The organism is Sporolactobacillus nakayamae, assembly GCF_900113325.1.
GTDB classification, from domain to species: domain Bacteria; phylum Bacillota; class Bacilli; order Bacillales; family Sporolactobacillaceae; genus Sporolactobacillus; species Sporolactobacillus nakayamae.
This window is the reverse complement of the sequence record NZ_FOOY01000005.1, coordinates 1-115,343: the sequence shown is the minus strand read 5'-3', so window position 1 is coordinate 115,343 and position 115,343 is coordinate 1. Positions and strand designations below refer to the sequence as shown.

Annotated in this window: 107 protein-coding genes, 1 rRNA gene and 1 riboswitch (1 of these 109 running past the window's edge); of the genes, 63 read left to right on the top strand and 45 right to left on the bottom strand. The window is 44.2% G+C overall.

Features of this window, described 5'->3' with window-relative positions:
- The 4 genes in view from BM003_RS04080 to BM003_RS04065 are tightly spaced (at most 26 nt apart) and all read right to left on the bottom strand, a layout consistent with a single transcriptional unit that may run on beyond the window.
- Nucleotides 1-493, bottom strand: partial view of a polyprenyl synthetase family protein gene (locus tag BM003_RS04080; RefSeq protein WP_093670374.1) — the 5' portion only. Its footprint begins 488 nt before the window's first position; 493 of the gene's 981 nt are visible here — the first part of the coding sequence; its start codon is at nucleotides 491-493; its stop codon lies off the left edge, out of view.
- A gap of 20 nt (nucleotides 494-513) precedes the next feature.
- Nucleotides 514-1,047 carry a Gx transporter family protein gene (locus tag BM003_RS04075; protein ID WP_093670372.1) on the bottom strand — a complete coding sequence of 178 codons (534 nt, stop codon included), beginning with the start codon at nucleotides 1,045-1,047 and terminating at the stop codon, nucleotides 514-516.
- A gap of 24 nt (nucleotides 1,048-1,071) precedes the next feature.
- Nucleotides 1,072-1,491, bottom strand: a complete 420-nt coding sequence (locus BM003_RS04070) for a NusG domain II-containing protein (protein ID WP_093670579.1) — start codon at nucleotides 1,489-1,491, stop codon at nucleotides 1,072-1,074.
- Nucleotides 1,492-1,517: 26 nt separating this feature from the next.
- Entirely contained in the window at nucleotides 1,518-3,458 is a 1,941-nt protein-coding gene (locus BM003_RS04065; RefSeq protein ID WP_093670370.1) for an NAD(P)/FAD-dependent oxidoreductase, read from the bottom strand.
- 261 nt (nucleotides 3,459-3,719) lie between these two features.
- Here BM003_RS04065 and pplA point away from each other — a divergent pair, with 261 nt between their 5' ends.
- From pplA to BM003_RS04030, 7 genes are all read left to right on the top strand, one after another.
- Entirely contained in the window at nucleotides 3,720-4,625 is a 906-nt protein-coding gene (pplA, locus tag BM003_RS04060) for an extracellular electron transfer flavoprotein PplA (RefSeq protein ID WP_093670368.1), read from the top strand.
- Nucleotides 4,626-4,756: 131 nt separating this feature from the next.
- Nucleotides 4,757-5,776, top strand: a complete 1,020-nt coding sequence (locus BM003_RS04055) for an FAD:protein FMN transferase (protein WP_093670366.1) — start codon at nucleotides 4,757-4,759, stop codon at nucleotides 5,774-5,776.
- 106 nt (nucleotides 5,777-5,882) lie between these two features.
- Complete coding sequence (gene menA / locus BM003_RS04050; RefSeq protein ID WP_093670364.1) at nucleotides 5,883-6,821, top strand: 1,4-dihydroxy-2-naphthoate polyprenyltransferase; 939 nt, start codon at nucleotides 5,883-5,885, stop codon at nucleotides 6,819-6,821.
- Nucleotides 6,822-6,837: 16 nt separating this feature from the next.
- Entirely contained in the window at nucleotides 6,838-7,650 is an 813-nt protein-coding gene (locus tag BM003_RS04045) for an energy-coupling factor transporter ATPase (RefSeq protein WP_093670362.1), read from the top strand.
- Nucleotides 7,635-8,498 carry an energy-coupling factor transporter ATPase gene (locus BM003_RS04040; protein ID WP_342742011.1) on the top strand — a complete coding sequence of 288 codons (864 nt, stop codon included), beginning with the start codon at nucleotides 7,635-7,637 and terminating at the stop codon, nucleotides 8,496-8,498. The genes BM003_RS04045 and BM003_RS04040 overlap by 16 nt, the downstream gene beginning before the upstream one ends.
- On the top strand, nucleotides 8,495-9,292 hold the full coding sequence (locus tag BM003_RS04035; RefSeq protein ID WP_093670360.1) for an energy-coupling factor transporter transmembrane component T family protein: 798 nt from the start codon (nucleotides 8,495-8,497) through the stop codon (nucleotides 9,290-9,292). Before BM003_RS04040 ends, BM003_RS04035 begins: the two co-directional genes overlap by 4 nt.
- A 126-nt stretch (nucleotides 9,293-9,418) precedes the next feature.
- A complete protein-coding gene (locus BM003_RS04030; RefSeq protein WP_093670358.1) occupies nucleotides 9,419-10,708 on the top strand; it encodes a VTT domain-containing protein in 1,290 nt (429 codons plus the stop codon).
- Nucleotides 10,709-10,839: 131 nt separating this feature from the next.
- Here the strand turns inward: BM003_RS04030 and BM003_RS04025 are convergent, their stop codons facing one another.
- The gene (locus BM003_RS04025) at nucleotides 10,840-11,775 is read right to left on the bottom strand and encodes an aldo/keto reductase (protein ID WP_093670356.1); all 936 of its coding nucleotides are present in this window, start codon (nucleotides 11,773-11,775) and stop codon (nucleotides 10,840-10,842) included.
- A gap of 176 nt (nucleotides 11,776-11,951) precedes the next feature.
- On the opposite strand from BM003_RS04025, the gene BM003_RS04020 reads away from it, so the two are divergent.
- Nucleotides 11,952-12,299, top strand: coding sequence for a PadR family transcriptional regulator (locus tag BM003_RS04020; protein ID WP_143128427.1), 348 nt, complete (start codon nucleotides 11,952-11,954; stop codon nucleotides 12,297-12,299).
- A complete protein-coding gene (locus tag BM003_RS04015; protein WP_093670354.1) occupies nucleotides 12,300-13,304 on the top strand; it encodes a hypothetical protein in 1,005 nt (334 codons plus the stop codon).
- A 47-nt stretch (nucleotides 13,305-13,351) separates the two neighbouring features.
- On the opposite strand, the gene BM003_RS18055 is transcribed toward BM003_RS04015, so the two are convergent.
- Nucleotides 13,352-13,483 carry a hypothetical protein gene (locus tag BM003_RS18055; protein WP_281242861.1) on the bottom strand — a complete coding sequence of 44 codons (132 nt, stop codon included), beginning with the start codon at nucleotides 13,481-13,483 and terminating at the stop codon, nucleotides 13,352-13,354.
- 475 nt (nucleotides 13,484-13,958) lie between these two features.
- Between BM003_RS18055 and BM003_RS04010 the strand changes: the two genes are divergently transcribed.
- The 5 genes from BM003_RS04010 to BM003_RS03995 all read left to right on the top strand — a co-directional run bounded on the left by BM003_RS04010 (nucleotide 13,959) and on the right by BM003_RS03995 (nucleotide 20,868).
- Nucleotides 13,959-15,044 (top strand): NERD domain-containing protein, encoded by a 1,086-nt coding sequence (locus BM003_RS04010; protein ID WP_093670352.1) that lies wholly within the window; start codon nucleotides 13,959-13,961, stop codon nucleotides 15,042-15,044.
- Nucleotides 15,045-15,200: 156 nt separating this feature from the next.
- Nucleotides 15,201-17,009 carry a PDDEXK-like family protein gene (locus tag BM003_RS04005; protein ID WP_177184635.1) on the top strand — a complete coding sequence of 603 codons (1,809 nt, stop codon included), beginning with the start codon at nucleotides 15,201-15,203 and terminating at the stop codon, nucleotides 17,007-17,009.
- A gap of 200 nt (nucleotides 17,010-17,209) precedes the next feature.
- On the top strand, nucleotides 17,210-17,293 hold the full coding sequence (locus BM003_RS18195; RefSeq protein WP_353958626.1) for a putative holin-like toxin: 84 nt from the start codon (nucleotides 17,210-17,212) through the stop codon (nucleotides 17,291-17,293).
- A gap of 260 nt (nucleotides 17,294-17,553) precedes the next feature.
- Nucleotides 17,554-20,391 (top strand): DEAD/DEAH box helicase, encoded by a 2,838-nt coding sequence (locus BM003_RS04000; RefSeq protein WP_093670348.1) that lies wholly within the window; start codon nucleotides 17,554-17,556, stop codon nucleotides 20,389-20,391.
- Between the two features lie 228 nt (nucleotides 20,392-20,619).
- Nucleotides 20,620-20,868 (top strand): hypothetical protein, encoded by a 249-nt coding sequence (locus tag BM003_RS03995; protein ID WP_093670346.1) that lies wholly within the window; start codon nucleotides 20,620-20,622, stop codon nucleotides 20,866-20,868.
- A 107-nt stretch (nucleotides 20,869-20,975) separates the two neighbouring features.
- Here the strand turns inward: BM003_RS03995 and BM003_RS03990 are convergent, their stop codons facing one another.
- The 9 genes from BM003_RS03990 to pdxR form a co-directional block, all read right to left on the bottom strand.
- The gene (locus BM003_RS03990; RefSeq protein WP_093670344.1) at nucleotides 20,976-21,374 is read right to left on the bottom strand and encodes a (deoxy)nucleoside triphosphate pyrophosphohydrolase; all 399 of its coding nucleotides are present in this window, start codon (nucleotides 21,372-21,374) and stop codon (nucleotides 20,976-20,978) included.
- 98 nt (nucleotides 21,375-21,472) lie between these two features.
- A complete protein-coding gene (locus BM003_RS03985) occupies nucleotides 21,473-21,985 on the bottom strand; it encodes a shikimate kinase (RefSeq protein ID WP_093670342.1) in 513 nt (170 codons plus the stop codon).
- A gap of 3 nt (nucleotides 21,986-21,988) precedes the next feature.
- Nucleotides 21,989-23,101 carry a prephenate dehydrogenase gene (locus tag BM003_RS03980; RefSeq protein WP_093670340.1) on the bottom strand — a complete coding sequence of 371 codons (1,113 nt, stop codon included), beginning with the start codon at nucleotides 23,099-23,101 and terminating at the stop codon, nucleotides 21,989-21,991.
- Nucleotides 23,098-24,408: a 3-phosphoshikimate 1-carboxyvinyltransferase gene (gene aroA, locus BM003_RS03975; protein ID WP_093670338.1), complete on the bottom strand. Its 1,311-nt coding sequence runs from the start codon at nucleotides 24,406-24,408 to the stop codon at nucleotides 23,098-23,100. Before aroA ends, BM003_RS03980 begins: the two co-directional genes overlap by 4 nt.
- Nucleotides 24,409-24,412: 4 nt before the next feature.
- Complete coding sequence (locus BM003_RS03970; protein ID WP_093670336.1) at nucleotides 24,413-24,958, bottom strand: type 2 periplasmic-binding domain-containing protein; 546 nt, start codon at nucleotides 24,956-24,958, stop codon at nucleotides 24,413-24,415.
- 13 nt (nucleotides 24,959-24,971) lie between these two features.
- The gene (gene aroC / locus BM003_RS03965; RefSeq protein ID WP_093670334.1) at nucleotides 24,972-26,138 is read right to left on the bottom strand and encodes a chorismate synthase; all 1,167 of its coding nucleotides are present in this window, start codon (nucleotides 26,136-26,138) and stop codon (nucleotides 24,972-24,974) included.
- Nucleotides 26,135-27,610, bottom strand: a complete 1,476-nt coding sequence (locus BM003_RS03960) for an MFS transporter (protein WP_245734035.1) — start codon at nucleotides 27,608-27,610, stop codon at nucleotides 26,135-26,137. Before BM003_RS03960 ends, aroC begins: the two co-directional genes overlap by 4 nt.
- Before the next feature lie 460 nt (nucleotides 27,611-28,070).
- Nucleotides 28,071-29,000, bottom strand: a complete 930-nt coding sequence (locus tag BM003_RS03955) for a VanW family protein (RefSeq protein WP_093670332.1) — start codon at nucleotides 28,998-29,000, stop codon at nucleotides 28,071-28,073.
- Nucleotides 29,001-29,045: 45 nt separating this feature from the next.
- Nucleotides 29,046-30,509: a MocR-like pyridoxine biosynthesis transcription factor PdxR gene (gene pdxR, locus BM003_RS03950; RefSeq protein WP_093670330.1), complete on the bottom strand. Its 1,464-nt coding sequence runs from the start codon at nucleotides 30,507-30,509 to the stop codon at nucleotides 29,046-29,048.
- Between the two features lie 105 nt (nucleotides 30,510-30,614).
- Between pdxR and BM003_RS03945 the strand changes: the two genes are divergently transcribed.
- From BM003_RS03945 to BM003_RS03930, 4 genes are all read left to right on the top strand, one after another.
- Complete coding sequence (locus BM003_RS03945; RefSeq protein WP_093670328.1) at nucleotides 30,615-31,223, top strand: FMN-binding negative transcriptional regulator; 609 nt, start codon at nucleotides 30,615-30,617, stop codon at nucleotides 31,221-31,223.
- A gap of 282 nt (nucleotides 31,224-31,505) precedes the next feature.
- Entirely contained in the window at nucleotides 31,506-33,809 is a 2,304-nt protein-coding gene (locus BM003_RS03940) for a tetratricopeptide repeat protein (protein WP_093670326.1), read from the top strand.
- A gap of 998 nt (nucleotides 33,810-34,807) precedes the next feature.
- Nucleotides 34,808-35,992 carry a GGDEF domain-containing protein gene (locus BM003_RS03935; protein WP_093670324.1) on the top strand — a complete coding sequence of 395 codons (1,185 nt, stop codon included), beginning with the start codon at nucleotides 34,808-34,810 and terminating at the stop codon, nucleotides 35,990-35,992.
- A gap of 97 nt (nucleotides 35,993-36,089) precedes the next feature.
- The gene (locus tag BM003_RS03930; protein ID WP_093670322.1) at nucleotides 36,090-36,587 is read left to right on the top strand and encodes a hypothetical protein; all 498 of its coding nucleotides are present in this window, start codon (nucleotides 36,090-36,092) and stop codon (nucleotides 36,585-36,587) included.
- Here BM003_RS03930 and BM003_RS03925 read toward each other — a convergent pair.
- The gene (locus BM003_RS03925) at nucleotides 36,584-37,189 is read right to left on the bottom strand and encodes a DedA family protein (RefSeq protein ID WP_093670320.1); all 606 of its coding nucleotides are present in this window, start codon (nucleotides 37,187-37,189) and stop codon (nucleotides 36,584-36,586) included. The genes BM003_RS03930 and BM003_RS03925 overlap by 4 nt on opposite strands.
- A 208-nt stretch (nucleotides 37,190-37,397) precedes the next feature.
- On the opposite strand from BM003_RS03925, the gene BM003_RS03920 reads away from it, so the two are divergent.
- The 3 genes from BM003_RS03920 to BM003_RS03910 are packed head-to-tail and all read left to right on the top strand — an operon-like array spanning nucleotide 37,398 to nucleotide 40,093.
- Nucleotides 37,398-38,453 carry an agmatine deiminase family protein gene (locus tag BM003_RS03920; RefSeq protein WP_093670318.1) on the top strand — a complete coding sequence of 352 codons (1,056 nt, stop codon included), beginning with the start codon at nucleotides 37,398-37,400 and terminating at the stop codon, nucleotides 38,451-38,453.
- Nucleotides 38,450-39,325, top strand: coding sequence for an N-carbamoylputrescine amidase (aguB, locus tag BM003_RS03915; protein WP_093670316.1), 876 nt, complete (start codon nucleotides 38,450-38,452; stop codon nucleotides 39,323-39,325). Before BM003_RS03920 ends, aguB begins: the two co-directional genes overlap by 4 nt.
- A 33-nt stretch (nucleotides 39,326-39,358) precedes the next feature.
- Nucleotides 39,359-40,093: an AAA family ATPase gene (locus BM003_RS03910; protein ID WP_093670314.1), complete on the top strand. Its 735-nt coding sequence runs from the start codon at nucleotides 39,359-39,361 to the stop codon at nucleotides 40,091-40,093.
- 41 nt (nucleotides 40,094-40,134) lie between these two features.
- Here the strand turns inward: BM003_RS03910 and BM003_RS03905 are convergent, their stop codons facing one another.
- From BM003_RS03905 to BM003_RS17545, 4 genes are all read right to left on the bottom strand, one after another.
- Nucleotides 40,135-40,737: a response regulator transcription factor gene (locus tag BM003_RS03905; RefSeq protein WP_177184634.1), complete on the bottom strand. Its 603-nt coding sequence runs from the start codon at nucleotides 40,735-40,737 to the stop codon at nucleotides 40,135-40,137.
- Nucleotides 40,712-42,832, bottom strand: a complete 2,121-nt coding sequence (locus tag BM003_RS03900; protein ID WP_177184633.1) for an ATP-binding protein — start codon at nucleotides 42,830-42,832, stop codon at nucleotides 40,712-40,714. Before BM003_RS03900 ends, BM003_RS03905 begins: the two co-directional genes overlap by 26 nt.
- Complete coding sequence (locus tag BM003_RS03895) at nucleotides 42,822-43,700, bottom strand: polyprenyl synthetase family protein (RefSeq protein WP_177184632.1); 879 nt, start codon at nucleotides 43,698-43,700, stop codon at nucleotides 42,822-42,824. The genes BM003_RS03900 and BM003_RS03895 overlap by 11 nt, the downstream gene beginning before the upstream one ends.
- Before the next feature lie 75 nt (nucleotides 43,701-43,775).
- Entirely contained in the window at nucleotides 43,776-43,943 is a 168-nt protein-coding gene (locus BM003_RS17545) for a hypothetical protein (RefSeq protein ID WP_177184631.1), read from the bottom strand.
- 289 nt (nucleotides 43,944-44,232) lie between these two features.
- Here BM003_RS17545 and BM003_RS03890 point away from each other — a divergent pair, with 289 nt between their 5' ends.
- The 6 genes from BM003_RS03890 (at nucleotide 44,233) to murB (ending at nucleotide 48,239) form a co-directional block, all read left to right on the top strand.
- Complete coding sequence (locus BM003_RS03890) at nucleotides 44,233-44,433, top strand: hypothetical protein (protein ID WP_093670306.1); 201 nt, start codon at nucleotides 44,233-44,235, stop codon at nucleotides 44,431-44,433.
- Between the two features lie 125 nt (nucleotides 44,434-44,558).
- A complete protein-coding gene (locus BM003_RS03885; RefSeq protein ID WP_093670304.1) occupies nucleotides 44,559-44,924 on the top strand; it encodes an MmcQ/YjbR family DNA-binding protein in 366 nt (121 codons plus the stop codon).
- 319 nt (nucleotides 44,925-45,243) lie between these two features.
- Complete coding sequence (locus BM003_RS03880) at nucleotides 45,244-45,612, top strand: response regulator transcription factor (protein WP_245734051.1); 369 nt, start codon at nucleotides 45,244-45,246, stop codon at nucleotides 45,610-45,612.
- Complete coding sequence (locus tag BM003_RS03875; RefSeq protein ID WP_093670573.1) at nucleotides 45,602-46,231, top strand: chemotaxis protein CheC; 630 nt, start codon at nucleotides 45,602-45,604, stop codon at nucleotides 46,229-46,231. Before BM003_RS03880 ends, BM003_RS03875 begins: the two co-directional genes overlap by 11 nt.
- 6 nt (nucleotides 46,232-46,237) lie before the next feature.
- A complete protein-coding gene (locus BM003_RS03870; RefSeq protein WP_093670300.1) occupies nucleotides 46,238-47,167 on the top strand; it encodes a sensor domain-containing diguanylate cyclase in 930 nt (309 codons plus the stop codon).
- Nucleotides 47,168-47,315: 148 nt separating this feature from the next.
- Entirely contained in the window at nucleotides 47,316-48,239 is a 924-nt protein-coding gene (gene murB / locus BM003_RS03865) for a UDP-N-acetylmuramate dehydrogenase (protein WP_093670298.1), read from the top strand.
- A 741-nt stretch (nucleotides 48,240-48,980) separates the two neighbouring features.
- Here murB and BM003_RS03860 read toward each other — a convergent pair.
- The 4 genes from BM003_RS03860 to BM003_RS03845 form a co-directional block, all read right to left on the bottom strand.
- Nucleotides 48,981-49,493 (bottom strand): GNAT family N-acetyltransferase, encoded by a 513-nt coding sequence (locus BM003_RS03860; RefSeq protein ID WP_093670296.1) that lies wholly within the window; start codon nucleotides 49,491-49,493, stop codon nucleotides 48,981-48,983.
- Between the two features lie 48 nt (nucleotides 49,494-49,541).
- Nucleotides 49,542-53,198, bottom strand: coding sequence for a GH92 family glycosyl hydrolase (locus BM003_RS03855; protein WP_093670294.1), 3,657 nt, complete (start codon nucleotides 53,196-53,198; stop codon nucleotides 49,542-49,544).
- A gap of 402 nt (nucleotides 53,199-53,600) precedes the next feature.
- Nucleotides 53,601-54,419, bottom strand: coding sequence for a pyrroline-5-carboxylate reductase (proC, locus tag BM003_RS03850; protein ID WP_177184630.1), 819 nt, complete (start codon nucleotides 54,417-54,419; stop codon nucleotides 53,601-53,603).
- Nucleotides 54,420-54,506: 87 nt separating this feature from the next.
- Nucleotides 54,507-55,799 carry an O-antigen ligase family protein gene (locus BM003_RS03845; RefSeq protein ID WP_177184629.1) on the bottom strand — a complete coding sequence of 431 codons (1,293 nt, stop codon included), beginning with the start codon at nucleotides 55,797-55,799 and terminating at the stop codon, nucleotides 54,507-54,509.
- 181 nt (nucleotides 55,800-55,980) lie between these two features.
- Between BM003_RS03845 and BM003_RS03840 the strand changes: the two genes are divergently transcribed.
- The 7 genes from BM003_RS03840 to BM003_RS03810 all read left to right on the top strand — a co-directional run bounded on the left by BM003_RS03840 (nucleotide 55,981) and on the right by BM003_RS03810 (nucleotide 62,531).
- A complete protein-coding gene (locus BM003_RS03840; protein WP_093670288.1) occupies nucleotides 55,981-56,967 on the top strand; it encodes a Gfo/Idh/MocA family protein in 987 nt (328 codons plus the stop codon).
- 110 nt (nucleotides 56,968-57,077) lie between these two features.
- Entirely contained in the window at nucleotides 57,078-57,941 is an 864-nt protein-coding gene (locus BM003_RS03835; RefSeq protein ID WP_177184628.1) for a DUF4097 family beta strand repeat-containing protein, read from the top strand.
- 649 nt (nucleotides 57,942-58,590) lie between these two features.
- Nucleotides 58,591-58,920: a PadR family transcriptional regulator gene (locus tag BM003_RS03830; RefSeq protein WP_093670284.1), complete on the top strand. Its 330-nt coding sequence runs from the start codon at nucleotides 58,591-58,593 to the stop codon at nucleotides 58,918-58,920.
- Nucleotides 58,907-59,464 (top strand): HAAS signaling domain-containing protein, encoded by a 558-nt coding sequence (locus tag BM003_RS03825; protein WP_093670282.1) that lies wholly within the window; start codon nucleotides 58,907-58,909, stop codon nucleotides 59,462-59,464. Before BM003_RS03830 ends, BM003_RS03825 begins: the two co-directional genes overlap by 14 nt.
- Nucleotides 59,461-60,405: a DUF4097 family beta strand repeat-containing protein gene (locus BM003_RS03820; protein ID WP_177184627.1), complete on the top strand. Its 945-nt coding sequence runs from the start codon at nucleotides 59,461-59,463 to the stop codon at nucleotides 60,403-60,405. The genes BM003_RS03825 and BM003_RS03820 overlap by 4 nt, the downstream gene beginning before the upstream one ends.
- Before the next feature lie 165 nt (nucleotides 60,406-60,570).
- On the top strand, nucleotides 60,571-62,151 hold the full coding sequence (locus BM003_RS03815) for an FAD-dependent oxidoreductase (RefSeq protein ID WP_093670278.1): 1,581 nt from the start codon (nucleotides 60,571-60,573) through the stop codon (nucleotides 62,149-62,151).
- A 2-nt stretch (nucleotides 62,152-62,153) separates the two neighbouring features.
- Nucleotides 62,154-62,531, top strand: a complete 378-nt coding sequence (locus BM003_RS03810) for a DnaJ family domain-containing protein (protein WP_093670276.1) — start codon at nucleotides 62,154-62,156, stop codon at nucleotides 62,529-62,531.
- 4 nt (nucleotides 62,532-62,535) lie between these two features.
- Here the strand turns inward: BM003_RS03810 and BM003_RS03805 are convergent, their stop codons facing one another.
- A complete protein-coding gene (locus BM003_RS03805) occupies nucleotides 62,536-63,180 on the bottom strand; it encodes a cupin domain-containing protein (protein WP_093670274.1) in 645 nt (214 codons plus the stop codon).
- 241 nt (nucleotides 63,181-63,421) lie between these two features.
- Nucleotides 63,422-63,508: riboswitch (cyclic di-GMP riboswitch) on the top strand.
- 38 nt (nucleotides 63,509-63,546) lie between these two features.
- Here BM003_RS03805 and BM003_RS17340 point away from each other — a divergent pair.
- Nucleotides 63,547-64,422 (top strand): CAP domain-containing protein, encoded by an 876-nt coding sequence (locus tag BM003_RS17340; protein ID WP_143128426.1) that lies wholly within the window; start codon nucleotides 63,547-63,549, stop codon nucleotides 64,420-64,422.
- Nucleotides 64,423-64,485: 63 nt separating this feature from the next.
- On the opposite strand, the gene BM003_RS03790 is transcribed toward BM003_RS17340, so the two are convergent.
- Nucleotides 64,486-65,256, bottom strand: a complete 771-nt coding sequence (locus BM003_RS03790; protein WP_093670270.1) for a MerR family transcriptional regulator — start codon at nucleotides 65,254-65,256, stop codon at nucleotides 64,486-64,488.
- A gap of 190 nt (nucleotides 65,257-65,446) precedes the next feature.
- Between BM003_RS03790 and BM003_RS03785 the strand changes: the two genes are divergently transcribed.
- The 3 genes from BM003_RS03785 (at nucleotide 65,447) to BM003_RS03775 (ending at nucleotide 67,957) form a co-directional block, all read left to right on the top strand.
- Nucleotides 65,447-66,427, top strand: a complete 981-nt coding sequence (locus BM003_RS03785) for a permease (protein ID WP_093670268.1) — start codon at nucleotides 65,447-65,449, stop codon at nucleotides 66,425-66,427.
- Nucleotides 66,428-66,440: 13 nt separating this feature from the next.
- Nucleotides 66,441-67,289 carry a TIGR03943 family putative permease subunit gene (locus BM003_RS03780; RefSeq protein WP_093670266.1) on the top strand — a complete coding sequence of 283 codons (849 nt, stop codon included), beginning with the start codon at nucleotides 66,441-66,443 and terminating at the stop codon, nucleotides 67,287-67,289.
- A 158-nt stretch (nucleotides 67,290-67,447) separates the two neighbouring features.
- On the top strand, nucleotides 67,448-67,957 hold the full coding sequence (locus tag BM003_RS03775; RefSeq protein ID WP_093670264.1) for a type 1 glutamine amidotransferase domain-containing protein: 510 nt from the start codon (nucleotides 67,448-67,450) through the stop codon (nucleotides 67,955-67,957).
- A 768-nt stretch (nucleotides 67,958-68,725) separates the two neighbouring features.
- Here BM003_RS03775 and BM003_RS03770 read toward each other — a convergent pair.
- The 6 genes from BM003_RS03770 to BM003_RS03745 form a co-directional block, all read right to left on the bottom strand.
- Entirely contained in the window at nucleotides 68,726-69,535 is an 810-nt protein-coding gene (locus BM003_RS03770; RefSeq protein WP_093670262.1) for an arginase family protein, read from the bottom strand.
- Between the two features lie 621 nt (nucleotides 69,536-70,156).
- The gene (locus BM003_RS03765) at nucleotides 70,157-71,017 is read right to left on the bottom strand and encodes a S66 family peptidase (protein WP_245734031.1); all 861 of its coding nucleotides are present in this window, start codon (nucleotides 71,015-71,017) and stop codon (nucleotides 70,157-70,159) included.
- A gap of 23 nt (nucleotides 71,018-71,040) precedes the next feature.
- Nucleotides 71,041-72,420, bottom strand: a complete 1,380-nt coding sequence (locus tag BM003_RS03760; RefSeq protein ID WP_093670260.1) for an RsmB/NOP family class I SAM-dependent RNA methyltransferase — start codon at nucleotides 72,418-72,420, stop codon at nucleotides 71,041-71,043.
- Between the two features lie 29 nt (nucleotides 72,421-72,449).
- Nucleotides 72,450-74,186: an adenine deaminase gene (gene ade / locus BM003_RS03755; RefSeq protein WP_093670258.1), complete on the bottom strand. Its 1,737-nt coding sequence runs from the start codon at nucleotides 74,184-74,186 to the stop codon at nucleotides 72,450-72,452.
- 166 nt (nucleotides 74,187-74,352) lie between these two features.
- Nucleotides 74,353-75,030, bottom strand: coding sequence for a VIT1/CCC1 transporter family protein (locus BM003_RS03750; protein ID WP_093670256.1), 678 nt, complete (start codon nucleotides 75,028-75,030; stop codon nucleotides 74,353-74,355).
- 224 nt (nucleotides 75,031-75,254) lie between these two features.
- Nucleotides 75,255-77,042 carry a M3 family oligoendopeptidase gene (locus tag BM003_RS03745; RefSeq protein ID WP_093670254.1) on the bottom strand — a complete coding sequence of 596 codons (1,788 nt, stop codon included), beginning with the start codon at nucleotides 77,040-77,042 and terminating at the stop codon, nucleotides 75,255-75,257.
- 114 nt (nucleotides 77,043-77,156) lie between these two features.
- Between BM003_RS03745 and BM003_RS03740 the strand changes: the two genes are divergently transcribed.
- From BM003_RS03740 to BM003_RS03730, 3 genes are all read left to right on the top strand, one after another.
- Entirely contained in the window at nucleotides 77,157-77,624 is a 468-nt protein-coding gene (locus BM003_RS03740; RefSeq protein ID WP_093670252.1) for a low molecular weight protein-tyrosine-phosphatase, read from the top strand.
- 119 nt (nucleotides 77,625-77,743) lie between these two features.
- Nucleotides 77,744-78,301: a hypothetical protein gene (locus BM003_RS03735; RefSeq protein ID WP_177184626.1), complete on the top strand. Its 558-nt coding sequence runs from the start codon at nucleotides 77,744-77,746 to the stop codon at nucleotides 78,299-78,301.
- A gap of 40 nt (nucleotides 78,302-78,341) precedes the next feature.
- Entirely contained in the window at nucleotides 78,342-79,181 is an 840-nt protein-coding gene (locus BM003_RS03730; protein WP_093670250.1) for a YihY/virulence factor BrkB family protein, read from the top strand.
- A gap of 26 nt (nucleotides 79,182-79,207) precedes the next feature.
- Here the strand turns inward: BM003_RS03730 and BM003_RS03725 are convergent, their stop codons facing one another.
- Nucleotides 79,208-81,130 (bottom strand): heavy metal translocating P-type ATPase, encoded by a 1,923-nt coding sequence (locus tag BM003_RS03725; RefSeq protein WP_425441037.1) that lies wholly within the window; start codon nucleotides 81,128-81,130, stop codon nucleotides 79,208-79,210.
- Nucleotides 81,131-81,471: 341 nt separating this feature from the next.
- Between BM003_RS03725 and BM003_RS03720 the strand changes: the two genes are divergently transcribed.
- Nucleotides 81,472-81,921 (top strand): VanZ family protein, encoded by a 450-nt coding sequence (locus tag BM003_RS03720; protein ID WP_093670248.1) that lies wholly within the window; start codon nucleotides 81,472-81,474, stop codon nucleotides 81,919-81,921.
- On the opposite strand, the gene BM003_RS03715 is transcribed toward BM003_RS03720, so the two are convergent.
- Together BM003_RS03715 and BM003_RS03710 are read right to left on the bottom strand one after the other, a co-directional pair.
- On the bottom strand, nucleotides 81,918-82,352 hold the full coding sequence (locus BM003_RS03715) for a TlpA family protein disulfide reductase (protein WP_093670246.1): 435 nt from the start codon (nucleotides 82,350-82,352) through the stop codon (nucleotides 81,918-81,920). The genes BM003_RS03720 and BM003_RS03715 overlap by 4 nt on opposite strands.
- 115 nt (nucleotides 82,353-82,467) lie before the next feature.
- Nucleotides 82,468-83,682: an MFS transporter gene (locus tag BM003_RS03710; RefSeq protein WP_093670244.1), complete on the bottom strand. Its 1,215-nt coding sequence runs from the start codon at nucleotides 83,680-83,682 to the stop codon at nucleotides 82,468-82,470.
- 216 nt (nucleotides 83,683-83,898) lie between these two features.
- Between BM003_RS03710 and BM003_RS03705 the strand changes: the two genes are divergently transcribed.
- The 11 genes from BM003_RS03705 (at nucleotide 83,899) to BM003_RS03655 (ending at nucleotide 95,272) form a co-directional block, all read left to right on the top strand.
- Nucleotides 83,899-85,074, top strand: a complete 1,176-nt coding sequence (locus tag BM003_RS03705; RefSeq protein WP_093670242.1) for a pyridoxal phosphate-dependent aminotransferase — start codon at nucleotides 83,899-83,901, stop codon at nucleotides 85,072-85,074.
- 533 nt (nucleotides 85,075-85,607) lie between these two features.
- Nucleotides 85,608-86,480, top strand: a complete 873-nt coding sequence (locus BM003_RS03700; protein ID WP_093670240.1) for an RpnC/YadD family protein — start codon at nucleotides 85,608-85,610, stop codon at nucleotides 86,478-86,480.
- Between the two features lie 427 nt (nucleotides 86,481-86,907).
- A complete protein-coding gene (locus BM003_RS03695) occupies nucleotides 86,908-87,687 on the top strand; it encodes a YfkD family protein (protein WP_093670238.1) in 780 nt (259 codons plus the stop codon).
- 83 nt (nucleotides 87,688-87,770) lie between these two features.
- Nucleotides 87,771-87,974 carry an SE1561 family protein gene (locus tag BM003_RS03690; protein ID WP_093670565.1) on the top strand — a complete coding sequence of 68 codons (204 nt, stop codon included), beginning with the start codon at nucleotides 87,771-87,773 and terminating at the stop codon, nucleotides 87,972-87,974.
- A gap of 51 nt (nucleotides 87,975-88,025) precedes the next feature.
- A complete protein-coding gene (gene pdaA / locus BM003_RS03685; protein WP_177184625.1) occupies nucleotides 88,026-88,805 on the top strand; it encodes a delta-lactam-biosynthetic de-N-acetylase in 780 nt (259 codons plus the stop codon).
- A gap of 1,082 nt (nucleotides 88,806-89,887) precedes the next feature.
- Nucleotides 89,888-90,430 carry a helix-turn-helix domain-containing protein gene (locus BM003_RS03680; RefSeq protein WP_093670236.1) on the top strand — a complete coding sequence of 181 codons (543 nt, stop codon included), beginning with the start codon at nucleotides 89,888-89,890 and terminating at the stop codon, nucleotides 90,428-90,430.
- Nucleotides 90,431-90,500: 70 nt separating this feature from the next.
- On the top strand, nucleotides 90,501-91,601 hold the full coding sequence (locus tag BM003_RS03675) for an ABC transporter ATP-binding protein (RefSeq protein ID WP_093670561.1): 1,101 nt from the start codon (nucleotides 90,501-90,503) through the stop codon (nucleotides 91,599-91,601).
- Nucleotides 91,594-92,397: an ABC transporter permease gene (locus BM003_RS03670; RefSeq protein ID WP_093670234.1), complete on the top strand. Its 804-nt coding sequence runs from the start codon at nucleotides 91,594-91,596 to the stop codon at nucleotides 92,395-92,397. The genes BM003_RS03675 and BM003_RS03670 overlap by 8 nt, the downstream gene beginning before the upstream one ends.
- Nucleotides 92,391-93,200: an ABC transporter permease gene (locus BM003_RS03665; RefSeq protein WP_093670232.1), complete on the top strand. Its 810-nt coding sequence runs from the start codon at nucleotides 92,391-92,393 to the stop codon at nucleotides 93,198-93,200. The genes BM003_RS03670 and BM003_RS03665 overlap by 7 nt, the downstream gene beginning before the upstream one ends.
- Nucleotides 93,197-94,270 (top strand): ABC transporter substrate-binding protein, encoded by a 1,074-nt coding sequence (locus BM003_RS03660; RefSeq protein WP_093670230.1) that lies wholly within the window; start codon nucleotides 93,197-93,199, stop codon nucleotides 94,268-94,270. Before BM003_RS03665 ends, BM003_RS03660 begins: the two co-directional genes overlap by 4 nt.
- A gap of 183 nt (nucleotides 94,271-94,453) precedes the next feature.
- Nucleotides 94,454-95,272, top strand: a complete 819-nt coding sequence (locus tag BM003_RS03655) for a RecX family transcriptional regulator (RefSeq protein WP_093670229.1) — start codon at nucleotides 94,454-94,456, stop codon at nucleotides 95,270-95,272.
- Nucleotides 95,273-95,356: 84 nt separating this feature from the next.
- On the opposite strand, the gene BM003_RS03650 is transcribed toward BM003_RS03655, so the two are convergent.
- Entirely contained in the window at nucleotides 95,357-96,346 is a 990-nt protein-coding gene (locus BM003_RS03650) for a metal-dependent hydrolase (protein ID WP_093670227.1), read from the bottom strand.
- Nucleotides 96,347-96,500: 154 nt separating this feature from the next.
- Here BM003_RS03650 and mutY point away from each other — a divergent pair, with 154 nt between their 5' ends.
- Both mutY and BM003_RS03640 read left to right on the top strand, forming a co-directional pair.
- Nucleotides 96,501-97,580 carry an A/G-specific adenine glycosylase gene (mutY, locus tag BM003_RS03645; protein WP_093670225.1) on the top strand — a complete coding sequence of 360 codons (1,080 nt, stop codon included), beginning with the start codon at nucleotides 96,501-96,503 and terminating at the stop codon, nucleotides 97,578-97,580.
- 45 nt (nucleotides 97,581-97,625) lie between these two features.
- Nucleotides 97,626-97,781 carry a gamma-type small acid-soluble spore protein gene (locus tag BM003_RS03640; protein WP_093670223.1) on the top strand — a complete coding sequence of 52 codons (156 nt, stop codon included), beginning with the start codon at nucleotides 97,626-97,628 and terminating at the stop codon, nucleotides 97,779-97,781.
- Nucleotides 97,782-98,182: 401 nt separating this feature from the next.
- Here BM003_RS03640 and BM003_RS03635 read toward each other — a convergent pair whose 3' ends face one another.
- Nucleotides 98,183-99,511: an IS1380 family transposase gene (locus BM003_RS03635; protein ID WP_093670221.1), complete on the bottom strand. Its 1,329-nt coding sequence runs from the start codon at nucleotides 99,509-99,511 to the stop codon at nucleotides 98,183-98,185.
- Nucleotides 99,512-99,769: 258 nt separating this feature from the next.
- On the opposite strand from BM003_RS03635, the gene BM003_RS03630 reads away from it, so the two are divergent.
- From BM003_RS03630 to BM003_RS03610, 5 genes are all read left to right on the top strand, one after another.
- Nucleotides 99,770-100,759 (top strand): ABC transporter ATP-binding protein, encoded by a 990-nt coding sequence (locus BM003_RS03630; RefSeq protein ID WP_093670219.1) that lies wholly within the window; start codon nucleotides 99,770-99,772, stop codon nucleotides 100,757-100,759.
- Nucleotides 100,756-101,724 (top strand): ABC transporter ATP-binding protein, encoded by a 969-nt coding sequence (locus BM003_RS03625; protein WP_093670217.1) that lies wholly within the window; start codon nucleotides 100,756-100,758, stop codon nucleotides 101,722-101,724. The genes BM003_RS03630 and BM003_RS03625 overlap by 4 nt, the downstream gene beginning before the upstream one ends.
- 269 nt (nucleotides 101,725-101,993) lie before the next feature.
- Nucleotides 101,994-102,998 (top strand): ABC transporter permease, encoded by a 1,005-nt coding sequence (locus BM003_RS03620; protein ID WP_093670216.1) that lies wholly within the window; start codon nucleotides 101,994-101,996, stop codon nucleotides 102,996-102,998.
- 118 nt (nucleotides 102,999-103,116) lie between these two features.
- Nucleotides 103,117-104,016 carry an ABC transporter permease gene (locus BM003_RS03615; RefSeq protein ID WP_093670214.1) on the top strand — a complete coding sequence of 300 codons (900 nt, stop codon included), beginning with the start codon at nucleotides 103,117-103,119 and terminating at the stop codon, nucleotides 104,014-104,016.
- Nucleotides 104,017-104,124: 108 nt separating this feature from the next.
- Nucleotides 104,125-105,726: an ABC transporter substrate-binding protein gene (locus BM003_RS03610; protein WP_093670212.1), complete on the top strand. Its 1,602-nt coding sequence runs from the start codon at nucleotides 104,125-104,127 to the stop codon at nucleotides 105,724-105,726.
- Nucleotides 105,727-105,795: 69 nt separating this feature from the next.
- On the opposite strand, the gene BM003_RS03605 is transcribed toward BM003_RS03610, so the two are convergent.
- The 8 genes from BM003_RS03605 to BM003_RS03570 all read right to left on the bottom strand — a co-directional run bounded on the left by BM003_RS03605 (nucleotide 105,796) and on the right by BM003_RS03570 (nucleotide 112,793).
- Complete coding sequence (locus BM003_RS03605; RefSeq protein ID WP_093670210.1) at nucleotides 105,796-106,428, bottom strand: response regulator transcription factor; 633 nt, start codon at nucleotides 106,426-106,428, stop codon at nucleotides 105,796-105,798.
- Nucleotides 106,421-107,461: a sensor histidine kinase gene (locus BM003_RS03600; RefSeq protein WP_093670208.1), complete on the bottom strand. Its 1,041-nt coding sequence runs from the start codon at nucleotides 107,459-107,461 to the stop codon at nucleotides 106,421-106,423. The genes BM003_RS03605 and BM003_RS03600 overlap by 8 nt, the downstream gene beginning before the upstream one ends.
- Entirely contained in the window at nucleotides 107,458-108,195 is a 738-nt protein-coding gene (gene liaF, locus BM003_RS03595) for a cell wall-active antibiotics response protein LiaF (RefSeq protein ID WP_245734029.1), read from the bottom strand. The genes BM003_RS03600 and liaF overlap by 4 nt, the downstream gene beginning before the upstream one ends.
- 113 nt (nucleotides 108,196-108,308) lie before the next feature.
- On the bottom strand, nucleotides 108,309-108,947 hold the full coding sequence (locus BM003_RS03590; protein ID WP_093670206.1) for a PspA/IM30 family protein: 639 nt from the start codon (nucleotides 108,945-108,947) through the stop codon (nucleotides 108,309-108,311).
- A 27-nt stretch (nucleotides 108,948-108,974) separates the two neighbouring features.
- On the bottom strand, nucleotides 108,975-109,319 hold the full coding sequence (locus BM003_RS03585; RefSeq protein ID WP_093670204.1) for a lmo0954 family membrane protein: 345 nt from the start codon (nucleotides 109,317-109,319) through the stop codon (nucleotides 108,975-108,977).
- A 271-nt stretch (nucleotides 109,320-109,590) separates the two neighbouring features.
- Nucleotides 109,591-110,655, bottom strand: coding sequence for an FUSC family protein (locus tag BM003_RS03580; protein ID WP_177184624.1), 1,065 nt, complete (start codon nucleotides 110,653-110,655; stop codon nucleotides 109,591-109,593).
- A gap of 120 nt (nucleotides 110,656-110,775) precedes the next feature.
- Nucleotides 110,776-112,071, bottom strand: a complete 1,296-nt coding sequence (locus BM003_RS03575; protein ID WP_093670200.1) for a glutamate-1-semialdehyde 2,1-aminomutase — start codon at nucleotides 112,069-112,071, stop codon at nucleotides 110,776-110,778.
- 95 nt (nucleotides 112,072-112,166) lie between these two features.
- Nucleotides 112,167-112,793, bottom strand: a complete 627-nt coding sequence (locus BM003_RS03570) for an NUDIX hydrolase (protein WP_093670198.1) — start codon at nucleotides 112,791-112,793, stop codon at nucleotides 112,167-112,169.
- A 220-nt stretch (nucleotides 112,794-113,013) separates the two neighbouring features.
- Here BM003_RS03570 and bcp point away from each other — a divergent pair, with 220 nt between their 5' ends.
- The 3 genes from bcp to BM003_RS03555 form a co-directional block, all read left to right on the top strand.
- Complete coding sequence (gene bcp / locus BM003_RS03565) at nucleotides 113,014-113,481, top strand: thioredoxin-dependent thiol peroxidase (protein WP_093670196.1); 468 nt, start codon at nucleotides 113,014-113,016, stop codon at nucleotides 113,479-113,481.
- 295 nt (nucleotides 113,482-113,776) lie between these two features.
- Nucleotides 113,777-114,262 (top strand): peroxide-responsive transcriptional repressor PerR, encoded by a 486-nt coding sequence (gene perR / locus BM003_RS03560; RefSeq protein WP_425441036.1) that lies wholly within the window; start codon nucleotides 113,777-113,779, stop codon nucleotides 114,260-114,262.
- A 933-nt stretch (nucleotides 114,263-115,195) separates the two neighbouring features.
- A 16S ribosomal RNA gene (locus tag BM003_RS03555) occupies nucleotides 115,196-115,343 on the top strand; the annotation flags it as partial.

The following is a 115,343-nucleotide window of genomic DNA, read 5'->3' as shown; positions in this document are numbered from 1 at the left end:
CTGAGACTTTTTCTTGATATTGTCCATGCAATTGTTCCAGTTCGCCGGCCAGAATTTTATCTGCTTCAAACCCGTAAAAATTAACGCGAGGAGCGGAATCGGCATACTTGGAGAGAATGGAAAAAGCCAAGGTGAGCAGATAGTCTCCTGTGTAAATAGCGAGCCTGTTGCCATAATCCTTATGCAACGTCGTTTGTCCATGGCGCGCGTCCGCCTTATCAATGACGTCATCATGGACGAGCGTTGCCATGTGCAGGCATTCGAGCGCGGCGGCCACCGCTTTCGGACGGTCCCGATCCGGATCCGGTCCGATATGCGCGCATAAGAGTAAATACGCCGGACGAAGCATTTTGCCTCCCGATCGAATCATTTCCTTAATTCTGTTCTCTATTTCCGCATCCCGTACGCGAATATAGGAGTCGATTAATTGGAGAACATCCGAAAGCTCTTCTTTAAGCCCCGGATACGCATCCCACATTCTGTGTACACCCATCATAGTCACCACCCATGCACCTACTCATTTGTTTCACGCAAATAGCGATAACGTTGCAGTTTCTCTACATGATTCAGCAAGTAATTAGCCACGATGCCGATAGCAATTCCAGCCAGAATACCGGCAAAAGAGAGTACCGGCAGATACAAAAGTACCGACCACGTTTGCGCGACCCAGCTCGCGACAATAAGTTGTCCGACGTTATGCAAAATGGCTCCAGTCGCGCTCACGCCAATAAGGCTGACACGCTCAGGGCCTAATTTTTTGACCAGCCACATTCCTAAAAAGCTCAGGACAATGCCGGCAGCGCTGTACATAAATGTTGAGATTGTGCCGCCGAGCAAGGTTGCGAGGATTAAACGGATCGTGACCACTTTTACTGTATCCTTTGTTGAAAGTGTGTAAAGCGCCATGCACGTGATTATATTAGCGAGCCCAAGCTTTGCGCCCGGCGCTACGGCAAAAGGAAAGGGAATCGCGTTTTCAAATAGGCTGATGATCACCGCTTGAGCGGCAAGCAGCGCGATATAAGCATTCAGCTGATTCTTGGTCATTCGCTATCAAATCCTTCTGCCGTCTTATGAACTTACAATAATATCCTGAGTTGCCTCCGTATCACTCTTAACCTCAATAACTAAATGGTGCGGCAGGCAGACAATTGTTTCTCCGGGCTTGGAGATATACCCAACCAGCACGCAGTTTTGATCGGGACAATTTGCGCTTTTAATTCGAATTTGATTCTTTCGAACTTCAATCACATTTTCATCACCGTCACCGCTGTGCACGGTGAATTGGAAGGTGCGTGTGTTGCCCGTAAGCTTTATTTTTCTAATTTGCTTGTTGTCCAAGGTAACAGTTGCCACACGATTTTTTACATCACTAGTTGTGGTTTTCGCCTGTACAGCGCTGAAAATCGCAAAGGGAAGAAAAGAGATAAGAATAAGCAATGCCACAATAATAATATCCCAGCGCTTGATCATTTTAAAGTAGCTGCTCATCACTTAGTTCCCCTCTTTAAAAAGATTTATTGATTTAGATTTTTGTTTTCCGATGCACGTGTCAGCGCAGGACTGCTGTTTTCCTCAGCATCGTTATAGATCGCCTGCTCCTTGCCGTACCACCAGCGGCTGAGTGTCTTTTGAAGAAATGGAACGACCCAGTAATCTAACCCGACGCTTCGTCCTGATCCGTTCATCAAAGCGATCGAAGCGGGGAGTGCCCATAATTTATCCCATCCGAGCATTGCGCTCAAGGTAAATACGACGAGAAATCCTGCGCTCGCGCCGCTGCTGATCCAAGTAAATAGGCCGGCAAGAATAGCGAGCCCGATTGCGAGTTCAACAAATACCATGGTTCGCTGCATGAATATCGCCATGTCGGCGTTCGGGAGCATGAGCTTCATGATCCATTCAAACCAGAACGGCATTTTACTGAAAATCGGTGTCGCCCATTGAGTTGCCGTGTCACCCGCGCCGCTTCCGGCTGCCTGACTTGCACCTGTCGTCGCGGTTTGCAGCCATTCAAATGGCATCTTCACAGCTGATCCGGTCAGCCAGGAGTCCTTGCCTAGTCCGTTAAACAAGAGATGCACATTCGACCAGCTTGATGTTGCTTTGTTCCAAGTGCTCTCGCCCCATAGCTTTGCGAACGCTTCGACGAGCCAGAATCCGCCGACAAACACGCGCAATGGAAGGCTCCAAAGGACATTACCGTACCGAGTAGACAGGTTGCGGAAAATGTTCCGTTTATCTTTCGTTTGAAAAAATTCATGCATGATGTAGTGGAACATATAATGCGCACTGCGAATGCCAAAGAAGTAGTACAGGTTCACCATGTGCTTCATGAAATTAGCGAAGAAGCCGCTTAAGTGCAGACTTCCTAAATGAGCGACTCCGTACCGAGCGCCAATAGACACCATCACGCCGTGATAATTGCCTTTGAACGCTGCTTTTTCTCCACCGTTTATATCTGCTATGATGTTTTTCACTGCAGTTCCTGCCGTTTGTTCGGCCGCTTCAACAATTTGAGGCGTCGGCTTTCCGCCATCTTCAAAATAGGCGAGGTCGCCGACAACGTATACATGATCAAAGCCCTCAGCTTCCATATACTTGTTGACCGTCAGGCGACCGGCACGCGCTGATTTCATGCCGAAGCTGCTTGCTTGCGTATTTGCTTTTACTCCGGCAGTCCAAATCAGGGTGTGTGTTGGAACTTCTTCGCCTGATTTCAGAATGATGCGGTCTGCTTTTACGTCAACAATCGGGGAACTGGTTAAGATTTGGACGCCTTTTTTACGCATGTATTTTTCTGCTTTGCCGGCATCTTTTCGATCAAGCATATTTAAAATCGTTGGTACCGCTTCCACTAAATACAAAGAAATATCCTTTTCATCGAGTTTATTAATCTTTGCCAATCGAGCTTTCCATTCAATCAGCTCGCCAATCATTTCGACTCCAGTAAAACCGGAGCCGCAGATGGCGAAGTTCAGCATTGCCCGGCGTTTTTCTGCATCATGTTCCGTTGCTGCTTTACGAACGATCTGTTCAATATGCTCACGCAGCTTTACCGCGTCTTCCCAAGACATCAGTGTAAAGCCGTGTTCACGAACACCAGGTGTTCCGAAATCGTTCGGTTCGCCGCCCATGCCCAAAATCAAATAGTCATAGGCGTACGTGCCGCGCTCTGTTGTGACTGTCTTTTTTTCATGATCAACTTGTGTGACGTGATCAGTAACAAGGTTGACTTTTGAATGCTTAAATAGTTTACGTAGGTCAAATTTGATCGCTTCAGGCTCGACACGGTGTGCGGCGACTTCATGAAGCTCGGTCATCATTGTATGGTATGAATGCTGATCAATCAATGTAATGGTGACCGACGTATCTTTCTTAAACTTTTTAGCTAATTTTTTTGCCGCGTGAACGCCTGCGTATCCGGCACCAATAACAATAATGCTCTTATTGCTCATACTATCTTCCCCTTCCGCAAAACTTTATTAAAGCGCTATCATAAAAATGAGAAATGATTTGTGAAAAAAAGAACAATTGCCTAAATTAATTTTACTCTCTGGATATCTATGTGTCTACAACTGAGACTTGACGAACATTTTAAAAATTTGAAAGCGTTCACAAAAAGGGTATAGCCATTTATCCAATGTGATGGTATTATAAGTGAGTAAGGAATGTGATGAAATTCACAATTTGTCATATTAAGGGGGTAAATGTTGATTATGAGTATTAAAAAACTACTGTTGCCGTTAGGTCTTTTAATCATCATGATGTTAGCTGCGTGCGGCTCAAATGAAAACGCTACCAAATCAAACACAGAGAAAAAGGCTTCCGGATCGAGTGAACCCGCCACATCCAAATTGATTGCAGGAGCACCTTTAAAGGATGGCACTTATTCATTGAAAGAAAAGGAGCTTGATAGTCACGGCTGGAAAGCGACTATGTCGATTACAGTTAAAGACGGTAAAATTACGAAATCTGATTACAATTATGTCAATAAGGATGGGAAGCTGAAGTCGGAGGACGCGGGCTACGAAAAAGCAATGAAAGCGAAATCCGGAGTTGGTCCTAAAGAATACATTCCACAACTAAATAAAGCGCTTGTTGCCAGCCAAGATGCGCAGCAGGTAGAAGTTGTTTCCGGTGCGACAGAGTCATCTGATCACTTCATTAACTATGCGCAGCAATTAATCCAAGCCGCGCAAAAAGGCGATACGACGCCAATTGAAGTGGACGCACAGGCGAAATTAAAAGACGGCGTGTACAAATTAGCAGAAAAGAACTTGGCGACCACGGGTTGGAAAGCATTCATCAACATGACAGTTAAGGATGGGAAGATTACAAAAGTTGATTATAACTTCAAGAATAAAGACGGCAAACTGAAAACGAATGACGCCGGCTACGAAAAAGCGATGAAAGCAAAATCCGGCACAGGTCCGAAAGAATATATTCCAGCGCTTAGTAAAGCTTTGATCGACAAACAAAACGCTGAAGAAGTAGATGTCGTGTCTGGTGCGACACACTCCAGCCATTCGTTCCGTGTCTATGCGGCGCAGCTGATTAACGCCGCTCAGAAAGGCGACACAGCACCGATTGAAGTCGACAATCTTGTATTCCAAGAAAAATAAGAACGGTTACATTATTGCCATAAAAGACTTTAGAGCGCAGAATAGCTCTAAAGTCTTTTACACTAATTAACTATGATCGACGTGGAAGGAATGAGACCGATGAAGAAAACAGGCATTGTTTTTTTTTAATCATGTCCTTGCTGATTGCGACGGGATGCAGCAATAAGGCGCAAACAAAAAAAGTAGAGCTTCTCAGCAATCCCTACAGCAGGACGGAATTCCTAATGGGAACGGTTGTGACTGTGAAGATTTACGATAAGGGAAAGGCTCATGTACTTAAGCCGGTGTTCAAACGAATTGAAGAACTGGCGCATGCAACAACCGTAGAGGACAAAAATGACCGGTCTGAGATTGATGAGGTGAATGACCAAGCGGGAATTAAGCCGGTAAAGGTTTCTAAAGACATCTATCGCATGGTTAAGATTGGCAAAAAGTACAGTGGGCGTTCCCATGGGAGCTTCGATCTGACCATCGGGCCATTGACGAAATTATGGCATATCGGTTTTTCTGATGCCCGTAAACCGGCGCAAAGCGAAATTGATCACGTACTTCCACTGATTGGCTATAAACGAATGATTCTGAGCGATCAAAAACAAACCATTTTTCTCAAGGACAAAGGCATGCGCCTTGATCTCGGAGCGATTGCCAAGGGTTTTATCACTGATGAAGCAGTCACGGTACTTAAGAACTATCATGTTCAGTCAGCAATTGTGGATCTAGGCGGTAATATTTTTGTAATGGGAAACAATGCTTCCGGAGAAAAGTGGACGGTGGGGATTCAGAACCCTTACTCACCGCGTGGAGAAATTGTCGGAAAAATTAAAGAATCCAATCAATCAATTGTTACATCAGGAATCTATGAACGTTTTATCAAAGTCCACGGGAAAATTTATCATCACCTGCTCAATCCTGCCGACGGCTATCCGTTTACTAATGACATTGCCGGCGTTTCTGTGATTACGGATGCATCAACCGATGGCGACGCACTTTCCACCGTCCTGTTTGCCGAAGGGGTTAAAGGCGGACTGGCGTATGCCAAGAAGTGGGGGATCAAGGCAGTGTTTGTCACACGGGATAAGGAAGTCTATGTAACACCGAATCTGAAAAATAAATTCTTGCTGACAGATAAAACATTTAATCTGGTCAAATGACGAACGTTGGGTTTGGATAAATGATTTATACCCGGAATGTGAGTCCGAGTGCAAAAGCGATACCGCCCATAACAATGAGTAGATGAAGAACAAAGGAGTGAAAAAGATGTCTCTGCGCGCATTTCTTAAGCTTGTTGAGATTCAAACCAAACTGGCCAGTCTCTTCCCTTTTCTCGTCGGCTGCTTGTTTGTTTCGTACCGCTTCCATCAATTGAATCCAATCAATACATTGATTTTCTTTAGTTCCATGCTGCTTTTCGATATGACGGCGACGGCGATTAATAATTATATGGATTACAGAAAGGCAACCAATGACGAATACCGCAGAAAAGAGAATATTGTCGGACAGGCGAACATTCCGGAAAGACGTGTTATTTTCACGATCATCAGTCTGCTGGTTTTAGCGACAGGATTAGGTTTGGTACTTGTGGTACGAACCGATCTCATTGTTTTGCTGATTGGAATGGTATGCTTTGCCATTGGCATCTTATATTCCTTTGGTCCGATTCCGTTCTCCAGAATGCCGATTGGTGAAATCTTTTCAGGAGTCACGATGGGGTTCGGTATTTTGTTTCTGACCGTCTATGTTAACGCGTATAATCAGGGAATCGCGAATATTATATGGGAAGGGCGAATGATTACACTTCACGCGGATATTCTTCTGCTCTTCGAAATTGTATTGGTTTCATTCCCTTGTATTTTTACGATCGCGAATATCATGCTTGCAAATAATATATGTGATCTTGACGATGACATCAAGAATCATCGGTTTACCTTACCATACTATATCGGCAAAAAGTATGCGATTTGGCTGTTTAACGGTCTCTATGCTGCAACCTTTGCCGCAATCATTGCTGCTGTTATTCTTGGAATTCTTCCTTTGATTATGCTGCTTGCATTGCTCGCAATTATTCCTGTGTACAAACAGGTCAAACAGTTCAATCAGGTGCAGGTTAAATCGAAAACATTCGTTGTTGCAGTGAAAAACTTGATTCTAGTGAATGGAACGTTCGCGTTATTGCTTATGGTCGCTGTTTTCCTGTAAAGAGAGGTTGAGTCCAATGAAGGATCTGATGATTGACGTTGAAAATGTAACATTCAGATATGATCGTCGTGAACAAACAGATGCACTTTCATCAGTATCGTTCAAGGCGGAAAAAGGTAAGTGGCTGTCTGTCATTGGCAACAACGGCGCCGGCAAGTCTACTTTAGCAGCGCTGTTGATCGGGCTGATCCAGCCGAGTCAAGGGACAATCCGCATTAACGGCGTGGCGCTTGATGAAGAGTCCAAGTGGACCATTCGGCGTAGCGCTGGTATTGTCTTTCAAAATCCGGACAATCAGTTCATCGGTGCGACGGTTCAGGACGATGTCGCATTTGGATTGGAGAATCTGAATGTACCCGCTGACCAGATGCGATTGCGCGTGACAGAAGCTTTGGAAACGGTCGGCATGCTGAATTACCGGACCGCCGATCCGACGCAATTGTCCGGTGGGCAGAAGCAGCGCGTAGCCATCGCCGGCGTGCTCGCATTGCGTCCTGATTTGCTGATTTTGGATGAAGCCTTTGTCATGCTTGATCCGCGAAGCAGACGCGAGCTGCTCGCAACATTGAAGCGGTTGAAGACAGAACGAGATTTGACTATTCTCTCGATCACGCATGATATGAACGAGGCAGCAGCGAGTGATCGAATCCTTGTTTTAAAACAAGGACATGTCGCAAGAAGCGATACCCCTGCTCATATTTTCAGCGAAGAGACGGAACTCGCGGCACCTTTCAGCGAGCGTTTGCGGCGGCTGTTGCTGAAAAAAGGCCGCAGGGCGCCGGAATCCTATCGGACGGAAAGTGAAATGGTTCAATGGCTATGCGACTAAGATTGGATCACGTGACGGCAGACTATCAGATTGGTCCGGTGCGAAGCCCTCGGGTGCTGCGGGAAGTGAGTATGTCCTTGCAACCCGGCACATTTACAGCAGTGGTTGGCCCGACCGGAGCAGGTAAATCCAGCCTGCTAAAGGTGTTGAACGGACTTTTGCTCCCTCAGTCAGGACAAGCGGAAATCGGAGACATCACCATCGACGGCAAATCGAGCAAACGTTTACTGAAGGCGGTTCGGAAACGTGTCGGGTTGGTGTTTCAATTTCCTGAGTCCCAGCTGTTCGCTGAAACCGTGGAACAAGACATCAGCTTCGGACCCTTGAATTTCGGCGCGCATCCCCGTAACGTACATGCATTGGCAGAAAAAGTGATCGCTCAAGTCGGCCTGGATGAATCCATACTTTACCGATCACCGTTCTCATTGTCGGGTGGTCAAAAAAGGAGAGTCGCGATTGCCGGTGTCTTAGCCCTGGAGCCTGAGGTGCTTGCGTTAGATGAACCAACTGCCGGCTTAGATCCGACAGGAAAAGAGGAGCTGCTCTCACTTCTCAAGCAATGGAACAAGCAGAACGGATTAACCATTCTTATGGTCACCCATGATATGGAAAGCGTGGCACGCTATGCGGATGATGTGGTGGTGATGGAAAAAGGAAGAGCTGTTTTTCACGATTCAATGCGCAAATTATTCGAGGATACGGAACGCCTGGAAAAATGGCAGCTTGATGTTCCGGATGCCAGACGTTTCCAACTGGAATTCGAGGTGCGTTCAGGTACGCGCTTGCCACGCGTCTGTCTGACTGAAGATGAACTTGCGGATGCACTGATTGAGGTGGGACGCGTATGAACAAGTTAATTCTCGGACGCTATTTCCCGGGTGATTCACTCATCCACAGATTGGATCCACGTGCCAAATTGATCTCCGGAATTGCTTTCATTTTCATATCTTTTTTGGCAAAGAATAGTCAGGGTCTATTTTTGCTTTGGCTCTTCACCTTTTTCGTCATGAGTACAACGAGAGTTGGTTTTCGTGCCTTTTTTCGCGGTGTTCGTCCATTAATTTGGCTGATCTTGTTCACCGTGTTTCTTCAGATTTTATTTACCGCCGGCGGAACCATCTATTTCAACTGGGGCCCAATAAAAATTTCAGAATATGGATTGGCTAACGCACTGTTTATCTTCTCGCGTTTCGTGACGATTATAGTCGTCACAACGGCTGTGACTTTAACAACAAAACCAATGGAACTTACAGATGGCTTGACCTTTTTGATGCGGCCGCTGCGTATTTTGCGGGTTCCGGTCGACGAATTGTCAATGATGCTGTCGATTGCCCTGCGTTTTATCCCGAATTTGCTCGATGAGATGCAGCGCATTATGGATGCTCAAAAAGCGCGAGGAGCGGTTTTTGGCGAGGGTTCGCTTTTTCATCAGATGAAAGCGTTGGTGCCCATTTTTCTGCCGCTTTTTTCAAGCTCGCTCAATCGCGGCGAGGAGCTGGCCAATGTAATGGACGTGCGCGGGTATCGATCCGAGTTGCCGCGTTCTTCCTTTCGCCGGTTGATTTGGAAAATAAAAGATACGGTCTGCATGCTTGTCATTTTGCTGCTTATCGCTGCTTTTGCGGTTCTGAATCTTATTTAGTGATTAATGATGGTGCATTCTCATTGGAGAGTGGATTTTTTTGGCTGCAAAAGGTACTGTAACGATAAGTTGGGTCGAATACTATTTTAATGAAAATAGTTTTTTTGCTGTGCGGAGGAAACATGAATGAGTGTTTTAAGTCAATTACTGAATGAATATGGGTACCTCACACTCTTTTGCGCGTTAATGCTTGAATTGATTTGTATCCCGATTCCCAATGAAGCCCTCTTGAGTTATGTCGGCATCTTGTCCTTTCACGGGAAGATGAATCTGATTCTTTCTTTGTTATCGGCAGGGTCCGGTGGAATTCTAGGAGCGACACTCTCTTACTGGATCGGTTATACGCTTGGTGTTCCATTTTTTCGCAAGTTCGGTAGCTATATTCATATGGGACCGGAGAAAATGGAGCGAATTTCAAAATGGTATGGAAAATATGGAAAGGTGCTTTTAGTCTTTTCTTTTTTCATACCCGGTATCAGGCATATTGCAAGCATTATTTCCGGAGTGATTCGTCTTCCGTTTCGATCATTCTGCCTCTTTGCTTATAGTGGCGTCTTTCTCTGGACAGGCACATTTCTATCACTCGGTTATGTATTGGGTCCGCAGTGGGATAAGTATCAAGGAGAAATTCAAAAATGGCTGGTACTGGCCAGTATTTTCTTCGGTATTGTTTTGCTGTGTTCCCTTGTGATCAAAGCGAATCGAAGGTATATCAAGGAGTCACTTTTCCTGCTTTTTCAGGCGACTTTTAAGCGGTATCGAAGTTTTTTGAAAATCAAATTATTTATTTTTTTGATTCTGGCCGCATTTATTTCTTTTATTACTTTGATGGTGGGAATGATTCAAAATTTCATTAGCAATGAATTCACGCCGTTCGATAAGATCTCCAGAGCGGTTATCTCCTTTGTCGCCGATTCTCGGTTATGGTCCACGATGCAGCATATATCAGCCTTGTCTTCATGGACTGTATTAAGTATTATTCTGATTTTTACAATCGGTACGATCCTTGTTAATAACAGAGACAAATGGCTTGAGCTGCTGTTTCTTGGCCTGACTCTGACCGGGGGCTTTCTTTTTTCAAACGGCGTTCGCTGGCTCTTTCGTTTTATGCTGACCGGCAGCTATACAAGTGCGGATTTTCCGAATGAGCGATCGATGATGGTTCTTATAATAATTGGCTATTTTTTGATGATGCTGGTGCGCCATCAAAAGAATTATCTGATCAGCATGATCGAATTAGTTGTGCTCCTTTTCATCTTGCTGGCTTATTCCGTCAGCGCAGTCAGCATTTTCCGTATTACTCCGAGTGATCTGCTGGCGGGCTATGTTTTTGGAGCGGTTTGGGTGAGTGGTCTGATGCTTACACTTGAACTATTCCGATTTCTGTCACTCATAAAGAAAGGATTAAACCATTAAGGGATTCATTCATCTGAGGCGTAGCGTGACAGGTGAAGTGGGTGATGATCGTTCGAAGGGTGGATTGATCTGTTTAAGAAAAAGTTCCAATTAAAAAAGGCCGGGCACAATGCTCGGCCATCAAAATTTTATTACGGCAGTTTGTTGCCCGCCGCCTGGTAAATATCGTACCATTCCTCACGGGTGAGCGTAACGTCCGCACCTTTAGCAGATTTAGCAATTCGGCTCACGTTTGTTGTACCGAGAATGACCTGCATCTCAGCCGGATGACGAAGGATCCACGCGACAGCAATTGCGTTATTGCTGACTCCGTATTTCGCCGCAATTTCATCAATTTTCTTGTTTAATTCAGGAAACTTCGGGTTATCTAGGAAAACCCCTTCGAAAAATCCATATTGGAATGGCGACCATGCCTGAATCGTTACATCGTTCAGACGGCAATAGTCAAGAATGCTGCCGTCACGATCTGATGCGCCGTCGACAGTCATGTTTACATTGATTCCTGCATCAATCATTCCGGTAAACTTGATGCTGAGCTGGAGCTGATTGATTTCCAAGGGCTGCTGCACTGACTTTTTCAGAAGTTCGATCTGGAACGGATTCTGATTGCTGACACCAAAGTGAAGCACCTTGCCCTCGGAATGCAGCTGATCAAATGCAGCGGCCACTTCTTCAGGTTCAACCAAAGCGTCCGGACGGTGCAGCAGCAGATAATCCACATGATCCGTCTGCAAACGTGTCAAGCTTGCGTTGACTGTTTCAAGCAAATGTTCTTTCGAAAAATCAAATGCTTTATTATGTTCGCCGTTGCCGCGCACAATGCCGCATTTTGTCTGCAATGTGATTTTATCACGCAAGCCGGGCTGTTTTGCAAGCACTTTACCAAACAGGGCCTCACATGCACCGTCACTATAGACATCCGCGTGATCAAAAAAGGTAACGCCATTTTCTAAATCGGTTTTGATTAGCCGATCCACCGCTTCCTCAGACATGTCCGAAATGCGCATACATCCTTGAACAACTGCCGACCCTAATTTCTTTTCAGGTCCAATTGCGATTTGTTTCAAGACTAAATCCCTCCACTGTATCAATAGTTGAAAGCCTTTTCGTAATTAATATTAGAACGTACACATACAAAATTAAAGCAAAAAGGCTTAATTAAGTAGTTAAAGTGCTTAGAATGATAAATAAAATTGACAATAGTGTGTGATACACAGTATATTAATGCTGTGGAGTTGATGAAATGGCTGAAGAAAATGAACTCATAGACAGCTTAACGCAGGAATTGAGACGTGGCACAATCGTGCTCAGCGCGCTGAGCCAGCTTTATGGGCCGCAATATGGCTACTCCCTTGTGAAGGTACTTGAAGAAAAAGGTGTTTCTGTCGATGCGAATACGCTTTATCCGTTATTGCGTAGGTTGGAAAAGCAAGGACTTCTAGAGAGTCACTGGGATACACGCGAAACACGACCTCGTAAATATTACCAAATCAGCAAAACGGGTGAGAACGTGTACGTACGTTTGTGCAAGGAATGGCGGAAGATGGTTAAGAGCATGAACAATTTGCTTGCAGATCAGGAGGAACAGTAAATGGGACTAATTGATCGATATATTTATGCGCTGATCCGAAGAATTCCCTTGAAGCAAAGAGCGGATAGTGAAAAAGAGGTGCGCAGCCTGATTGAGGATATGCTTGACCGGCGTGCCTATGGGAGAGAGGCAACCTCGGAAGACATTGAGGTGATTTTGACAGAACTTGGCGATCCAAATAAGCTCGCTGAACAATACCGAGGATATAATCGCTTTCTAATCGGTCCTGATGCATTTGACACTTACTGGACGGTGCTCAAAATCGTTCTCGCAGTTACGGAAATCGCGGTTGGCGTCACATTCGCCATTCAAGTTCTTGTCTCTCCGACCAATCTATTAAAAGAGTTTGTCGATGCTTTGATTTCCGGCGTTTCTTCAGGGATGAATGGATTTGCGATCGTCACGATCATCTTTGCACTCTATGAGTTTTCACAACGAGATAACAGTGGCCGTGCTGGGGGGAAAAAGAAGAACTGGAGTCCGAAGAGTTTGCCGGATATTCCCGATTCAAAGAAAGAAATCAAACGTAGCGAGTCAATCATCGGCATTGTTTTTTCGATTCTGTTGATGGTTCTATTCGTTTATTCGTCCCATCTGATTGGGATTTATCATTTGGCAGACGGCCGCATCACGCAGGTTCCAATTTTCAATGATGAAACAATTCGGGCAATGCTTCCACTCGTTTTCGCGTTGGTTAGTATAGGTATCCTGAAGGAGTGTCTGAAGCTGGTGACCAGATGCTGGACTAAGAAACTGGCTGCTTATCTTTTCGTGATCAATGTCGTGTCCTTCGCTATAATCGCAGCTATCTTTACAAATCCGGCACTGTGGAATCCGAACTTTTTGAGCGACATGGTCCATGCAGGAATTGTGTCTGGAGATGGTGATGATTATCAGACAATAAAAACGATCTGGGAGATCGTGACCGGCAGAATGGTCTTGCTCATCGCTCTCGGTTATCTGATCGACACCTGCGAGCTGTTCTACAAGGGATTTCGAAAATAGACAAGAAAAAACAATTCGTGAATAGCCTAACGCAGCGGATCAAAAATTCAGTGCAAGGTTAGATAGGCGATCAGAACAAACAGCAGCCAATACGGAAACCAAAGTACTGCATACAAAGCGATACCCAATGCGGCTTTCCAATCACGCGGTCTCTGCTTAGCGAAGTGATTCGTAAACATCATGTAGACTGCCGCGGCCAGAATAGCGACCCAAAAGAATCTGATGAACTTAGTGATCATTATACACGGTGTAAATTGCAAATTATTTCTCGGGAAATATGTCGTACTTTATCAAATAGAGTGAACAATGGATGAATAAGTGGGGGAGGTCTCATCATAAACGAGGATGTGGGTCCATTTTTATAGCAATACTGTCATTTATAGAAAGAAAATGATCCGCCTCATATGCCATCGCAGTGGCTGAAGTGGATCAATTTTCAGTGTAATAAATTCACTTACGCACTACTGTCCGCTCAATGCGGATGTTGCCATACACGCCATCAGTGTTAGCAGCACTGATGACATTACTCGTATTATACATTTTATGTATGGACATGAGAAGAAAAGTAAAACCTTTATCACAAAACTTTTTACCCTTAATTAGATATGTAAGTTATAATAATAAGAATAATCCAAATGATCAAGAGGTGACCTAATGACTCAATTGTATCTGTATTATGCACTGATTACCTTAGCAATTGTAACGGTGATTGCCGCATCATTCTTCATCATTTATACCTATCAAAATATAAGGTATAAGAATACACAATACTACCGAATGACACACCGCCCTTATCTGAAAACCCTCCGATCTGTTGGCAGCCATGGAGAATATTTGACCTATAAACAGCTGCGTCCAATCGAAAGGCAAGGGCGCTTCCTCTTCAATGTTTACCTGCCTAAGGATGATGGCAAAACCACCGAACTCGATGTGCTGCTGATTCACAAAAGTGGAATTTACGTGTTCGAATCGAAAAATTACAGCGGCTGGATTTTCGGCACCGAAAGTCAGCGGACATGGACTCAGTCCTTACGCGCAGGACGAAGGAGTATCAAAAACCACTTTTACAATCCAATCATGCAAAATGCGTCACATATGAAATACCTGAAGCAATGCCTCTCAGATTATCCACACATCGTTTATCATTCCCTTATTCTTTTCAGTGATCGCTGCGAACTAAAGAAAATTACATTAGATCAAGGCAGTGCTCAAGTTATGAACCGACACCGTGTACTAAATCATGTGAAACGCATAATCAGCCAGACAGGTGCAATTTTAACGGCTGATGAAATTGAAGCAATCTATCAGAAGCTAGTTCCCTACTCGCAGGTGAGTGAAGAAGTGAAACAAACGCATATAGAAAACATTCAAGCGAGATACCCTAAGAAAAAGAAATCGTTGAAGGAGACATCCATAAGAAACGAATTGGAGAATAGCAACGCGGCTAGCGAGACTGCAGCAACGCAAGAAGTCACAAACCCACCAGAGCAGTCGGAAGACTCAACGTCAAAAGATACAATTCAGAGTTCTGCTATTCTGGGAGAAGAAACTGATCAGATCGAAAACCGAGTCGTCGTTGACGAATCCGTGACCGCTGCACCTGAAAAAATCTGCCCGAGATGCGGAAAACCAATGACCAGACGTGAAGCGAAGCGCGGCAAGCACATCGGCGACCACTTCTGGGGTTGCTCCGGATTTCCAAAATGCAGATACATAGAAAAAGAAGCTGGTGAGGGATGAAAAACAAAATTGTATCGTGAATTAATAAGTGAGCAGCTATACAATTAATGGATATAATAAATAGAAAGTTCTAGGAGACACTACGCGTAGCGGCAGCAGCGATTGTGATGAAGGCGGCATAGGAGAAAGAAAATGGAAAATCGACGCTTAAGAAAAATGATTGATTTAGAAAACAACCAAGAATTTCAACGATTGCATCAGAAACGATCCAAGTTTAATGCCTTTAAAGTGTTGAAAGTTGATAAGTTTGAGATCCGACATTCAAATGTACTTGCCTGGTTAATGGATCCTAATGCAAACCACACAATGAGTGACTATTTTTTACAAAAGATCCTTACATCTATCTTTTTAAATATAGAGCCGGATCATGATTCAAAAGAAAAACATCTTAACCAATTGTTCCAAAGAAAGGACTCATTTCTAGATGCAAAAGTCTTTCGAGAAGTGAGAATTGATAATGGAAGGTTTATCGACCTCTTAGCAGTTTCCGAGAAAGCAAAACTTGTGGTACTGATAGAAAACAAATATTACTCATCAGAATCAGAGAATCAACTTAAAGATTATTTGGCATTTGTAAAAAGTAAGTTTGATGAAACCTATTGTATTATCCCAATCTATTTAACATTATCGGGTTCGACACCATCCAATTCACACTATTATTCAATGAGTTATAACGACGTACGCATGATTCTTGAATCCCATCTCAATCTTTTTGGCTCGCGCTTACCTGCAGATGTCTTTCACTTCATTAATGATTATTTAGCGATTCTACAGGATGAGCTACATACAGACCAAAATGACTATGAACTTGCCCATTTGATCTATCGGGAAAACCAGGAGATCATTCAACTTGCATTTGAACAAGGACAATCTGCAGATTTACGTCTCACCGATTGGAATTTCACACCTAACCCACTAAGAGACTTTTATGACAAGTACGCGGATACCATTGAATTCGTACATAATGTTGGACAAAACATCCTTGGTGAAGCATTTAAAGTATTCACGAGAAAGATTCATTTGGATCAACTTTTTAACCCTCATTTTCGTTTACCATCTTTCATTCCATCAAAATGGCATAAAAAAATTGATCAATTAGGTGTTCCATTGTCTAATTATTGGCTCGGAAAAGGACTTGTTTGCTGGTTTGAGGAAAACACGGATGGGCGATTAAAAATAACAACGGAGTTAGGCCCGATCGACCCAGATACGAGAATTAAGTTTCTGACCGATCTTAAGAAGAGACAGGTCACGATTCGTGAATCCGCAATGGAACCTTCACGGAAATTTTCAAAATTGTACACGGACTTAACAGATATAAATAACTGGTTTGACAAGAATGAGTTAGTTGCCGGAATGACTGAACTTTATGAATCAGCAGCTTTCCAATCATTAGTCGCAACTGTACAAAATGTGCTTGAACATAAACCAATTATTGAACTTCAGCAAATGAAACAATCAGTGATCGACATTTCTGAAAACCACTTTTCTAATGAAGAATTATTTGGTCAAGCGTTCAAGAAATTTTGTGAAACTGAAAACATTAATAGAGACAGCTATCGAATTACTGGAAAGCATACGTCATTCTTATTACCACTTTTTAATGAGGTGGAGGAGGTTTTTGGAGAAACACGTGAAAAATGGTGGTGGCATAATGGACCGTTTCTTTACTGGTTTGAATTGAATGACCAAGAATTACTTCTAGTGCTTGAACTTGGGCCAATTGAGGCAACGAAAAGAATTGAATTAATAGAACATCTGGAGGAGCAAGGACAGAAAGTCAGAGTAAGTGCTAAAAAACAAGAGGCAAAATATACACGTCTTTACTCCAAACATACAACGATTAACCAATGGGGCAATACTGACGAAGTCAGCCATGCAATGGTGGACCTATTTAACACATCACAAAATAAAGAAGTGTTGGAGAGAATTAAGGGGTTAACTGGAGAAACTCACAAACGATAATAGCGCTTGGTAAAATGGTTTAAAATACAAGCGGACAATGCTAGGTCTTTACTGTGAGCAGATATCCGTTCATTTGATTTATTGTGACTAAATCAATAGATCATATTGCGAACGCACGATCTTATCAGGTATACTCTAGTTATGGCAATAAGGCATATGAGCGGACGGCAGTGACACCTCCAAGATTGGAGGTGCTGTCCATGACAGTGTATCAAGCACTAATGCTCGCAATTTCTTTTGCGGGACTTATTATAGCTATACTGTCGTTCAAAGAAAGAAAATGATCCGCCTCATATGCCATAGCAGTGGCTAAAGTGGATCATTTTTCATCAATATTGATTTACTTATCATGCACTGCTGTCCGCTCAATGCGGACGTTGTCATGCTTGCCATCAGTGTTAGCAGCACTGATGGCTTTTATTAGTGTATGCCAAAGAGCACAATACTTAACCATTTAATTACATTATACAATGCAGTCAATTTTATGTCTATTTCCTGGTATAATGTTGCCAAGACAGTATAATGGTTGTAAGGAAAATAGTCAATGACACCAAAACTCATCACCAACTCAAACGGACAAACCTTTTTATATGAACTGCAGCAGGCGTTTTCGACCTGCGAAGAGTTCTACTTTAGTGTTGCCTTTATTAATTATAGCGGATTGCAGCTACTGCTTGATAACTTGAAAGAGCTACGTGATCGTGGTGTCCAAGGGAAGATCATGACATCCACTTATTTGAATTTTACAGAACCTAAAGCACTCAAGAAGATTAAAGCCTTCAATAATATCGACTTAAGAGTTTTTGAGACTGATAAAGTAAGAGGTTTCCACAGCAAGGTTTATATTTTCAAGAATAAAGATACATATACGGTTATGATCGGATCTTCGAATATTACGCAAAGTGCTTTGAAGAGCAATGTTGAGTGGAATGTGTCGACAGTGTCCACGAGACAGAACCCATTTCTGGAAAAAGCCATTAAGGAATACAAAGAGCTGTGGGCGCAGTGCACCGTTGCAGATGATCTGTTCTTGCAGAAATACGAGAAGTTTATTGAAGCATTAAGGGCACAGGTGGCGGTTGCTCGTGAGCCGTCCTTCAGCAGCTATGGCAATGCTGAGATGCAGCGCATTGTGCCGAATAAGATGCAGCAGCAGGCAATTGATAGTCTTGAGCGGTTAAGAGCACATGGCGAAATGCGAGCGCTCGTTATTTCTGCGACTGGTACAGGAAAAACGTACATGTCAGCGTTTGATGTGCAAAAGGTTCAACCCAAGACAATGCTATTCATTGTACATCGAGAAGAAATTCTGACAAAAGCAAAAGAGACGTTTATTCGCTTACTTGGCCATAGTAATCAAATGGGCATGTTCACGGGTAGTAGCAAAGACTACCAAGGGAAAAACTATATTTTCACAACCATCCAAACCATTAAGGATCATTATGACGAGTTCACGACCAATTATTTCGATTATATCATTATCGACGAGGCGCACCATGCAACAGCTTCAACCTATACACGCGTATTGGGTTATTTTGAACCGAAATTTTTACTCGGAATGACGGCTACTCCTGAGCGCTGTGACCGTGGCGACATCTTCGGATTATTTGATAACAATATTGCGCTTGAAGTTCGACTCAATGAAGCATTAGAAGAAGATCTGGTGCTGCCTTTCCATTACTTCGGCATCACAGATGTGGACGGTGTGGATCTTTCCGATGTCTCCATTGATGATGTCGCTGAAGTTGCAAAGCGACTCAAAGTGAATGAACGCGTCGATTTTATTATCGACAAAATGAATTTCTACAGCTATGACGGAGAAAAGTGTAAATGTCTGGGATATTGCGTGACCAAGGACCATGCTCAGTATATGGCTGATGAGTTCAATAAACGCGGCATTGTCAGTGCCTGCTTGACTGGGGACGACAAGCAGGCAAAGCGCCAAGAAATGATTCGCAGACTTGAGGATGATGACGATCTGCTGCAAGTCATTTTTACGGTTGATATTTTCAATGAGGGTGTGGATATTCCGTCCGTAAATTTAGTTTTGATGTTGCGCCCGACGAACTCACCGATCATCTTCATGCAACAGCTTGGACGCGGCTTGCGAAAATACGAAGGACAATCCTTTTTAACGGTGCTCGATTTTATTGGCAATCATAGCAAGACATTCCTTATAGCCATAGCGTTGAGCGGCAAACGGTTCTACGATAAGGAAGGTTTGAAAGTCGCGGTAAAGAGAGGCTTCCCTGACTTACCTGGTGCAACGCATATCCAGATGGACAAGATTTCGCAGCAGCAGATCATCAGGCAGCTGGATATGGAAAATTTTCGGTCCATGAAATATTTAAAGGAAGAGTATCTCGAGTTCAAAAAGGAATATGTTAGAGCAACAAAACGTGACATTCCTTATTATTTGATGGACTATGTAAAATTTGAAAGCGCGCCGAATCCTGTGAAGTTCATTGATAATAAAAAGAGTTATCTGGCATTTTTAGCCGCAGTGGAAAAAACTGAGGGGCTGAAACGGTTAGCTAAGACGGAGCCGTTTTGTAAGTTACTGCCACAGCTCTCAGCATTTTTACCGATTAAGCGGCCGCATGAATTTATCATTCTACGCTATTTGGTCACGCATGAACGGGTCTCGTGGGATGAGGCAGAAAACGAACTCCTGAAAATCATAGATTCCGTTACCAAGGAGACGTTGTTCCACGCTTTTGAACGCTTAAATCAGACCTATGACGATCATGCGCAAATCGACCGCGATCTGAAACTATGTTTCTATGACCGGAAACATCATCAGTTGAATCGAACGCAAATTTATGGGGAGATCTGTGCGAATGAACAACAGAAATCCTATATTCTGGACGTGTTGAATTACGGGCTTTATAGATATAGCCGGCAATTTGACACAAAAAATTATGGCGTACCGTTCCTGAAACTGTATGAACACTATACGACAAGGGATCTGGGGCCACTGATTAATTTCCAAAAAAAGTTGAGTGCTTTCCGTGGTTCAACGATTCCTAATGGAAATGACTATTATTTGTTTGTTGATTTGAACAAGGGTGCGGACCTGAAGGAAAGCCTTAAATATAAAGATAAATTTATTAATCCAAAAGTCTTTCAATGGGAAACGCCGCATCCGACCCGACAAGAGACGAAACAAGGACAGAGGCTGATTCATAATCAAGAGTATGGAATTAATCTCTATCTATTTGTTCGGAAATTTAAGGTGATTGATAACACTACTGAGCCTTACGTCTATCTTGGAAAGGGCGATGTCACGTCTTATTATGGCGATAAACCAATCACGACCGAGATTACGTTGCATCATGAAGTGCCAATGTCTCTGTATCAGGAACTTACGACAAAGGTATAGCTCTTAGGGCTTGATAGCAGCAACGGATGGTGATACCGAGGTTGGCAGCAGCACAGATGAAAAGTTTGACTGATCAATTCTCTTTTCTGCCAAATGATTATCTGATATAATTAACTGAGACGAATGTACGTTTGGTATCGAGCTTCAGAAAGTTATCATGGGATAGGTTCATTGTGATCGGTGAAATGAAGTTCTTTCTGATCTATTTTTCAGGCGGGAGTGATGACCATGAAGTGGACAGAAGTTCGAAAATTATTTCCGAATCAGTTTGTACTGATTTCGATTCTTCACGCTCATCGGGAGGGTAACAAGAAAATCATTGATGAAGTTGCCCCAATTCGCTCAGTCCCTGATGAAGAGGCGAATCGATTATTCTTTCAGGCTAAGCCGGGAGCAATTGTTTATCATACATCTAATGAAAAATGCGTAATTAATATTCGAGAAGATTCACTGATTAGGATGAGACGAATCCCGTGACTATCATTGTTCATAGACAACACTATGGGTTCCTCGCACCTTTATTTTCAAATCAAAAGATCCGTTTCTTAATTGAAACGGATCATCCCCAATTGATTCAAAGATAGTTATAACTGTTCTTTAATCAGTTGTTCCACTGTTGCGACATCGGCCGGTGCCCATTTTAGCGAATCAAGATTTTCTCTTTTTAACCAAATGAGCTTGGAATGTTCCTGTGCGGTTGGGAACCCCTCTACAAGCTTGCATCTAATGGCAGTCAAATCAATGGAGAACGTATCGTAGTCGTGATGACTGGTGAGAAAAATTTCGTTAGCCTCGATAGAGCATTTCAGTTCTTCTCTGATTTCGCGTTCAATAGCTTCTGCAGGTGTTTCGCCATCTTGGATCTTGCCGCCGGGAAATTCCCAGTGGTTAGGGATCGACATTTTTGGCGAACGCAGAGCACACAGAATTTCCTTATTCTCGTTTTCTAGTATTGCGGCAACAACAGATAAAGTCTTGCGCATCAAATCACCTCAAATTAAATGATACACGATTTTTCATCATAAAAAAATGGTGCAGCGAAAATCACAGCGCTGCTGACCCCGATGAAATGGCATATTTTTCATTGAACAGACGCACCAATGCTTTTCAAAATAGTGTGGACGATTTCGGACGGCTCTTTATGATCGGTACTCAACCGAATTGTTGCCGATTGCTCATAGGCGTTTTCACGCTCATGCAGAAGTTGCGTCAATTTCTTCTTGTCCAATGTTTGAAAGATCGGTCTGCTTTGATCCCCATGCAGCCGATTGATGATCACTTCCGGAGATGCCTTTAAATAGACGACCGGGATGCCGGAATTTATTAATAAACGGCGATTGCTAGGGCGGACAGGTGTGCCTCCGCCGGTGGACAGAATGCCCTCGCGTTTGAACGCACCGGCAAGCATTTCCGCTTCCAATGAACGAAAGTATGCTTCGCCATGTTCCGCAAAAATTTGATTAATCGATTTTCCAACACGCGCGACAATGAGCGCGTCTAAATCGAGGTGGGGGCAGTTCAGACGTTCCGCCAAGAGTTGTCCGACGGTTGTTTTGCCGCTTCCCATAAAACCGACGAGTATACTGTGTACCATTAGTTATTCACCTCGTATTACGGACAGTCCATGCTGCTTGAGTGCGCACGTCGCATCCGCAAGATCATTTTGGTTGGAAAAGGACAATTGAAGAACGCCATTAATTTCTTCTCTGATTTCCAATATATGAATGTTGATTAAGTTAATTTTTGCGTCTGCCAAAACGCGCGTCACCTCGGCGACTGAACCTACTCGGTCGGGAATATTGACAAATAAATCATAGAAATTAGGAGCATGACTGGAAGCTTGAGCGTTGATGCTGTCTCGGGTAATTTTGGCACGCTGAAAATAGTTGCGAATGGCAGGGCGATCTGATGCATGGAGCGCCTCTTTGACGTGCTCCAACAGATCGCCGAACGTGTCGATTTTGTCAATCAGTGTCTGACGGTTGCTTAAAAGAATGTCCGTCCACATGTCCGGATCAGAGGAGGCGATTCGGGTGATGCTTCGAAAACCGCCGGCAGCTAGTTTCAAAGATAAAGTCGATCCGCTGAATTCGTTCTGCGCCATGTTGACTAGTCCGGATGCGATAATATGCGGCAAGTGGCTGATCTGAGCAACAATTTGGTCATGCTGCAACGCCGAAACGAGCTGCCATTTGACGTTCAAGCCGGATAGTAATGCCTGCAGTTCATCTGCTGCCTTTTGGGCCCGCTGATCGTTTAGCGTATCGGAAATTAAGAAGTAGTAAGCACTCTGAAAAAGATCAGCCCTCGATGCCGTAATGGTTGTTTTATGCGAACCGGCCATTGGGTGGCCGCCGATAAAATGAATACCCCGATCGACAAATACGGATGCTTTAGTCATGATTTGCCTTTTGGTACTGCCAACATCAGTAATGATGATCTCCGGCTTCAGCTGCATCTGTGCCAGCTGCTCCATATGTTCCATAATGATGGAGACCGGTGCTGCTAAAAGAATAATGTCGGCTTTTTCGGCATAGCTTTGCAGTTGTGTAAATCCGTTATCAATGATCCCTCTTTCCTTTGCGTACGTCAATGATTGATGATTAATATCGACACCGATGATTTTGTGCTCGGGCCACTGTTGCCGGATCGCTAAAGCGATAGAGCCGCCGATGAGTCCTAAACCGTCGATGACAATTGTTTTCGTCATAGAGCAGCCCTTCTTGCCGGAATGAGTCGATTCAGATCAGCGAAAAAATCGGGATACGAGATATTGATTGCTGATGCATTGGCTAATGCCAGTTCGCTTTTGACAAGCAAGGCAGCTACAGCCAGCATCATGCCAATCCGATGATCTCCGTGCGAGTCCACCTGATCGGTTTCTTGCGGCGCAAGTAATGTTCCGCCTTGAATGATCATCCCATCAGGAAGCTCTGTAATTTCTGAGCCAAGCCTTCGCAGTTCAGCAGCTACAACGGTGATGCGATCTGTTTCTTTGACACGCAGTTCTTCAGCGCCGGTAATTTTCGTTGTTCCTTCAGCCTGAGTCGCCAAGAGAGCGATCAGAGGCAGTTCATCAATGACGCTCGGAATGTCGTCGCTTGTAAGCTCAATCGCATGCAGAGGCGCACTTCGTATGAGCAGATCACCTGAAGGCTCCGCATGATCATAACGGTTCTGAACGGTAATGTCTGCACCCATTCGTTTCAAGACACGAAGAAAACCGGTACGGGTTGGGTTCAGTCCAACATTATGGAGCGTAATTGCACTGCGCGGCACGAGGGTGGCTGCAGCGATGAAAAATGCGGCTGATGACAGGTCTCCCGGTACCCGTATAGGTTGACCGATAAGCTTCGGCTGTCCAGCTACCTTTAGTGTCAGCCCTTGCTTCTCGATTTCTCCGCCGAACGCGCGCAGCATGAGTTCGGTGTGATCGCGGGTCTGCTGTTTTTCAATAATGGTTGATGTTCCGTTTGAACATAGTCCTGCTAAGATCAGCGCACTTTTTACCTGAGCGCTGGCGACCGGCAGTCGGTAGTCAACGGGATTGAGTTCCTGCGAGCCGTAAACCGTGATTGGCAGTCGTCCGTCCCCGGTCACTTTGAAACGCGCGCCTAATTGGCTGAGCGGTTCGGTGACACGCTTCATTGGCCGCCTGCTTAGTGACTGATCGCCAAATAATTCTGTGGTGAAGGGCTGCCCGCTCAATAATCCGAGCATCAGCCGCGTTGTGGTTCCTGAGTTGCCCATATTCAACGCATGTTTTGGTTGACGAAGTCCATTCAATCCGACGCCATGCACGAGAACGCGATCTTTCGTCCGTTCAATCGATACACCCATATCCTCAAATGCCTGCATGGTTCTCAGGCAGTCCTCTGAAGAAAGAAAATGAGTGATTTCCGTGTCACCGTTGCTGATCGCACCCAAAATAATACTTCGATGGGAAATACTTTTATCTCCCGGTACCTCAAGTGCGCCTTGAAGACCTTGCCGCTGATTTGTTCTTAGGGTTTTCATGTGATCACCTGTTTTTCAAAATTTGATAGAGACACCAGACCATGTCCGGCGTGTAGGTGCGCTCAACTTTTTCATTGTTGCCTAATTGAACATTTTTTTGATTGGTAATAACATAACGTGCATTGGCTGCCTTGTAGTTTTGATACGCCAAATATTTGCTGTCGGTATAATGAATCACAGACTGATCTTGGATGGAGCGTAAATAGTTCTTCAACAAGGCGACGGTCGACGGATGCGTATAGGCGGCATCCATAGTTGCTCCTAGGCGCCGAACCAGCACGAGCGGATCAAGTGCATAGCAAAAGCAAGTGACAAGCTTCAATTGATCCAAGTGGGTATAGTGAATGTCCGCCCAATCAAGATGTTCATGACATGATTTAAAAGCAGCAGGGATCATAAAATAATCGCCCTGATAGTCATCAAAATGCTCGATAATACCTTCAAAACAGTCATGAAGCACGATCCGGATGTCACCGGGATGCGCGCTTTGATAATACCGTGCGGCACGATAGCTGTCCGTCGCTTCAGGTCCCAGAGTATGAATGATCACCGGCAGGCTCTCCTTAATAGGTTTTCAACTCATCACAATAATCGCGATACTGTTTTTTCAGGCGATCCATGTTTGCGCAATCAAAGGTGTCTAAAATGGCTTTGCACAGCTCGATTGCGACGACGGCCTCAATAACAAGCGATGCCGGTACGATCGCCGTAACATCTGAGCGTTCGATACTGGCTTTATGTTCCTCTTTTGTATCAATAGCAACACTATGCAACGGCTTGTAAAGGGTAGGGATCGGCTTCATGGCCGCGTTAATAATCAGTGGCATTCCATTTGTCATGCCGCCTTCAAATCCGCCGAGATGATCGCTGCTCCGGTACCAGCCTTGGTCTTGATCCCAATAGATAGGATCCATTACTTGACTGCCTGGTTTTGTACCCAAGTCAAAGCCATCGCCAAAACTCACACCTTTGAATGCATTAATACCGATGACTGCCGCCGCAATTTTGGCATCCAGTTTCTCGTTCCATGAAGTATAGCTCCCCAATCCGGCCGGGACATTTTTGGCAATGACACGGACGATTCCTCCCAACGTGTCTCCTGCCTTTTTGGTTTGATCAATAAACGCATGAATCGGCTCAACCTTATCTTGATCGACGATACGAAGATCATTGCGGCTGATTTCCTGTTCAATTTGATCAGGAGTTAAAAGCTGGTCACTATCAGCTTCAATGGGACCAATTTGTCGAACATAACCGGCGATTTGGATGCCCAGCTCATTCAGAAGCTGCGTGCAGACAGCGCCAATGGCAACGCGCATCGCTGTTTCGCGGGCGGATGAGCGCTCAAGCACATTGCGCAGATCCCGGTGCCCGTATTTCATGCCGCCAACCAGATCAGCATGACCGGGACGCGGGTTTTTCACTTCACGCAGGTTCGTTTCCGGATCGGGCTTATTGATCGGATCCATAATTTCACTCCAGTGTTTGTGATCAATGTTGGTTATGGTTAATGTGATCGGTGAACCCAAGGTGATACTGTGGCGCACGCCGGAGGTGATCTTGACTTGGTCTTTTTCGATCTTCTGGCGATAACCGCGCCCGTAGCCTTTTTGCCGTTCACTTAGTTTCTGATTGATCTTTTCAATGGACAAGTGGAGTCCGGCTGGGAACCCTTCAATAATGCCGGTTAATTGCGGACCATGCGACTCTCCTGCTGTAAAATAAATCATTTAACTCTTCCTTTCTCCTGCAAGTTCGTTTGACATTGCTTTGAATTTGTTAAGATGGTTTGGAAAATTTCCTGGTAATGGTCACGATTCTCATGATCTTTTACGCGCTGATCAATCCTCGAGATAATTTCTTTTTCCCGAAAAGGATCTAAGACTTGCTGGCCTTGATTCATCTTTTTCATTCCGATTGATTTGGCAAGTTTGAATCGCCATTGAAGTAGTTTAAGAATCCAGTAATCGATAAAATTGATTTGGCTGCGCTCCGTCTCATAACCTGTTTGGTCATTTGAAAGAGAGAGCAGTCGATGACCGATGATCCAGAGAACGAACGAAAATGACGCGATCACAAGGTCGCTGCGCAAGGCGTATGCTGTTCCACTAGTAGACAGCAGGCCGGTAAAAATGGGTACCGTGAATGACGCGATGCTTCCGAAAGAAAAAAAGATTGCCGTAACCCGTCCCTTAGCGTGAGGAAACATGGAACTGAAAATAGTCAAACCGACCTGCATGATGCCTCCCGCTGCCGTGACACCGAAGAAGAAGGATGCGACGGTGACCGATAGATGGTTGGATGAAAAACAAACGGTTAAAAGAAAGAGAAGCGAGAGACCGTTCATAATGACCATTAATGTGCCCTCTTTGACCAGTGCACTTTTTAAAATAGTGAAGACGATCAAAACGCCGACAATTGATCCGACGCTGTAAAGCGACAGGAGAAAATGCGCCTGCATATTGCTCATATGCAATACATCAATTCCGTAGAGTGTGATCCATTGGGTAAAGAGAATCATCACGGCCATTGATGTATAGCCATATAAAGACAAAATGGCGACTAAACCGACCTTTGTTTTTGACAGCTTCCCTTTAGTAAATAAGCGATGCTGCTCGGTTTTCTCAGGTTTTACCTGCAATGGAAATTGCGATCGGCTGATCAGTGCGGCATTGATCAATAGGAGCGCAGCCGCAAAAATAAAGCTTAGCCCGTACCAGCCGCCTAGATTTTCATTCAGGCCGATGTAGAGAGGCAGGACAAATTCTCCAATCGACATCGCGGCTTTGATGAGAATACTCGCCGCGCCATTATTGCGATTCATCTCCAAAAAGGTAGGGTAGGTCCCCGAATCAAGTGCTGAGTTCGCGACCCCGGCAAGAATCGCAAGCAGGTAAGCGACTTTAAAATCCTTGGTTAAAAGGATTCCGATGAAAAAGATAGAGTAGCTGATCATCCCGAAGAGAATAATCTTTTTACGACCAATGCGATCAGACAGGCTGCCAAGAAGATAGTAGGCGAGCAATCGGCCAATGCCGACGCCGGAAATAACGTAGGAAACAGTTGCGATCGATGTACCCCATTCGCTGCTGAGCGGCCTCATATTTTGTGTCAAAATTAATAGTCCGATACCATGAACGAAGTAGTTCAGGTATAAAGAAATACTTAGTCTGATTTTGTTTGCTTTCGTCATTACGTTCATATGTCATTTCCTCCCGAAAAAAGTGAAAAAAATAACCAGTCAGATGATTAATCTAACTGGTTACGTGTTTCCGTCAGGAAAATAAAAAGATCCGGATTGTCATGGCAACCAATTAGATTTAATCTTACGCATCTAGTTGGTCAGACCAAAATAGCTTCCCAACTCTAGATACTTACGCGTTTGCGTTCGTATCCAGAGCGGATACGAACTATCTAAAGTAATAGAAGCCATAATAGTATGTTTGAGCCATTTGCAACTTTTTCATTTTATTATTCCTCTCGATTAGGTTATGTTCCATTTAATCACTGTCATCTGCTTTTGTCAATTACAGTTTTTAATTTCTAAATTTTTTCTGCCGATTTTCTATTTTTTGAACGAAGAGTAGTGGACCGTGATTTGTATCGCTTTCTTCTCTGTAATGCTGAAGCAATTAGAAAGAGAAGGCTGATCATTTAGCGAATTACGGCTTGCTCGAATGCTGGACTTCGTTCTCCTGCTTGATCTCCTTTGGCAAGTGCGTGGATGCGTTCGGCACTTTGCGTGGGGCAACATTGATCATATCGGAAGAGTACAATGCAAACGAGATGCTGCCGCCGTATTTATGCGCCCGGATTAGAATCGGTTGGTTGGAGGTGTTCTGAAACCGGAAGTCCGGTCCGTACCAGCTGACCGTGGCATCGCGTCCCTCGGGCACATATGGGACACGTCTGCTATGGGAGTAGCGTTCCACAATCTTCAACCCGGCGCGGTCAACCGCATTAAAAAGTGTAGACGATACTTGGCAGATCCCGCCGCCCACCCCTTCGGAAAATTCTCCTCGGACGATGATCGGTGCGGAGAGATAGCCCTTTTTTTTCGTCCGCATTCCAACAGCTTTGTTAAATGAAAAGGTTTCATTTGGGAATACAACTTGGCTGTCCAGTGCCTTTGCGGCCAGGTCAATGTTATGTGCTCGGCTTTTGTTTCCGGAATTAAAGAACGTGACGTACTGACCAATACGCTGATCACGAATTTGGGAAAGCAGTTCGGCATCGACTCTTGGGTATACTTTGATTAAAGGTGCGCGCAGTTTACCGGTACCTTGACCGAAATAATAACTGTAAAATTTGTTCTGAAACACGCTGCGGTAAAGTTTGTGTCCTGTTTTTCCAGAAACGATGGCTCCTTGTCCGTTGATTCTGGCGTCTACCGGCGCCTGATATACCTTGCGATCAAGCTGGTTAATCAAAAGTTGATATTTTTCTTGATCCAAAAGGGATGCAAAAGGATATGTAAAATGGGAACGATGAATCTTAGCAATAGTATGGTCATGGTACGTGATGGTTAGAGTGCCTGAAAGTGATTGTGGCTGGGCGAAAAGCAGGATACCTGCCAACATCAGTAGTCGCATAAGGCCTTGCACCTCCCGACGTTAGTATGAACCGTTTTTTCGAAATTAGCCTTCGTCATGGCATGTATATGACGACTGCCGCACTGCCTGGATAAAACGCAACACGCCTTCGCTAATATTATTATTCGTTGTACAAGCATAGCTGAGACGAACAAATCTAGGGTGCGCGCCATACACGGTACCTGGAACAAAAAGCACACTGCGTTCAATCCCGGATTCAAGCAGCTTGGCGTCGGAAACAGGGGAGGTCAATCGGCACCAAAGATGGTATCCGCCTTTCGGAGTCATAAAACTGATGTCATCCCCGCAGTTTGCGGAGAGTGTGGCAATCATCAATCTCCTTCGTTCTTCGAGGCGGTATCGTACTGTATCCATATGTTTTTCCCAAATGCCGGAGCGTAAATAGTGCTCGGCGATTTGCTGCGTGACGATGCTCGAGCCATGATCCATCTGATATTTGGCGTCGCGAAGTCGGCTTAACACGGGTTCAGGAGCGACGATCCATCCGACACGTAAACCGGGAGCGACAGTCTTTGAGAGGCTACCGATATAAATGACCTGTTCATTGGAATGATCAAGGGAGAACAAGGTCTGTGGACTAGGAAATTCGTCACCTAGATCAAGCGATCGGTAGGCATCATCCTCAACAATCGGCACCTGCCATTTTTCACAGATTTCGAGCACTTCTCTTCTCCGCGGTTCGGTCAACGTACTTCCTGTTGGATTTTGATAGGTCGGATTTAGGAAGAGCATCTTGATCGTCCGCTTGTGTAGCAAACGCTCGAGCTCAGCAGGAATTATCCCATCTTTGTCCATAGGTACTCCATACATACGCAGACCAGCCGAATGAAACAATGGCAACGCGTAAAAATAGGAGGGACTTTCAATGGCGATTGCATCCCCAGGATTTAATAGGCACTGGGTGATAAGCAGCAGTGCTTGCTGCGCGCCGGAAGTAACTAAAATAGTGTCTGCGCAGGCGGTCATTTTGAAATTTGATCTCATAAATTGACTGAGGGCCGCTCTCAGCGGTTCGTACCCTTTTGGATCGGGATAACCAAGTGAATAATTGAGCGGCAGGGTTCTGATGATCTGTTGAAGCTCTGCAATTGGATAGTCTTCCTGAGTCAATTCACTTGTTGACAAGTCAATACATGTGTTGAGCTGACGCACTTCGGCAAGGCGCCGCGAGATGGGAAGCGTCGGTAGAAATGAACCACCATTGGCGTAGGCTTGCCAGTTCGGAAGGCGGAGGGGACGAACGCCCCACTGCTCTTGAGCGACTCGAGTACCGCTCCCTCTTGCAGATTGAATAACCCCCGCTGAACGTAAAAGATCATAGGCGTGTACAACGGTTGTACGATTGACCCCTAACTGTTCCGCAAGTTTACGCTCCGGCGGCAGTTTTTCTCCTGGTCGAAGGGTACCTTCCATAATTTGCTGTTCAAAATGTCGGGCGATCTGTTCGTATACAGGCATCCGTTCTTTGTCCACTTTATTCATGTGCATCGTGCGCGCCCTCCATTATTGCAATTGGATGATCTTTTGATCGACCAATTGGATGTTTTCAACAGAATAGCATAGTTCTATTCTTTCTGTAAGAGGTGAGCACTTATGTATCGTCCCAAACAATTTAACATGACTGATGAAAATGCGATGTTCGCAGTCATCGAAGAAAACAGTTTTGCCACAGTCTTTTCCCAACATGAAGGAATGCCGTATGCTACGCATTTACCGCTGATTTTGGATCGGGAGCATGGTTTGTTGTACGGACATTTTGCGCGTGCGAATGGGCAGTGGAAGGATAGTGCCGATCAGGAAGTGTTGGCTGTATTTCAGGGCCCGCATTGCTATATTTCCCCGACTTGGTATGAGACTAATCAGGCGGTACCGACCTGGAACTATGTCTCTGTTCATGTATACGGGAAAGTAGAGATGTTGCGTGATCCTGATGAGATCATGGATGTAATGAAAAAAATGATCACTAACTACGAAGGTGTGCATGAGAAGTATCAAATGGATGAACTCCCCACCCAAATGATTGATGGACTGTTGAAAGGAATTGTTGCGTTCCAAATGCGTATTGACCGAATGGAAGGTGCATGTAAATTGAGTCAGCACAATTCTTCAGAGCGGCGGGCACGGATTATCGCTCATTTAAATCAGAGCGAACATGAAGCGGAGCAGCAAATCGCAAAAATAATGGAGAAAGATCTCCATTGAGCTTCTTGAACCAACAAAGATTTCGTAAATATTATTTCAAAATTTTTAATTATAAAATAATAAATTTATACTGAAATAGATGTGCTTCTTCCGACCAACAAACGCAAAAGGTGGATGCGTATCAGGCGGTTAGACGGATAGTACAGGCATTCGCTTCGATCTAAAATAGAGATATTATGGAAATAGACGATTGAGTTATTTCTGATTTCCTATTACTGGGGTGACCCACTGACAAAGAGATTGCGCTGTTCAAATAAAATTATCCGTGAAGAGGAGAAGCCAATGGAAACGAGTTCAGAAAGTCCTATTTTGACCGATTTGGAAACTGATGATGCTTCAAAACTTACAATTTCACTACAGGTTCCTAGCGAATTGACAAGTCGGAGATTGAGGCGCCATCGCGTGATCAGCATTCAACTTTTTCAAGAGCCAGGTACACGTCCCTTACGCGCAGCGAAACAATCGGAACGTGCGGATTTTTGCAATGACGAAGGAGAGCTCGATTTTACAATGCCGCTCCGGCAGAATAAGATGATTGTTGCTATTCCGTACTCGGCAATGCCGCAGTTTAACTATGGTGATTTAATTACTGCAAGAATCAGCTTGGAAGACACGGTGACCGGTGAAGTGCTGAGTTATGAAACAATGAGTTTTATGGCGAACCGAGAAGGTACACTGGAATTCTTTTCACATCAGCACATGCATGATTATCTAAAAACGGAATCCTCAGATGAAACACAATTGACAAAAGCAGCCTACTGGATCAATCAGAACCCGGAAAACAGTAAAGTACTGAGTATGGGGATCGCATTGCTTCAAAAGCTTGCGGAAAAGGGTCACCTGGAAGCTGTGAAAAAGTTACAGGATGTGTACAGTGATCAACGGTATATCGTGGCTGATAAAAACGAAGCGGCAAAATGGCAGAATTGTCTGGATAACAAAGCAGCGAGGAATCTTGGTAAAGAACTACAATCTGAGAAACGCTCTGAAGTTCCATCTAAAATAACTGATGAATCTTCACTGAAAAAGTGTGAAGAGATCGCTGCGAACGGCAGTGCTGAGGCGCGTTACATGCTTTATGTATACAGCTGTACTTCTGAAGGTGCCTCGTATCATGGCGCAGATGTTTTTTCTTACTTAAAGTCTGCTGCTGAAGATGGATTGGAGGCGGCTGTTCGTGCTTTGGCAGAGGCCTATGAGAAAAAAATGATCTTTATATCAGGTGAGCAGGCCGTAGAATATAGTTTGATCCTTAAGAAGGCTGCAGAGAAAAAATTACCGCTTGCAGAATATTTATTGTTCCAGATTTCGTATAATGGAACCAGTCTCAGCCAACCGGTCCGCGGGGACAAAAAAGAGGCATATGCTTGGCTCCTCGCCTCCGCTGAACACGGCGGTGCTGAGGCGGCGTATGATTTGTGGCACTATTTTGAGCATGGAAATGAGTTTTTAATGGAACAGGAAAGTGCTTTGAAATGGCTGATTTATGCTGCGGACCATGGCTTTGCTAAGGCGAAAACACGCCTCGGAGATTTGTACATAGACGGCAAGTTTTTAAAGAAGGATGATCAGAAAGGTCTTGCGTATCTGGGACAAGCCGCTGAGCAAATGGATTGGGATGCTCAGATTAAGCAGTTTGAGAGCTATTACGAAGGACGCTATAAAGATATACTTTTTGAAAAGAATAGGGCTAAGGCTTTTGAACTATTAAAATCCTTTGCCGCATCCGGGAACCCAAGAGCGTGTGATTTGATAATGAATCAATATGAGCATGGAAATGAGATGATGATGGAGCATCGAGAGGCTTTGCGTTATCTGGTATCCGCGGCTGAAAGCGGCGATGCTCCGACCATGTACCGATTTGCGAATGTTCTGCTTGACGGTATCTATGTGTCAGCTGATCTTGATAAGGCGAAGCATCTCATTGAAGCTGCAGCGGCGCAGGGCTATCCTGAAGCACAGTTTGCGCTCTATTACTATTACCTTTCCGGATACAAAACGTTGAAAAATGAACGAATAAATAAGGAACGCGCTTATCAGTGGCTAGTAAAGGCTGCACGCACGCTCCCGTCTGCACAATATGAGGTTTGGTCCTTAAGCAAAAAAGACGCAACCATCGACTGGAGCATCACTGGTAAAGACGCGATTGACTACCTTTTCCGCAGTGCTGCACAGAAATACAGTCCTGCCCTTTACAAAGTAGGCATGGCGTTTGGTACAGGAACAGACATTGAAAAAAATCCGGAGCGCGGGTTGAAATTGATTGAAGAGGCAGCCTCACTGCATCATCCTGAAGCGATTTATGAGCTGTCACAAATCAGGTTCAGTGGTACGTTTGGCGGACAAGAGGTCACGAAAGATGAAGAAGATGGTCTACATCTACTCTTCTTAGCTGCGGAGCTTCATTATCCACGCGCCTGTCAGCAGGTCGGCGAATGGTATGCGAAGGGCCTGTTGCCTGATGAATCTGAAATATGGGTGAGCCGGATCGTTACAGTTGCCATTGAGGCGGGTCTCAAAGTGAATGAACAACTATCGCCGCAGCTGAAACAAGAAGCAGCAAGTTCGAGTTCAGATCAGAACTAAATCGCATTTGAACCAATTGTGAGGGCGTCCCAAAAGTCCGTTTTTGACTTTGAGACGCCCTTTTTAGAGGAACAAAATTCTGAATCAAGGCTCAGGTGCCGGACTCTTGCGGAGATCTCTGCTGATCGTAAGCAATCAGAGCGCAGTATAGGTGTTTTGCACAGAATTGATAAGGAGGATAGGCTTTATTCTGGTTCTATGGACCTATAAATTATTTGTTAACTAGTCATCCGATATTAGCGGGTGATTTTTTTGCAAGTAAAGAAAGAGAATAGCGTTTTGCCTTGCCGGTACGACGATAAGGCCATAAGATTCGGTTGGGCGATCAGGTAAGCGCCCAATCTGAGAAATAAACGGAAAAATTCCGCCTAATTACAAAATTAATGAAAAAATTGCTTAAATAGACGGAGAAATTCCGCTTATCGAATCGAAAAATGTGAAAATGGAGGGTTTTTTTGTGAATAAGCGGAAAAATTACCCTTATTTACCTGTAAAACAAGCATCATGATGCAAATAACCGGAAAATCTCCGCTTATTTTATTCCGGCCGCGATACCGAATTAAGGACCAAAATGATTTATTAGAAAACTTGGCTTCGCCAAACCCCTGGCGAAGGCGAAGACTTAGTTGCGACGGCCATGGACGGCCTAGTGTCCGATGAGCCGCAGGACGCGGCGTTTTTTCGGACCGCTTACACTCGTTTCCTTTAAATGTTTTCTTATACTTTCCTACCAGTATGAAACAGAAATATCTGTTCACGCACAAGGTTGATGATTCAAAACGGCATTTGGAGCAAAGGGGCTTTCATATGTAAGGAACTTTCGCTTACTACGCGTATGTCCTGTATGCAACGCGAAAGTCACCACATCCTGCGGAAGTAAAGGCCGGGTGCACCCCGTTTTTTTTTGCAAAAAATTTAGCGATTTATATGAGAAATCGACACGATTTGATAAAATAGATGGACAATCTTGCTTTTTTTTACGAATAAGATGATCGGTCGTGAATCTATTGTTTGATATGAAAATGTTTTTATCTTTTCTTGTAACCGGGAATTTAGTCACAGTTATTCTGATTGGCGCATATTTGCGGCGACAACGAAATGATGACACATTAACTACATTCTTTTATGGAAAATTATTCCAAACTATTTCTTGGATCCTTGCGTTTTTTCGCAACGGATCCTTCGATGTCGTTGCGGTATCACTAGCGAACAGTATTCTGTTCATCGGCTGCGGGCTGGAGGCCGTCGCCCTGCTCAAATTGTCGCGCGGGTACAGACAATCGACTAGACGCCTCTATATGTGGATCACAACGATTAATGTCATCGGATTCAACGTGATTCTCCTTTTGTACAATTACATGAATATCCGAGTGGCTTTCGCCTCTGTCGGTATGGTAGCGCTGCTTGTCTTACCAGTGATACGGATGACTCGTGGAACGAAGCGTTCATCTTTAATGCGTCTGATGGGTTTTTTATATTTTCTGCTCATCATGATCTTCTTGGGCAGAGCCATTGTCGCTCTGATGTTGTATCATGCCTTCGAACCGGGTGCGATGGAGACCTCTTTCATTTACAGCTTTACGTTTATTACGCTTAGCTTGTCAACGATTTTAAGCGGCACCGGTTTTATTCTCCTGCTCAAAGAGATGACGGATCGAGAGCTGGTTCGACTAGCTAATTATGATGATCTAACGAAAACATTAAATCGCCGCGCTTTTTTCGAACAGACGAAGCAATATCTTGGACAATACGCGAAGAAACAACAAAAAGTTTCTTTCCTGCTGTTTGATGTCGATCAATTTAAATTAATCAATGATACGTACGGACATGATATTGGCGATCGCGTGCTTCGTGATCTTTCGCGTCGCATCTATGCCCAACTTGAAGCGGACAATTTGTTCAGCAGATTTGGAGGGGACGAATTCGCAATTTTGATGCCAGGCCTTGATGAGGAACAATCCACTGTGTCTGCTGAACGGATCAGGGCTGAAATCGCACACGCCAAGATTCATCTGCCTAATGAATCTCTGCATTACACAATCAGTATTGGCCTTTTAACACTCAAACCGGATCGCTATACAGATATAGAAAATCTGTATATTTCATGTGACAATGCACTGTATGGGGCAAAGAAAAGCGGAAAAAACAGTGTCTTCCGTGGAAACTATAAGAAGGAATTATAGTAGTCTTTTAGTCCTGAAAAAGATGTCTCATGTATGAAAAAACACGTGACCCCTATACTAATCGTAAAAAGTTACTAGTAGAAGGAGTCTTTGCTTTATGTCTTTAATCTTTGGTAGGCTGGATATGAAAGCTGAAGGTGTATGGTATCCCATTTCGCTCGCAGCTTTACTGATTCTTTTTATCCTATTCATGAAGAAAAGGCAGTTAACCTGGCTGCAGATTTATACAACATTCGGTGTGGTTTGTTCCTTAACTTGGTTTATGGATATCTCTTCTGCCATCTATTTCGACGCCTTTCGTTACGGAAGCGATCATGGTATTGGCCTGGCTGACTTATTGTCGATCAGTTTTATTCCATCCGGGCTTGCGATTATTTACCTAAACTATCGGACAGCGTCGAACAAGTGGTTCATGTTGCTTTTGTTTTCTTTGCTATCTCTTGCTATCGAACTGGCCGCCATTCACATCGAATACTTTCATCTGAAGTACTGGAAATTATATTATTCAGGGATTATGTACCTCGTCATTTACGGCTTGCTGCTCCCACTGCATAAGCGTGTAATGGAAGCTGGTGCTTCGCAGACCTCATTTTAATTTTTTCGTTTCCTAATCCAGTAGACGATTAGCGCAGCGAAGGCGATAGCAATCAACGCATAGGTAATATGTGAATAAAGATCCATCCACTCGAGCACTTTAACCCATGACTTTCCAAGAGAGGCGCCGAGTAAAACTAAAAGGGTATTCCAAATAAGTGTCCCTGCTGTTGTATAGAGCAGAAAAAATAGAAAATTCATCTTAGCCATGCCGGCGGGGATGGAGATCAAACTGCGAATCAACGGGATCATCCTGCAGAAAAAGATTGCGCGGTAACCGTAGCGTTCGAACCACACACTTGCCTTTGAAAGATCCCCGGGCTTAAGACGAAGTATACGGCCCCAGCGTTTAACGGCTCGTTCCAGTTTATCCACACTGAATAGATGTCCTGCCGCATAAAGTGCAGATGCTCCGGCGACAGAGCCGGCAGTAGCGCAGAGTATCACGAGTGGGGTGGTTAGCCGAGAATGAGTGGTCATAAATCCGCCAAAGGTTAAAATAACTTCCGAAGGGATCGGCGGAAACACATTCTCCAAGAAAATCATCAAGAAAATGCCCGCGTAGCCATGGTTTTCCATGAATTGTACAATCCAATCCTGCATGAATGGCCCTCACTTTCACTGATTCGGTAGTGCGAAGATAATAGAAACCTGTCCAACACTATACCCTAAATTAGGCGGATGCATACCGATTAAGATCGCTTCTGGATAGAGACTCTGTTGGTCAAAAATATAGGTTAATTATCGCTTGCTTATTCGTTATTATGATAACATGTTGACTAGGAAAATTTAAATGGATGCGAGGTAACCAATGAACCCTAGAGAATTAAACTACAAAATGCCCGCAGAATGGCAACCCCATGAACGTACATTTCTTTCATGGCCAGTACGCGCGTCAATGTGTTATCCGGAGGATTATGCGCGTGTGTGCCACGGTTATGCAAATTTTGCCAACGCGATTTCGGAATTTGAACCGGTGACTCTGCTTGTGAATCCGGGTGATCAGGAAATCATAGAAGAGCTAATGAACCCGATGAATGAAGCGATCGATTTCAGATGTGTGCCGCATAATGACTCTTGGCTGCGCGATAATGGGCCGACCTTTCTTAAGAATCAGTACGCTCAACTGGCAGGCATCAACTGGCGCTTTAATGCATGGGGCGAGAAATATAAACCTTGGGATTTAGACGATGCGGTAGCGCCAACGCTTCTCGATCAATTGCATGTTCAACGTCTTGACGCGCCTCTTGTTATGGAAGGCGGCTCCTTTCATGTGGATGGTGAGGGCAGCTTGCTGGCGACAGAGCAATGTCTGCTGAATCCGAATCGGAATCCGAACATGAATCGCGGGCAGATTGAAGAAAAACTTAGAAGTTACTTGAACATAGACAAAGTGATCTGGTTAAAGGATGGTTTGTCCGGGGATGAAACGGATGGTCATGTCGACAATATCGCTTGTTTTGCCGCACCGGGGAAGGTGCTCATTCAATCTTGTGATGACCCTGCGGATGACAACTTTTCAATCACTGAAGAAAATATCGCTCGTCTAGAGCAAGCGGTAGACGCGAAAGGAAGAAAGCTTAAAATCATTCGTGTGCCTCAGCCGCCGAAGCGCTACTATCAAGGTTCAAGGCTGACATTAAGCTATCTTAATTTCTATTTTGTAAATCATGGCGTTATTCTGCCCGTATTTGGCGGAGACGCTGAAGAAACGGACAAACAGGCTTCGGATATTCTTGCTAAATTGTTTCCGGACCGCAGAATTCGAACCGTTGACGGTATGGCGATTATACGGGAAGGCGGCAATATCCATTGCGCGACGCAACAAATGCCGGTTCAAACTGAGAAAAGGAGTCAAGTGTCATGAGAAAAGTAAAAGTGGCGGCCACACAAATGAGCTGTTCGTGGACGATTGATGAGAACCTTCGCAAAGCGGAAGCCTTGGTGCGTGAGGCGGCGGCAAAAGGCGCGCAAATCATTTTGCTCCAAGAGTTGTTTGAAACCCCCTATTTCTGTCAAAAAGAAAAAACAGAATACTACACGTTGGCCCATTCTATAGAGGAGAGCCGTGCTGTCGCTCATTTTAAAAAGCTAGCTGGTGAATTAGGCGTTGTTCTGCCGATTAGTTTCTATGAACGGAAAAATAACGCGCTTTATAATGCCATGGCGATGATTGACGCGGATGGTACAGTGCTTGGCATTTATCGGAAAAGCCATATTCCGGATGGCCCCGGATATGAAGAAAAATTTTATTTTAACCCGGGTGATACCGGATTCAAGGTGTGGCGCACTCGTTTTGGTAAAATCGGTGTGGGCATATGCTGGGACCAGTGGTTTCCTGAATCCGCGCGCTGCATGACGTTAATGGGAGCTGAATTGCTCTTCTACCCGACGGCAATTGGCACAGAACCGTATGATACCTCGATTGATTCAAAAGATCACTGGCAGGCCTGTATGCTTGGGCATGCCGCGTCAAATTTGATTCCGGTCATTGCGTCGAATCGTGTTGGCACTGAAACAGATGAAGATTCACAGATTACCTTCTATGGTTCATCGTTTATTGCAGGTCCGCAGGGAAATAAACGTTGTGAAGCAGATCGAACAAGTGAAACAGTCTTGGTCGCTGAATTTGACCTGGACAAGCTTCAGGAACAGCGCTTCGAGTGGGGCATTTTTCGTGATCGCAGACCGGAGCTGTACCGGATTTTGACATCGAATGACGGAGAACATAGAATCTAATGGAGATGAAAAGACAAACGGGGAGTGGTCCGAATGGCAGACATACTCTATATAAAAGGCTTTCGTATCGATCATCATGCACCGGAATATAAAGACAGCTACCTATCGACTATTACATCCTTGTGCCATCTTTATGACTTTTCTTTTCATCGCCAGGTGACTTTTTTTGTTGGAGAAAACGGCACCGGAAAATCGACGATATTAGAAGCATTGGCTGTCAATGCGGGATTTAATCCTGAAGGCGGATCAAAAAATTTCAATTTTGCGACCCATAATACACACTCCAATTTATACAGCGCGACAAGAGTCATCAAAGGAGCGGATTATCCCAAGGACGGTTTTTTCTTGAGAGCGGAGAGTTTTTACAATCTTGCATCAAACATTGACGAAATAGGTGATCCGATTTTTTTAGAACAGTACGGTGGGAAATCGTTACATGAACAATCTCATGGGGAGAGTTTCCTTTCTTTGATGCTGAATCGTTTTCGCGGCAATGGTCTTTATATTTTGGATGAACCCGAGGCAGCCTTGTCTCCTTCGAAGCTCATGACGATGCTCGTACGCATCAATGAACTAGTACATCAGAACTCACAGTTTATTATTGCAACACACTCACCGATGCTTATGGCTTATCCTGACGCTGATATCTACCTATTATCTGATGATGAAGTGAAAAAAACATGTTATGAAGATACGGAACACTATATTGTGATGCGGCATTTCTTAGAAAATCCTCAGAAAATGCTGCATTATTTGTTTCATGAATAACTGTTTTTCGTGATGCTGAATAGGTGTATCATGGGCTGCACTTAAAGATTCAACAGCCCTTTTTTTATTGCATTGACAACGGCGCCAACTCGAGAATCGGCGCCTAATTTTTGAATTATGGACGAAATATGGTATTCAACAGTCCGCTTGCTCAGAGCTAATGCTTCGCTGATCTCATTCGTAGTCATGTCGTTGGCAATTAATTTGAGAATGTCGCGTTCTCTCAAGGTTAATGTTTCACTAGGGAGCTCCGGTTGAAGGTTGGGAAATACCTTTTCACCTTCGCAGACCTGTCGGATTACGTTCGCCAATTTCGCAGTAGTCTCTTCTTTTGTAACATAGGCATCAGCGCCTGCCTGTTTGGATGCCTCAATATATTCGTCATAGTGATATCCGGAAAGTATGATAATCTTTAGCTGAAATTCCTTCTGTCTGATTCGCTTTGTAAGCTCGATACCGTTCGTATTCTTGAGTCGGACGTCAAGCACAAGAATGTCAGGTTGATGCGAGTTAATGATTTTTTCCAGATTTTCAGGATCAGGCATTGCAGCCACCACATGAAAATCAGCTTCTTTTTCAAGCAGTTCTTTTAAACCCATGAGCATGAGCAGGTGATCATCAATTAAGATGATATTGATTGTCACGTTCATCATTCCAATCTAGTGGCAAGGTGATGTGAATCGTTGTTCCATTACCGGGTGATGTATTCATTTCACAAAGACCATTCATCAAATCAACAGACTTCTGCACCGAAAGTAATCCGATGTGACCGGAAGTCGCGTTTAACGCGCTCGACAGGTCGAATCCCTTCCCATGATCACTAACTATAATGATCAAATAACAATCCACACACTTCAATGAAACGGCGACGAGGGGAGCGGACGCGTGTTTGATCGAATTATACAGCAATTCTTTAATGATGCGAAAGGCAGCAAGTTCAATAGTTTTGGGAATAATCTTCATACCTAATTTATAATCCGTATCGACAATGACATTATAGTTCGTTTGCAATCTCTTTTTTATTGCTTGGACACTCTGTTCCAGTCCGAGATCTTCCACAATAAAGGGATGCAGTTCACGAGATTTCTCTCTGATTTCATAGATAGTATTCATAAGTGATTCCTTGACTTCATGATAAGCGGAATCATCCATTTTATGCGAACTGTGCAAACTGTCGATTCTATTTTCCAATAGTATAACATTTTGAAGTACTTCATCGTGCAGATAAATCGATAAATTTCGCTTATTTTCGTCAAGAGTATTCATTAATAGGCGATTAAAATGTTCATGTGAGTAGGATTGGTTGCGTGTCTTTTCTAGTTCACTGCCCATTTGGGAGAGAACTACCGAGCTCTTTAATAAATCAAGTGCATCGGAACAGATCCCTTCAATTAGTGTCCGTTCGTTTTTGTCAAAGCGTGCTCCATTCTTTTTCTGACCAAGGAAGATCCAGCCTTTGATAGTCCCCTGATCGGAAAAAGGGAGGATAACTACGCTCAACCTTTTTTGAATTTGCTCTCTCTGTTCGTAATTGATGCGATTTAGAATTTCGTGAGTCAGCACATCATTTGTGAAAATACCCGTAGAAAAATAAATTTTCGGGATTTGTTTTTGTTTCCACACGAGGCACGCACCGTTAATCTCAGTGGTTTGATGGATGAGGTTGATAATTAACCGTGAGCAAGATTTCAGATGCTGTCCATTGAAAACTTGCTGCATAATCAGATGTTTCTCTCTTTTGATTTCTTGAGCTTTATTGATCATGCGTCGATTGGACCATGAAGTGAAAAGCCGACTGAAAATATGAAATAAAACAATACCGGTGATTATTAGCAGATTAATGCGATAAAACGGGTTTAGGTGATTCTGAAACCACACGAAAAACAGCGCATTTGTCAAAATCAATGAAAGAAGCCCTGTTCCCATTTTTGAAATGATCGGTATGACTTTCAAACGTACGTCAATAATATCCTGACGAGTCAACATGTAGGTTACAGAAAAAGGAAAGATAATGACGCTTATGATACTGTAGTAAAAAGGAATGTGATTTTGTGAATCAAAGAATATGTATGGAATTAAGCTGAAACAAATGACCGGAAAAAAAGATAGGAAGAAAGAGCTGATCAGAATATATAGCTGATTTTTGACCATAGAAGAATTGGATTTGAGCAGCAAAATGATCAAAATGAAACAAAGAGTTAATGCAAAGATGATGAAAATAATTATAAAGTATCGGAGCAATTCGGCTAATGGATTATAGATGTTTCTAAAAATGATAATAGACAGAAGATAGGCCGAAGCGACAAAAAGAATCAAGCATCTTAAAAAGACATAGGTATGTTTAAAAAAATTCGGTTTTGTGGTAACTGGAAAATGTAAGAAAAAGTGAAACAAGAACAGGGTCGTTAGAAGTGCCACAACGATCTCTAAAGGTCTCCCAACTACGTTTTCTATGCCAGATGGAATGGCTGAGCTGATCGTGAGTCCTGCTGCAAACATCAGGTAAAAATAACGCTCTGTTATTATGGAATGTGGTTTTACTATGTAGCAATAAATCCCGTTGCAAACAAATAAGAAACCGATTGCGGAAAGGATGATCAGCTGATGCAATTGGGGCATCGGGTCAGCATCTAATTTACTGAAATCAGTTCCGTACAGAAACGCATATGTATAATAGATGTTTAGTAGAACAAAGAAGAAAAGTAATAGAAGAGAAATCAGTTTGAGTTTAATTGTCATCATCTCCAAGAAACGCGATTAGATTTGAGCAACCTTCTTTATATACGCTCGTTTCTTGATATCGCTTCAATAGTTGAATGGACTTATTTAAATAGATTTCGGCAAGAATCTCACAATACTTAATAGCTCCGGTTCTTTTTATGTACTCGCGAATGGTCATTAATTCATCATGGTTGATTCCTAAGTCAGAAGAAATCAGCTGATTCAGCAGCCACCCGCCATCTTTTGCTTGGCTTGCTTCAATCGCTTTAATTAATGGAAGCGTTGCTTTTTTGTCCCTAAGATCATTCTTTGTGTCATCAAATACATCTCTAGCATCGTTGCCAATCTGTCCCGAATATCCAATATAGGTGGCAATTTCATTCCAGAGTGGGATCTCCTCAACGGGTGCGTTCAAATGAAAAACGAGTCGAGTCAGTGACGACGATTTGCGGTCAATATGCTTAAAGTATTCCTGTTCGGTTGGAATGTGATTATGGCTGATTTTAAAGGATAAATCATCTGCTTGTCCATAGGCAGCCGCACGTAATTGTCGAACCACTGCTTGAAGCGAGTGAGGACTTTTGTATTTGCCTATTATATGAAAGCTCTCCATTAATAAAATACTGGACAGACTTACGGCTTGAGGATAAGTCAATTTCGACAAAATTTCACCTTGATTATCTTCATCAGTGAGATCATCAAGAATATCGGTCGCAAGCACAAGAAGTTCAATAGCTGAAGAACAGGCAACATGGGACACCTGCTGCTCATCTGAAGATTCGAAGATCAAGCTGGAATAATAATAGAATTCAGCCCATGTAAAGACTGATTCGTCATTAAAAATCTTCCCTTTTAGACACAAAAGAGAAGAAATGAAACTTTTCATTTCGCTGTTAAGCTGACAGCGAACTAGGTAATTTTTTAAGTAATTCCTAATTTGTTCTCTTTGAATCATCGGTAGTCAGGCCCACTCGATTGGAGCGTTAACTACATCACCTTTGCTCATGTGCTTGTTAAAGACTGAAGATACTTCCGAGTCCAAATTAGCGCCTGCAACTGCCAGTTCTGCTGTTCCAATTTGTGATTTGTCTGCTAATTCCTGAATCAATTCCCACAATTTCTGATTCATGTTCTCCGCCTCCTAGTGTTTGACAATTTATGACACAATATGGAATTTCAACATAGTGAAAACCAATTCCTCCTTGTTTTCAAAAAAAATTAATTCAAAATTGCGGGAAATACGGATTTCAAAATTTAACGGATCGAGTATATTGGTTGTAGGGGAGTAGTACATGATGAAGAGTGTGACCTGAAAATGAACAAAAGGGTAAAAATAATCATATAGGTAAATATAAAAGAGTTAGCAGTCATGAAAAAGATAATGAAAACGGTAATGAAAATGAGTGGAGGATAAAGTGATGAGCTCATACGATCAGTATTCGGTAACTTATCTATCAGAACTGTACTATGCAATCGAAAGAAATATTGAAAACGGATTCTTATCTAGCGCTATGCGACAAGAACTGAGGCTTATTGCTCACGCTGTAGGAAAGCAAGGCGTTACGATTCTAGACGAAAAACGGTTTTTGGAATATGAACAGACATGTGATCAAAAATAATAGAATGGGCAACTTAACTATACATTAGTACGGTAGCGATGACATTGTTCATTGCTTTTTTGTTTTGATTACGCCTAACAAAACAGATGAAAATGGAGCTGGGATATTGCACGAGGAGGCTTAGGATGAATACTGAATGGATTGACGCTTATTGTTTAGAAAAAAAAGGAGTGGAACGCGACTACAAAGAGGAGTGGCAAGCAACGCGATACATGATCCGAGGAAAGATATTCGCGATGCGTGGCGGAGATAAAAATGGTCTTCCAATAATCACCGTTAAATTGTTACCTGACTTCGGTGCAAGACTAAGAGAAGAGTATGAAGCGATTGTTCCCGGATATTACATGAACAAGACCCATTGGAATTCGCTATACTTGGATAAGGATGTTTCCGAAGAGGTGTTACGTATTATGCTAGATCAAGGCTATTTAATTGTGCTGCGTTCATTAAGTAAAAAAGTGCAGGAAGAGATTGGTAACTTAATCCAATAAAGTTTGGAGAGAAAACGGGAAGCGGACACCTCGTGCTTCATGGCCTGACAGACCCTGAATTCTGAAAATAAATAAATAAATAAACGAAATTAACTCGGTTTATTCATGCTTTTGCTACTTTTGTCGTCAAAGATAGGAAAATGACGGATAATTGATCATTATTATTCTTGTCTTTTCCCTACTTCCATTTATAATTATAATTAGAACTAATGTGATTTTTGACTTTTTCAAAGGTGAAAAGGCCTAGTCGAATATTACCTGTTTATAAATGCGATGATCGAAGACGGTAACTGCGAAAGGGTGGTATTTGTTGACTAAAGTGCTTATTGTGGATGATTCGAAATTTTCGCAGAAAATTACATATTCCTTCCTTAACCAATATTCAGAGGAAATAGAGTTTATTTTTGCTAGTGATGGACAAGAAGGACTGGAAAAATTCCTAGAAGCTCATCCTGATTTTATGATTGTGGATTTATTAATGCCAAAGTTGCGTGGTCAAGACTTAATTGAAAAAGCGAAACAAGTGGATCAAGAAGCAAAGGTCATTGTTTTATCTGCCGATGTTCAGAATCGAGTACGTGACGTTGTCGAAAAAATGGGTGTCCTATCTTTCATAAATAAGCCGCTGGACGACAAGAAGGCTAAGATGATATGTGACATCATAGGGAATGGTGCTCGTGGCCGATAAAATAAGTAGAGAAGATATTCTCACGGAGTTGTTTAATATCGGTGTGGGTCAGGCGGCTAGTACCCTCTCCGATATAATTGATAAAAGGATTGGCCTCACCATTCCCAATGTCAGAATTCTAGATGCCGCTACAGGAAAAATTGAACTTGATAAGTATTTGTTGCAGGTCGCTGAGGGAGCGGTAATGGTTTCCTCTATTTCATTTGATAGTCAGTTAGAAGGGAAGGTCAGCCTGCTCTTTCCTGCGGATAAGATGCATCATTTTATTGATCTTTGTCTCCACGAAAATCGTGACGATTTGGTAGATAATTTGGAATTTACGGATATTGATTTTGATACGATTAAGGAAATTGGCAACATTGTTATTAATTCAATAATCGGCGAATTGAGCAATACCGTAAACATACCGGTAGAATATACGTTGCCTGAAATTGATGTTCTCAATAATGCAAGCGCTGATCATTTTGTCAATTGTGAAGATTGTCGGCTTGTGCTCATGATGTTTCTTGCTTTTAATATAGAAGGTACCGAGATTGCCGGCGCAGTCGTGATCAACATGACCTTGAAATCGCTTGATGAAATACTAAATGAGATTGACAGACTGTATAACGGAAGATGAGTGAGCATGGATTCTATTTTACCTGGCGTACTAAACTGCATAAATGAGGGGATCGTCATTATCACAGAAGACCTCGAGATTACCTATTGGAATCCGTTTATGGAGAAATTGTCGGGTAAATGGAGCGGCGAGGTTCTCGGTCAAAAAGTGGATCAGATTCTGCCCTCACTTTGTCGTCCATTCTTTTATAGTGCAGTGAAACGACTCGCCACAGTCGGAAATCCTGTCTTTTTCTCAGCCGCTATGCATCGGAAATTGGTTAGCCAGGATCATCGTGTGAATCTGAAAATGAACCGGGTGTCGGTTGACGGCAAGGTAGCTTTGTTACTTGAATTCATTGATGTGACGAATCAATTTCAAAGAATTAGTCAGCTGAGAGACTACGTGAGCCAACTCTCCCATCTGAATAGTCAGCTGAAACAAAAAGAAAAGGTCATTGAAAAACTTGCTTATTATGACAAACTGACTGGCGTTGCGAATCGAGCGTTATTTGATAAGTTCGCCGATAAATATTTAAGTATCGCGAAACAGCGCGGCACAATGCTTGGTTTTATGTTTGTCGACGTTAACGAATTTAAGCTGATAAATGATACATATGGTCACAATACAGGAGATAAAGTCATGACACGCGTGGCGAGCTTGCTTACAGAGTCAACGCGAAAGAACGATATCGTCTGCCGATATGGCGGCGATGAATTTCTGGTTTTGCTCCCGGATATTCGTACATACAAGGACTATCAGGCGATTGCTGAGCGTATCGAAACGAATAAAAAGCAATGTATCGTTCAAGACGGCTATAACATCTGCCTGTCGCTCAGCATTGGAATCAGTTTTTATCCGGATGATGGCGCGACGCTTGATGACTTGATTGCGAAGGCCGATGAATACATGTACGTGAACAAGCATGAGTCTAGAGAACGACAAGACAATATGTAAACAAATTTAAAGATCGGGCAGACGAGTTGCTAGTCTGTCCGATTTTTTAACATAAAAAGATCAGATACGGTTGACATACTTGCCCTTCAATGGCATAAATAATAAAGCAGGAAGCTGGCGAAAAAGCCAAGAAGGAATGGTACGTACAATGAACAAAAAGGAAACATGCTTTGATTTGCTTAAGATTGTTTCAAGCGAAGAACAGGTAAAAATAGATGAAAACTTGAGTACATATACCTTTACAAAGACAGGAGGGAAAGCGGATCTATTCGTTACTCCGAGCACGTATACGGAAGTCGGGCAGGTCGTCGCTTATGCACGTGGCCATCACTTGCCGATAACCATTCTTGGAAAGGGTTCTAATTTGATTGTCAGAGACGGCGGGATCAGAGGTATTGTAATTCACTGTGGTCAAATGGATCATGTAAGGTGTGAAGGTGAAACGATTGTCGCGCAGAGCGGCGCATCGATTATTGATGTATCTCGATTCGCACTGGCTCATGAATTGACTGGTTTGGAATTTGCGTGCGGGATTCCAGGCTCTGTTGGCGGTGCGCTGTATATGAACGCCGGCGCGTATGGGGGGGAGACATCCGATGTCCTCAGAGGCGCGGTCATTGCCGATGCGAACGGCTCAATTCTGAACTTAGACTTTGATGAACTCGATATGGGCTATCGCCATAGTGCTATATCACAAAAAGGCTACTTGGCGCTCGAGGGCACCTTTGTACTTGAGAAGGGTGATCCACAAAAAATTAAAGAAGAGATGAATCGTTTGACCGCGCTCCGAGAGTTGAAACAGCCGCTTGAGTATCCGTCATGCGGCAGTGTTTTCAAACGTCCCCCAGGCTATTTCGCAGGCAAACTAATTCAGGACAGCGGTCTGCAAGGAACGCGTATTGGCGGAGTGGAAGTGTCGACAAAGCACGCGGGGTTCATGGTCAATGTCGATCATGGTACCGCTTCAGATTATATACACCTTATTAGGCACGTTCAGGATACAGTCAAAAAGAAATTTGGCGTGGATTTGGAAACGGAAGTTAAAATTATTGGTGAAGAGCCAAAAGATTGATCAAACACGGCAGACTGCGCGATGAGCAGCCTGCCGTGTTTTGTTTGCTTTGTGATTATTGAATAGAAGAATAGGCAATATTTTTTCCGGTCTGCTGCGCAGTAAAGACGAACGACGCAGCAAATTCGTTACGACTTTGCTGCGTCGTTCGACACGAATTAGGGAATTCGCTACAACTTTCTGTGAGTTCGCTACGATTTTGAGCTCATTCGTTACGATTTTCCTTCGGTTCGATACGAGTCTGGGAATTCGCTACAACTTTCTGTGAGTTCGCTACGATTTTCCTTCGGTTCGATACGATTTTGGGAATTCGCTACAACTTTCTCTCTCTTAGGTTGAATTTCCAAGGATTGGGTTTAACTTTTCACTCGTTAGGTTCGACTTTGGTCTTCGGCGGTTCTCACTTCTCCGCTCTTGGGTTCAACTTCGATCGTGTTCGGTTCGACTTTCCAATGGTTCGGTTCAACTTCTATTCTACGGAGAGAACTTTCCATGGAAATTGGGTTTAACTTCTGTTCTTGGGTTTAACTTCTGTTCTTGGGTTCAACTTTTCACTCGTTAGGTTGAACTTCAATAGTCGGTCTAACTCCTTCTCTTCGGCCCAGCTTTCCTAGTTTTATCACTTTTTCCATCGTTTTGCGATTCAGATCGTCCATTCGCAAATTTTTGGGAGCCGTTTACTGCGCTTCTTCCGTCAATCGTGCAGCTTTCACTTAAATCGGTACTTAGATGCTGAGCCGCTTATCGGTTTGAAATTCTTTTGCCCATGATTACAAGATCGCGTTCGACCCCATCTAGTTCGGCAACCTTAGGACAAGTTCCCCACCGCTCGAAGCCGAAGCGCTCAAAGAGGTGAAGGCTTGGTGTATTCTGGCCGAAAATAAATGCCAATATCGTTTTAATTTCGAACTCATGAGAATGCTCAAGAGCATAGCGGACAAGAAAGGATCCGATTCCATGTCCGCGATACTGTTCATCAAGATAGATGCTGATCTCGGTAGTTGCGTTATAGGCTGGTCGGCCATAAAAGCTGCTGAGACTAAGCCAGCCACAAACCGCTCCGTCATATTCCGCCACCCAGAGCGGTCGATTTGGATCTGCTTGATGCTCTTCAAACCATGGCCGGCGATCATCGATGCTGACCGGTTCAGTATCTGCCGTAACCATTCGGCCGGGGATGGTTGAATTGTAAATGGAAACGATGGCAGCGAGATCTGCCTCAATGGCGTCACGTACGACTAGTTTGTTGTGCATAAGTTCACCTGGTTTCTCGTTAATGATTTGTCTCACAGTGCTACAGATTTAATCCGATAATAGATTAACGATTGCGTGCGCATCCGCTGATAGGCTGTTTCTTACTTTTTCAGGAGCGGTAGCCTTATAGATAAACGAATTGATCAGTTGGACATACGACTGCATGTAGTAGACGGAAGATGACAGATTTCCGTTCAAATAAGCAATCTGCGCTTGGTTCAGCGCATTGGACAGTGACGCCGTCTCTACTTCAGTCAGATTTTTCAATTCAAATTGATGAATGATTTCCTGACGCATCGTGTCAAATCCATCGCGTATTCCCGAATAGCCGAGCAGCTGAACTTCACTCATCGCTAGAGGCTGGCGGTTGCTCCCCTTGGTTACAGTCAACTTGTAATAAGAATAGGCCTTTGGATTCTTGATCGAGAACGCGCGGGTCATTGACCGCCATTTGAATTTCTGATTTGTTCTTCGGTCGATCATATCCCAGTTCATCCCATCATTTGACCCCCACAGTGACCAGTCTTTTGGATCACTTGTATTCCGTCCACTTGAAGAGGTCAAGGTGTACATCTTGATCCGACGGTTTTCCGATTCAAAATGGACGCTTATCGATGGGTGCGCCTTTTGAAATCTAACGACTGTCTCTGAGCTGTTGTCGACCAAATGGGTTAAGGAATCTTCTCCGTTTAACGGAATGATCATCGCGCTTGTGGTCAGATCGTTTAGCGGCTTGGGAAAGAATGAGGATCCATTTGTCGATTGAGCAGTAAGTGAGTGAGGCAAATCATCAGTGGATGTTCCCCAACTCGATGGTTCAGACCCCATACCAAAGGACAATGTCCCACCGGCAGCCAGATCGTCTGCTGAGAGTGTTGCCGTGTTCACCGGTCTGCCATTAAAAGATACAGACTGAATATATTTGTTTTTATTACTTACCGTCGGCGCGCTGATAATTAGGTCCTTTCCACTTTCCAAATGCAGCGTCATTTTTTTAAAGTAAGATGCGCTGATCGCAAAATCCTGCGTGCCCTTCTGCAATGGGTAGAGGCCGAGTGCGCCAAACAGGTAATATCCTGAAAGCATCGCGCCAGTGTCCGCTCCTAAGTAGCCTTGACCGATTGATCCGCCGGTGTAGAAACGATTCAGAAGGGCGCGGGTCATACTTTGCGTTTTCCATGGGGCGGAAGCGAACAAGTACATATAGGCTGCAGAAGGCGATGAAGGACTGTCAAGAGTGAACATCCCCATGTTCCCGCTTGAGGCGAGACGAGCCTTAGCAACCTTTTCTACTGCTTCTGTGGAAGGCTGCACGCTGAGAAATTGATCAAGCTTGCCAATCAGCGCTTCTTTTCCTCCATATAAATTAGCCAAGCCTTGCCCATCCTGAGGGGTGTTGAATGCGTTCGCCCAATTTGCTACAGTCTTGTTGCTCACTTGACTGCTCGATGAATCATCATCTGCCCATTTTCCATCCTTAGTTCGCGGCGTGAAAAAATTGAGTGAATCGTTGAAAATGTTCGTGAAATTTTGAGAGCGATGCAAATAGTAGCTGCTGTCATCAGCGTACGAAGAATTATTCGGATGACTTTTCGCCAGATAAGCACCGAGGTTGCCTAAGGCATAGTCTGTTACTGCCTGGGATAACGTCCGTTCAACACTATTTTTCTGATCAGAAGGGATATAGCCAATTAAAGACTGCTCTTGGCCATTTTCCGGTACGGATGCGGCATGCAGCATGGCTTGATAGAGTACGGATGTATGGATGCCAGGTGTTCCTTTTACCACAGCGTCCGCGAAGGCTGGACCGGCGTCCGGATCGAAGCGGCCGCCGTTTTGATAGACGGTTAAAAATCCGTTGATCAGGTTGCCGGTCAACTTAGGCTCGAGCAGAGCGTATGCCGGCCATACGGTTTGCCCGCTGTACGCGAATGCACTGTTAACGTATACTTGTCCTTTTTTAATAGGTGCACCCGTGTGATCAGACGTATTCGCGGTCGCAGCAGGTACACTGAGATCAGCATAGCGGTAGCTAGGTTTTTTCTTCGTACCGGTATTTTCAGATCCGTTACTTGGTGATAAATAGAGCCGGTAGAGATTCGAGTAAAGTGTTGTTTGCTGCTCGCTACTCGCCCCTTGAACAGAGACGCGAGACAATCGCTGATTCCATTGCTTTTTTGCCTTTTTTTCAACATCTTTAAGTGAAGTTTTTTTACCAATCTCTTGATTTAAGTTCTTTTTTGCTTGTTCGATGCTGATTAATGAACTGCCGATCCTTAAAGTAACAGTTTTATTCTTTGATGTATCGAATTTATAAAATGAAGTGACTTGATCACGTTTTTCACCCGATAGGCGGTTAGCATTGATCACCGGCTGATCAACTTCAGCATAGTAAAACATTCGGTTCATGTTGCCGGTTGCAGTATCCTTGATATCCGAATAGCCGTCAAATGACTGCTCCGCCGGATTCAGTGTCAGTCGTCCATGACCGTCTAGATTGTCGAAGAGCAAATTGCCTTGATTACCGACAAAGGAGTAACGCATGATTACGGCATGACTTGTGGCGGAAAGTTCAGCACGCATGCCATCTGTAAATGTGACAGCGTACCGATACGGGCTGGCGGACTCGTCTGAACGATTAAAAGCTTTTCCGCGCCCAAGGCGATTCGCACTCGGAGTGCCGACAAAACTTGAAGGCATCACTTGCAAGGTCTGGCGAATACCATTCTGATCATTGGCTGATTGGCTCAAAGAGAAGGACTGGATTTCCGGTAAATTGTTTGGATCATTATTCTCATTGTACGGGTACAGGAGTTTCTTTGCGCTGCTGTTAATCGCCGGAGACCAATAACTAAATCCGTTAGGCACACCAATCGCCGGAGCCGTGTTTCCTCGAGCGAAGGATGAACCGGACGCGGTACCACGAAGTATGTTCACTTTATCAACGGGTGTTTTGTTTGCAACTGATGTCACAGATGAGGAACCAATCCGCAAATCATCAATGGATCCTTTAAAGGTACTTTCGGCCTTTGGTGATTCGTAAGCGACAAGAATGCGGACAATGGTTTTGCCTTTTGCCGCTTTACCGAGGGAGACCATTTTCTTATTCCACTGGTTCATGATCAAGGTACCGGATTTTCCCTGCGCAGAAGGTGTCATTTTCACTCCGTCTTGATCTTTAACATTTAATTGGTGCAGATAGCTTCCATCGGAGAAGGCAAGGTCTACAGACACATAGCTTGCAACCTGTGCCCGCGCGTCCTTTTTCGTCGATTCAGGCGCGACAAAATAGGAAAGCTCAGTATCCGTCGACACAGGAATACGCACACTATAAAGCTTATTGTAAGCATAACGATTTTTTTTATTGGTTGTTGATCCCGCATAGGTAAGCACATGACTGCCTGTCCAACCTAATTTTTTTGGCGCGTTATACAATTGACTCGAACCGGTGGAAACATAGGTGGCCATTGTTTGACCGTTGCCGCTCAATGGTTTGATTCCATTGGTTAACTTTTTTCCATCTTTCGAGCGTTCAGGTGTGTTCTTCCATGTGAGCGAAGGATCACTTTTTTCAAAGGAAGAGGAAAAGAGATTCGGGTTGGTTCGCGCCTTTGCCCTTTGAGTTGCCTGACCAGGCAAATAGAACGTGATCAAGCTCAGACAAATGCAACTAATCATTATTTTTGAAAAAAGTCGTGAAGCCATCATGCTGCCCCTCTTCGTTTTGTGCGGTATCCTCTGTAATTCGATGGTTGTAATGCAACTTCATTATTTACCGTTCACCTAAATCATTATAACGGAATAGATGCGGTCTATAAAGAATTGCCTTGAACTCATTTACTCATCTTTGAGAACAAAAAAATATGCGACGAGAATGCCGGTCAGCATCTCATCGCAAACGAGTAAATGATGGTTTCCTAAATCAAGATCAAACATCTCAACTTAAGGTTAACTGCAACAGAAGGTGTGTTAAAGCTTACTTGATCATAATAGCACCAATGAGCAGATTTTTTATAATTTATGTCATATAATCTAACATGACTTTTTTGCTCTATTAAGCACTAGGCGCTTTATACCCGTTGCTTGTTGCAAGATCTGACAAAACCATTATGCAAATGGCGCACTCATTTCTTTGGCACGAACAATGGCATGATGGACGCAGTCGATTACGGCTTGCTTCACCGACTGGTTGTCCAGTGTGTCGATGCCGGCTTGTGTGGTTCCTCCAGGTGTCGCTACAGCTTTCAACAGATCAGATGCTGATTTACCCGACTGATTCAGCAGGTGCGAGGCGCCAAGCAAGGTTTGTAATACAAGCTGAGCAGCAGATTCTTCAGAAATGCCTTCGCGAACGCCTGCCTCTTGCATCGCTTGAGCCAGATAGTATAAATAAGCAGGACCACTTCCTGCCAATCCCGCGATGACGTCAATTTCATTTTCCTGAACAATCGTAACGGTGCCGACCGTTTCAAATAATTGCTTGGCTAATTCAAGCTGCGCGCCTGATACGGACGCACCTGCGGCTAATCCTGTTGCCGATAATCCGATGGATGCAGATGTATTCGGCATGGCACGGACAACCGCAAGGTCAATGCCTGACGCAGATTGAATAAATGCAGTCGGCACGCCGACCATCAATGAAATAATAAGCTGATCCGGACGCAGGAATGCTTTCATTTCCTCAACGGCATTACGAGTATCTGCAGGCCTGAATGCGAAGATGACGATATCCGCATTTTTCAAAGCCAATTCTTTGCTTTGTGTCGTATGAACATGAAATTCATGTTCCAATTGAGCGAGACGTTCCTTGTTTGAATGATTGTTCATCCAGACATGATCCGCAGAAATAAATTTTTTATCCAAAAAGCCCTTTAATAAGGATTCCGCAAGTTCGCCGGAACCGATAAACGCGATTTTTTCAACCAATGGTTTGCTCATCCTCTCAAGCAGTCCGTCTCTTTTATTGAGAGCTGCTGCAGAAAATATCCACGGTTATCATATCATTAATAGATCTTACCTGCCAGAGATGCCTTTAGATGTCTGAAGCATTGCCGGTTTACTCTGACGCTTCTTCTTAAACCGTAGTTTGGTGTTCAGAAACTGTTTCATCACCTTATGCAGTCTTGTGAATTGAACCATGCGTGCGGTGTACCTGGACCAATAAGTGAGAAGCACAAGAACAATAATCATCACTTGAGGTGAGGACAAGGTGAAATCCATAATGCCATAAAGAATGATTGTCGGCAGTGAAAAAAGAAACAGTGTTGCAGAATAATTTGTTTTTGCGCTTATTCTTTGTGATGTATAGAGATGATAGGCGCTGATCAGTATGACAGCAATAAAGAACAGACCGCAAAAGATGCCGGACGATGAGAGAATTGACAGAAACAGATCGTGAGCATGCGGTATCATTTCACCATTAAGTGCGGCGTAATCCCTGCCGAAACCCAATGTTGTTGCGCCGAAGAACGGATTCTGCTGAAAAATATGCCAGCTGTTCCCCCAAATTTCAATACGCTTCGCCATCGATGATTCCGTACCTCCGGATCGCGGCATGAACTGGTAAATAAATGGAGCACTGATTAGTGTCATCGCTGCGATTGGAATGAAGATGCGCATACTCAGTTTGTAAAGGAACAGCAGGTGGAGCATCAGCATAATCATAAAGCCGGCACGTGACCCTGTTTCATAGATTCCGATGTCAAGCATAGGCATAATCAAAAGAGACAGTACAATGAGTTGTTTATTCTTTACTTGTATCGCGCGCAGGAGTTCAACAGATAGGAATGCAAGCGCGAGAATCAAGAGATAACACGCGTAATTCGGATTAAATGTTGATCCGAACAGGCGTGGTATACCCTTATAGCCAAATAAGAAGTGGCCGGTCATAAAGGATGCTGCCGTACCGACCATTGAATCATTAGGAATCAGGTTGAGCAGCTTTTCCGAGAAAAAGATATAGACACCACCCCAAATGGTGATCCAAACAAATTGTCTTATATGAAGATGTTCAGGATGACGAAGCCAAAAAAGATAGATTCCAAGATATCCGGTCAAAATAAGCGTGGACAGAAGGTCGGTTATTTGCCAATTGATCAGAACGGATCCAATGGACGCCATAGCCATTAAAGCGAGCAGCGGACTAATGAGATCAGTAGGCAGCGCGAGTTTTTTCATAATCTGAGCACGCCATTCCATGACGGCACAACCGATAAACCAGGCCATTCCGATTGGGGGGAGCACATATAACAAAATAAAACCTAGAATCATGGGTTGTTGTTTGACTTTATCAAGTCCGTTCATCATAAATTCGTCCTCCGAATTGTGTTTTCGTTTTCTCTGCCTCATTACTTATACTTTAAATGAGGCACGTATATGAAGTTTGTGGGGAAATTTATATATTTGTGAGATAATCATGTAAGGGCTATCAAAAATCTTCATGGATCAGTATAATGAGGATATTTAAAGAATGAGTAGGAGGGAAACAATGAAACTCGCGACAATAGGAACAAGCAAGATCACACAGCAATTCTTGAAATCGGTTAAAAAGACAGGGAAATTTGATTATATTGGCGCCTATTCCAGAACAAAAGAAAAAGCAAGACAGTTCTCTGAGGAGTACGGGGGAACGCTTTGGTTTTCCTCATTAGAAGAGCTCGCCGGCAGCAAAGAGGTGGATGTCGTGTATTGCGCCTCTCCGAACGGTTTGCATTTTAAACAGGTGCTCATTTTACTTCAAGGCGGCAAGCATGTCATTTGTGAAAAACCGATATTTGCCACGATCAAAGAGTTTGACACGGCTGTTAAAGTCGCTGATGAGCATCATGCCTATTTATTTGAAGCCATTCGAAATATCCAGACGCCTGTATTTAAAAAATTGAAGCAAGAGCTTCCACGGGCGGGACAACTCCGATCCGCTGAGCTGAAACTCATTCAGTATTCCTCTCGCTATGACAAGTTCTTGGAAGGTGAGATTACCAATATATTCTCGCCAAAATTTGCTGCGGGGGCTCTGCAAGATATTGGTGTTTATCCAACCTATGTGGCTATCGCTTTGTTTGGCGAGCCGGAGCAAGCCGTCTATTATCCGGTGAAACTGTCTAACGGTATTGACGGCAGCGGGACCTTGGTTTTCACCTATCCGGGTTTTGTCTGCACCATACTCTGTTCCAAGATCGCACATTCGGACGCGCCATCTGAAATTCACGGTGAAAAGGGAACGTTCCGAATCAATAATTCATCAGATATTGCTCGACTCGAATGGATCGACGCTCACGAAAAGGTCGTTCATCCGATTGCTGAGCATTTTGAAGAGGACGATAAAATATATGAAATAAGTAATTTTGCGGATATACTGGAGCAGGATGACAAGGCAGAGTACCTGCGTCTGCGCGCGCTCAGTCGACTAGTTGTGAAAACGATGGAAATGGCAAGGGTCAGAAGCGGCATTTTATTTCCAAACGATCACGAGTGAATCCGTTCTTCAGTCCGGAGTTGATTCAGCCTTAAGACTGATCCCACCAATCCAAGCAACTAATAAACTAGATATATAATGAAGCGGTTGTTTCGGAAGGCGGGATGAAGATGCAACATGTAATGGAAAAAACAATTGATATGGATGGAATTAACCGACTGATTTTAAACACAACCTCATCAGATGTTGAACTGATCCAGACTGAAGAGACAGTCTTGAAAGTGCAGGTATGGACGCTTTGGAAGGTTGATGGGATTGAACCGATTGATCTGGAAATAAACAGAAATAATGACATGTTGGAAATACAAATTGTTCAAAGACGCCAAGACTGGTTAACCAGTCTCAAGGCACTCGGTTCTTGGAATGTGAAGGTCGTCTTTGAACTGCCGACACGGCTTTACAATGAAATTATTGTTGATGGCCGTTCGAGTGACATCAGCGCATGCCAATTGCTGACCAATCGGTTGAGCGTGTCATGTCATTCCGGTGATAGTGAACTCGAAACCTGCGCGGTGAAGCAAGAATTGAATGTAACGACATCCAGTGGAGATCTGAAAATAAACGATACGCTTGTCAAAGGGATGTTGAACGCACATGCAACGAGCGGAGACATTCGCCTGAACCAGCTGACTGCTAATGAGATGAGGATACAGTCACATTCCGGCGACATTACGATAAACAATTTTCGCGGGGAGCTCGAGGCCTCGGCAAGTTCCGGCGACATCGAATTGACCAGTGACAAACTTGCCGGGAATGTGAGTCTGGAATCCAGCAGCGGAGACATCACTGTCTCATTCCGAGATGAGCAGGATTCCATTACTATGGATTACCAGGGTTCTTCAGGCGACGGATCGGTGCGTATTAAGGATATGCTCTATGAAGATAAAAGCGACCACCGAATCATCGGAAAAAAAGGAGACGGCAGATACACCGTCAGAGTACGGACAAGTTCCGGAGACTTTAAATTCCGATAAATGCGTAAGAAAATGATTCGACAAGCGCTCCTATGCGCAGTTGGATCATTTTTTACAAGTAAAGAAACATTCATGACCCGTTTGAGAGGCACGGGACACCGCTAGAATGAAAATATAAAATGCCCTATTTACGTACAGCGTTTTGGTTTGTCGGTTCGACGGTATGGTCACAAGATTCGGTTGGGCGATCAGGTAAGCGCCCAATCTGAGAAATAAACGGAGAAATTCCGCTTATTTAGAAAATTAATGAAAAAATAGCTTAAATAGACGGAAAAATTCCGCTTATCGCATCGAAAAACGTGAAAATAGAGGGTTTTTCCGTGTATAAGCGGAAAAATTACCCTTATTTACCTGTAAAACAAGCATCATATAACCGGAAAATCTCCGCTTATTTTATTCCGGCCACGTTACTATTAAGGATCAAAATGATTTATAAGAAAAACCGGGCGCTTTTTGCCCGGTTTTTCTTATAAATAAATAGTCAATAAAAAGTGAAAAAAAAAAGAGTCGACTATATTGCATTAATCAGTAGTGTGTATTATTCTATACATAAGGAATGAATGAGCAGATCACACTATATTTTGCATATCTATTAGACAATAATCAGTAGTGATCAATGAATAGATCTTGATGGGAAAGGATGAATCACGTGAATGTTCAGTTCAAAAAAGGTGTTCTGGAACTTTGTGTGCTTGTGCTTATCGATACCAAAGACCAATATGGTTACGAGCTTGCTCAGAACATTTCGAAGAAAATTGAAGTGGCTGAAGGTACACTTTATCCGCTGCTTCGGCGTCTGACGAAAGAAGGCTATTTGTCAACGTACCTTGGCGAGTCAACCGAAGGACCGCCAAGAAAATATTACTCCATTACGGCAGAAGGGGAGCAGTATATGAATGCATTAATTAACGAGTGGAAACAATTTTCCAAAGCGGTTGATCAGTTTATTAAGGAGGGAGCGGGACATGGTGAAGAATGAATTTTTTCGTAAACTGAACCATTTGCTGAGAGAACTCCCCAAAAAAGAGCGTGATGAAATTCTAGCGGATTTTGAAGAACATTTCACGATTGGATTTAATGAAGGAAAAACAGAAGAAGAAATCATTCAAGAACTCGGAGATCCAAAAGATATTGCTAATGCGGAACTAGCCGATTATGATGCCACAAACCCGGCGAGGCAGGGTGGGGCAACATCAGCAACGCGTTCGCTGCTCCTCGCTATAGTCCTGATTTTTTTTAATTTAGTTGTGGTTGCAGGACCGGCTTTTGGTATTTTCTTCGGATTTATTGGTCTATGGTTTGGTGCCATTTGTATGGTGATCAGCCCGCTGCTTTCGCTTTTATCCTATTTTCAGTCGGGTTTTGATGCTTTTTTATTCACCTTCTTCGTATCGCTTGCTTGCTGCGGCGTAGGTTTACTGCTCAGTATCGCATTAATCTACATCGGAAAATTTCTTTGGTATGTATGTGCCGGTTATATCCGTTTTACTATAGATCTCATTACAGGGAGGAAGCGATCATGAAAAAAACTATCTATGTTGCCCTGGCACTCATTTTTATCGGCGCAATTGGAGGATTGATTGTTTTTCAAACAACAGATCTTTTCCAAACGAGTAAAGCTGATACACAAACAAGAACCGCATCGGTCAATGGAATAAAGAAAATAAATGTTGACGTATCTTCGCTGGATGTTGAAATAAAGAAAACAAATCGTGATCAATTGTCCGCCGAGGTGAAGGGCTGGGGCAATAAGCAGATGATCCAAGGGGTTAAGCTTGCGATCAATAAGGAAGGCGATACGCTTCATGTGACTGCAGAGCGAAATCAATCGTTTTTCACCTTCACGATTGGTTGGTCTAAGCTGGTCATCGAGGTTCCGGAGCAGGACTATAATCGAATTACTGTTGATGTGGGCTCGGGGGATCTTTCTATTGAAGGCCAACAGGCAGGACACATGTCTTTAACTTCCGGTTCCGGAGATGTCACTGCTAAAAATAATAAGTCCAGAGGGGATTTTATTGTTCAGACATCCAGTGGTGATATTGATATGCAGCATAATCAAGTCCAGAATGAAGCCCATGTCTCTGCAAACAGTGGAGATCTTGACTTGTCCGATTTGACTGCCAAGTCCACGCGACTTGAAACAGCCTCCGGAGATATTGATGTTCAAAGGTACAGCGGATCACTGATTGCACAAGCTAATTCGGGTGACATAGACATTGAAAGTAACCAGTTGTCCGGAGATATTGATGCGCAAGCAGCGAGCGGTGATATCGATATTAATTTTGCGCAGGATCCAGATTCATTGTCCGTTGATTATCGTGGCGGTTCCGGAGAAGGCACAGTTAATCTGGACGGATTCCTCTATAAAGATAAAACAGATCACCTCATCATCGGACAAAAAGGCGAAGGAAGATACAAAATCAGAGTGCGAACAAATTCCGGAGACTTTCGTTTGCAATGATTGATGATTGATAGAAAATAAAAAAACGATTCGCTCTGAGTGAAACTCGGGCGGATCGTTTTTCTTTACAGCTAAGGTGCATAGTTTTTTCAACATAGGAGACACTGTCCTTTGAGGGTTATGTATGGGTTAACAGTTTAGGCAAACAAAAGGTGGATGATCCGCATGGAGCAGCAAAACACGAATTTATCAGAGAATACTTCATCTTTGTGGCATGACACCGTTCATCTGCCAACGTTTCAATCCCTGCAAGAAAGTGGTACAACAAACACGCTGGTGGTCGGTGCCGGGATTACGGGAATCACAACAGCGTATATGCTGGCAAAAAGCGGCATTCCGGTCATGTTGATGGATGCGAGCACAATTGCGAGCGGCACGAGCGGTTATACGACGGCGAAAATTACAGCTCAGCATGGATTGATCTACGACCATTTGATTCGTACACTTGGCGCGGAAAAAGCCGCACTCTATTATCAGGCGAATAAAGAGGCGCTTCACTGGATGGGGAGCCATGTGCAGGAGCATGATCTGCAGTGCGACTACGAAATTCAGCCGGCAGTTGTCTACGCGACAACGGATCAAGAAGCGAAAAACATCGAGAAAGAGAAACTGGCCTATGATCATTTAGGCATTTTGGGGAACCTGACCCATTCAATTGAGTTGCCTATTGAAGTTAAGAATGCGCTTATTATGCCTGGTCAAGCGCAATTTCACCCATTAATGTATTTGCACGAACTGCTTGCAGATCTTGTAAAAATGAAGGTACCGATTTTTGAAGAAACACTTGCAGTAGATATAAAAGACAAAGAGTCTGAACCGCTCGTGATGACAAAACAGGGCTTTGACGTCCGTTGTCAGCATGTGCTGATCTGCTCCCACTTTCCTTTTTATGACAACCGCTTCTACTTTTCCAGAATGTTTCCCGAGCGTTCCTATTTAATTGCTTGTGAAACAGAGGGCAAAGTTCCGGATGGTATGTACCTCAGTGCAGGTGCGCCGAAACGCTCTATTCGCGGATTGCGGCTCAATCACAAGAACTACCTTTTAATTGGTGGTGAAAATCATAAAACCGGGCGCGGTGAACCGATGGATGTTCACTATCAGAAGCTCGTTGACTTCGCGCGTGAGCAATTTGGCGAAGAGAAAATTAAGGCACATTGGTCAGCGCAGGATTTTACGACATTGGATCAGGTTCCTTATATAGGAAGGCTTGCGAATAACAATCCACATGTTTTGGTTGCCGCCGGATTTCATAAGTGGGGAATGACCACCGGAACGCTTGCCGCACAACTATTAACTGATCTAGTCCTTGAGCGCGCAAATCCTTATGTAGACTTGTTCAGTCCCGCGCGCTTTGAGGCGGGACCTATGCTTGCCAGCTTTCTCGTCGAAAATATGAAAACGGCGGGCAATCTGATTAAAGGAAAAATAAGCAAGCCCGAGCCATTAGATGAACACCTGCAAAACGACCATGGCGTAATTGCGTCGCTTCATGGACGCAAAGTCGGTGCTTATCGTAATGAGGACGGACATTTGACTGTGGTTGATGCCACTTGCCCGCACATGGGGTGCGAAGTAAACTGGAATCAAGGCGAGCGGACATGGGATTGCCCCTGCCACGGCTCACGCTTCACAGCCAATGGAGATGTGCTCGACGGTCCGGCAAAGGAATCTTTGTCACTGATTTTTTCAGAGTCTGATCATCAAAATAAGGAACATCAAACGTCAACTAAACGGGAGTGTTAACGATGGGCATTATTGAAATTATGGCAGAAGAAAAAATACAGGAAGGTCTAAAAGCCGGCGCATTTGATCATCTTCCGGGCAAAGGCAAGCCGCTTGTTCTTGAAGATCTGTCGTCAGTACCTAAAGAACTGCGTACAGGTTACAAAATGATGAAAAATGCAGGCATGCTGCCTGAAGAGCTGCAGATAAAAAAAGACATCGTTACGTTGAATGATTTGCTTAATTGCTGCGAAAATGAACAAGAGCGCGCACGGCTAACGAAGCAACTGCGATTTAAACAATTGAAATTTAATCAGTTAGTGGAAAAACGTTCAATCGTGCACACATCGACCTTTCAAAGTTATCGTTCGCGCATTTTCAATCGACTCCATCTTTTCTAATTCGCTATCTGTTTTTCCAAATGTTGAGAAGCGGTCCCTGATTTCCGTATACCGGATCTTGCTTCGGTTTGCCAACATGGCTAATAGTATCTTTTAAAGCCTTCGTTTCCTTTGTTTGAATATCGTAGTCTTGTCCATTGGGATACCCGCCGGCAATAGAGAAATCGCTGCTTGATGATAAGCGCTTATGCCCGGTTCCCGCCGGTAGCACGACAACGTCGCCTGCAGACACTTTGAAATCGCTGCCTTTCTGTCCGCCAAGCCTAAGTGTCGCATGTCCGGAGATAACCCCAAGTACTTCATGAGACGTGCTGTGAAAGTGATGGTAAGAAAAGACACCGTCTACCCAATTATTGCCCCAATTGTTCTTCTCAAATGTTTTCACAATCTGCCCGGTCCGTCCTTTGAACGCTCCAGGATAAATCAGAACCTGGAAATAGGGATTGTTCGGAATTATTCCGTCATCTTTAAAGGTAACTGTTTGTACCTTAACGAATTTTTTGTTGTTTAGTGATTCTTGTTTGGATGTTTGAGTGATTGATGTTTTCTGAGTTTCATTTGATGAATGATTGTCTGATGCGGCCTGTCCGCTGCAAGCCGCAAGTACGACAAGCGGTGCGACACTCACTGCTTGAAACCACCTTCGCAAGTGAATCTCCTCCTTAAATTGAATTTATTAATTAGTATAGTACCCAGAATATTTTGATGATAGTAATTTGCTTATCTGCTTATTTTCGGTGCAGATATTGAAGGTTTATAGAGCTTTGATCGGTTCTATTAATAAAATCGTTTTACAGCCGATATATAATTTGTGGAAAACACGCAGCTTTTGTAAAAACATGTGGGCTGTTGTATAGTTGACTTAACTTAATACTTTAGAGAGAAATCTTTTTTCTAAAGGGCAAAACTACTGAAAAGTAGTGACGCAAAGTCACAGATCTAAAGCGAGTAATCGCTAGGATGGCTGGACCGCCGTATTTGATAGTCAAACGTAAATGAGGGGAGATTTTTTATTATGCGTATTTTCAAGCATTTGTTAGTAGGTTTATTGATTGTTGTCCTGTCCCTGTCCACAGCCTCAATATCAGCTGCTGATCAATCGAAATCGGCCGCCGGTTCAAATAAACAATCCCAACCGATCGTTCAACAGAATGAGAAGATTACGAGCGGTGTTGAAGCGAAATCGGTGAAGAAGCACGCGAAGAAAAAAGCGAAAAAGCCTGTAGTTAAGAAGCGTATAAAAAAGAGTGTTAAGAAAAAAGCGGTAAAGAAAGCAAAAAAATCGGTTAAGAAGAAAAAGGCAGTTAAAAAGGTTAAAAAAGCAGTCAAAAAGGCTAAAGTAGTCAAAAAGAAAGCTGTACATAAAGCCGTTAAAAAAACTCCTGTTAAAGCTCCTGCAAAAGCTCCTGCAAAAGCTCCTGCAAAAGCTCCTGCAAAAGCTCCTGTTAAAGCACAGACACCAGCACCACAACCCGCAGTTTCCGGTCAGTATAATGGATCCGTAGAACAGCAGATTGTGAATCTAGTAAATAATGTACGTGCGCAGAACGGATTGAGGGCACTTCAAGTCAAGCCGGAACTTCAGAATTTTGCACGGCAATGGAGTCAGCAGCAATTTAGCAATGGCGCAATGAGCCACGGAATGATGAATTTTTCGCGGAACACGGTAGCCGGACAAAATGTAGCTTATGCTAAAGGCGATGTAAACTATTTCGGATGGGATCAGATTTGGAGCGCCCAGGCGACGATGGACGGCTGGATGAATTCCCCGGGGCATCGAGCGAATATACTGAAGCCTGAGTATAAATATATTGGTGTCGGTGTCGTTTACGGTCAAAAGAATGGCAGTTCAGACGGTTGGGCATTCTTCACGCAAGACTTCTCAGACTAACTCTATGAAACTAGATAAGAGGTGCGGATACTAGATGGTATCCACACCTCTTTTTCAATCAATTTACACATTTGCTGTGTAAATTTTTACGGCATCACGAAGCATTTTTGCCGCGCCTTTAGCGACTTTGCTCTCATAATAACTTGTGAATCGTGGGTCATCCACATACATCTGCGCGAGACCGGCATGTGCTTCTTTGGAATACGTTCCCTTTGGCCAGAAATAGCATAGCCATTGACGGTGCAAGTCTGCCGCTTTCTGAGCAGGAGTGCTTGCGGGATCGTTAAGATTGAGCGCTTCTTGCAGGTTCTGGAACATCTCATTCTGAATAGCCATGGATGCTTCATAGTCATCCTTACTCAGATTGGCAAATTGTTTGTTTGATTTTTCTACTACATCTTCGCCATATTTTTTACGGATCTCTTTGCCATACCTTTTCTCATTCTGAGCTAATTTCTCCTTTTTGAAGCCTTCGAATTTCTCGTGATCAGTCATGATTGTCTCTCCTTTTTGTGAAGCAAGCGTTTTTTCAACGGTCGCGATCAGCCGTTCAAGGCGCTCTTTCTCCGCATTTAATTTCTTGTGTTGTTCAGTGAGCGCGCCCAAAAGGTTGAAATCCGGCGAGGACAGCATCTCATGAATTTCCTTTAAACTGAACCTGAGTTCTCGAAAAAAGAGAATCTGTTGAAGCAGGTCAACCTGCTTCGCTCCGTATACTCGGTAGCCGGACGCATTGATAAAATCAGGTTTAAGCAAGTCGATTTTGTCGTAGTAACGCAGCGTGCGCGTGCTTACACCTGCTAAGTCACTGAGCATTTTTATTGAATAATTCATTGAACTCCCTCCTGATATTTTCTACTTTACACCGTGACGTTGCGTCAATCACAAGGGATTTTTAAGAAAACCTTTGCAGCTAATTATTGAGTGATGAACCGTATAAATTTAATCATAGTTTTGTCAGCATGGGCATGAGGTGGTAGACTAGGAGAAGTTTTAATGACAGCGTCAGTATTGCGACCGTTGCATGATTTTACAAGCGCAAATTGAGTTGATATTCCGTATACGTTCATCTGTTTATTTGATCGGAGTGGTTGGTTTGTTCAGCAATTCGTTTCTGCAATTAAATACAATTTTTATTAGTATTATTATCGAAGCGGTCCCTTTTATCATTATTGGTGTGTTTATTTCAGCAATTATTCAAATGTTTGTTACCGATACGCTCGTTGCTCGAATTGTGCCCAAGAATCGGGTGGGGTCCGTGATGTTCGGCACATGTATGGGTGCTCTATTTCCCGCATGTGAATGCGGCATTGTGCCGATTACCGAACGCTTGGTCAAAAAGAACGTACCCTTGCATGCGGCGATCGCGTTTATGCTGGCGGGACCGATCATAAATCCGGTTGTGCTTTTTGCTACATATATAGCCTTTGGCAGCAGCTGGCAGATGGTGTTTTATCGTGCGGGACTCGCCATCGCCGTATCCATCACCGTAGGCATCCTGGTTTCTTATCTATTTCCAGAAAACCAATTGAGAGAATTTGTGAATAAGAAAGTGGCGCATTACCATAATCATCACCATGAAAACAATGGCGAACCGAACTCCATCACCTTTTTGGACAAGTTCAAAGGGACGATGGATCACGCGATTGATGAATTTTTTTCCGTCGGCAAATACCTTGTCTTTGGCGCGTTTATCGCGGCTGCGATGCAGACCTATATTAAGCAAAGCGTGCTGCTTTCATTCGCCAATACACCGTTTACCGCTATTCTTGTCATGATGCTTCTCGCTTTCATTATGTCACTATGCTCGGAAGCCGATGCGTTTGTTGCCTCATCGTTTCGCAGTACCTTTCCGCCGGGACCACTGACCGCATTTCTCGTCTTTGGTGCGATGGTTGATATTAAGAATCTGATTATGATGCTCTCAACATTTAAAAAGAAATTTGTCGCCGGGTTAATCGCACTTATTTTTATCTGCGTATTTGCCGGGGCACTGTTGATTTAAGGAGGGGTCAGCCATGCTTCGCTTTTTAATCTTATTTGGATTCGCTTATCTTTTTCTGCATCTGCACCTTACCGGTGACATCAGTAAATACATTAATATGCGCTATGGTTATCTATCCTTTGCAATGATTTTTGTGATTGGTTTTATGGCCATCTATCAGCTTGTGAAATGGAATGTTGAAGGCAATAAGGCACATGTCGATGTGGAACAAGAGATTTTTGGGCATGATCATAGTCATGAGAACAATACGTGGTGGAAAAAAATAGTCACTTATACATTGGTCATTTTTCCACTTGTCACTGGATTGTTCCTGCCAATTGCGACACTTGATTCAACGATTGTGCGTGCAAAGGGGTTTCATTTTGCTGAAATTGACAATGACAAGGATCAGTACGCAAACCACCAGATCCTGAAACCAGATACAAGCCAATATTACGAGAGCAGCACCTATAAAGAAATGTTGAAATCGGATATGGAGAAATACAGCAAACCGGATCGACTGTATCTCAACGACGACAATTTTCTGCGCGCGCTTGAGGCTGTGTACAATTATCCGGGGAATTTCTCAAATAAACAAATCTCCATCATGGGTTTTGTCTATCATGGTGATTCACTCGAAAAAAATCAATTATTCTTATTTCGATTCGGCATCATTCACTGTATTGCCGATGCCGGGGTTTTTGGCTTGATGGTTCAATTCCCAAAGAATGTCGATTATAAGGACGATACATGGGTCCGTGCCGAGGGGAAACTGGCCGAAACGTATTATCAACCTTTTAAGCAGACCATTCCGGTGGTGAAGGTAACCAAATGGCACCAGGTTGAGAAACCAAAATCTCCCTATGCTTACCGCAAGTATTGACCGAATCATGGAGTAAAGCAGATTATTTGATCATGCGGCACATGAATGCCTATAATAATACCTGTGAACTTGGAATTGCTTGTTCATTTGTTTACTTGCTGTATCAATTTTTGTGAATCGGACAAGTTAATTTCGAAATAATAGTGAGGAGGATTTACATGGCAAAGACTATTGCTGCAGTACTTGCAGATGATTTCGAGGATGTTGAATTCACGGGTCCGGCTAAGGCATATGAGGAAGCAGGTCACACGGTCACTGTTATCGGAAAAACAAAAGGTGCTGTAATCAATGGCAAACATGGAACAAAAGTGACGGCGGATGCATCGATCGACGACGTAAAGCCAAGTGATTTTGACGCACTGCTCATAGCCGGCGGTTATTCACCAGATAATTTGCGAGACGATGACCGGTTCGTCGCTTTTACCAAAACATTCATGGATGATGATAAAGGTGTTTTCGCAATCTGTCACGGTCCTCAACTGCTGATTACAGCGGAGGCAATCAAAGATCGCAACATTACCGGTTACAAATCAATTGCCGTTGATTTGAAAAACGCCGGCGCAAAGTATAAAGATGAGGAAGTCGTCGTTTGCCACAATCTCGTGACAAGCAGAACTCCTGATGATATTCCTGCATTTAATCGGGAAAGCTTAAAAGTATTGGCATAAAATTACAGTAAAAAGCGCTGTTTCTTCAGATAATCGGAGAAGCAGTGTTTTTTTTTACAAGTAAAAAAAAGTTTATGATCCGCTTGAGGGGCACGGGACACCGCTTGAATGAAAATATAAAATGCCCTATTTACGTCCAAAATTAATCGTTTTTCCTTGCTGGTACGACGATAAGGTCATAAGATTCGGATAGGCGATCAGGTAAGCGCCCAATCTGAGGAATAAGCGGAAAAATTCCGCTTATCGAATCAAAAAACGTGAAAATGGAGGCTTTTTCTGTGCATAAGCGGAAAAATTACCCTTATTTACCTGTGAAACAAGCACCAGGATGCAAATAAGCGGAAAATCTCCGCTTATTTTATTCCGGCCGCGTTACTTAATTAAGGATCAAAATGATTTATTAGAAAACTTGGCTTCGCCAAGCCTCTGGCGAAGGCGAAGACTTAGTTGCGACGGTCATGGACGGCCTAGTGTCCGGTGAGCCGCAGGACGCGGCGTTTTTTCGGACCGCTTACACGTTTCCTTTAAATATTTTCTTATACTTTCCTACCAGTGTGAAATAGAACTGTCTGTTCAAGACAAGCTTGATGATTCAAAACCGTATTTGGAACAAAGGAGCTTTCGCTAAGCGCGCATACGTCCTGTATGCAACGCGAAAGCCACCGCATCCTGCGGAAGTACGTCCTGTATGCAACGCGAAAGTCATCACATCCTGCGGAAGTAAGGACTGAGCGCTCTTTGCCCGGTTTTTCTAATTTAAATCGCTTATTAAACGACATGTTTCGTGAACTGATCACCTTTTTTATTCGTTACGCTGGTCTGTTTTAAAAAGGCTTGCGCAATCAGGAGATTACTCTTTTCGTTTTTGCGAATCCAAAGACGCGTTTGCTGATCAAACTGTTCGTGAGGCCGAATAGGCCACTCACCGCAGACATCAAGTCCCTCGACTTTTTTCTTATCAATGATTTTTTCAATGAACGCAACGAGATTCATCACTGAAACATTTCCTTGATCCCAGTTTGTTTTCGCATCCTGTTCGGTGAGCAAGTCTTTGTCAACACTGATATACACATGCTCAGTAGGAACAGCATCGAGAATCCGGGCAGCAGAAGGAAGATTTTTTTCGGGGAAAATCGTCACTTGCCGGCGTCCGCCTATTTGGATTATCGGTGCTTTTGTCGGATCGGGACCGATGGTAATTACTTTTTTTAGATTTACAAGGTCGTTGACTGCGTGACGAACCCACGAGCCGCAAGACAATAATGAGCCGATCCGCCCTTCTTTTAAGTCTGTATGATGATCAAAGAGAATCAGAGAAAAAGGGCGGTCAATACGCTTTAATCGTGCAAGCGTCGCGTAATGATAGTTGCCGCTGCCCCAAAAAGTCAGCCCATTTTCAGGCAACAGATTTAATTGACCGGAGATGTTCGCGAATGCTTCTTGCGAACAATACAAACTTGTGCCGCGGAGTTGCGTGAAATCAATCCAATGGTGAGGGACGGATGCAAGTAATTGAGTTTGAGATTCATAGGTTCTGTCAAAATTACAGAATGTGATATCATGATGCAACAAAGTCATGCTCAGACACTCCTTTTTTGAATCGATCGACCACAATGCTATTAACCGTTTTCAATTCTATTTTAGTGCACTATCAGACAAAATGAAACGATAAAGCGATGATCATGCGGTGCTGAGTCGGTAAGTCAACGTGAATGCTCAAAACAGTAGTTTGTTTGATGTCGGATACTTTGTGCGTCGGTCGTACATCTGAATATGAGCAGCCACAGCACGATCGCAGCAATTATCATAAAATTGGGAGGATTTGGAAGAATTAAAGTAAAGGCCATTAGTACACGGAAGAACAAATTGATCGAAATACTTTCATTCTTTTACTAATTGATTTATTATAGCAGATACGGGTCATAATGGCCCGGTTAAGAAAGCGCATTGTGCCTAGATTTAGGAACAAGCGGCTCTTTTATGTCTCACTTTACAGTCACGATTGCTGATCTTCATCCTTATGCGATGCTGATCGGGATAGTGGCTGTTCTTTTGTATTAAGAGAAAGCGTTCAAAGAGATGAATGTGGACGCTCTATTAGAAAAGAAGCGGCGTCACTTACTCTGCCAGTACGGGAGTGTGTCGCATCTGCATTGGTTGAAGTAACCTGCAGTGCCTCTATGGCCGCGAGTTCTCACTTTAATTAAAAGAAAGCGACAAACCAATAGGCAGACAATGGGCATCTTCTCCATGACCGAGCTGCTCGGTTTTCGCTACTGGTAATTGATAGCGTTCTGTGATCTCAAGAACGAGTTGTTCGATTGAAGGCTCCATCTTTTTAGCCTGCATCGCAGAGAATGTGCCGAGCAAAACACCGGAACATTTTGCGAAAACTGACAATTGATCGAGCTGAGCGAGGAGGGAGGCCATGCGTGCCGGACCGCCGCCAAGCGCTTCAAGAAAGATAATTTTATTGCTGGGATCGGGAAAACAGCTTGTTCCTGCAAGCTTTAAAAAGCAGCGAATATTCCCGCCGATGACGATTCCGTTCATTTGTTTGCCGCGCAGCCACCGAATCTTGAAAGTAGGAACCGGCGCGTCCTTCATGAACATTCGTGCGAAGAGCTCTGTTTGCTGCTCTGCAAATGATCCGGCTAGATTTTTGATCCGATAGTGGTAGGATGGAATGCCGGCGCGGGTGAAAATCGCATTATTTAGCACCGATAAATCACTGATTCCGACAAATGGAACACCTGCATTGCGGATCGCATCAAAGTCGAGAAAGGGAAGAATTTGATTGGCGCTGTCTCCGCCTGAAACGTCAAAGACCGCTCGAATATCAGGATAATGGAACAACCGAGTCAATTCGGAAGCGCGTTCTTGTGGTGAACCGCTGAATGGCGAATGTACATCACGAAAAATTGTTTTTGCTGTGACTGTTTTTAGACCGAGTCGTGTCAGTCGTCGTTCTATTTCGATTAGGCTTGTGTGATCTTCAGCTCGGAGACCATCGGAGCATGAAATCAATCCGACCGTATCTCCACTAGTTAATAAGGGCATAATGCTCAACTCCATGTCTGATCTTATTTTATTCCTCTGCGACGCAGCCCTTTTGGGTAGGAATTTTTCAAGATACCGCCGCTTGCTTTGCCCCAACCGAGTGGGAATCCGTCAATTGTGACCACAGTCCAACCCTTTAAGGCATTATCGAGCGGCAGTGTTTCGCCATGCAAATAGCGATTCCAATCCTCACCGGAAGAAACGAGGGGACACTGATATTGAAATGCGTCGGCCGGCAGTGCGAGCGCAAGCGAGTGGTTAGGCTCAAAACGATTTTTTTTCTGCTCGCCTAAATGCAAGCCTGCGCGGACGATTTTTAAACGTCCCAAGTCCGGACAATCATCCGGAAGCAGGAAGAGCTGATTACCGATGAAATGAAAAATACCGTTCAATGGTCTTTGAAGCGCCTGTTGTTCAAACATGCGGTAGTCCTTCAGCAGGTTTTCTTTAACAGATGGCGCGGCAGTTTGTTTACGTACCGATGCTGAGCCATGCTTGACGATTTTTGCGGCAAAATGCCCTTCTCCAAGCAGTCGATGCGGCCACAGTCGCGCCGTTTTGGAGAGATCAGGATTTTCACTCTCCGACCATTGTGGACGTCCGTTCGAAACCCCCGCCTTTTTTTCAATTGGCAAGAGTTCAAGGTCCGGATGCTTCTCCAGAAAAGAGTCAATCATTCGCTCATCTTCCTCAGGCGAAAATGTGCAGGTTGAATAAACAAGAATACCTTCGGAACGCAGCATGACATACGCCTGTTCCAAAATTTGCGCCTGCAGGGCAGCGCATTCCGCGACATGCTCCGGGCTCCAATAGTGCATCGCTTCCGGATCTTTTCGGAACATGCCTTCACCGGAGCAAGGCGCGTCTACGAGAATTTTGTCAAAATAGCCCGGGAAATAATGAGCCAACCGCTCGGGCATTTCATTCGTAACCACTGTATTTTTTAGCCCCATACGTTCAACGTTCTCGGAAAGTGCCCGCGCTCGTTTCGGGTAAGGTTCATTCGAGATAAGCAAGCCTGTGTTGCCCATCGTTGCGGCTAATTGTGTCGATTTTCCGCCGGGTGCCGCACATAGGTCGAGCACACACTCGCCGGGCTTTGGATCCAAAGCTTTTGCGACGAACATCGCACTCGGTTCTTGAATGTAATAAAGTCCTGCCTGATGGTATGGATGTTGCCCAGGCGCATCTGAATTCTGATAGTAAAAACCCTCCTGACAAAACGGAATAGGTTCCAGATGAAATGGCGCGCATTCCAAAAGTTTAGCGGGGGACAGCTTTAAGCTGTTGACACGTAACCCGAATGCTCTGTCCTGATTATAGGTTTCAAAAAAAGCGCCCGCTTCTTCACTGCCCATGAGCGCAATCATTTTGTTTCTAAAAGCTTCCGGCAACTCAAACAAGAAAAATCCTCCTCAAGAAAATACGTTCGTTAATCTGCAGAAACAGAGATATGTTTAAAAGCACGTACGTCAAATAGGCCGGTATCCGTCAGTTTCAAATCCGGGATAACAGGCAGGCTTAGGAACGATAAGGTTAGAAACGGATTAAAGGATTCGGAGACGCCTAGCGAGGACGCTGCCTCTCGCAATTTTTTTAACGCTTCAGCTACTTGTTTTGCCGGCGTGTCAGTCATCAGACCCGCGATCGGCAGCGCAAGCTCTGCAAGTATCTTTCCATTATTGACGACAATCATTCCACCATCAATTTCCTTCAAACGTTCAGCGGCAGCCATGATATCTTGATCACTGCAGCCCGTCACAACTAAATTATGAGAATCATGAGCGATCGTTGTCGCTAGTGCACCTGACTTCATCCCAAACCCTTTTACAATTGCCAGACCAATGGTGCCCAAACCTTTATGCCGTTCAATAACAGCTAGCTTCAAATAGTCATTATCCTTTGAAAAAGTGAATTGTCCATTTTGTGTCGGCACCTGTTCGACAAGATCACGGGTTACGAGACTATTTGGAATAATTCCAATCACATGCGCTTTTCGCTCTGAACCTAATGAAATCGTGAACTGTTCTTGTGAAAGTTCCGACCATATCAGCGGATGTTCTTCGGCTTTTATTGAAGAATCAGTATGAGCAAGAACTGTTTTCCCGTTCTCAGCGACGAGTTGTCCATGCGCGTAGACTTGATGGATTGAGAAATGATCCAAGTCGTCAAGAAGCAGGAAATTGGCCTCATATCCTGGAGCGATGGCCCCTTTTTCACGGAACCCATAGCACTCAGCCGCATTAAGTGACGCCATTTTAATGCAAGTGATCGGATCAAGTCCGCTTTCTATTGCCAGACGCACATTATGATCAACGCTGCCTTCGCGGATCAGATCGTCCGGATACTTGTCATCGGTACAGAAGAGGAAGCGGCGGCTATTGGTTTCATTGACTAGAGAGATCAGCTGTGGCAGATCTTTGGCAACCGTGCCTTGGCGAATCATGACATAGAGACCGCGTGATAAACGGTCCTGAGCTTCATCGCTATTCACACATTCATGGTCTGTGCGAATGCCGGCGGCTTTATACACGTTTACACCGCGAGCGTCCAGTCCCGCCGCATGACCGTCAATACGCCAGCTATGCTTTTGTGTCATTGCCAGCTTATCAACCATCTTTGGATCTGCGTTCAACACAGCGGGAAAATCCATGACCTCCGCAAGACCGAGAACGTTCTCATACTGGAATAGAGGCTCTAAATCAGCCGCATCCAGTGTTGCACCGTTATGTTCAAACGAAGTTGCCGGTACTGATGAAGGCAGCATGACGTAGAGATCAATGCTGCTTTCTTTTGCACGTTCCAGCATGAAACGAATGCCATCCGCACCAAGCACATTGGCGATTTCATGCGGATCGGTGATTGCAGCTGTTACCCCATGGGCGGCAAGTACATCGGAAAATGCGCCAGGCGTCAGCATTGACGATTCAATATGCACATGAGCGTCAATTAGAGAGGGACTAATTATTTTCCCTCTCGCATCAATCATTTTTTTTCCCTCATAGTTACCAAGCCCGACGATCATACCGTCCGCAATGGCAACGTCTGTTTGCAGAAGTTCTCCGCTGAATACATCAATGATTTTACCGTTCTTTATAACTAAATCCGCCGACTCTTTTTTTGAAGCCGTACGGATACGCCGAATCAGTAGTTGTCTGTTGCTTTCCACTTTGCGTTCCCCTCTCCAGGCCTGAAGTCTTCTCCCTTATCTTCAATTGATGAATAACGGGATCCGATTAATCTATAGACCATTATAACTGAAAAATTCTGAATGGGGGAAACACAATCCATGTTTCGCTTACCTTGTTTAAGTCGTAACAGATCAGGAAAATCTCTTATACAAGGTTGCCGACTGTGTAGGTGATGGCCATTGTCAATGCCCCGACCAGGACGTTTCTGATAATCGCCGGGCGTTTCGGAGCGCCTCCTAATTTTGCACTGACAAACCCGGTCATGGCTAATGCGATGAGAACGGTAATAAAAGTGAATAAGACGCGTTCAGATTCAGGAAAAAGCAGAATGGACAGAAAGGGAAGGATTGCGCCAATTGTGAAAGAGATCATCGATGACAAAGCCGCGTACCACGGATTGACATATTCGTTCGGGTTTACGCCTAGTTCAGCAGTGGCATGAGCGCCGAGTGCATCCTTGTTCATTAATTCGACAGCCACTTTTCTCGATAATTCTTCGGACAGACCGTTTTTGATGTAGATCTGAGCCAGTTCTTGGACTTCGCCATCATAGTCGTCTCTAAGCCTGATTTTTTCTGCCTCGACAACGGCTTTTTCGGTATCTTTTTGGGTGCTGACGGAGACAAACTCTCCACCGCCCATAGACAGCGCTCCTGCGACAAGGCCGGCCAATCCGGAAATTAACAAGGTCGTTGTATTCGTTGTTGCTCCTGCGACGCCGATAACGATGCCCGCTGTTGATACAATGCCGTCATTCGCGCCGAGAACACCTGCGCGAAGCACATTCAATCTTTGATTCATTCTGTTTGCCGCATGTTCCATAATCATAGACCTCTCTTTACAAGTTAAAGTGAAAAAATGATGTGCAAATGAGAATAGTAATCATCTTCATAACCCTTAAAATGGGACATGCTGCCGTCCGATTGGATGGCAGCATGAAAAATAAATTAAAATTATTATTATTTGTTATTAATTTCATTGTACATAGAAAATGTTTCATTATCTATGATTGAGTCCTTTATCGGCGGTATTCGTTCATTTCCCTTTTACTTCGTCAGTTCTAAGAATTCATCAACGTCGCGCATCAGATAGTCCAGTGCTGAGGACCAAAAATCAGGCTTTGTCAAATCAACACCGAGATGCTGCTGGGCGAGCTGTTCCGTCGTCATGCGGCCGGTATCACGCAACAGCGCATTATATTTTTCAGCGAACGCGGGACCTTCTTGAAGTGCCTGAACATAAATCCCTGTACTAAACAAGAAGCCAAATGTGTAGGGAAAATTGTAAAACGGCCAATTGGTGATGTAAAAGTGAAGCTTAGACGCCCAAAACGTGGGATGGTAAACATCTAAAGTGTCGAGATAAGCTTCACGTTCTGCATCGGTCATCAGCTGATTCAAACGTTCAACACCGACCACGCCTTGCTTGCGCTCTTCATAAAAACGGGTTTCAAATAGGAAACGGGCATGAATATTCATAAGCAAGGCCACGCACCGCTCTAATTTATCGGATAAGAACGCAATCCGTTCTTCTTTTGTTTTGGCGGCTGATTTTGCTGCGTCACTGACAATCATTTCAGAGAAAGTGGACGCTGTTTCCGCAACATTCATCGCGTAGTTTTGTGAAAGGTAAGGCAGCCTGTTCATGAGTGATTGATGGTACGCATGACCCAGTTCATGGGCAAGTGTCGACCGGTTTGAGGCAGTGCCGCTAAATGTCATGAAAATTCGTGACTGTTCGGAGATTGGAAAATTCGTGCAGAAGCCGCCTGGCCGCTTGTTTGCCCGATTTTCTGCTTCAATCCAGCGTTTTTCCAAAGCTTGCTTGGCAAACGACGCCATGCTTGGATTGAACGAGCCAAAATGCTGCATGATGAATTCCGCGGCGTCTTCATACGTTAATTTTTCACTGCTTTGCGTAAGCGGGGCATCAACATCAAACCATGAGAGCTTCTCTAGCTTGAGCAACTCTGCTTTGCGCTTCATAAACGTCGCAAGCTTCGGTTTATAGTGATCAACTGCGGCCCACATGGTTGTCAAAGTCTGTTCCGACATTCGATTGTAATCCAAAGGTTCATCGATTATATTGTCCCAACCGCGCGCTTTATAAACCGCAATCCGGAATCCCGCAATGTGGTTCAATGTAGCTGCGAACAGATCTGCATTCTCGGACCAGGCGGATTCTAAGGCATCGAAGGCCGTGCGGCGAACAGAGCGATCGGAGTCATCAATCAAGTTGTTTGCCTGGCTGACGGATATCTTCTCTTTCTTTCCATTGCGATCAATCGTGATTTCCATTTTTCCGATCAAGCTGTAATAAAGGTCTTCCCAAGCATGATAGCCGTCAACCGCGAGTCCGCTAATCAGCTGTTCCTGGTCGGATCCGAGTTTCTTCCGCGAAAGTTCTCTTTTTTCACGAAGCGCGAATTGCACCTCTTTTAAATCACCGTTTTGAAGCAAACCGTTCCAGTTGGAATCTGAAATTTGTCGCAGCATATTCTCAAACAAACTCGTGCAGGCGTCTAATTCGGCACTGAGTCTCTGAGTCCGATTATTAGCCAATGAGGCATTCGGATCTTTGATGTTTTGTGCGGATAAACACTCGACAAAAGCGCCGGCTTCGTTTAGTTGTTTGTTCAAAGCTTCATAAGTCATGACGATCTGAGTAAATGCCTCGGCATCATGGACAGTAAATGGAGCTGTAATGGTTTCCAATTTTCGATTAAATTGGCCGATTTCTTGCTGCAGTTCATCTAAAAAAGTGCGAAATGTGCTTGATGTGGAACCTCCTTGAAAAATGGAGTCGAGCTCCCACTGCTTATTCAATGTCTTCATTGTTCCCCTTCTTTCTGCATCTGTAAGTATTGTAGCATAGTCAATGAACCGTTAGATTTTGTTGTTCCTGAATTTATTGTTATGATGTACGTAGGATTTCATTAAGGAGAGAATATGATGCGCGTGCTTTTTGTTTGTCTTGGAAATATTTGCCGATCGCCTATGGCCGAAGCTGTGATGCGAATGAAGGTAGCTAAGGCGGGACTTTCCGATAAGATTAGTGTGGACTCCGCAGGAACCGGCGATTGGCATATCGGTGATCCGCCGCATCGCGGAACACAAAAGAGGCTCACGGCATCCGGCATCTCTTTTGACCAGATTAAGGCGCGGCAATTGAAACCAATTGATTTTGAAAAATTCGATCGTATCATCGCGATGGATCAACAGAATGAGCAGGATCTGCTCAAGATGGCCGGAGCGCGTTACAAGGAGAAGATCAGCCGATTTATGGCATTGCTTCATGATCGGCCGCAAGCAGATGTTCCGGATCCTTATTACACAGGAAACTTTGATGAAGTATATGACCTGATTGACCGCGGGACTGAGCAATTACTTGAACAGATTTCGGCTGGAGAACACTAAATCCACCACTATTTAGCAACTGCCTCTTCTACTGATTGCCTCATATTAATGATCGGGTGTGCGCAGACTATCCGTGTGATCCTTTTAAGGATTACGCTACTGCGAGGGGGCAGAATCTGATGAGTGTTTATGGCAAAAGCCAGATGGGCAAATTCATGCTGATCGGCGGCATGGTTGGCTGCGGTCTGTCACTGATGAGCCGCGAGACACGATCGGTATGGGGTCATCATCTGTCGACAGCGGCAAGTAATGGCGGGAAAATGATGCGTACGGTGTATCAGCATCCGGATCAAGTTGGCAAATACATGCAGGTCACCGGTACTCGCCTTAAAGGGCTTGCGCGCGAAGTGTCGGATGACTTTCAACAAATGATCGACCGTGTTGAAAAAGCGCGAACAAGCACGAGCGACACGTATCAGTACGTTATGGAAGTTGGAAGTGAGCTTGCCGAGATGGCTGGAAAAATCAAGCAATCCGGGAAAAACATTGCCAATTACCAAGAACCAGTATTGATCGATACTGAGGCAGACGCGCTCCACAGGTTGGAGAATGAGACATCGGTGCCTAATCCGGGTACGATGCCGCGCTCAGTTAACCAGAAGCATATTCATTCGGCTTCTAGTACGGAGCAACAAAATAAGAACGGAATTAAAAAACATTCCGTTCATCATTCGTAATAAGTTTCTTTAAGTACAGAGAGACCGGGGATGGGGAAAAATGGGGAAAATTAAGTTAAAAAACATTCTTCTCTTCGCGAGACTTCTGGGCAAACGATTTATTGAAGACCATACAGCGGATTTGGCGGCAACATTGGCTTACTATTTTTTGTTGTCGCTTTTTCCGCTGTTTGTTTTTTTATTTGCGATCATTCCTTATTTAGGACTCGATCAAACGCAGCTGATCTCGCTCATTGGTGCTTACCTTCCAAAAGAAGTGCTCACACTCATCCATCAAAATCTGGATAGCGTCTTTACGAAACGCGGCAGCCTGCTTTCGCTTGGTGTGATCGCGACTTTGTGGCCGGCATCAAGTGCCATCAACGCACTCATGCGTACACTGAATCGCGCATATCAAGTTAAAGAATCACGCTCTTTTTTTCTCACACGTTTGCTGGCTATGTGCTTCACTGTCGCCATGATTTTCGCCATTGCCATGACATTGGCAGTCAATGTGATTTCAGCAGGGCTGGCAAGAATTTTATTTGACCATATTGGTCTTTCACATACTTTCGCAGATATGTGGTCGGTCATCAGCACACTGGTTACCTTCTGCGTGATCATTATCATCTTCGCCTTTCTCTATCGACTCGGCCCCAATATGAAGTTGAAGATGGATGAGGTGATGGTCGGTGCTGTGATTGCAGGTACCAGCTGGCAAGTTGTATCCTATGGTTTTTCATTTTATGTTCGCTATTTCGGTAACTATGCTTCTACATACGGCACGCTTGGAGGAATCATTGTACTGATGCTCTGGTTCTATCTGACTGCGATCACAATCATTATCGGAGGTCAGATCAACGCGATTATACATCAACTCAAAAACGAGCCCATTAAATGATAGGGGCTCGTTTTCGTTAATAAGTTTTATCCACGCAACAATCTTAATCCATTCAGAATGACTAAGATTGTGCTTCCTTCGTGACCAACGACGCCAAACGGCATGGTTAGAAATTGAAGAAAGTTGACGGCGATGAGAAATGCGATCATGGCCATGGCAAAGAAAATATTTGTTTTAACGATTCGACTCATTTTCCTTGAAAGATGAACCGCGTCTGCTATTTTTGTCAGATCATTTTTCATCAGGATGATGTCTGCGGTTTCTAGAGCTGCATCGTTTCCGGCACCCATAGCCAGACCAACTGAAGCTTGTGCCAGTGCCGGGGTATCGTTGATTCCGTCACCGCACATGGCGACATGCCCATAGTTCTTATTTAATCGTTTGATTTCAATTGCTTTGTTTTCAGGAAGGCAATTGGCAATGTAACTGCTGACGCCTGATTCCTTTTGTACGGCGGCTGCGGTGCGCTCGTTATCACCGGTAATCATGACGGTCTTAATGCCGTAGCTCTTAAGTGACTTAATGGCGGCAACAGCGGAATCTCTAATTTGGTCTTTCAAGGCAAAGGCACCGATAACTTTCTCTCCAGACGCTATATAAACTAAAGTTTCGCTTGCATCGGATCCAAAGGATTGATTTGCATCATTAAATTGCTGCATTGCTACAGGATCCATCATTTCTGTTTTACCTATTTTATAATCCACATTGTCAACACGTCCCGCAACGCCATATCCCGGTTGCACTTTAATGCTTTCTACTGGAGGCAATGTCATGTCGTTTGATGCTTTTTCTGCATAAGCTACGATTGCTTTTCCGAGTGGGTGAGAGGATTGGTTTTCGATCGCGGCGATGTGATTGAGAAATAGTAAGTCATCCTTATCGCTCATATTAATGAATCGCGTGACTTCGGGTGTCCCCTTAGTTATGGTTCCGGTTTTATCAAAGGCAATCACTTTAATCATCGCCAGTTGTTCCAAATGAATCCCGCCTTTGATAAGAATGCCGCGCCGAGCGCCGTAAGCAACGGCGGAAAGAACAGCCGGCGTGGTTGAGGCAACGAGCGCACATGGTGAGGCGACTACAAGCAGAACCATAGCCCGGTAGATGGTCTCACTCCATGACCAGCCAAATAAAAAATGTGGTGCGAACAACATGAATGCGGTGGTTATAAGAACAATTTTTACATAGGTTTTCTCGAAACGATCAATAAATAGCTGCGTTGGCGCTTTCTCTTTTTGTGCTGATTGAACGAGTTCCAGAATCTTGCTGAATAAGGAATCGCTGTTTCGTTGGGTCACACGTGCATAGACACTTCCGTCCAGATTCATCGTTCCAGCCATTAATTTTTCTCCGCTTTTTTTATAGACAGGCACTGACTCGCCGGTCATGGTTGCCTCATTAACTGTCGTTTCACCGTTAATGATCACGCCATCAGCAGGAATACGTTCACCTGGTTTAATGAGAACGATGTCGCTGGGTTGTATCTTAGTTACTGAGACCATTGTCTCATTGCCATTCGCGACGAGACGTGCGACTTCAGGCTGCAAATTCATTAGCGCGGATAAGGCATTTGTGCTCTTGGCAGTCGAGTAGGTTTCGAGTGCACCGCTAAGTGCAAAAATGAAAATTAGGATTGCCCCTTCAAGCCAGTGATTAATGCATGCGGCTCCAATAGCAGCTGTGATCATTAGCAGCTCCACATTTAACTGACGGGTTCGGATCGTATCCGAAATTCCCTGCCTCGTTTTAAAATAGCCGCCGATAAGATAGGCTGCAGGATACAGAACCCAGTTGTAGGAAACATTCATCAGTCCCAGCAAGTAGGCAACAAGTGTCAAACCACCACCGGTCAATGCGGCGATTAATTCGCCGTGTTTTTTCCAAAGATCTTTTATACGCTGATAAGGATTATGTCCGTTAGGTATCTGGGTGAGTGTCGATTCTTGCATCATAATAAATCCAACCTTTCTTTTATTAAATATAATAATTATCAAATGATAACAATTATATTTTAATATAAAGTTTTTCTTTTTCAATGGGAAAATGACATTTAATTTTTTTAATTGAGAATAATAATCATCATCGAAACCCTTAAAAGCACTCAATGCTGCCGCTAAAGTTAGCGACAGCATTGAAAGTAAAGATTATAATTATTTTAAATTATCCTCAATTTCATTGTAGTACAGTTTCATTCTCTTTGTCTAGCAATCTAAAAAAATTGTTTCTCTTCGTACAAGCATTCATCATTCTCAAGGAACCACATAACTATTAAGAAAGGAGGAAAGCGGCCATGAGGAATAACGTACATAAAAAAAGGAACATCGTAATCATTTGTTTTTTGTGTTACATGACGATTCTCGTTTTCGTTACGCTGTTTACGCACAATTATTATACTTATGGCCGTTCAAGCAATTTGCTTATTTTTAGCAGCATTAGGCTTATGCTGCGGAGCGGAAGCAGTGCGTTAATCATGAAGAATATTTTCGGCAATGTGCTGCTTTTTCTTCCGCTTGGTTTTTTCCTGCCCATGATCATTCGATTCAAGCATGGCCTTGTCTGGCAATTACTGTTTGGTTGTAGCGTTAGCTTGATTATTGAATCCTGCCAATATTTATTTGCGGCAAGGATTTTTGATATTGATGATATTGTATTGAATACAATCGGTACAGTGATCGGTTGTTTGGTCTATGTGATGATTCGGTTTTTTAAACGGAAATTAATCATCTTTTATACACATTAGTTCAACAGCCGATCAGTGGTTTTATAGATACGCAGCGCTCCACGTTCGCCCATATGATACTCAATGAGGCTTCCGTCCGGAGCAAACAGGTAGTACGCGGGGACGAAACGATTTCCAAACGCATCGGCGAGTCGATGCGTATTGTCGATGAGAATGGGTTCGGTGATCGAATGCATCGCAGCTGTGCGCGCTACTTCATTGACGTCCAAATCCGCTTCAGATAAAGGCATGTGGATCGCCACAACGTTTAAAATTCCTCTGTGTTTTTCACGAATGGATTGGACGACCGGGAGTGCCTGCTTGCATTTGGGGCAGCTAACGGACCAAAAATGAATGAGCGTGGGATTGCCAAGAAGCGTCTCGCGTGTGACTTTCTGATTCATCCAGTGAGTCGCCACGTTCAGGTCGGGCATCATTAACTTTTTTTTCATGAGCGATTCCCCCTAAAAGGAGGCCTTCAACGCGATTGAAGGTCCCGTTGCTCTGTTAGGATATGCAATGGAGGGGTGAGAGGTTCTTGCTGGAATAAAGAAAAGAACAAGTGCCTCAACGATTCGAGACGCTTGTTCTGGTTAATGAATGCTCAAGCGGCGATTTTTGCTTTTTCGATGTCTGCTGAATGAAGCAGCTAAGCGCGGCAAGTAAGATGAGAAAAGCGATTCCGTAAAATAGTCCGCCTTTGGGAGTAAGACTGATCAGCGTGTTGCCGGACACAGGTCCGATCATGCATCCCGCACTGTAGCATACGGTCATGAGTATATTTCCAAGCGGAATCTGCTCCTTATCAAGCAAGTCGCTGACATAGCCCATACTCATCGAATAAAGCGATCCGATCAGCAATCCAGAACCTAATAGCGTAAGATAGATACCATAGAAATGAGCGGAAAGCACTCCGGTGAGCGCCATAAACACTGAGCCGAACAAACAAATAAATGGGAGAAGCCGCGCGCGGCCGAATCGATCACCAATCATGCCAAGAGGTACCTGCGTGAGCAAGCCTCCTGTAACGAAAGCGGGAAGAAGAATCGAGATCGCGTTTAGATTATAGCCCTGACGCAGCGCGAAGATTGGAAAGCTGTTAGTTAAAGAAGTCTCCAGATAACCAAAAGCGAAGGTGACCACTAATCCTGACCAGGTAGCGGCAATGACCTTTTTATAACGAATGAAAAATTGACGCGCGGATGAATCGTTCGTGCCGCTCAGTTCAGGATATTCGTTATTCAGCAGCAGCAACAGAAGCAGCACGATGAAACAGAACACGCCGCTAGTGATAAATGGAACGGGCACGCCAAAGCTGACGAGTCGGACGAGCATTGGACCGACGGCGATACCAAGACCGAACGCCAGGCCATAAAAGGCTATGTTCCGCCCGCGCCGGTTCAATGGGCTGTCCATGGTGATCCAGGTTTGCGCGGCAAAGTGGAGCATGCTGTCTCCAAAGCCGACAAATAACCTAAGGACAAACCAGAACCAGAGATTCATCCATACCGGAAAAAGAAACAAAGGCAAGGTGATGAGTGCGAGTCCGGCAATGAGAAAACGCTTGTATCCGAGCTTGCACATCGGCTTCTCCATGAGCGGCACGGAGACAAGCATGCCGATGTAAAGCGAAGTAGACCCAAGGCCATTTAAAATGGCGGATACACCGTTTGTTTCTAGAAGTGAAGCGATCAGCGGAAGCAGCATGCCTTCTGCAGCGCCGCAAATAAAAACAGAACCGATTAATAATGAAAACTGAAAACGCTGGTATGCTGTGTTCATCTCAGTAGCCCTTTCTCTCTCAGTTACTAAACTCCGTACAAAGCTCAGCAAAAACAAGTATACCTGTTTTTGCTGAATTCGTCCCTGATTATTTTTACATTGGTTAGCAAGATTCCTTTACAAATAAGCGTTTATCCTTGAAAATATAGATACTGTTAGAATCAGTCTTTTCAATACCTTTAAAAAATTTAATCAGAGACATGGAAGTGGAATTGGATGGTTTATTTTGCTAAATCAGATGCACTTAATCGCTTGCCAAAACAATTTTTTGCAGACCTTGTCGTAAAGACGAATGCGGCCATTGCCAAGGGCTATGACGTCATTAACTTGGGACAAGGCAACCCTGATCAACCGACCCCGCCGCATATTGTCAAGTCGTTGCAGGAAGCGGCCGCGAATCCGCTCTATCATAAGTACTCACCGTTCAGAGGTTATGATTTTCTGAAAGAGGCGATTGCGACCTTCTATAAACGGGAATACGATGTGGATCTTGATCCGAAAACTGAAGTTGCCATTTTGTTCGGATCGAAGACCGGACTTGTTGAGATTGGCGAGTGCCTATTGAACAGCGGTGATACTGTGCTCATGCCGGATCCGGGCTATCCGGATTACCTGTCCGGCTTTGCACTCGCAAATCTGAATATGGAATTGATGCCGCTTCGAGAAGAGAATGCGTTTCTTCCTGATTACGGATCGATGCCTGAAAGCCTTCTCGATAAGGCGAAATTGATGTTCTTGAATTATCCGAACAACCCTACTTCAGCTACGGCTCCGGCGGATTTCTTTGAGGAAACGGTGAAGACGGCGGAACAGCACAATATTTGCGTACTGCACGACTTCGCTTACGGCGCGCTTGGCTTTGATGGCGAAAAACCGCGCAGTTTTCTCCAAACACCCGGCGCAAAGGAAGTTGGCATTGAGACCTACACATTGTCCAAAACCTATAACATGGCAGGCTGGCGCGTTGGTTTCGCGCTCGGTAACAAGAGTGTCATCGAAGCGATCGAACTGTTCCAAGATCATTACTTTGTCAGCCTTTTTGGTGGTATCCAGGAAGCGAGTGCAAAAGCGCTGCTTGGCCCGCAGGATTGTGTTCATGAACTTGTGCAGCGTTATGAAACGCGTCGAAATGCCTTTTTTGATGCTGCGAAGAAAATCGGCTGGAACGCTGTGCCGTCCAAGGGTTCATTTTTCGGCTGGCTGCCTGTTCCTAAAGGCTACTCATCCGAATCGTTCTTTGAGTATGTCTTGGAAAAGGCGCATGTTGTGCTTGCTCCGGGAGTCGGTTTTGGCGCTGGCGGAGAAAACTATGTGCGGATCGGGCTTCTGAGCGAACCGGATCGTTTGACAGAAGCTGTTGAACGGATCGGCAAGCTGCATCTGTTCGATTGAACGTCAGATTATCCCAGAGAACCAGAAGCGGCGCAGTTTGCTGCCTCTGGTTTTTTTCGTTGTCTAGGAAATTATAAACTATCGACTTATGGATAACTAAATCTTTGGTTAACTCGTTATAGACCTTCTGCAGAAACGGAACCTGGCTATATGAAGCAGTGGCATCCTCAATAACCACTTTGGTTGATTCAGGTAACCCGTATCTTGAGCGGGTGAACGAATAACTTGGCAGATGATTGAAAACTTCATCATAAAAGGCAACCCTTCAGCAGTTAAGCGGCAGCAACTTTAACAGGTGAACTGATCGCAGGTCGCCTTTATGAATGGTTCGAGTGCAGTACCTATGCTTGAAGACGCAATCGATTTCAAGTTTCCATCATGTTTACCGTGGACTGTTCGCTCCAAAGTAATTGACACAATTTTTCAAAATAAGGTATACTTATGAAAATACGATTGTTTGTTCTCTTCTCGATTCGCTTCACGTCATATATTCCTCTCCCATGACCGAAACATACCTCGCAAGGAGGCTTCCTATGTCTATAGACCACGATCGACGCTTTAAAGTCCTGCTTCACGAGTTTTTTGATGAATTTCTCGAAGCCTTCTTCCCAAAAATTTACCAGGCGCTTGATCTTTCCGAGAAAAAATTTCTTTCCGAGGAACTGTTCGCAGATATGGTCGAAGGCGACAAAAAACGGGCAGATGTTATCGCGGAAACGAAGCTGAAATCAAAAAAAGACGTCATCCTGATTGTTCATCTTGAAGCACAGAATTATTACCAAGAAGATTTTTCTGAACGGATGTATCTCTATTATTGCATGATCTATCTGAAATTTCGAAAACCTGTTTTACCCATCGCCATTTTCAGTTATGATGGAGTTAGAGATGAATCGGACGAATTCGTGGTAAAAGTACCTCATCTGATGGTTGTTAGCGTGTTCCATTTTTTGAAACTCGAACTTTCCAGAATGAACTGGCGAAAATTTATGAACAGCAATAATCCTGCTGCCGCCGCGCTGATGAGCAGGATGAACTACTCGAAAAGAGAACGTGTGCAGGTACGACTCGCTTTTATCAGGCAAATGATCAACATGCATCTTGGAGAAGCGCGTGAGAGCATGATCAATGGATTTTTCGAGACTTATCTTCAATTAGACAAGGAAGAGGTGGATCAATTGACGAATCAAGCTAAAAAGCTTCCGGAAGAAATCCAAGAAGAAGTGCTCAAGTGGCCCAATTCCACTTATGATCGCGGAAAACAGGAGGGAATTGAACAGGGAGAACGAAAAGCAAAAGAACAGGTTGCCCGGAAGCTGCTGCAAAAAGGAATGAGTCATGCTGAAATCAGCGAACTAACCGGATTGAGTGAAGCAGCGATTAAATCGATCGCAATCGCCGGTGAATGAGCCAATTATAGAGTTCACCCAATGAATGATCACCTGCCGTATTTGCTAGTACAGGGGAAGATGAACCCTCATGTTCCAAAAAATTGTTTTGGAATGTGAGGGTTCAATTTTTTTGTCTAAGAAATTATAAATGTCGATTGACGGATAACTGTCGGTAGAACCCAAAGGAGCTTGATCTGTGGCTAGACGAGATAGCAGTATGGTCCAACAGAACCTTATTAGGTTTAGGTGAACTTTTCATGATTTCGTTACGACTTCTGATCGATTGGTTACTACTGCTCCTATTTAGGATACAACTCGCTTTTTCTTATTTGCTCACGAGCGCTTTGTCGCGTGACCATAACGCATCCGCATTTAATTGACTATGCCTTCGTTGGATAATTTTGCAGGTGCCTACAGAAGATAAGGCAAAAAGGAGTTCTCTGCCTTGAAAAAATTCATGACCTTAATTCTGTGCGTCACGCTCCTCTTCAGCATATCCTCAATAGCCGGTGCGAAAAGCGCGGTACCGACGAAACTGCCCGATTCAGTGATCGACATCTCTAAAGAAAATACGTACCCGAATCCAACTCATGATGCCTCAGAGCTTGTCCCAAGCGCGCGCACGAAGACATTGCTCAAGACCGCGAATGTTCCGATTGAGAATCCGGTATTGATCAAATTGCTAAATGAGTCGGCAATTCATCCATCGAAATGGTCGATCGGCTATTCTGCGCGCATCTATTTAGGCGAATGGCCGCTCAATTATATGTCGAAGGAAACCTCGGTGAACTGGGAATTCAAAAAAATTAATGATAATGCAGCGGACGCGCGCGGCAGCAAGAGCGCTCAACAAATCGGCTACGTGCAGAAAATACAGGCGAAAGTGAGCGGCGGTTTAACGTCGGATATTCCGAAAAAAGAGGAAGCCAGCCAGTTGATCATGTCAAAAACAACACAAAAGACTCATTTACCTATCTCTTTTTCAACCATTATCGGAGCCGGTACAAAAATTGATCGCCCATATCAGGTACAATCAAAACAAATCGGCCACCTATACGGCTATGTGCCGGCGGTCAATGAACGAGGGAAAATTACCTACGGTGAAGTGTTTCTGATCCTAAAAGGCGGCAAAGCGCGGATCGAGGTTAGGAATATTATGCAGCAAGGTATTGGTGCATGGATGCCGATTCAAGATCATCTATCGCTTCGCTATATGGCTCGGTAATCCGAGTCCGTAATTCGTCTGCCAAACCATTCTGCCTTTTCTATGCTAAAGTTAGTGGAGAAGCTATAGTGGAGGTGCTGAAATTGGGGAGAGCGACGCATTCAAAAGCGCATCAAGTGAGTTATCTTAAAAATAGGTTCGTCCTTCTTTCGCAGGTTGTTGGCGCGTTTGATGCAGAAACGGTCAATCAAAAGGATTTGGAAAACGTCCTGGAGATGATGGATAACCTCGAAGTGAAAATCCGCAGATTTCGCGATGACTGGGTGGAAGGTCTAACGGAAAAATAACCACACATAAATCGTGCGCAAACGGTTAACCCTAAACGTGGAGGGGATCGTGTGAGAAAAATCGCGCTTGTGCTCTTGGTCGCACTTTGTGGGTTAATTATCCACCCTTTTTCAACATACGGGAAGGATTGGTATTTCAAGCCTGCAAAAAACAATCAACCGGCGACCACAGAGCCTGAATATGCAGCACTGCTAAAAAAATACAATGGTGTATTTATCGGTGACACGGCGAAAAAAGAACTGTTTCTAACGTTTGATAATGGATATGAGGCAGGGTACACTGCGCGAATTCTTGACACGTTGAAGAAGGAACAGGTGCCGGCCACATTTTTCATTACCGGACACTATATTTCCGACCAGCCGAATTTAGTCAAACGAATGGTCAGAGAAGGCCATATCATTGGCAATCATTCTTGGAGCCATCCTGATTTATCGAAAATCAGCGATGTTAAATACAAGAAAGAACTGGCTAAATTAAAGACGAGGTACACACAATTGACGGGTGATCGACAAATGACCTACCTGCGTCCTCCTAGAGGAACGTTTAGTGAACGATCGCTGAAGCTTGGTTACGATGCGGGATATATTAACGTTTTTTGGTCCGCCGCGTACCGAGATTGGCTTAGAGATGAACAGCATGGTGCTGATTACGCCTACGACCACATTATGAATCGTGTTCATCCAGGAGCAGTGATTCTGCTCCACACCGTGTCGAAGGATAACGCTCAAGCATTAGAACGCGTTATTCACGATTTGAAGAAGCAAGGCTATCATTTCCGCAGTCTTGATGATCTGATGGCAGAGCGCATCCTTCCGACTGAATTTTGGTGAACGAGCAAAAGATCCCCCGATCCGATTTTGGATTGAGGGATTCTTTTTACAAGTTAAGAAAGTAGCGTTTTGCCTTGCCGATACGACGATAAAGTCATTGGGCGATCAGGTAAGTGCTCAATCTGAGAAATAAACGGAAAAATTCCGCTTAATTCGAAAATGAATGAAAAAATCGCTTGAATAGACGGAAAAATTCCGCTTATCGAATCGAAAAACGTGAAAATGGAGGTTTTTTCTGTGCATAAGCGGAGAAATTACCCTTATATACCTGTGAAACCAGCGCCATGATGCATATAAGCGGAAAATCTCCGCTTATTTTATTCCGTCCGCATTACCTAAACTTGGCTTCGCCAAGCCTCTGGCGAAGACTTAGTTGCGACGGCCATGGACGGCCTAGTGTCCGGTGAGCCGCAGGACGCGGCGTTTTTCCGGACCGCTTACACTCGTTTCCTTTAAATGTTTTCTTATAATTTCCTACCAATGTGGAATAGAAATGTCTGTTCAAGACAAGGGTGATGATTCAAAACTGCATTTGGAGCAAAGGAACTTTCGTATGTAAGGAACTTTCGCTAATTACGCATACGTCCTGTATGCAACGCAAAAGCCATCACTGTGAGAGTACGTCCTGTATGCAACGCGAAAGCTACCACACCCTGCGGAAGTAAGGACCGGGCGCTTTTTGCCCGGTTTTTTAGAAAAAATGTCGAAAAATGTTATGAACAGTATGCACAGCTTTATCCACAGACTTGACACTGTAAAAGTCGGATGAATGAGCACTTATACACTGATATCCACATAATCCACAATTTGATTTATATTTATTAACAAAAAAATGCACATTTTTACAGCGTATTAATAAAGGCTTTACAGAAGTTATCCACTTATCCACAGAGTTATTGACATTTTCATAATCCTCGTTCTAACAAATTCAGAAAAGTAGAATTTTCATCAGCCCCAATTCGACAAAAATTCAGCATATTTTCCTTCAGCTGATTGTTATTTTTCACAAAACATTTATAATGAATTTGTTTTACTAAACTTAGTGTATATAAATAGTAAACAAACGAAAGTGGGGACTATCGGTGTTGATCGGCAGAAAAATCAAGAATCTGCGCCTTAAGAGCGGCTTGACACAGGAAGAACTGGCAGAGCGGACGGATCTGACGAAAGGCTACATATCACAAATTGAGCGTGATCTGAGCTCGCCCTCTATTGAAACTTTTTTTGAGTTGTTGGCAGTCTTGGGCAGTGATCCGAAATCATTTTTCGATGATCAGACATTCGATCAGAAAGTGGTTTACCAGGAACCGGATCAGTCTGAGTTCTCCGATGAACAGCTTGGTTATCAGGTTCACTGGCTTGTCCCGGAGTCAAATGAAAAGCAGATGGAGCCCATTCGCTTGACGCTTGGGATTCGAGGCGCATTTAAAACGTTCGAGCCTTCTCCATCTGAGACCTTCGTCTATGTTCTCTCTGGCGCCATCGCCGTACGCCTCGGAAAGAAGTTTTATCACGCGAGCACAGGTGACGCCATTTATTATCACGCTACTGAGGAGCATCAGTTGATTAATAAAGGCGACATGCCTGCGGAAATGATCCTCGTCGCAACAGAGTCTTACCTATAAGCGAAAAAAGATTCAGAAGAAAGGATGTGACATCCCGGGCCGTCGCTTGTCGAGGGTGCCGGAACATGAGATGGCAGAAAAAATGATGATTCAATTTGATCATGTCACCAAGAAGTTCGACGGAGAGACTATATTGCGTGACATCAGCTTTGATATTGAGCGTGGCAAATTCTACACGTTGCTTGGGCCGTCGGGTTGCGGAAAGACAACGATTCTACGTTTGATCGCCGGATTTTTAGAACCTACCGAAGGAACACTAACATTCGACGGGCAATTGGTTAATAAAATTCCACCGAACAAACGGCAAGTCAACACCGTTTTTCAAGACTACGCGCTTTTTCCTCATCTGAACGTCTTTGAAAACGTGGCGTTCGGTCTACGTATAAATAAATTGGCAAGTAAGGAAATCGCGCCAAGGGTTAAAGAAGCATTGCACTTTGTTAATTTGGATGGTTATCAGAACCGTGAAATTTCTGACTTGTCAGGTGGTCAGAAACAGCGCGTGGCGATCGCGCGTGCCATCGTCAATCGCCCTCAAGTACTACTGCTGGATGAACCTTTATCCGCATTAGATTTAAAATTGCGCACGGCCATGCAGTTCGAGCTTCGTCAGTTGCAGCGCAGGCTTGGCATTACATTCATCTTTGTAACGCATGATCAGGAAGAAGCATTGGCGATGTCTGATGAAATTTTTGTCCTGAATCAAGGGAAGATTGAGCAAAGCGGTTCACCGCGATCCATTTATGATGAACCGATCAATCGCTTTGTCGCTGACTTTATTGGCGAATCAAATATTATCCCAGGCAAAATGCCGCAGGATCGTGTGGTTTCGTTTGCGGGGAAAACGTTCAATTGTGTCGATCAAGGCTTTAATAAGAATGAATCTGTAGAAGTCGTCATCCGTCCGGAAGATCTGGAGTTGAAGCAGCGCGGGGAAGGGCTTCTTCAGGTTCGCGTGGAATCGCAACTGTTCCGCGGCGTGCACTATGAGATCATTGGCAAGGATGAGGCTGGTAACTCGTGGATGATCCATTCCACTAAAAGTGCGAAAATCAATGATGAAATCGGTCTGTACTTTGAACCTGAAGCGATTCATATTATGCGTCATGGTGAGTCGGAAGAAGACTTTGATCGGCGGCTCGAAAGCTATGAGGGCGCAGACCATGACTAAGAAACTGACAAACATTTATCTTATTCCCTATGCGCTTTGGATCGGACTATTTGTTCTTGCACCCTTGGCGATGGTCTTATACTATTCTTTTTTCACGATCCAAGGGCATTTTTCATTTGTGAATTATTTACGGTTCTTCACACCTATTTATTTGAAAATGGCTGTTAGTTCCATTGGCTACGCCTTTTTGATCACACTGTTTACTTTATTGATCGCATATCCGACCGCGTACTTACTGACACGGCTTAAAAACAGAAGACTCTGGCTGCTGTTGATTATTTTGCCGACATGGATTAACGTGCTCTTAAAGGCTTATGCCTTTATCGGCTTGCTTGGAACCTATGGTCTGGCGAATTCGCTAGCCGCATTGATCGGCATCGGACGTCAGCAGATTCTGTTCACAGGCTTCAGTTTTGTTTTTGTCTCGGTCTATTTATTTATTCCGTTTATGATCCTGCCTATATACAACAGTCTGGAAAAATTGAACAGCAGTTATGTCGACGCGGCGCATGACCTTGGCGCGTCCGCAGGGGCGACGTTTCGTCGTGTTATTTTTCCGCTGACACTTGAGGGCGTAAAATCCGGATGCCAAGCTGTGTTCATTCCTGCCTTATCCTTATTTATGCTAACCCGATTGATTGCCGGAAATCGCGTCATTACGCTAGGAACAGCGATTGAGGAACATTTTCTTGTTACGCAGGACTGGGGGATGGGCGCAACCATTGCCGTCTTCCTGATTCTTGCTATGGTGATAGTGATGGCGCTAATGGGCAAAGGAGGGCTGAAACGATGGTGAAAAAAAGGACATGGGCTTCCATTTACCTCTTTTGCGTCTTTGTCGTGCTCTATCTGCCCATTTTCTATCTGATGTTCTATTCATTTAACAAAGCGGGAACTATGACTCATTTTACCGGATTTACTTTGGACTGGTACAAGGAAGTGTTTTCAGATAAGCGATTGATCGTCATTGTGATTGACACTGTGATTGTGGCACTTCTGTCTTCAGTCATTTCAACGGCACTTGGCGTTGTCGGCGCACTGGCGGTCTATAGTACGAAAAGACGAAGCGCAAAAAACGCTCTGCTTTCTTTGAACAATATTTTGATGGTGAGCCCGGACGTGATCATTGGTGCTTCGTTCCTAATCCTTTTCACGCTGATTGGCATTAAGCTCGGCTTTGTTTCGGTTTTGCTCGCTCATATCGCTTTTAGTGTGCCCATTGTTGTTCTGATGGTCTTGCCAAAGCTGCAAGAAATGAGTCCGACGTTTATAGATGCGGCGCGCGATCTCGGCGCAAGGAGGCGTGATGTGCTGCTAAAGGTAGTTCTGCCATTTATAACGCCGGGGATTTTCGCCGGGTTTTTCATGGCGCTTACCTATTCCCTTGACGATTTCGCGGTTACGTTCTTTGTCACCGGCAATGGATTTTCGACACTCTCCGTTGAAATTTATTCACGGGCGCGTCAAGGAATTTCCATGTCGGTGAATGCACTCTCAACGCTTATCTTTCTAATAACGCTGGCTATTGTGCTTGTCTACTACTTCTTTAGCAATGGCATCGGGAAAGCAAAGAGTTATTCGGGAGGTCGGCGCGTATGAAAAAAATTAGTGTCATGCTTGTCGCCGTTTTGATCCTTGTCCTTGTTCTGGCCTTTGTTGCAGCAAAACTGACGGGATCGACGACGAGAGCAGGTGCCAAGACCTTGACGATCTATAATTGGGGCGACTATATCGATCCAACGCTCATCACGAAATTTGAAAAAAAGTATGGCTACCGTGTGGTGTATCAGACTTTTGATTCGAATGAAGCGATGCTGACCAAAATTCAACAAGGCGGCACTTCGTTTGATCTCATCGTTCCATCGGATTATATGATCAGCAAAATGCGTGATGAACATTTGCTGCTCCCAATCAACATGAAAAATGTGCCTAATTTAAAAAATGTGGATTCTCGATTTATGAACTTGTCTTTCGATCCGAATAATCGCTATTCAGTACCATATTTCTGGGGGACCGTGGGCATTGTTTATAATCCGAAGATGCTGGGCGGGGATAAGATCACCAGTTGGAACGACTTGTGGGATAAGAACTACAAAAATCAAATTCTGCTTGTCGATAGTGCGCGCGAGATCATTGGCATGGGTCTGAACAGTCTGCACTATTCCGTCAATGATACTAATGAAAAGCACCTCGATCAGACATTACGGAAATTGAAACGATTGACACCGAATATTAAAGCGATCGTCGGGGATGAGAACAAGCTCCTGCTCCCAAGACGAGAAGCGGCAATCGGTGTCCTTTGGTCAGGTGATGCAGTAGAAATTATGGATGAAAATCCGGAATTGACGTACGTGATTCCCAAAGAAGGATCAAATGTCTGGTTCGACAATATGGCGATACCGAAAGGCGCGACGAATAAGAAAGGTGCCGAGGAATTTATCAACTTTATGCTCGATCCGAGAAATGCGGCAAAAAACGCGGAATACGTCGGTTACGCGACACCAGATAAAGCGGCGATGCGCTATCTTCCGAAGAAAATTAAGAATGACAAACGCTTCTACCCGGATAAAAAATTGACAGATCGTCTTGAGGTGTATGATAACTTCAGCAAACCGATGAACGCGAAATTTAACGAGTTGTTTCTCGAGTTTAAAATGAGTCATCATTAAGTTTTAGGAGAGAAATTTTTCTCTCCTTTTATTTTGCTTCATTTAATTGACCACAGGCGATTAGTGTATGGCTTCCGCGGACAATCCTGCCAATGCGCAACTTTCTGCGACGAATTCATATTTCTCCAAACGAATACACTAGTTTATGATATGATATGGATAAAAGTGCTGGAGGATTGATCGATGGCGGTTATCACCAGGATACGGATGAATGAAAAAGAACGTGGTTTTTTCATCGTGGATGTTTCTGAGGAGGACGGAAGCGAGGAAAGTCTGAATGTACACGAAGACATTCTCGTTCGGGAGGAATTGCGCAAAGGATTAGAAGTGCTTCCGGAACAATTGGAGCGTCTGCGCAATGAAGCTTCAGGCATTCTCGCCTATAATGCGGGCTTGCGTTATCTTTCCTACCGCATGCACAGTGTTCTTGAAATGAAGGAATACTTAGAGAAAAAGCGGTTTGGCACAGTTCAGATTGACTACGCAATTCAGCGATTGACGCGTGAGAAGCTGCTTGATGATGAGGTGTTTGCTACATCATTTATACGCACGCGCATCCAAACGTCGACAAAGGGACCGCAGCTCATCTACCGGGAACTGCTTCAAGCAGGGGTTGCACAAGAAATCGCCTCGCAAGCAGAGGAACTCTTTCCTGTTGAAAAGCAGGTGGACCATGCACGTAAATACTTAGCCAAACAGACATCATCGGTTAAAAATAAAAAGTCCAGATCAGAAGCAAGACTTGTACTCGCAAGGCTGTTGATGCAGCGAGGCTATTCACGTGAGATCAGTGATCAGGTACTAAGTGAAATCACGGAATTCCTTGAGGAAAATGAAAAGAATGCGTTAGCACATCAGGCGGAAAAAGCGATGCAAAAATATAAAAAGTTCTCAGGACGAGACTTTGTACAGAAAGTGAAAAACTATCTTTTTCACAAAGGATTTCCAATTGACGCAATCAATTCATTTCTGCGCGAACGTGTGAGTGAAATTAACGAATAACTAAGGCGAACAACATTCAATTAATAAAAAAGGGTATCCCGCAAGAGCGGATACCCTTTTTTATTCTGTTCATAGGTGGCATAATCAGGAATGCATACGAGCCAGAACAAGCTTCTTGCGCAATTTACGCTCGCTGAATACCCAGCCTGTATACGAACTCTGCACATGCAGGTTTTTATCAAGCCAGACCGTCGCGGTAAACGGATAAGTACCTTTTGAGTAATATCTGAGGTCAGTAAACTGGATCACATTTCTGCCATTGCGCTGCGCAATCGACCAATGAAAGATCGGCGAGAACGACAGGAACGCGCGCACATTTTTGTCTTGTGCAGCCGCCTGAATCATTTTATTATCAAAGTTAATCGGTGTGCGGTCGAATCGATCAATCATGTACAGTTTCCGACCATTTACTTTCCCTACGTAAAAGTATTTTTCACTTTCAGCCGCCAGATGATAATGGGACCAGCGGATGGTTGGTGATAAATAAACTTTTGTCAGCTCAGGAATTTGACTTCTAATATATTTGATTGTGTTCCTATGATAAATGCCGCGCAGGACGTAATAAACAGCAATGATCGCATAAATCAAAATGAAGGTAACGCCCGGATGCCCAATGGTCTGCCAAATAGCGAAGCCAATGAGATGCATGATGAAAATAAACGGATCAAAAATATTTATCGTTCCGAGCGCGACCCACTTTTCTGTTAAGGGACGGACTGCCTGCGTTCCATAGGCGTTGAAAATATCGACAAAGACATGGATGCAAACGGCCGCAAGTGTCCAAAATACCAACTGACCGGCGTTTGCTCCAGGAACAAGGGCTAAGATTATTGCCGCGAGAATAAACGGCCAAAGCGCCGTCGCCGGAAGCGAATGCGTCATTCCACGATGATTGCGAATGTAGGTCGCATTGTCTTTTAATTTCAAAACTGTGTCAATGTCGGGGATCACTGAACCTGCAACCACGCCGATCATTACCGCCTGATAGGTTAGCGGACTTTGCGCGACAGTGGGATCCAAAGTTGCTAAACCGGCCAAACCAAACCCCATAACAATATGAGTCGCTGTATCCATGAAAAACAATGTCCTCCCTTTTCAAAACATGCTGTTTCTTCAATGGCATCAGGATCAAGTTACTCTGCTTTTATTGTCACACAAATTCAAGGATAATGGAAGGGTTATATATGTCAATTCATGTGGAAAATGAAACTAAGAAAGGTTGACTAAAATGGATGCGCAACAAATCAAACAGTTTAACCATGACTTATTGGATTGGTTTCACACGAAGGGAAGACAATTGCCTTGGCGTGAAACCAATAATCCTTATTATATTTGGATTTCAGAAGTTATGCTGCAACAAACACAAGTGAATACGGTCATCCCATATTATAACCACTTTATCAGCAGGTTCCCGACACCGGAAGCACTTGCAAATGCGCCGGAGCAGGAAGTGCTGAAATGTTGGGAAGGCCTCGGTTATTATTCGCGCGCCCGCAATCTTCAGCATGGCGTTCGTGAAATGGTGGAGAATTATGATGGGCGATTACCGGACAATAAAGGCGATCTATTATCTATTACAGGCATCGGCCCGTACACAGCGGCGGCTTTGCTCAGTTTCGCATACGATGAACCTGAGCCCGCTATCGATGGCAACCTAATGCGTGTTCTTTCGCGCGTGTTCCTGATTGATGATGATATATCAAAACAGAAAACGAGAAAAAAATTCGAGAACTTGGCAAGTGATTTGATCGCCCGAACGGAACCAGGTGCATTCAATCAAGCGCTAATGGATCTAGGAGCGATGACTTGCCGTCCGAAAAAGACGGATTGTCTGCAATGTCCTGTCCATGCTTATTGTCTTGCCTACGATGAGGGCGTTCAGCTTGAATATCCAGTGAAGAGCGGAAAAGTAAAGCTGCGGTCACTGAATTATGCCGTATTGCTGATTCAAGATGAGCAGGGCCGGTACCTCATTGAGCAGCGTCCGGAAAAAGGATTGCTTGCCGGACTTTGGCAATTTCCAATGATGTCGCTCGATGAATACGAAGAGCAGAGTCAAAGAGCAGACTATGTTCGCGACCGATATGGATGCGCGGTTGCACCTGTGCGCAAGCCTTTCTCCTACACACATCGTTTTTCACATCTAATATGGAGGCTGACTCTTCTCGAAGGCAGGGGCACAACGAAGAAACCATTGAAAACAAGACAATGCTGGACAGCAAAGGATGAGTTCGAGCGCTATCCTTTTCCGGTATCACATCAAAAGATTATTGAGTGGATTAAAAATAATCGACAAGATCATACATAATATTTATCCTTTTTGGCTAGATTATGGTGGTGGAGGTGATACTCAATGGCTAAGAACACAAATGTGGGCACAGACGCGGAACAAGTAAAGAAACAAAATGCCCAGTCCAAGAACGAACAGTACAGCGGTGAATTTGGTAGTGAAACCAATGCACAGGAAATTCGTCAACAAAATCAGAAGTCGCAGCAAAATAAGCAGTAATCACCTAAAGTACGGAAAAAACACCTTGTCCAGATCATGGACAAGGTGTTTTGTTTGTGTGCGCCCGTCGAGAAGGCGTGGCTGGTTTTTCTTTGACTTTTCCAACAGATGAAGAGTATACGTTCGATTGAGTGCTATCACGTGAATAAATTTTCCAATACAATAGTAACCTGAATTATTCATAAAGCATAATTTCACCGCTTTTTAAGGGGTGATTATTTGAAGAATCGAGTGATTTGTCGTTTAACGCTTTTTAATTTGAGTCAATGATCGGACGTTCTGATGATCTAAGGGAAAATACACCTACTCAAGAACGGTTAGACAGCCATTTGCCTGTTTCGCAGACAGACTGATCCCGTATTTCTGTAAAACAGGGACTTAAATTCGATTTTCTTACGGCATTACACCCGTGCGGGTAATTGGCGGATCTGTTCGAGTATCTGCCAAAACTCTTTTTGATAGAGACAGTGACTGCAGAGTCGAAAGATCAAGTAGCGACCGGAGTGAATCAACCTCCCGGCAATCTTGACGAGTCGAAGGCGAACCGTGTCCATGCGCAGCACTTTCTTCTTCATTGTCTTGGGTAGGCAAAGTAAATGGAAGCCGACTTGAAAATTATTAGCGAGCACCCGGATCTGCAGTTTGGTTGCGTTCGCTTCAAAACGCGTGCTGCTCAGCTGGTCAAAGGCAAAGCCCTGCTTGCCTTCCTTGATCAAGTTCTCCATTGTGCCCCGGTTCTGATAGAACTTGACCACACGTTTAGCCGGAAGACTCATGTTCGTGACAATAAATGTTGGCTGAAAAAACAGTTCCCCTTCGGGGCGCTCCAGTTTCACCACCACCCGACGGGAGGTGGCCCAGGAAGCGGCCTGATAAGAAAACTCAGTGTAAAATACGACGGAGGTACCGACGGGACAATGCTTCTTTTCTTGAAGTTTTTCTGCCAAGTTCTGCGCCTTTTCATTCAGTCTGTGATTAGCTTTCAGACGAATCGCATAAAAAACATCTTTTTCCTCACACAGGGTATACAGTCCGGGAACGGCGAATCCGCTGTCGCCACGGAGTGCCAGATCCTGTCCGGGGACAAGCGACCGATAATGCTCCAGCACAGGTCGGATAAAGTCCACCACGCCGCGAGAAGTATAGACATTACCAGAGCGCAGGTCAGCTTTTAGGCACGCACCCGTCAATGAGTCAAACAGGAATAGAGGGTGGAATCCGTTGTCCTGGTAATGGGCATTGTAGGCAGATCCCTCTTGTTTCCCAGCTGTTTCGAAATTAGCTGAATCGACGTCAAGCACCATCTGCTGGCCGTGTCGTAAAGAAAAAAGCCCATCCAGATAAGCTTGATTGATGCTTTTCAGTGACTCAACCGTTTGCTCATCCACTTTTTGATTGACTCGGGAAAGAGTCGGTTGAGAAGCGAGACGATCTTTCCCAAGAAGTGTCGTAAAAACAGGCTCGGTACCGAGTTCATCGGCTTGATCATCCGTGTGATAGCCGGCTAAATGTTGGTAGATTTTTTGAATAACCGCATCCGCATTGGTATGACGTGTGTGTGAAACGGAATCGTTAATGTTCAGTTGCTCATGAATCAGCTGACTGAGGCCCATTTTTCCATCAAATTCGCGGTAGAGAAGCAAGCCTGAGTCGGAAGAAAGAGCGCCACCCGAAAAGCTAATTTTGATTTTTTTATTGAACTGCAGCGATGTTTCTTTTACACTAATCATATGAGGAGTCCCCTTACCTTGTATGTTTTATTGTCGCAAATTAATCATACCAAGGAGGGGCTCCTTTTTCATTTATTTTTTTCACTTAATGGGTGAACAGCAAGGTTGCAAGTCACCCTTGTGCTCTCAGCGTTTATCGCCTCTCAGGTGTAGTGCTGTGAATAATTCAGGTAGTAAAAAAGTTTACATTTAAAAAAGAAAAAAATGCATGCAGTGTCCAAGATGGTATAATAACCAAAAAGGAGGTGAGTATTCAGAATGGATGAAACACTTTTAAAAGTAGAAGGATTGCAAACATCCTTTTTTACTGATGACGGAGAAGTGCCGGCGGTTGATGGAATTGATTTCTCGGTTCACGAGGGAGAAATTCTTGGAATTGTCGGCGAATCTGGCTGCGGCAAGAGTGTGACGTCCCTTTCAATAATGGGTCTGCTTCCTTCGCCCCCAGGAAAGATTGTCGGAGGTCATATCTATTACAAGGGCGAAGACATTAGCCGAGCCAAAGAGTCGAGAATGAGAAAATTACGCGGAAATGATATTGCTATGATTTTTCAAGAGCCTATGACCTCGCTTAATCCGGTTTTCACAATCGGTGAACAATTAATGGAAGCCATAAGACTACATAATCATCTTTCCAAAAAAGAACAAGTTGAGCGTTCAATAGAGTTGTTAAAATTAGTTGGACTCCCGAGAGCTAAGGAATTATTGGCAGAGTATCCTCATGAACTGTCCGGAGGCATGCGGCAGCGCGTGATGATCGCGATGGCTATGTCCTGCAACCCGAAGGTTCTGATCGCTGACGAACCGACAACCGCACTTGACGTGACCATTCAAGCCCAGATCCTTGACCTGATGGTGAAACTTAATAAGGAAACACATACCGCTATTATTATGATCACTCATGATTTGGGTGTTGTCGCCCAGATGTGCCATCGAGTTGTCGTCATGTATGCGGGAAAAATCGTTGAAGAAGGGCCGGTTAAGGAGATTTTCAGTCATCCTAACCACCCGTACACAGAGGGATTGATCAAATCAATTCCTGATCTGCATGGGAAAAAAGACAATCTCTATACGATAAAAGGCAGTGTTCCGAGACCCGGATCCATCGCCAAGGGGTGTCTGTTTGCGCCGCGATGTGAATTTGTTATGGACAAATGCCGAGTAAATGCCCCCGAACTATCGGGCAGTGTTCATAAATCGCGTTGCTTTCTTCATCAGGAGCAAGGCAGAAAGGAAGTCCATACATGAGCGAACCGCTTTTGCAAGTTGAGAATCTCAAAAAATACTACCCAATCAACGGCGGAAAGTTCGGCAGTGTATCAGAAACTGTTCGCGCTGTTGATGGCGTGAGTTTTACGGTCAACGAAGGGGAGACCTTGGGAATCGTTGGTGAATCGGGTTGCGGGAAATCGACAACCGGACGAATGATTATGCGTTTGATTGAGCCGACTGAAGGTAAAATAATTTTCCAAAACCGAAATATTATGGAGCTCACGAAGCGTGAGATGCGAAAAGCGCGCAAAGATATCCAAATGATTTTTCAGGATCCGTTCGCCTCGCTTAACCCTCGCCACACTGTTGGTCACATTATTGAAGAACCTATGATCGTTCATCACATGGGTGACAAAAGGCAGCGTCAGAAACGCGTCGAAGAGCTTTTGGAGCTTGTCGGACTCAGCAGCTATCATGCGAAGCGCTATCCGCATCAATTCAGCGGCGGTCAACGTCAGCGCATCGGCATTGCTCGAGCACTAGCCGTGCGTCCCAAAGTCATCATTGCCGACGAACCGGTTTCCGCTTTGGATGTATCAGTTCAGTCACAGGTGCTCAACCTTCTCAAGGATTTGCAGAAGAAATTCAATTTGACTTTTATCTTTATTGCCCATGACTTGAGTGTTGTTCGTCACATCAGTGACCGAGTCGGTGTGATGTATCTTGGAAAAGTTGTCGAACTTTCCGAGAGCGAGAATCTTTACAATGATCCGAAGCATCCGTATACGAAGGCATTACTATCTGCGGTTCCGATTCCAGATCCGGATATTAAGACCGAGCGCATCATCCTTGAGGGTGATGTGCCAAGTCCTGCCCATCCGCCTGCAGGGTGCGCGTTCCACGATCGCTGCCCGGTCGCAATGGATATCTGTTCGATTGAACAACCGCATCTTAAGACTTTGGACGACGGTCGATTGGTTTCCTGTCATTTATACAATTAAATATCTGAATTATTTATTTCACTGATAAAAAAGTGTAAAAAATAAAGAATTTAAGGAAACGAGTGTAAGCGCCCCGGCAAAACGCCGCATCCTGCGGGATCAGCGAGCCAGGGGAGACCCCACAGGCATTATGGCCTGAGCCGAGGAGGCTCCCGGATCGCCCGCCGCAAGCGAGCAATCGGAGCGTACACAACAATCAAGATGTTTTTTTATGTAACCGCGAAAAGCACACCATTACTTAATGGGTGTCATAAGAGAGGTGAAATCTCATGTTCTACTACTCGATAAAACGATTACTCATGCTCATACCTGTTCTGCTTGGGATGACCTTAATCGTGTTCGCCATCATCCACGCGATTCCCGGTAATCCTGCACTGACGATTCTCGGGACGAAAGCAACCCCGGAAGCTATTCACAGCCTTAACCGATCACTCGGGCTGGACAATCCCTGGTATGTGCAGTATTTCTCCTATTTAAAGGATATATTGAGCGGTAATCTTGGAACGTCTATTCAAACTCATGCGCCGATCGCCAGTGAAATTTGGCCGCACTTAGCGGCGACGATCGAGCTTTCATTTATAGCGATGATCATTGCCGTGTTCGTTGGCATCAACGCTGGAATAATCAGTGCGTGGAAGCAAAATTCATTTCTCGATTATACAGCGATGATCCTTGCTTTAATTGGTGTGTCAATGCCTGTATTCTGGCTTGGTTTGCTTGAACAATGGGGCTTCTCCATTAAACTGCAATGGCTGCCGTCAATCGGACGGGATGATATCCGAAATGGTGTTGATCCGATTACCAATCTTTATCTGATTGATACATTGCTGCGCGGTCGATTGGATCAATTTTGGATGGTCATAAGGCATCTGATTCTTCCGGCCATTGCACTTGCGACCATTCCGACTGCGATTATTGCCCGTATGACTCGATCAAGTATGCTTGAAGTGTTGAAATCGGACTATATTCGAACGGCCAAAGCAAAAGGACAACGGATGGTTTGGATTGTGTACAAGTATGCCTTAAAGAATGCATTTATTCCGATTTTAACCGTTATCGGATTACAGACCGGTCTGCTTCTCGGCGGGGCAATCCTTACGGAAACAATCTTTGGGTGGCCGGGCGTCGGTCTCTATATTTACAACGCGATCCAATATCGTGATTATCCGGTCATTCAGTCAGGAATTCTGATCATTGCCTTCATTTTTGTCATGGTCAATTTTATAGTTGATCTTCTTTATGGGCTTTTTGATCCGCGGATTAAATATCGATAAAAGAAGATGTTTAAAAATTTGGGCGGGTAGTTTTATTTAGCTGAAGGGCTAAGTAATTCTTTTCACCCTCCTTCTGAGCGATTTTTCGCATCATAATATAGGAAAGAAGGTGTGTAGAATGTCACAAACTTCCCAAGCAACGGCTGATCCGACTGTGATCGAAGACAAGAGTTCGTTCATCATTGCAATCAGCGAATTTTGGAAGTCTTATCGAAAAAATAAGCCTGCCATTGTTGGAACAATCATCGTCCTTTTCTTCATTCTTCTTGCGATCTTCGCGAACTTTATTGCTCCTCAAGGGATTAATGATCAAAATATAGCAAATAGACTCCAACCGCCGTCTCCAGCTCATTGGTTTGGTACGGATGACTTCGGTCGTGATATATTCAGCCGTATTCTATTTGGTGCAAGGCTTTCGCTCCGTGTTGGCTTTTTATCGGTGATCGGATCGATCATTGTCGGTACACTGCTTGGCGTTCTTGCCGGCTATTTTGGTAAGGCTCTCGACGTGGTCATTTCACGTGTCTTTGATATATTGCTTGCATTTCCAAGTATTCTCTTATCCATTGCCATTGTGGCGATTCTCGGACCGTCACTGAACAACGCTCTTGTCGCAATCGCGATCGTCAACGTACCCGTGTTCGGACGCTTGGTTCGCTCACGAGTGCTAACGGTTAAAGAAGAAGAGTATGTCATGGCTGCACGCTCCATTGGAATGGGTGATATGCGTATTATTTTTCATCATGTGCTCCCGAACAGCATTGCTCCGATTATTGTTCAGGGCACACTGAATATTGCGACAGCGATACTCGATGCTGCCGGATTAGGATTTCTTGGTATGGGTGCGCAGGCGCCACTGCCGGAATGGGGCAAGATGCTGTCCGATTCAAGGGAATATATTCAGAATGCGCCATGGACGGTGCTCTTTCCCGGGCTCGCAATTGTCTTAGTCGTTGTCGGTTTTAACCTGATTGGGGACGGGCTTCGCGACGCACTCGATCCGCGCATGAAGAATTAAAAATATAGTATTCTAAACCTTCACTATAGTATGTTGTATCAATGCATAATAAGAGTTACAATGTTTAAGATTTATATACTAGATATGAGATTTCTAAGGGGGATTATCATGAAGAAGAAGTATTTCAGCTTGACGCTCATCCTCGTATTGGCACTGACCATGGTGCTTACGGGTTGCGGCAACAGCTCATCAAGCAGTTCGAATGACAGCAACAAAACGCTCGTCTTTGGACGCGGCGCCGACACGACATCGCTGGACCCGGCTGTTGTCACCGATGGCGAATCATTCCGTGTCACACAAAATATGTATGATACGCTGGTTGCTTATGATTACAAGAACCAGACAACCGAAGTAAAACCTAGTCTTGCAGAAAGCTGGAAGATTAGTGACGCCGGAAAAACGTATACGTTCAAACTTCGCAAAGATGTTAAATTCTCCGATGGAACTGCCTTCAATGCTGAAGCTGTTGTTTACAACTTTGATCGTTGGATGAACGGCAAAGCATCTGGTAAATTCGCTTATTTCCCATCGATGTTCGGCGGATACAAAGGTGACGCCAGCCTCGTGATTAAAAGCGTCACTGCACCGGATAAAAATACGGTCGTATTTAACTTGAAAAGATCTTCCGCACCATTCCTGCAAAATTTGGCTATGTCGCCATTCGCAATTTCAAGCCCTGCCGCGATTAAGAAATATGGCAGCAAATATGGTACAACGGCTGGTGTAGGTACCGGTGCTTATGTATTTAAGAACTGGAAAAAGAACAACACGATTACTTTAGTTAAGAATAAACATTACTGGAAGAAAGGTCTTCCTAAACTCGATTCTATTGTCTTTAAAGTTATCCCGGACAACAGTTCCCGTCTCAACGCATTGAAGAACGGTGAAATCGACATTATGGACGGATTGAATCCAAGTGATATTAACGGCGTTAAGGATAACAAGGATTTCCATATTTCTTATCGTCCGCCGATGAATGTTGCTTATCTTGGTTTCAACGTAACGATCAAACCATTTGATAATAAGAAAGTTCGCCAGGCATTGAACATGGCTGTTGACAAAGAAGCTTTGAATAAGGCATTCTACAACGGTCAGGCACAACCTGCAAAGAACCCAATGCCACCGGTTCTGCTTGGATTTGCTAAGGATCTCAAGGATTATCCTTATGACATCAAAGCAGCTAAGAAACTGCTTGCTGAAGCAGGTTACCCACATGGCTTCTCAACGACCCTATACACGATGTCCAACCCTCGTGACTATATGCCGCAACCTGCAAAGACAGCTGAAGCGATTCAGTCAACCTTTGGAAAAATCGGCGTCAAGGTTAAGATCGAGAACGTTGAATGGTCCTCATACATTGAGAAACTGCAAAAGGGCGGCGCGCCAATGTATCTGATGGGCTGGATTGGCGATAACGGAGATCCGGACAACTTCCTTTACACGCTGCTTGATAAAGACAGCGCCGGCACGAACAACTTGTCCTTCTATAAGAGTGAGAAACTGCACAAAGTGCTTATTGACGCTCAAACGGAAACCAATGTATCAAAACGTGCTGCACTGTACGAAAAAGCGCAACAGATTATTCACGAAGACGCCCCTTGGGTACCTCTTGAATATGCAAAAGCCGCGATCATTGGCAAGAGCACCATCTCTGGTTATGCTCCAAGCCCGACCGGCAGCGAACCATTGGAAAATGTAACGATAAAATAAGTGAAATTCTTGAATTCGAACTAGAAAACCCGCACTCGTTATGAGTGCGGGTTTTCTAATTTCGATATATCATTCACACAACTTATGTTGAAAAGCGTAAATCACCGCTTGCGTTCGATCCTGTACTTCCAACTTGCTGAGAATATTGCTGACATGCACTTTGACCGTTTTCAAAGCAATAAAGAGCTCATCGGCAATTTCCTGGTTGCTTTTGCCACGTGCCATGAGCAGCAGAACTTCCATTTCACGGTTGGTCAGATCATCATGGAGTGCTTTGTTCTGCCTGTTTTTCATCCGAGACATGACTTTTTCCGTGACTTCGGGCTCGAGCACAGATTGGCCATCATAGGTTGAACGGATCGCCTTGGCAATATCGCTTGCTTTGGATGTCTTGAGCAGGTAACTGGTCGCTCCTGCTTCAATTGCCGGATAGACTTTATCGTCATCAAGAAAGCTTGTGACGATAATAATTTTGGCGTCGGGCCATTTTTCAATAATATGTTTCGTGGCTTCGATTCCGTCCATCTCTTCCATTACCAGATCCATCAGCACAATATCCGGCTTTAATTTTAATACCAAATCAATGGCGTCACGCCCGTTATCGGCTTCGCCAACAACATTGATGTCAGCCTGTGCGGATAGATAAGCGGACACACCAATGCGCACCATTTCATGATCATCCACAAAAACAACGTTAATCATTGTTTTCATCCCTTTCGAGTATAGGCACTTTAATTTCCAAGCTTGTTCCTTTGCCCGGCAAACTCACGAGTTTGATCTGACCGCCGATTTGCGCGGCGCGTTCCTTCATATTCTGCAGTCCATAGGATCCGGGTTTAGCCGCCTGCATTTTAAACCCGACACCGTCATCCGTAACACGCAAAATAACAAAATGTTCACGCTTGATCAGTAAGACATCCAAGTTTTGCGCTTTGGCATGACGCAAGGTGTTCGAAACCGATTCCTGCAAAATGCGAAAGAGCTGGTCTTCAATACCGCGTTCTAACTTGATTGGCTCGATCATCGCGTTAATCGTAAGCGGTACCTTTTGTTTGAGCTCAAGCAGAAGTTCTTCCATTCCTTGTTTAAGTGCTTTGCCATGAAGCTGCACAGGTCTCAGATGGAGGAAGAGCGCTCTCATTTCAAGCTGAGATTGGTGAATCGTCTGTTCTACCAGCTTCAGTTGCCTGCTCTCTAAGTCTTCTGAAACGGGGCGAAGTTCATTAATTGTCGACATCAGCATCGAGGCGGCGAACAGTTGCTGGCTGACCGAGTCATGCAGCTCACGCGCAAGTCGGTTGCGTTCTTCAGAGACGATCTTTTGGATCGCTTTCTCTTCGATCTCTGATTTGTCATTTGCCGTATGCTGTGCGAGCTGTGTCAATTGATTTATTTTAGTGCTGATCTTCTGCGCGTGTTCCATAATCTGTTGTAAGTCGCATGAATAGCTGTAATCAGCAACTGCGTCCTTGCCTTGTCCAACCTTGTCCAAAGTATCGCTGATCAGGAAAAATTGCCTACGTATATAAAGTCCGGAAATCAGACCGACGATGCCCCCAATAAAGAGAGAAAGAATCGGTACAATAAAAACAAAGGGAAGGTGCCAGATTTGCTGTTCCCAGAGCATGGACCAATGCGCTGGCGGAAAGGCGAAAAGAAAAAGAGAAGCAAACAGAACCAAGCAAACGAGTGCGAAGAAGATGCTGACGATGACTTGCCGTTTCACCGCTGTCATACGCGCAGCACCTCCAAATTCCCGACAATCGCAGAGATCATGATTTTTATTTTCTGATCTTCTTGATCGTAGCTGCTGGTCTGCATGATTCTGGATTCGTGAATTAATTGGTTTTCATGGTGATCAAAGAAGTCTATTTGGCCCAGTACTACAGAGTAGTGAAGAGAGACTTCGACACCATATGGAACGAGAATGCGTACTCTTCCAGCGAGCTGCCGAATAAAGATAACCGATTCTTTTTTTGGCAAAATGGTATGGCTGAGGTCGATGATGGTGTCACCGGCACCGGTTTGGATATTAATATCCTGCCATGCATAATCCTGCCCGGGAGTCTCCTGATGACCAAACCACTTATTATTGAGCAGTGCCGAAAGAATAGTCACATCTCCTTCGTTCTCTGTCGGATGATCAAAGTCGGGTGTGATTCGCTTCGGATTCTTTTTTCTCTGAATAAAATCAATCACAAAGCAGATAAACAGAGCGATGATAATGAATTTAAAAACGAGCATGTTGAGAATAGTGAATCCAAGTCCGATCAGACCAATCCAAAACAAAACTTTTCCTTTTCTTATGTGTCTATTGTTGCGACCATAATAAACCATGGCGCCAAATAGGGCGATTGGGAATAAGAAGCCCCATCCGTCAAATATGGTTTGGAGGATAATGAGAAACAGGCAGACAATAATGAGCCAGCTGTATTTATCATTTTTCAGTTGCTCAAGCATAACCTTCATCTGCCTTTCTCGCTGCGCTTCAGCTGATTTATGTAGGTAAAAAAGGCGCGCTCGGCACACCTTTTTCCATTTTATCATCCTTATGTGAGACAGGCTAGACCGTGATTTGACTGTTAGTTGGTTTTACCCTTCTCAAGCTCGCGTTCAATTTCTCGTATGCGTGCGTCAATGGTATTCTGGTGATAATTCGTAGTGATTTTTTGCTCCAGTTGTTCCAGATACATTTCACTTTCCTCGAACTTGGAAAACGATTGACCGAATGCCCGCTCCGGCTGAATCACACTGTTCATTCGATGATTCGCGTTTGCAATATTTTCCCGACTCATCAATTCCATCCGCTTCAGATGCATATCTTTTAATTTACGTTTCATTTCAGCGTACTTCTGCTCGAGTTGATCCAATTGGTTCACGGACGTATCATAGGCATTCTTTAGACGTTCGGCTTTTTGCGTGTAGTCTTCATGTTCTTTTAGCGCGAATGTGTAGAGCTCCGTTTCTGATGCGCGCTCGGCAATTTCGGCTTGGCGCTGCCTTTTCGCAGCCATCTCGGACGATTCATGAAACTCTTTGATAAATTGATCTTTAAGCAGATATTGACGGTCGATCAATTCGCGTACGCGTCTGACTTCCTTCTCGCAGCGGCGCAGATGCTGATTCAACATCGCGATCGGGTTCTTTTGCTCCTTCTGGTCCAGCATGTCGTTCAAATCAGCGGAGATGGAGTCCTTCAAACGGGTAAATAGATTGCTCATTGTAATCTGCTCCTTTTATTATGTGTTTTATTTGTGGCTGAACTCTTTCCATTCTTTCTCAAAGTGGTCGAATGGGTCGCTTGGCTGGCGGACGGCGGCTTTTTCATTGTTCCATGCTTTGTACACAAAGTAGAGACCTACCAGTGCGACAATGCCGATGATCGCGGGAACATTGCTGATGGAGAAGCAAAGGGCGATGATCCCCACGATTGCCCAAAGAACTTTGCCTCCGGTTGAATCGGCACGATTGAACCGTTTAAACGCGAAGTAGAGAATGGCAAGGCTGACGATTAATCCGATCAATGATCCCACCTGGGTGAGCAGGACGATCAGGCTGACGGCTCCGAGTAGAAACAGGGCAATTTTTTTCATATGTGTGATCCTCCTTTCTAGATGGTGTTCGAAAAGTCCGGGAAAAGACAATGTGGATCTTCTGCTAACGACGTGCACGAAGTCACCGCATCCTGTAATGCTATCCCTTTGTCCTCCTTTTCGAACGACTCTTTCTATGTCTTAATCATATAAAAAAGGCGGGACCCGGATAATGAGCCAAAGCTGTATCTTGTGGTAAGCCTTTGGACTTAGGTTCAGGTCAACGGATGGGATGACAAAACCCGTGTCTCAAAAAGACACGGGTCGTCGATCATTTAATGCGGTTTGCTTTCTTATGGAACGCCTGATAGCTGGTGACCAGCCGATCGAGGTGTTCGATATGCTGGCTGTAGTCGATAATCGTTGAAATAAGCGGTAAGACATCCAGCCAGTCGTCACGTTTAGTTTGCGAGAAAAAGGAGAAAAAAGTGTTTGCGAGCTCTGATCGGTGTTGATAGTCTTTTCTTGCCTGCTCTTCATGGCGTTTTCGTCTGATTTTGCCATCAAATTTAAGAAGGACGCGTTCATGAAATGTCATGAGTCCGCTGAGCTGAAGGCTAAGCGTTTCTCGGAAGTCGGCTGGAAGAAGCCGGTATGCATTTTCATTACGGTCCAGTTCGTTCAAAGCCTGATGAAGCAGCCTCGTTGCCGTAATCATCTCACGAAAGATCACGGTGCGTCTTAGTTTTACCGGCTTTGCTTTTTTACTGAAAACGCGCTCCTCTTTATACCAATGGTAGTAGTTCTCGATTTTCAGTTTTCTGCTGTCGAAGGCCGCCATCTCGTTCTTGATCTTTGTATTATCCGAAGCACCGCCGCTGAGCAGACGCGTCCATTTGAAAAGCAACGTGGTTTGCGTGAGGATTTGTTCATAGAGCGTTTTTTCATAATGCGGTGGGAAAATCAGCATATTGACGAGCGTCGCTGATACAACGCCGATACAAATCATTGAGAATCTGCGAATTCCTTCAAAAAGAAATTGAACATTATCGTTCATGCCGCTCGACATAATGAAGATAACGGTCACCATGGTTAGTGTAAGCGTCCGATGCAGACCGAGTTTGAGATGCAGGGCGATCACGAAGACGACAGTAAGACCAACAATAATAGAGGTGTCGCCAAAGATAATCACGGCCGCAACTGCGATCAGTGCACCGATTAGGTTGCCATAAATGTTTTGAATCATGGCGCGAAACGAGCGTTGGACGGACGGCCGCGTGGTCATTGCTGCCGCGACGCCCGCCATGATTGGCGGCGTCATGCCAAGCGCAAGTGCGGTCATTAAAGCGATCGTTACAGCAACTCCTGTTTTCAGACTGCGCGCACCTACATGCATAACCGTTATCCTCCTTTTCATTAGAAACCTTGGCTTCGCCAACTACTAAGTTTATTTATACATTAATCATAATGCAAAAAAAAGAGAGCGGCTAGACCCGCTCTCTTCCCCAAAAAGCCATCAAGATTTAGCGAGCTGAGAAAAAGCGTAGTCTACAGCTTCGAGTGTTTCATCAATATCCTTCTCGGTATGCTCAGTAGTCAGGAACCACGCTTCATATTTTGAAGGTGCGAGGTTGACGCCTTTTTCAAGCATGTATTTGAAGAAACGTCCGAACATTTTGCTGTCTGTCGCTTTTGCTTCTTCATAGTTTGTGATTTCATGATCAGAAAAATACAGAGTCATTGCTCCACCGATGCGGTTGATGGCAATGGGCAGGTGGTATTTTTCGTTGACGGCGTGCATTCCATCCTCAAGCTTCTTGCCAAGACGATCCATTCGTTCATAGATCCCCGGTGTTTGCAGCACCTCGAGACAAGCGATGCCACTGGCCATTGAGAGCGGATTGCCCGCCATGGTTCCTGCCTGGTAAGCCGGACCAAGCGGCGCAACCTCGTCCATAATTTCTTTCTTGCCGCCATAGGCACCGATCGGCAGTCCTCCGCCGATCACTTTTCCCATTGCAGTTAAATCCGGAGTCACGCCTAGATAGTTTTGCGCGCCGCCGTACATGAATCGGAAGTTCGTGATGACTTCATCATAGATAACAACGGATCCCGCTTGATGGGCGATTTCATTAATCGCTTCAAGAAAGCCGGGTTGAGGCATGACCATACCAAAATTGCCGACTATAGGTTCAACAAGCACGCCGGCAATATCTGCGCCCCATTTTTCGAATGCGTGTTGAAGCGTGTCTACATTGTTAAAAGGCACGGTAATGACCTCTTGCGCCGTACTTTCTGTTACACCGGCAGAATCAGGAGATCCGAGTGTTGACGGTCCGGAACCTGCAGCGACAAGAACAAGGTCAAAATGACCATGGTAGCTTCCTGCAAACTTCAATAGTTTCTTTCTTCCGGTAAAGGCACGAGCGACACGTACCGTCGTCATGACCGATTCTGTTCCGGAGTTGGTAAAGCGAACTTTATCTAATGAAGGAATCGCCTTTTTTAGCATCACAGCCAAATCTGTTTCGAGTGTCGTTGGTGTTCCGTAGAGTACACCAAGTTCAGCTTGTTTTTTAATGGCCTCAGTGATGTGCGGATGGGCGAATCCGGTAATAATCGGACCGTAAGCGGCTAAATAGTCTATGTAACGGTTGCCGTCTTCATCCCAGAAGTACGCGCCTTTTCCTTTTTTCATGAAAACCGCTGCGCCACCGCCGACCGCGGCATAAGAGCGCGACGGACTGTTAACGCCGCCGACAATATGCTCGAGTGCCTCCGCATAGAGTTTCTCAGAAGTCTGTATAGTCATGTGATCAATCTCCCCTTAAACCAATCTTGTGATATTTCTCACTTAAGTATCCAATACATGCCAATAAATGACAAGCAATGAACCTTGGCAGAGGATTAATCAAACATGCGATGGTTCATTAAGAAAACGAAATGTTCAAGAATACGTGCCGTTAAACCCCAAATCGTTTTCCCTTTATATTCGTAAAAAGGTTCGGTGATTTGCAGATTACGGAATGCGTAGTTCTTTCCGGAAACAATGCGTTCGAAAGGAAAGTCCGCATTTCGATCCACCGAGAAAGTCAACGCGTGTTTCTCCGGAATCTGTTTCATCAGCCATGGGAGAGGAATTGTAAATGTTTCCTGGACCTCTTCCGAGTTGGGATTGAGCGGTTCGGATGCATCAACCACACCAACAAAAGGATAAATGAATAAATCGGAAGTTGCGATACATGTTCCCATTTGCCCAATCACATTAATGGCTTCTTTCCTGATTCCCAGTTCTTCGCACGTTTCCCGAACGGCTGTCTCACGCATAGAGCCATCAATTTTCTCGCTCCGCCCACCGGGAAAGCAACTGTCTCCGGGCTGCCGCTTTAGATGCGCCGCGCGAACTTCCAATAATATAGACCATGTATTGTCTTTTAGAATCAATGGGAGAAACACCGCCGATTTCTTCGCGGTATCCTCCCCAATAATTGACCCGTCGTTTTCAATTCGTCGCATAATACTTTTAATATCCATATGATCACCTACAGTCAGACGATTTATCACTTCTAGTTTACCATTATTAGCGATTGGACGCCTGTTAGAGCATAAATTGAATGCGCATTAATTCACATAGCCACGTGTGCAGGTTATGATATAGGAAAGAAGCTACGAGAACGAGCTGTATGAGGATAGTTTCGTTTGATGATATCGTAATTCAACTGATAAATTACATGGAAAAGAAGGAGTAAACATTATGCTAGAGGCGGGCACGAAAGCACCTGATTTTACACTTAAAGAGACAGAAGGAACTGAAGTCACTTTATCTGACTATAAAGGAAAGAACGTTATCCTTTATTTTTATCCGAAAGATATGACACCCGGATGCACTACAGAAGCTTGTGATTTTCGCGACCAGAATAGTCGTTTTGAAGAACTGAATACTGTTGTCCTCGGAATCAGTCCCGATCCGATCGAAAAGCATCGAAAATTTACCGAGAAGCATACATTGCCGTTCACACTCTTGTCAGATCCTGATCACAAGATCGCAGAAGCGTACGGAAGCTGGCAAATGAAAAACATGTTTGGGAAAAAAGCGATGGGTATTGTTCGTTCTACTTTTATTATTGATAAAGAAGGAACGATTGCCCATACTTGGCCAAAGGTTAAAGTGACCGGACATGTTGATGCTGTTTATCAATACATTCAGGAGCATCTTGCCTGACTTAGCTCCATTAAATTCATTATCAAACAACATAGTAATTGAAAACGTCAGGACGCAGAGTATGTCCTGATTTTTCATTTTTGTCTATGCACTGTTAATTATCAATGTGTGTGAATGCACGCGTACAAAAGTGGCAAAATAAGACGGGAGCTCATCACTTTCTCGTTAAAAGTTTTTAGAGACAAGTGCTGAACATTGACAGGACAAGCTTCAACCATGTAAACTTAAAATGTAATTGTAACGATTGTAATCTAATAATTGATTTTGATAATCACTATTGCTGAAAGCGAGGTGCATGACGGTGAGCGACAATATGTTAAAAGTAGATCATGCGATTGAGATGCTAAAGAGCTCCGGTGTTCGCATTACACCGCAGCGTCATGCGATTCTGGAATATTTGGTTATTTCCGATTCACATCCGACGGCAGATGATATCTATAAAGCGCTTGAACATAAATTTCCAAATATGAGTGTTGCGACTGTATACAATAACTTACGCGTATTTAAAAAAACGGGATTAGTTAAAGAATTAACCTATGGGGATGCGTCGAGTCGATTTGATTTCTCGACCAAACGTCACTATCATGTGATCTGCAGCAACTGCGGTAAGATCGTTGATTTCTTTTATCCTGCTCTTGATGAGGTAGAGGCATTGGCGGCTCAGGTTACCGGTTTTAAAGTGGATCACCACCGCCTTGAAATATACGGCGTCTGTCCTGAATGTCAGGAAAAGGAAAGCGCCAATCCGCCAAAACCGGAACATGAAACGACAATTGGTTGATGCTTCGCTCCTTGATAAAACTTAACTAATCTACCTTTGGGTACCGCAATATAACGTGGTGCCTTTTTATTTTGGAACAGATGTATTTGATGAACTTAAAACATTTATAGAGGGTGTTCAAAAAGTCCGGGAAAAATTGCTGTCGAATCTCTGTGTCAGCTTGTTTCTCCGCTCCTCACGTATCAACAGGGGAACTTCAACTAATACCGTGCACGTCCTGTGCACAACGTTGAAGTCATCACGTCCTGTGAAAGTACGCGCAGGTAGCTCGAAACTGCGCTTCCTTGATCTTCTCGGCTCTTTTTGTCCTCCTTTTTGAACAGACTCTTATAGTAGTATAGAAACAATTTGTTAGAAATGGACAGCGCGTTAGGGTTACAAGACTCAATCTGTTATTCAATTTACACGAAACAAAGGCGTTTGGGTAAGTTTTACGTTCATTTTTTCGTATTATGTCTAAATAGGTATTGACGTTTTAAGTCATACATGATAAATTAATTGACGTTGTCTTTTACGACATCTTGTATAATCATGTCGGATCTTGTGTTGATAATTCATTTACTAAGTGAAAATCTATTGACACGTTACGATATCACATGTTATGATACTTCTTGTCTTTTTAATAAACTTAATTATTTTGCTCAGTAATTGAAACAAATTGCTGAATCATCTCGAAAAAAAGTTATTGACAATGATTGATTAAAGATGATATAATAATTGAGTTGCTGTTTGAAATGTTCCTTGAAAACTAAACAAAAGCCAAGCGTGATTTAAAAAGGGTTTAACCCCTGATAAATTCAAATTGCTATGGATCTTATGAACGAGCTTCCACAGGATGTGGTGACTTCCGCGTTATGCACAGGACGTGCATGACTTTAGCGGAAGATCCGCTCCTTTGGAACTGAAACAAAACTGTGTTATAAAGCAAGACACTTTTTGGAGAGTTTGATCCTGGCTCAGGACGAACGCTGGCGGCGTGCCTAATACATGCAAGTCGAGCGCATTGAAGGGAGCTTGCTCCCGGATGTGAGCGGCGGATGGGTGAGTAACACGTGGGTAACCTGCCTGTCAGATTGGGATA

Bases quoted from the DNA above. Each gene is read 5' to 3' on its own strand.
- BM003_RS03745 (WP_093670254.1), bottom strand. From the start codon at position 77,042: ATGAAGACATTGAATAAGCAGTGGGAGCTCGACTCCATTTTTCAAGGA.
- BM003_RS03730 (WP_093670250.1), top strand. From the start codon at position 78,342: ATGGGGAAAATTAAGTTAAAAAACATTCTTCTCTTCGCGAGACTTCTG.
- BM003_RS04035 (WP_093670360.1), top strand. From the start codon at position 8,495: ATGAACAAGTTAATTCTCGGACGCTATTTCCCGGGTGATTCACTCATC.
- BM003_RS03780 (WP_093670266.1), top strand. From the start codon at position 66,441: ATGCTTCGCTTTTTAATCTTATTTGGATTCGCTTATCTTTTTCTGCAT.
- BM003_RS03605 (WP_093670210.1), bottom strand. From the start codon at position 106,428: ATGATTAACGTTGTTTTTGTGGATGATCATGAAATGGTGCGCATTGGT.
- BM003_RS03715 (WP_093670246.1), bottom strand. From the start codon at position 82,352: ATGAAAAAAAAGTTAATGATGCCCGACCTGAACGTGGCGACTCACTGG.
- BM003_RS03750 (WP_093670256.1), bottom strand. From the start codon at position 75,030: ATGGAACATGCGGCAAACAGAATGAATCAAAGATTGAATGTGCTTCGC.
- BM003_RS03665 (WP_093670232.1), top strand. From the start codon at position 92,391: ATGGTGAAAAAAAGGACATGGGCTTCCATTTACCTCTTTTGCGTCTTT.
- BM003_RS03615 (WP_093670214.1), top strand. From the start codon at position 103,117: ATGTCACAAACTTCCCAAGCAACGGCTGATCCGACTGTGATCGAAGAC.
- BM003_RS03570 (WP_093670198.1), bottom strand. From the start codon at position 112,793: ATGGATATTAAAAGTATTATGCGACGAATTGAAAACGACGGGTCAATT.
- BM003_RS04040 (WP_342742011.1), top strand. From the start codon at position 7,635: ATGGCTATGCGACTAAGATTGGATCACGTGACGGCAGACTATCAGATT.
- BM003_RS03775 (WP_093670264.1), top strand. From the start codon at position 67,448: ATGGCAAAGACTATTGCTGCAGTACTTGCAGATGATTTCGAGGATGTT.
- BM003_RS03725 (WP_425441037.1), bottom strand. From the start codon at position 81,130: ATGCAAGAATCGACACTCACCCAGATACCTAACGGACATAATCCTTAT.
- BM003_RS17545 (WP_177184631.1), bottom strand. From the start codon at position 43,943: ATGAATCAGAAATTGTGGGAATTGATTCAGGAATTAGCAGACAAATCA.
- BM003_RS03770 (WP_093670262.1), bottom strand. From the start codon at position 69,535: ATGACTTTGTTGCATCATGATATCACATTCTGTAATTTTGACAGAACC.
- BM003_RS03820 (WP_177184627.1), top strand. From the start codon at position 59,461: ATGAAAAAAACTATCTATGTTGCCCTGGCACTCATTTTTATCGGCGCA.
- BM003_RS04075 (WP_093670372.1), bottom strand. From the start codon at position 1,047: ATGACCAAGAATCAGCTGAATGCTTATATCGCGCTGCTTGCCGCTCAA.
- BM003_RS04065 (WP_093670370.1), bottom strand. From the start codon at position 3,458: ATGAGCAATAAGAGCATTATTGTTATTGGTGCCGGATACGCAGGCGTT.
- BM003_RS03855 (WP_093670294.1), bottom strand. From the start codon at position 53,198: ATGGCTTCACGACTTTTTTCAAAAATAATGATTAGTTGCATTTGTCTG.
- pplA (WP_093670368.1), top strand. From the start codon at position 3,720: ATGAGTATTAAAAAACTACTGTTGCCGTTAGGTCTTTTAATCATCATG.
- BM003_RS03990 (WP_093670344.1), bottom strand. From the start codon at position 21,374: ATGCGCAAGACTTTATCTGTTGTTGCCGCAATACTAGAAAACGAGAAT.
- mutY (WP_093670225.1), top strand. From the start codon at position 96,501: ATGGATGCGCAACAAATCAAACAGTTTAACCATGACTTATTGGATTGG.
- BM003_RS03825 (WP_093670282.1), top strand. From the start codon at position 58,907: ATGGTGAAGAATGAATTTTTTCGTAAACTGAACCATTTGCTGAGAGAA.
- BM003_RS03985 (WP_093670342.1), bottom strand. From the start codon at position 21,985: ATGGTACACAGTATACTCGTCGGTTTTATGGGAAGCGGCAAAACAACC.
- BM003_RS03890 (WP_093670306.1), top strand. From the start codon at position 44,233: ATGAGCTCATACGATCAGTATTCGGTAACTTATCTATCAGAACTGTAC.
- BM003_RS03995 (WP_093670346.1), top strand. From the start codon at position 20,620: ATGAAGTGGACAGAAGTTCGAAAATTATTTCCGAATCAGTTTGTACTG.
- BM003_RS03630 (WP_093670219.1), top strand. From the start codon at position 99,770: ATGGATGAAACACTTTTAAAAGTAGAAGGATTGCAAACATCCTTTTTT.
- BM003_RS03895 (WP_177184632.1), bottom strand. From the start codon at position 43,700: ATGAAAAGTTTCATTTCTTCTCTTTTGTGTCTAAAAGGGAAGATTTTT.
- BM003_RS17340 (WP_143128426.1), top strand. From the start codon at position 63,547: ATGCGTATTTTCAAGCATTTGTTAGTAGGTTTATTGATTGTTGTCCTG.
- BM003_RS03620 (WP_093670216.1), top strand. From the start codon at position 101,994: ATGTTCTACTACTCGATAAAACGATTACTCATGCTCATACCTGTTCTG.
- BM003_RS03765 (WP_245734031.1), bottom strand. From the start codon at position 71,017: ATGCCCTTATTAACTAGTGGAGATACGGTCGGATTGATTTCATGCTCC.
- BM003_RS03650 (WP_093670227.1), bottom strand. From the start codon at position 96,346: ATGGATACAGCGACTCATATTGTTATGGGGTTTGGTTTGGCCGGTTTA.
- BM003_RS03600 (WP_093670208.1), bottom strand. From the start codon at position 107,461: ATGACAGCGGTGAAACGGCAAGTCATCGTCAGCATCTTCTTCGCACTC.
- BM003_RS03675 (WP_093670561.1), top strand. From the start codon at position 90,501: ATGGCAGAAAAAATGATGATTCAATTTGATCATGTCACCAAGAAGTTC.
- BM003_RS03940 (WP_093670326.1), top strand. From the start codon at position 31,506: ATGGAAACGAGTTCAGAAAGTCCTATTTTGACCGATTTGGAAACTGAT.
- BM003_RS03735 (WP_177184626.1), top strand. From the start codon at position 77,744: ATGAGTGTTTATGGCAAAAGCCAGATGGGCAAATTCATGCTGATCGGC.
- BM003_RS18055 (WP_281242861.1), bottom strand. From the start codon at position 13,483: ATGTTTACGAATCACTTCGCTAAGCAGAGACCGCGTGATTGGAAAGCC.
- BM003_RS03945 (WP_093670328.1), top strand. From the start codon at position 30,615: ATGTATCGTCCCAAACAATTTAACATGACTGATGAAAATGCGATGTTC.
- BM003_RS03720 (WP_093670248.1), top strand. From the start codon at position 81,472: ATGAGGAATAACGTACATAAAAAAAGGAACATCGTAATCATTTGTTTT.
- BM003_RS03815 (WP_093670278.1), top strand. From the start codon at position 60,571: ATGGAGCAGCAAAACACGAATTTATCAGAGAATACTTCATCTTTGTGG.
- BM003_RS03625 (WP_093670217.1), top strand. From the start codon at position 100,756: ATGAGCGAACCGCTTTTGCAAGTTGAGAATCTCAAAAAATACTACCCA.
- BM003_RS04055 (WP_093670366.1), top strand. From the start codon at position 4,757: ATGTCCTTGCTGATTGCGACGGGATGCAGCAATAAGGCGCAAACAAAA.
- BM003_RS04015 (WP_093670354.1), top strand. From the start codon at position 12,300: ATGGGACTAATTGATCGATATATTTATGCGCTGATCCGAAGAATTCCC.
- BM003_RS03705 (WP_093670242.1), top strand. From the start codon at position 83,899: ATGGTTTATTTTGCTAAATCAGATGCACTTAATCGCTTGCCAAAACAA.
- BM003_RS04020 (WP_143128427.1), top strand. From the start codon at position 11,952: ATGGCTGAAGAAAATGAACTCATAGACAGCTTAACGCAGGAATTGAGA.
- BM003_RS03930 (WP_093670322.1), top strand. From the start codon at position 36,090: ATGTCTTTAATCTTTGGTAGGCTGGATATGAAAGCTGAAGGTGTATGG.
- BM003_RS03700 (WP_093670240.1), top strand. From the start codon at position 85,608: ATGTCTATAGACCACGATCGACGCTTTAAAGTCCTGCTTCACGAGTTT.
- BM003_RS04030 (WP_093670358.1), top strand. From the start codon at position 9,419: ATGAGTGTTTTAAGTCAATTACTGAATGAATATGGGTACCTCACACTC.
- BM003_RS04070 (WP_093670579.1), bottom strand. From the start codon at position 1,491: ATGAGCAGCTACTTTAAAATGATCAAGCGCTGGGATATTATTATTGTG.
- BM003_RS03925 (WP_093670320.1), bottom strand. From the start codon at position 37,189: ATGCAGGATTGGATTGTACAATTCATGGAAAACCATGGCTACGCGGGC.
- BM003_RS03580 (WP_177184624.1), bottom strand. From the start codon at position 110,655: ATGCATGTAGGTGCGCGCAGTCTGAAAACAGGAGTTGCTGTAACGATC.
- BM003_RS03860 (WP_093670296.1), bottom strand. From the start codon at position 49,493: ATGCACAACAAACTAGTCGTACGTGACGCCATTGAGGCAGATCTCGCT.
- BM003_RS03640 (WP_093670223.1), top strand. From the start codon at position 97,626: ATGGCTAAGAACACAAATGTGGGCACAGACGCGGAACAAGTAAAGAAA.
- BM003_RS03870 (WP_093670300.1), top strand. From the start codon at position 46,238: ATGGATTCTATTTTACCTGGCGTACTAAACTGCATAAATGAGGGGATC.
- BM003_RS03885 (WP_093670304.1), top strand. From the start codon at position 44,559: ATGAATACTGAATGGATTGACGCTTATTGTTTAGAAAAAAAAGGAGTG.
- BM003_RS03900 (WP_177184633.1), bottom strand. From the start codon at position 42,832: ATGACAATTAAACTCAAACTGATTTCTCTTCTATTACTTTTCTTCTTT.
- murB (WP_093670298.1), top strand. From the start codon at position 47,316: ATGAACAAAAAGGAAACATGCTTTGATTTGCTTAAGATTGTTTCAAGC.
- BM003_RS04005 (WP_177184635.1), top strand. From the start codon at position 15,201: ATGATTGATTTAGAAAACAACCAAGAATTTCAACGATTGCATCAGAAA.
- BM003_RS03670 (WP_093670234.1), top strand. From the start codon at position 91,594: ATGACTAAGAAACTGACAAACATTTATCTTATTCCCTATGCGCTTTGG.
- BM003_RS03840 (WP_093670288.1), top strand. From the start codon at position 55,981: ATGAAACTCGCGACAATAGGAACAAGCAAGATCACACAGCAATTCTTG.
- menA (WP_093670364.1), top strand. From the start codon at position 5,883: ATGTCTCTGCGCGCATTTCTTAAGCTTGTTGAGATTCAAACCAAACTG.
- aguB (WP_093670316.1), top strand. From the start codon at position 38,450: ATGAGAAAAGTAAAAGTGGCGGCCACACAAATGAGCTGTTCGTGGACG.
- BM003_RS03575 (WP_093670200.1), bottom strand. From the start codon at position 112,071: ATGACTATACAGACTTCTGAGAAACTCTATGCGGAGGCACTCGAGCAT.
- BM003_RS03920 (WP_093670318.1), top strand. From the start codon at position 37,398: ATGAACCCTAGAGAATTAAACTACAAAATGCCCGCAGAATGGCAACCC.
- BM003_RS03910 (WP_093670314.1), top strand. From the start codon at position 39,359: ATGGCAGACATACTCTATATAAAAGGCTTTCGTATCGATCATCATGCA.
- aroC (WP_093670334.1), bottom strand. From the start codon at position 26,138: ATGATTTATTTTACAGCAGGAGAGTCGCATGGTCCGCAATTAACCGGC.
- BM003_RS03845 (WP_177184629.1), bottom strand. From the start codon at position 55,799: ATGATGAACGGACTTGATAAAGTCAAACAACAACCCATGATTCTAGGT.
- BM003_RS04045 (WP_093670362.1), top strand. From the start codon at position 6,838: ATGAAGGATCTGATGATTGACGTTGAAAATGTAACATTCAGATATGAT.
- pdxR (WP_093670330.1), bottom strand. From the start codon at position 30,509: ATGCACATGAATAAAGTGGACAAAGAACGGATGCCTGTATACGAACAG.
- BM003_RS04000 (WP_093670348.1), top strand. From the start codon at position 17,554: ATGACACCAAAACTCATCACCAACTCAAACGGACAAACCTTTTTATAT.
- BM003_RS03610 (WP_093670212.1), top strand. From the start codon at position 104,125: ATGAAGAAGAAGTATTTCAGCTTGACGCTCATCCTCGTATTGGCACTG.
- perR (WP_425441036.1), top strand. From the start codon at position 113,777: ATGACGGTGAGCGACAATATGTTAAAAGTAGATCATGCGATTGAGATG.
- BM003_RS18195 (WP_353958626.1), top strand. From the start codon at position 17,210: ATGACAGTGTATCAAGCACTAATGCTCGCAATTTCTTTTGCGGGACTT.
- BM003_RS03790 (WP_093670270.1), bottom strand. From the start codon at position 65,256: ATGAATTATTCAATAAAAATGCTCAGTGACTTAGCAGGTGTAAGCACG.
- bcp (WP_093670196.1), top strand. From the start codon at position 113,014: ATGCTAGAGGCGGGCACGAAAGCACCTGATTTTACACTTAAAGAGACA.
- BM003_RS03710 (WP_093670244.1), bottom strand. From the start codon at position 83,682: ATGAACACAGCATACCAGCGTTTTCAGTTTTCATTATTAATCGGTTCT.
- liaF (WP_245734029.1), bottom strand. From the start codon at position 108,195: ATGAAGGTTATGCTTGAGCAACTGAAAAATGATAAATACAGCTGGCTC.
- BM003_RS03655 (WP_093670229.1), top strand. From the start codon at position 94,454: ATGGCGGTTATCACCAGGATACGGATGAATGAAAAAGAACGTGGTTTT.
- BM003_RS03960 (WP_245734035.1), bottom strand. From the start codon at position 27,610: ATGAACGTAATGACGAAAGCAAACAAAATCAGACTAAGTATTTCTTTA.
- BM003_RS03660 (WP_093670230.1), top strand. From the start codon at position 93,197: ATGAAAAAAATTAGTGTCATGCTTGTCGCCGTTTTGATCCTTGTCCTT.
- BM003_RS03980 (WP_093670340.1), bottom strand. From the start codon at position 23,101: ATGACGAAAACAATTGTCATCGACGGTTTAGGACTCATCGGCGGCTCT.
- BM003_RS03810 (WP_093670276.1), top strand. From the start codon at position 62,154: ATGGGCATTATTGAAATTATGGCAGAAGAAAAAATACAGGAAGGTCTA.
- BM003_RS03785 (WP_093670268.1), top strand. From the start codon at position 65,447: ATGATTTTACAAGCGCAAATTGAGTTGATATTCCGTATACGTTCATCT.
- BM003_RS03955 (WP_093670332.1), bottom strand. From the start codon at position 29,000: ATGCGACTACTGATGTTGGCAGGTATCCTGCTTTTCGCCCAGCCACAA.
- BM003_RS03740 (WP_093670252.1), top strand. From the start codon at position 77,157: ATGATGCGCGTGCTTTTTGTTTGTCTTGGAAATATTTGCCGATCGCCT.
- BM003_RS03635 (WP_093670221.1), bottom strand. From the start codon at position 99,511: ATGATTAGTGTAAAAGAAACATCGCTGCAGTTCAATAAAAAAATCAAA.
- BM003_RS04010 (WP_093670352.1), top strand. From the start codon at position 13,959: ATGACTCAATTGTATCTGTATTATGCACTGATTACCTTAGCAATTGTA.
- BM003_RS03585 (WP_093670204.1), bottom strand. From the start codon at position 109,319: ATGAAAAAAATTGCCCTGTTTCTACTCGGAGCCGTCAGCCTGATCGTC.
- BM003_RS03590 (WP_093670206.1), bottom strand. From the start codon at position 108,947: ATGAGCAATCTATTTACCCGTTTGAAGGACTCCATCTCCGCTGATTTG.
- BM003_RS03835 (WP_177184628.1), top strand. From the start codon at position 57,078: ATGCAACATGTAATGGAAAAAACAATTGATATGGATGGAATTAACCGA.
- aroA (WP_093670338.1), bottom strand. From the start codon at position 24,408: ATGAAAACCCTAAGAACAAATCAGCGGCAAGGTCTTCAAGGCGCACTT.